Source organism: Trichococcus patagoniensis, from assembly GCF_003051085.1.
Classification (GTDB): domain Bacteria; phylum Bacillota; class Bacilli; order Lactobacillales; family Aerococcaceae; genus Trichococcus; species Trichococcus patagoniensis.
Map to the genome: position 1 here is coordinate 1 of NZ_QAOM01000009.1, position 115,343 is coordinate 115,343.

The following is a 115,343-nucleotide window of genomic DNA, read 5'->3' on the forward strand; positions in this document are numbered from 1 at the left end:
CCTCTATTTTACCATTGTGGAACCAAAACAAAAACTGTGAAACATGCGCCAGCACAACATTCCACAGCCGAAAAATTATATACTTTCCTATAATACGAAAAATGAGCTCGCTGACAAGCTCCCCATCGTTCCCATCTACTATGAGAGCGGACTTCACGGCAACCCGAATGAGGGGTTTGTTGGCGATGTGACCGGGTCGGACTACGGTTTTTGCGTCTACCATGGCCCGATAGCGGCATTGGCAGCCGAATACATCCCATCCGATCGCGTGGAGGATATCAGCGGACAGGACTTCACTTCTGTCCTTTCTGCCCTTGACCGAGGCTTCCCTGTTTGGGTCGTCACTACGACAACTTTCCTGCCCGATGATGCGTTGGAAGTGTGGCAAACGCCGACAGGCCCGGTCAACATCAGCTACATCATGCACAGCGTTGTGGTTGTCGGGTACGATGCCGATAGTCTTTACATAAACAATCCCTACGGCCAAAAGGACCAGAAAGTCGACAGGCAGAAATTTATCCTGGCTTGGGAACAAATGGGCAAACAAGCCATCTACATCAGAGCTGGGACGCCCGGTCAGGCGGAAATGCAGACAAAAGAATAGGATTCCGGTTTTATCCGGAACCCTATTCTTTTGTTTGTTTCAACACTAGCGGAATTTATTTCTTTTCGTCCTCATGCATTTTGCGGATCAATTCATCGATCTTGCTGCCGTAAGCCACCGATTCATCACGTTTAAAGATCAATTCCGGTGTCTTGTAAAGTGTCAAACGCGTTCCAAGTTCCTTGCGGACAAGGCCAGTAGCCTTATCCAATCCCAGTTGCGTTTTTTCACGATCGCTGGCAAGTTCCGACAATGTGCTGTAATAGATGGTTGCTTGCTGCAAGTCACCGGTGATTTCCACATCAGTGATGTTTACATTCGCAACACGCGGATCTTTTACACGCTTAGCCAAGATATCATTCACTTCGCGTTGTATTTCTTGTTTGATTCTTCCTGCTCTGAAATTAGCCATTTCGGTTCACCTCTCACTAGTTCGATTGCTGTGGCGCTTTATTTCTTGATTTCAACCATATGATACGCTTCGATGACATCATCGATGCGGATATCGTTGTAATCTTCGATCATCACACCACATTCGAAGCCTTTTTTAACTTCTTTGGCATCATCCTTGAATCGTTTCAAGCTGGCAAGTTTGCCGTCGAAAATGACGATGTTGTCGCGGATGATACGGATACTGCTGCTTCTTCCGATGTAGCCATCGGTTACGAAAGCTCCACCGATTGTGCCGACTTTAGAAACTTTATAGGTCTCACGGATAAGCGCTTGACCGGTTACTTGCTCTTCGAATTCAGGATCCAGCATCCCATTCATCGCTGTTTCGATTTCATCGATGGCATTGTAGATGATGCGGTGCAGACGGATGTCCACATTTTCGTTATCCGCTTGGATCTTCGCTTGAGGAGTCGGACGGACGTTGAATCCGATCATGATCGCGTTGCTGGCTGCCGCCAAGGTAACGTCACTCTCGTTGATTGCGCCTGCTGCCGAGTGAACGATCTTGACGCGGACACCTTCGACCTCGATCTTTTGTAAGCTCGCAGCCAAGGCTTCAACTGAACCTTGCACGTCAGCCTTGATGATGACATTGACATCTTTAAGTTCTCCGTCTTTCAAGCTGGAGAACAAGTTGTCCAAAGTCACGCGATTCTGCGTTGAACGTTGCTCCATAAGGGCACGTTTCGCACGTTCTTCACCGGCTTGACGCGCTGTCTTCTCATCTTCAAAGACAACAAAGTGATCCCCGGCTTGCGGTGCTGCATTCAAACCTGTGATTTCGACTGGCATTGCAGGTCCAGCCGTTTTCACGCGTCTGCCTTGATCGTTGGTCATTACGCGGACACGGCCATGCGTGTTACCTACTACGATCGGATCGCCGATTTTCAAAGTACCTGACTGCACCAAGACGGTAGCGATCGGTCCTTTTGATTTATCCAAACGGGCTTCGATTACGGAACCGATCGCTAAACGATTCGGATTAGCTTTCAATTCCTGAACCTCAGCAACCAACAAGATCATTTCCAACAATTCATCGATCCCTTGACCGAATTTAGCTGAGATGTTGACGAAAATCGTTTCGCCGCCCCAAGCTTCCGGAACCAAACCTTGATCGGATAGTTCCTGCATGACGCGATCTGGATTTGCTGTCGGTTTGTCGATTTTGTTTACGGCAACGATGATGGGAACATCAGCCGCTTTTGCGTGGCTGATGGCTTCGATTGTCTGTGGCATCACACCGTCGTCAGCTGCGACAACGATGATTGTGATATCTGTGACATCCGCTCCGCGGGCACGCATCGTCGTAAAGGCAGCATGTCCTGGTGTATCCAAAAACGTGATCGGCTTGCCATCGATTTTGACCTGATAAGCGCCGATATGCTGCGTGATTCCGCCTGCTTCGGTTTGGATTACGTTCGTGTTGCGCAGTGAATCCAAAAGCGTCGTTTTACCATGATCGACGTGACCCATGATAGTGACAACTGGAGGTCTTGCAACTAATTCTTCCGGATTTTCTTCCATTTCGAAATAGCTGTCCAAATCGGAAATATCCTGAACAATTTTTTCTTCGGCTTCGATGCCATAATCAGTAGCCAACAATTCCAAAGCATCTTTTCCCAATGCTTGGTTTTGAGTGACCATGATGCCCATCAGGAATAACTTTTTGATGATTTCAGCTGGCTCACGGTGAAGCTTTTTGGCAACTTCCATTACATTCATGCCGTCTGTATAGACGAATGTTTCCGGTAACTCACGGAATTTGCGTGGAGGAACTGCCGGTCCTTGCTTGGTCGTGCCTTTTTTGAACTTCGAGCGTTTGTTTTTGTTGTAGGGATTGTTGCCTCTCCCTTGATTTCCTTGGCTGCGCGGATTGGATCCGCCTGAATTTTGACCGTATGATGGACGGTTTGATTTGGCTGGCGCATTGGTAGTAGTATTCGTGTTTGCAGTTTTCTGCACTGGTTTGTCATTTGATTTGTTTGGCGAAACAGAGTCAACTCGATTCATTTTAGTATTTGGACGGTTTTGTCCAGCTTGGCTTGTGGCTTGCGCCGGCCGATTTGTATTCTTTTCTGCTGTAGTTCTTGTTTGTCCTTTATTTTCGGAACCGTTTTTTGGATTCGGAGAAGGATTCGATGGTTTATTTTTCATGTCTGTGTTTTTCCTCAGTTCACTCTTATCAGTAGGTTTATGTATTCCGGTTGCAGGCGCCTTTTTGCTGTCTGCTGGTTGCTTCTTCTGTGTCGCATTGGATTGCGGTGCACTTGGCTTGGCAACCTGATTCCCAGCAGTGGAAGAGATGGATTGGTTCAACTTTTTGATGTCTCCGTCTTCCATGGTTGACATATGGCTATGATAATCGATCCCCAATTGTTTTGCTTTATCCAACACCGTTTTGCTGGATATCTTGTGTTCGTTTGCATACTCGTAGACACGTTTTTTTTCCATGTCATCACCTTCCCTTATCTCATTACTTTGTTCCTTTCAGCCGCATGAAACTTTTAGCGAATCCTCTATCTGTCAAGGCGCAAATGGAACGGGACTTGCCTATTGCTTGACTGATTTGTTCCGAAGTGAAATGCACCAGGAACGGGACTTCATAATAGCGGCATTTGTTTTCTAATTTTTCTTTGGTGTTATCGCTGCAGTCCGTCGCACAGAGGACGAAGACTGCTTCATTTTTTTGGATGGACTTGATGGTCATTTCTTCACCTGTGATCAGTTTGCCGGCACGCAATGCCAATCCGAGCAAATTCAACATCTTATCTTCAGGTGTCATAATAAGCTCCTTGCTTTTTGGTGTTCGACATAATCGAACAACTCCTGATAGAACGCATCACTGATCGCGATCTCGAGGTGTTTGTCCAAAATGTGTTGCTTCCAAGCCTTCTGCACCAATGCAGGTTCCAGAGAGACATAGGCTCCACGGCCATTCATGCGGCCGGTAGGGTCAATGGCGATTTCACCTGCTTGATTTTTTACGATTCGGACCAATTCTTTTTTTGGTTTCATCTCATTGGAGACGACACATTTCCTCATCGGAACTTTTCTTGTCTTCATAAACCTTCACCTCACTGATTAGTCTTGATAGTCCTCTGCTAATTCATCATAGCTTTGTTCCGGATCTGTCTCGACTTCCGAGATCAGCTGCTCTACATCTTCAGGATCAAGGATTTTTTCATCGTTTTCGTATTCTTCCGTATAATCCGTTTCGTCCGCTGGAACAGCGATATCTTCAGCGACTTCCTCAGCCGTAAATATCTTATCCAAGCCAGCGAAGGAATTGATTGCATCAGCATCTTCTTCATCTGCTGCAACTTTTTGAGCACCGGATTCCATCAATAACTTATTATACTCCGTTTCGGACTTGATATCGATTTTATAGCCTGTCAATTTGGCCGCTAAGCGCGCATTTTGACCTTTTTTACCGATTGCCAAGGATAGCTGATAATCAGGAACGATGACTGTGCAACTGCCGTCTGCTTGATGGAAATCCACATTCACGACTTGTGCCGGATTCAATGCATTTCCGATGTAGATCGACGGATCTTCGTTCCATTCAACGATATCCATATTTTCTCCGCGCAATTCATTTACGATCGCTTGGACACGCTGACCTCGTGGTCCCACACAGGTGCCGACAGGGTCGACGTTCTTATCGCGGGAGCGCACGGCTACTTTTGAACGGTCTCCGGCTTCACGTGCGATCGAAACGATTTCGACTACGCCATCGAAGATTTCAGGAACCTCTTGCTCAAACAAGCGCTTCAGCAAGTCGGGATGACTGCGGCTGACAAATACCTGCGGCCCTTTTGAAGTGTTTTCGACTTTTGTGATGTACACTTTGATGCGGTCGTGCGGCTGGAACGTTTCATTCGGAATCTGCTCTTGCTTAGACAATACCGCTTCAATTTTCCCGAGGCTCACATAGATATAACGGCTGTCCATTCTTTCGACGACACCTGTCAAAATGTCATTCTCATAGGCGATGAATTGATTGTATACGATGCTGCGTTCCGCTTCACGGATACGTTGCATGATGACTTGCTTGGCTGTCTGAGCGGCAATCCGTCCAAAATCTTTGGGAGTGACCTCAAAACGGATTTTGTCGCCTAATTCGTATGCTTTGTTGATCTGCAGAGCATCCTCCAGGCTTACTTCCAAAGTCGAATCAAACACCATATCCACTACTTCTTTAACAGCGTAGACATGAATATCTCCCTTTTTCATATCGAATTCCACTTCAACGTTTTGGGCCTGACCATAATTACGTTTGTATGCGGACACAAGCGCAGCTTCCAACGCACTGATGACAATCTCTTTTGAAATACCTTTGTCTTTTTCCAACACTTCAAGAGCACTTAACATTTCTTTGCTCATATTACTTCTTCACTCCTACTCTCAAAAAATGATTAAAATTGGATAGCCAATCTTGCGTTTGCAATCTGTTTTCTTTCGATTTCGATATCTTTTGTTCTGGTTTTGATTCTGATCGTCAATACGACGGACTCGTCATTTAACTCCTTCAACGTTCCTTCGTAGAACTTCTCACCATCAATCGCCTGATAGAAGGACAGATGCACGTATTTACCGATGGCATTCTGCATATCTGCTTCAGTCTTTAATGGACGCTCTGCTCCTGGTGAGGACACCTCCAGGAAATACGCTTGCGGGATCGGATCCGGGTCGATGGCATCCAAAGCTTCACTGACTTTTTCGCTGATCAATGCACACTCTTCGATATCGATGCCGCCTGGTTTATCTATATAGATTCTGAGAAACCAGTTTTTCCCTTCCTTCAAAAACTCCATATCCACTAATTCTAAATTCTGTTCATCAACTATTGGTTGAACCACTTCTCGAACTTCATCTACTACACGACTCACAGAAATCCTCCTTTATCAATCCTACACCACTGTCATACATTGGCTGACTGCGTAAAAAGAGTGAGCGTTTCCGCTCACTCCATCCGACGACTTATTCTCATATAATCATACACCATTGTGTCAGTAAATGCAAGGACTTACCAATCTAATGGCTTTGGAATAGCCTTCCCCTAAAAATCAAATAAAGAAAGTTGATTTTCGTCAGGTAAGTTTTTCAACACGCCATTTTCATTCATATAGTCGATGATCGTCTTCGAAACCTTCCCTCTTGTCGCCAGATCCTCTTTTGACAGGAATGGTTGGTTTTCCCTCGCTTGAACGATTTGGTTCGCCACGTTTTCTCCCAGCCCTTGAATGGCACGGAATGGCGCAATCAGCGTATCCCCTTCAATCACAAAGTTCTTCGCATGCGATTTGTCCAAGTCTACCATTTTGAAGGTGAAGCCGCGCTCGACCATTTCGTTCGCCAATTCCATTACGGTCAGCAAACTTTTTTCCTTGACCGAAGCTTCCAAACCCTTATCCATGATTTCTTTCATGCGGGTCTTGATCATTTCTTTCCCTTGCGTCATCGCGACCAAATCGAAATCCTGCGCGCGCACGGAGAAGAAGGCACAGTAATAACGGATCGGTTGGTGCACTTTGAAATAAGCGACGCGCAAAGCCATCAGTACGTAAGCGGCAGCATGGGCTTTCGGGAACATATATTTGATCTTGAGGCACGATTGGATATACCATTCAGGTATTTCCTTCGCCCTCATCTCTGCCTGCCAATCATCAGGGATCCCTTTCCCTTTACGGACACTCTCCATGATTTTGAAGGCCAGACCGTCATCCATACCGTGATGGATCAGATAGACCATGATGTCATCACGACAGCCGATAACGTCCGCCAACGGGATGTTGTTCTCGCGGATAAGCGTTTCGGCATTGCCCAGATAGACATCGGTCCCATGGGAAAGGCCGGAAATCTGCAGCAACTCCGCAAAGGTGTTCGGACTCGTCTGCTCAAGCATGCCCCGGACAAAGCGCGTTCCAAATTCAGGTATTCCGAGTGTGCCGGTTTTACTGAATATCTGATCCGGCGTGATACCCAACACTTCGGTGCCACTGAATATTTTCATGACATCCGGATCATTGGGCGGGATTGTCTGCGGATCGATTCCGGACAGATCCTGCAGCATCCGGATAACGGTCGGATCATCGTGTCCAAGTATGTCCAATTTCAGCACGTTATCATGGATGGAGTGGAAGTCGAAATGAGTTGTTTTCCACTCAGAATCCTGGGCATCGGCCGGAAACTGGATCGGCGTAAAATCGTAGACATCCATATAGTCCGGAATGACGATGATGCCACCGGGATGCTGTCCTGTCGTCCGCTTAACGCCTGTGCAGCCTTTTGCCAAGCGATCAATTTCCGCTGATGAGAATCTGAAGTTGTGATCCCGCTCATAGGCTTTGACATATCCAAAGGCCGTCTTGTCCGCTACCGTACCGATCGTTCCGGCACGGTACACATACTCCTCCCCGAAGAGCTCCTTCGTGTAGGCATGGGCATGTGCTTGATATTCCCCTGAGAAGTTCAAGTCGATATCGGGTACTTTGTCTCCGTAAAAACCAAGGAAGGTTTCGAATGGGATATCGTGCCCATCGCGATCCATGTTCGCCCCGCATTTCGGGCAGTCCTTCTTTTCCAAATCGTAACCGGAACCGACCGAACCGTCTTCATAGAAGTAGGAATATTTGCATTCAGGACAGCGGTAATGCGGCGGCAAAGGGTTGACTTCCGTTATCCCGGTCATCGTGGCTACAAAACTTGAGCCGACCGAGCCCCGGGACCCTACCAGGTAACCGTCCTGGTTGCTCTTCAGCACCAATTTTTGGGAAATCAGATAGATGACCGAGAAGCCGTTGCCGATGATCGAATTAAGCTCTTTCTCCAGTCTTTTTTCGACCAGCTCAGGGAGTTCTTCGCCATAAAGACGCTTAGCCTCATCGTAGGAAAGTCGCGTGACTTCCTCATTCGCACCTTCCATGTTGGGTGTATACAATTGATCTTTGATCGGCACGATCACTTCAGTGCTGTCAGCAATTTTCTGGGTATTGTACACGACGATTTCCTTGGCTTTTTCTTTCCCCAGGAAGGAGAAGCAGTCCAACATCTCATCTGTCGTCCGGAAATGGGCTTCCGGCATATGCAGAACTTTCCCTTGGTTCACTTTCAAGGACCCGATCAATATTTCCCGGTAGATGGCGTCCTCCTTGTTCAGATAATGGACATTCCCGGTTGCGACGACCGTTTTGCCCAGTTCATCCCCGATGGCAACGATTTGGGTGATGATTTCCTCCAGATCGCTTTCATTCTTGACTAATTCCTTCGTGATGAGCGGGGCATAAACCTCTTTCGGCATGACTTCGATGTAATCGTAGAACTTGGCTTTCTCCTTTGCTACCTCTGCCCCTTTTTGCATCATCGCCTCAAATATCTCGCCTTCGCTGCAGGCAGAACCGATCAACAGGTTTCCCCGGATTGCTTGCAGAACGCTGCGCGGAAGGCGCGGTGTCCGGTAATAATACTCGATATTCGAAGCAGATATGATTTTGAACAGGTCCTTCAGTCCATCTTGATTTTTTGCCAAAATCGTTGCGTGGAACGGCCGTGCCCGTTTGTACGAATCGCCGCCGCCAATGTATTTGTTGAGTTCATCATGAAACAGGATATTATGATCTTCGCGTGCTTCTTTCAGGAATATCCAGCAGAGTGCCCCCGTTGTTTCGGAATCATAAACTGCTCGGTGATGCTGTTCCAAGCCGACACCATAGCGTTTCGCTAATGTATTCAAACGATGGGATTTCAAGTTTGGGTGCAAGAAACGGGACATCTCCAAGGTGTCGATCACCGGATGCGGCGCCTCTGGCATGCCATGGCGTTCATAACTGTTGTTCAGGAAGCCCATGTCAAAACTGGCATTGTGGGCTACGAGAATGGAACCTTCAGAGAATGCCGCGAACTCCTCCAACACCGTTTTTTCCGGTTTGGAGTCACGCACCATGTCATCGGTTATGCCGGTCAATTGGATGGTCGTCTGCGATAAAGGATGACCCGGATTGATGAACTCTTCGAATGTCTCAATGACATTTCCTTTGTACATTTTTACGGCAGCCAGCTCAATGATCTTGTCGTACACTGCCGACAAGCCCGTCGTTTCCACGTCGAATACGACATAGATCGCTTCGCTAAGATCCTCATGGACCGGATTATAGGCAATCGGAACACCGTCATCGACGACGTACGCTTCAATCCCGTACAATATTTTCACATTATTCGCTTTTCCGGCTGCATGGGCGTCGGGATAGCCTTGCGCGGCGGCATGGTCAGTCAGCGCAATGGCTTTGTGTCCCCATTTGGCTGCTTGTTTGACAAAATCACCGATGCCATTGGTGGCATCCATCTGACTCATATTTGAGTGCAGATGCAATTCGACTCTTTTTTCATCTTCGGGCGCACGATCTTTCCGTTCCGCATGCGCCACCTCATTGACGTCACGGCCATTCACAACCAAGTCACGCATGAACGTGTCTTCCTGGACACTCCCGCGAACGCGCACCCAGATGCCTTTTTTGACCAGCTCGAAGTTTTGTTCATCTGTTTCATTTGACGAGAACAGCTTCACCGAAAACGAGGAAGTGTAATCCGTCATTTTGAATACGAGCAATTTACGGCCGGAGCGCAGTTCCCGGATTTCGCTGTCAAAAATGTAGCCTTCGATGACCACGGAACGCTCTTCTTCAGTGATCGACGCCATCTGCTTGATTTCTTCCTTGCCGGAGATTTGTCTGCCGATCAGCAAGGGGCCATTGTTGCCTGCTTTCGATTGCGAGCCGTCACTGCGTTGTCTGTCCTGTTGGTTTTGTTTGATGGCTTCTTCTGCTTGTTTGACCAACATTTCATCCTGCTCTTGTTTCCTTGCCAGATATTGCGCCATTCTGGCTTCGGATGCTTCCTCGTCCACTTCGATCGTGATTTGGAAACTAGGGAACCCCAAGACCAGATAATTCTGTTGGATCACCGATAAGTAGTTATCCGCTAAATGATTTTTGGTGATCTCATTTTCAACATTGATCACGACTTTGTTGTTCAAGACGACTGGCGTATGTTTAGCAAAAAGCGTCTGGACCAGCGGCGAGGATATGTTGCTGCGCTGGACGATCGTTTCCCAATAATCCAGGATGCTTTCGTTGGTCAGGATCGGTTTCCTTGTTTTGATCTGAAAATCGATCGTGGCGATGGATTGAAATTTTATTTTCATGTGGTTCATCAAAGCATTGAACACTTCGAAAGGCAGGACGTTATCAAAAACGAACTGGAATGACCATAATTTGGATTTTTTATGCACGATGACCTGTTCGATTTCCCCGTTTTCAAAATACGGCAGGTACTCCGGCTTGTGATGCAGATTTATCTGTTCCAGCATCTGCTGGAACAATTCATGTTTCGATAATGCCATTTGATCGCTCCTTCTCAACTAACAAACAAAAAGATCCAAAGAATGAGCTTTCCTTTCTTTGAATCTTTCTATTTTCTTCCTAAATCATTGGCCAAAGAAAAATCTTTGGATATCGTTCCAAGTGACGATGACCATCAGCAGGAGCAACAGCCCCATTCCGATAGCTGTGATGATGCCTTCCTTCTCTGGATCCAGCGGCTTGCCTCTGATTCCTTCCACTACGTTCAGCAGCAGTTTCCCGCCATCCAATGCCGGAATCGGCAAAAGATTCACGACACCAAGGTTGATGCTCAAGTAGGCCAAGAAACTGAGCACGCTCAGAAAGCCATAATCAACAACTTGTTCCGTTGCCGCATAGATGGCGACAGGCCCCCCGAATGAATCGGCTTGGAAGCCGGTCCTGAACATGGAGAAGACCAATCCGAAGATCGAAGTGGCTATCAACCAAAATTCTTCGAACCCGTAACTGATTTTAGCCATCAAGGTGCGATCCATCGGGGGAGCGACACCAATCAGCCCATAGTCATTGCCTTGTTCATCGGTTTTCGTGTCGGGCGTGACGAGGACATCACGCGCTTCCTGTCCGTCAGTCACGACAGAGAGTGTGATTTCGTTGCCCGGATTGGCTTGAATGGACGCAACCAGTTCCGTCCATTCAGCGATTTCTTCGCCGTTCACAGCCAGGACTTCATCATCCGCCCGTAATCCGGCTGCTTCAGCAGGGCTGTCAGGTTGGATTTCACCTAGGCGATTATCGTTGACCGTAACGCCGCCTTGCACGAACGCAATCGCGATGAACACCGCAATACCCAAAATGAAATTATTCATCGGTCCGGCAAAGTTTGTCATCATCCGTTTCAGCAAGGGTGCTGATTGGTATTGCACATCGATGGGAGCGATCTGAACCTCTGTTCCGTCCGCTTCGATGATTGTCGCATCGCGTTTGACTTCATAGGTAATAGGTTCCGAGCTTCCCGGAATGATGCCCTTTATGAAGAGCGCCTGTTCCAGATCAGCTTCCAGTAATTCTATCGGAACAGCATGCAGATGCTGTTTATTGCTTAAATCTATTTGAGTGACCTGTTGTGCCTCATCCAGGGATATGTTAAGCGGCATACCGGGTTTCAACTCGGTATCCTCATCCCCGATGCCGGCCATCCTCACATAGCCGCCGATAGGCAGCATCCGGATCGTATAGGTCGTTCCGTTTTTGCGGTGAGAGAAAATTTTCGGTCCCATTCCGATTGCGAATTCACGAACCAAAATGCCAGCTTTTTTTGCAAAATAGAAATGGCCGAATTCATGGATGATCACTAATATGCTGAACACGATGATGAACGTTATGATTGTCTGAAACATGTAATCCCTCCCTTTCTGTATCTTGCCTTGCTGTTCTTAAAATATGAAATTCAGAAAAATATGGAACACAGGCATCACAAAAAGCGTACTGTCGAAACGATCGAGCATGCCGCCATGTCCGGGCAATATCTTCCCGGCATCCTTCACGCCAAAATAACGTTTGAATGCCGATTCGACCAAATCACCCATCTGCCCACAGACCGAAAGCAGGGCTGCCAGCATAATCTGGAGGCCCATCGATAACCCCAACGGATTGTAGTAATGGAAAAACACGATAGCGATCAGCACCGCAGCGATCGATCCGCCGACGGAGCCTTCGATTGTTTTGTTGGGGCTGATTGCCGGTGCCAATTTGTTCTTGCCTATTTTTCTGCCTATCATGTAAGCGCCGATATCCGTCCCCCAGATGATGAACAGCACTAAAAGCACCATCCAAAATCCGATATCCCTTGTCTGCATGAAGTAATAGAATCCTCTCCCGACATAAAGGGATGTCAGCACGGAAGCGGCCGCATCGTCAAAGGTGAAATCATTTCTTGAGAATACTGTGAATACGAACAGTATCAATGCTTCCAAATAAATCAAAAGCATCGCATCGATGCCGTCAGGGATGAAATGCAGATAGGATTCCGGCAACATCAATAGGACGGTCGCCAAAGCGGTGATGATACCCTCCACACTGAAGATGGTCAGCTTTTTCATCTTCAGTAATTCTTGGACAGCGATCAAACCGATTGCTGTCATGAGCAGTTGCAGCGCCAGTCCCCCAAGCCATAAGAATGGGATAAACACGGCGGCAGCCACTATGCCTGTGATTACTCTAGTTTTCATAAGATCCTCCTATATGCCGCCGAAACGACGATTGCGATGCTGATATTCAGCTAACGCAGCCCGCAAGCTGGTCGTTGAAAAATCAGGCCAAAATTCTTCCGTAAAGTACATTTCACTGTAAGCAGCCTGCCAAAGCAAGAAGTTGCTCAAACGGATTTCCCCGCTGGTGCGGATCAGCAAGTCGGGATCCTGCCATTCACCAAGCACACTTGTGAATAGGTATCCGGAGAATACTTCATCGGTGATTTCGTCTTCCGAGAGTTTTCCCGTTGCGACATCGCGCGCAATCATTTTTGTCGCTTGAAGGATTTCAGCCCTGGAACCGTAATTCAGAGCGAAATTCAGAATCAAGCCGGTATTGTCTTTCGTTTTTTCGATCGCATTTTGCACTACCTTCAGCGTCTTTTCGGGTAATTGATCAATCCAGCCGATGGTTGTCACTTTGATGTTGTTCTGCATCAATTCCGGCATGAACACATCAAAAAAATCGATGGGCAAACCCATCAAAAAATTGACTTCGTCAGTCGGACGTTTCCAGTTTTCTGTTGAAAAGGCATATAGCGTCAATACCTTTACATCAAGGCCGCTTGCTTCTATGGCTATCCTTTTCACGGTATTCATGCCCTCTTTGTGTCCGTAGACCCGCGGCATCAATTTTTTCTTTGCCCAACGGCCATTTCCGTCCATGATGATGGCGACATGGGCTGGAACGATGCCGTTTTCATCGAACGGCATTTCTGTTTTTGGATTCTCACTCTTGAATAGAGCCATGCTTTATCCCTCACTTTTTCATAACTCTCTATATTTTAACAAAAACCCGCTTGAATTCCTATGATTAACAGGAATTTATAAAATATTTAAGTGTGGCCACTATTTTAAAAAGAGCCAGGGCACAAATCATTCGAAATGATTTGTGCCCTGGCTCCTTTTCAACGGATGAAATTTTAAACGTCCAAAATTTCTTTTTCTTTGTCAGCTGTTATTTTGTCGATTTCTTTGGAAGATTTGTCGGTGAACTCTTGCACTTTCTTTTCATAAGTGCGCAACTCATCTTCTGTGATTTCTTTGTTCTTTTCTGCTTTTTTCAATGCTTCAATGGCATCGCGGCGAATATTACGGATAGAGACCTTAGCCGCTTCGTTTTCTTTGCCGACAGTTTTTGCCAACTCTTTGCGTCGCTCTGAAGTCAGTGCCGGGATCACCAAACGGATGACACTCCCGTCATTGGCTGGGTTGATGCCCAAGTCGCTTTGGTAAATCGCACGTTCGATATCACCGATACTGGATTTATCGTATGGTGTTACCAACAACATGCGTCCTTCAGGAATCGTGATGGAAGCCAATTGATTCACTGGCGTGTTCGTTCCGTAGTATTCCACTTCGATGCGATCCAATAAACTCGCATTCGCGCGGCCTGCACGAATCGAGCCAAGCTCGCGGATCAATGCAGCTTCCGTTTTTTTCATTCTGTCGATCGCATTATCAAGGATTGCTTTAACCATGATTATTTCCCCCTAACAGTCGTTCCGATATCTTCTCCCAGTATAACACGGCGAATATTCCCTTGTCTGTTTAAGTTAAATACAACCAGCGGGATGTCGTTATCCATGCTTAATGAGCTTGCTGTAGTATCCATTACTTGCAGTCCTTTGGAAATAACATCCAAATGAGTCAATTCAGAGAATTTTGTTGCGTTCAAGTCCTTCATCGGATCGGATGAATAGACCCCATCAACATTGTTCTTAGCCATCAAAATAACGTCAGCATTTATTTCAGCGGCACGAAGGGCTGCTGTCGTATCAGTAGAGAAGTAAGGATTGCCGGTACCGGCAGCAAAGATCACAACGCGTCCTTTTTCAAGATGACGGACAGCACGTCTGCGGATGTACGGTTCGGCAATCTGTCTCATTTCGATGGAAGTCTGAACACGGGTCGGAACGCCTGCATTCTCCAGTGCATCCTGCAGAGCCAAAGAATTCATGACAGTCGCCAGCATCCCCATGTAGTCGGCTTGCGCTCTCTCCATGCCCATTTCAGCGCCTGTCGTGCCGCGCCAAATATTGCCGCCGCCCACAACGATAGCTATTTCTACGCCTAAGTCATGTACTTCTTTGATTTCTTTAACGATTTCTTCGATCGTCGGCGGATTGATTCCGAAACCAGTGTTGCCCGCTAAAGCTTCACCGCTTAGTTTTAAAACAACGCGTTTGTATTTTGGTTCACTCATTCTATATTTCCCTCCGTAATTGGCTGACCCCTGATCAATCAGGCTTATGACTATGATAAAAAAGCCCCAATTAAGGGGCAATTTACATTATTTTTTAACTTGGCTCATAACTTCTTCTGCAAAGTCCACAGAGCGTTTTTCGATACCTTCGCCTACAGAGTAGCGAACGAATGATGTAACAGCGCCGCCTTTAGAACCAGCATATTGTGAAACTGTTTGATCTGGATCTTTAACAAAAGGTTGATCGTTCAATGAAATTTCGCTCAAGAATTTGTTCAAACGGCCTACGATCATTTTTTCTACGATGTTGGCTGGTTTGCCTTCGTTCAATGCTTGTTCAGTCAGAACTTTCTTTTCATGTTCAAGTTCTTCAGCAGAAACTTCGTCGCGTGAAACATATTTAGGATTGATGGCAGCGATGTGCATAGAGATGTCTTTAGCAGCATCCGCATCAGTAGTTCCTTCCAATACTGTCAACACAGCGATACGTCCGCCTTGGTGCAGGTAAGCACCAAAAGCATCTGCATCCGTTTTTTCAACGATAGTAAAGCGACGCAAAGTAATTTTTTCGCCGATTACTGTAGTAGCGCTCAAGATAACATCGTTTAATGTACCGTCAGCAGTTTCGATTGCTAAAGCAGCTTCCACAGTTTCTGGTTTGTTTTTAGCGATGATTGCTGTGATATCAGCTACTAAGTTTTGGAATTTGTCGTTTTTCGCAACAAAGTCAGTTTCTGCATTGATTTCAGCGATTACGGCTGTATTTCCGTCAACATATACGTTTGCAAGTCCTTCAGCAGCGATACGGTCAGCTTTTTTAGCTGCTTTAGCCATACCATTTTCTCTTAGGTAGTCAACCGCTTTTTCCATGTCGCCATCGACTTCTACTAGAGCTCTTTTAGCATCCATCATGCCTACGCCTGTCATGTCGCGTAATTCTTTAACCATTTTTGCTGTTACTTGTGCCATTCTATGATTCCTCCTGAATATTCTTTTTCATAAAAAAAGCTGTCCCAAAGAGAATAGAAAAGATGTCTGCTACCAAATTGGCTATATCTTTCTTCTTTTCTGAGACAGCTCGTTGCTTCAAACTAAATAGGAAATATTATTCGTTGTTGCCTTCTACGACTTCAACGATTTCTTCTAATGAAGTTGCTTCGTCAGCTTCAGCTGCAAAAGTTTCTTCAACAGAAATTTCAACTTGATCTTTCCCTTGGTTTCCTTCGATGAAAGCATCAGCCATTTTAGCAGTGATCAATTTAACTGCGCGGATAGCATCGTCATTTGAAGGGATTACTACGTCGATTTCATCTGGATCACAGTTAGTGTCAACCATAGCGACGATAGGAATGTTCAATTTGTGAGCTTCTTGAACAGCGATTCTTTCTTTTCTTGGGTCAACGATGAACATTACATCCGGGATTCTAGGCATATCTTTGATACCGCCCAAGAATTTTTCCAAACGTTCTTGTTCTTTTTTCAAGATAGAAACTTCTTTTTTAGGAAGTAGTTCGAAAGTGCCGTCTTCAGACATAGCTTCGATTGATTTCAAACGTTTGATACGTTTTTGGATAGTATCCCAGTTAGTCAAAGTACCACCTAACCAACGGTGATTTACGAAGAACTGACCTGAACGGATAGCTTCGTCTTTGATTGAATCTTGCGCTTGTTTTTTAGTACCTACGAATAAAGCTACGCCGCCTTCTTCAGCAACGTTAAGCATATATTTGTATGCTTCGTCAACTAATTTCACCGTTTTTTGCAAGTCGATGATGTAGATACCGTTTCTTTCTGTAAAGATGTATCTCTTCATTTTTGGGTTCCAACGACGAGTCTGGTGACCGAAGTGTACGCCTGCTTCCAATAATTGTTTCATTGAAATTACTGCCATGTTTGTTTCCTCCAAGTTTGTTTTTTATTTTCCTCCCCCGATTTCTTCTACAGCAGAAACTCATCTTACGATAAGCAACGTCCGCCGTATCGATCAAGGTGTGAAATGTGGTTTTGAACCGTTGATAATTATATCGAATTATACTGAAAGAAGCAAGTTTTTTTTCTGGAAATGGATATCAGGCGACCTCATCACCGGATATTTCAGGCTTGAATCCCCAAAATCTGCTTGATGTCATCGTTCGTCAACCGTTGGCGGCTGAGCGCCTCTTCCCCTTCGGATACGATCAACTGATCAAAGAGCATCTTTTTGTCCTGCTGCAGCTGATTGATTTTCTCTTCGATGGTTCCCTCAGCGATGAAACGGTACACCTGCACGTTTTTCTTTTGGCCGATGCGGTGTGCTCGCCCTGCGGCTTGCTCTTCTACTGCCGGGTTCCACCACAGATCGAAAAGGATGACCGTATCTGCACCGGTCAGATTCAACCCGGTGCCGCCCGCTTTCAGGGAAATCAAAAAGACATCCGTCTGCCCTTCATTGAACTGATTGACCAGCGTAAGCCTTTCGGCGGGAGGGGTTTTTCCGCTGAGATACAGATGACTTAGATTTTCCTTGACCAACTCCGCTTCGATCAACTTCAGCATGGACGTGAACTGTGAAAACACCAAAACATGCTGGTTGTTCTCTTGGGCATTTTTCAATATTTCGACCAGTTGCTCCAACTTCCCCGAACCGCCTTCGTAGGCCGCATCCACCAAACGAGGATCGCAGCAGATTTGACGCAGACGGGTCAGTCCGGCCAATATTTCCATCCGGTTCCGTTGGAAATCTTCACTGTCATAATCAGATACCTTTTCCTGCAGTTGCTGCAGATAAGCCAAATACATGATTTTCTGATCGCGGTTGAGGCTGCTGTAGATATCGGCTTCGGATTTTTCCGGAAGATCGCCCAGAACATCCGCCTTCAGCCTGCGCAACATGAAGGGTTTGGCTGTTTTCGAAATGTCCTCGAGTGACATTTTTTTAAATTCCTGCAGTTTCGGGAACAATCCCGGCAAAATCAATTGGAAGATTGCCCAGAATTCCGTCACGCTGTTCTCGATCGGCGTGCCGCTCAACGCGATATTTACCCGGGCATTCATCTTCGCTATGGCACGGAACGTCTTCGTATTGTAGTTGTTGACGTATTGGGACTCGTCCAGAATCATCGCGTAGAAGTCGCATTTTTGGTAGGACTCGATATCCTGCCGGAAACTTTGGTAAGAGGTTATCGCAATGCCGTTCTCAGGCAACTGGGACAACTGCTCATCCCGTTCCTTTTTCACGCCGCTGATGACGCTTATCTTAAGCAACGGCGCAAATTTTTGAAATTCGTACTTCCAGTTGTAGATCAGTGAAGCCGGTGCGATGACCAAAGCGGGTTTGGCATCATTTTTGCCTTCCTCAACTTCGCTGAGCAGAAAGGTAATCAGCTGGAGTGTTTTGCCGAGTCCCATTTCATCAGCCAAAATACCGCCTAAGCCGTAGTTAGCGAGAAACTTCAGCCATTTGAAGCCGGTCACTTGATACGGACGCAAATCCGCTTGCAATGTTTTCGGCAGTTCAGCCGGAAACTCGTTCGGGTGCTTGATGAAATGATACAGTTCGTTTAGGAAATCTTGGCTGCCGACCTCAGGGTTCAGGTCATTGATTTCTTTTTCGAGCGTCATGCTCTTGATCATCGGCATGGAGAGTGTCCCATCATGAAGCTGGGACTCATCTTTGATCAATGAAAGGAAACGATTCATCTCTTTCATTGTTTCCGTCTCCAAAGATAAGATGCGACCGTCTTCCGTCTTATAATAGGCATCATTTTTTTTGAGGCTGTTCAACAATCTGTCTATTTCATTTTCTGAAATGCCACCAACATCAAAACGGATATCCAAAAAAGAATCCCTCGTCCTGCGTTGGACCGAAGTTGACACCTCTGTATTTTCCACTATCAGATTCTGCAGATCCGGACTTAATTCGACCTCAGCATAACGGCGCAAAACAGGTATTTTCCTGTAAAGAAAGCTGAATAGGTCAACATCCTTCGAAGCCAGGAAGGATACTTGGTTTTCGATTATGTTGAATTCCAGATTTTCCAACACCTGCAGGATCCGTTCTTCGCCTATTGTGTCCCTGATCAGGAATTGGGACTCTGCTTTCGAGGCGCGGTTCTGTCGGAAGACCGTTTCGCCATATTTGAAGAAAATTTCACCCTTTATGCGCTTGGCCGGACCACGGAAATGAATGGAAACAGTCAGCGGCTCATCGATGATGTTGCGCTCCAATTCTTCGCTGAAGTGCACCGTTCCGATCTGTTTCAGCAACGGAATGACATAGGTCAGCAAATCCGATACATCAGGCTCTTCGATTCCGATCACATTTGAGTCGTCAAAACGTTTTTCAAAGAACGAGAGGTACCCCAACAGTTTATGTTGCTGCACACTGAGTGGGTGAACTTTATTCCCCTCGATCAACCAGTCGTAATCCAACAGATGGATGATATTGTCACACTGGATGCGAAGTTCTATTCCCTTGCCTTTCTTTCCCAAAAGGAATTGATAGCCCGGTTTTTCGGGACTGATCTGCACATCCGGATACGTTTGCTCGCCGGCGATCCATTCGACGCGGCCGGTTTGGATCAAATCTTCCAAAATGGAGTGCGCTGAACTCGCCGGAAGGATCAGATAGGAATCCAATTTTCTGGCCGTGACGTTCAGCAATTGCTTATTCAACGCAGCGGGTTGCTCTTCAAGCAATTTATGCAACCGGTAGATGATGGGCTGGTCCATTTCCTGTATCTTCACTGTCCGGAAATCGATCCCATCGCCGAGACGATATTCCCATTTTTCTTGTTTGATGAATTGTTCCGTAAATTGTTCGATATTGGTGACCATGTAGGGTTTGTCGACCCCTGCACGCAAGGATAGAGCCAATACATGCTCACCTGTGTTTTGCATCAGATTGTTTGGTTTCATGCGCAGAACCTGCAGCGTATACTGCACTAAAAAATCTGCTTGGGTGTTCAGGCTCTGGGCGCCTTTGTTTTCTTGGAAGAAAATCTGCGTCAAGTCGTTCACAAATTCTTGACCGGCAGTTTCCGCGTCGACCTGAAACTGTTCCGCGCTGCTTTCCGTCAGAATACGGGTGCCGCATTTCTCCTTCAGATACAATTCAACAGCGATCGTATGCTTGCAATACTGATGATTTTTCCAGTACTTGCACTGACATACATCCTGTTCCTTGGCTGTCCCGTCTAAGGTGACATGATACATTTTACTGCCGAGCACCTCACAATGCCAAACCTGGCTGTGGAAATCCGGTTGCACGGATAGCACGCGATCCTCATTCACATATTCGCGTCCCTCTTGTATCAACTTGTCCGGCATACTCCATTTCACGCTATCACTTCCTCTGCTTCTTGCTGTCCATCCTTTATTGTACTGCAATTTCGTCGAAAAATATACCTTCTTCCCCTTTGATGGAGGCCAGAAGGGAATATTTAACTTGAAATATTCAACAAACTATCTCATACTGATTAGCATAATACCAAAGCAAAAGGAGCCCTGTCATGTTTTTTAAAACAGTCGTCATCATAGTCAGATTTCTGGTCCGAATCCTGAACGGCAAGACCGAAATCCAAAACAAAGAGTACATTCCGAAAGACACAGTCTATATCATTGCAGCACCGCACAGAAGTCTGCTGGATCCCGTTTTCATTTCGTTTGGCGTGTATCCGCACGAATTTTCATCAATGGCGAAGCAGGAACTCTTCAAGGGGAAATTCATGAACTGGCTGCTCACGCACATGAACGCTTTCCCTGTCAATCGCGAAAACCCTGGTCCGAGCGCCCTAAAGCAACCTGTTTCGATACTGAAGGAAGGCAAAACCAATCTGCTGATTTTCCCGACCGGATCAAGGCATTCCGCAGAAATCAAAGGCGGCACTTCATCCATCGCCAAGCTGGCCAACGTTCCGATCCTTCCGGTCGTCTATCAAGGTCCGCTCACACTCAAGGACCTCTTGAAGCGCAAAAAGGCGACTGTCCGCTTCGGCAAGCCCATCTACCTCCCAAATGAAAAGCGGATTTCCAGAGATGAACTAGCTGCCTATGACGAACTGATCGGAACAACCTTCCGCCAATTGGATCAGGAAATCGATCCGAATTTCGTCTACATAGCAAAGTGATGCCCCGGTGTTGTCCGGACTCACCACTTGCCCATTTAATAAAATTCAAAAAACAGCACCGGAATTTTTTCCGGCGCTGTTTTTTGGCATTGCTGCCGTATCAATTAAGCACGCAATCAATCGTTCATCGACTGGAGCATGTACATATCATAATAGGTTCCCCGTTTGGCAATCAGTTCTTCGTGTGTGCCTCTTTCGATGACGCGTCCTTTGTCCAACACCAGGATCAGATGGGCATCGCGAATAGTGGACAGACGGTGCGCGATTGCAATCGTCGTTCGGCCTTCCCGCATTTTCCGCATGCTTTCTTGGATCAGGAGTTCCGTTTCGGTGTCGATATTGGCCGTCGCCTCGTCAAGGATGAGCACTTTCGGATCCCGCAAAATGGTTCGGGCAAACGAAATCAATTGTCTCTCACCGCTTGAATAACTGGCTCCGCGTTCGATCACTTTTGCATGATAACCTCCCGGCAGCGACTCGATGAATGAATCGGCATGCACAAAGGCAGCCGCGCCTTCAATATCGCGGTCGGTATAATCCTTGTTCATCAAACGGATATTATGCGAGATGTCGCCGTAGAAAAGGAAGGAGTCCTGCAGGACCAAGCCTATTCTTGAGCGGATCTCATCGATCGGATACGTCTTGATTGATTTCCCATCAATCAGGATATCGCCTTTCTCGAAATCGTAAAAACGCAGCAAAACATTGATGATGGAACTTTTGCCGCTGCCTGTGTGGCCTACCAACGCGACGGTCTCACCCGGATTCGCTGTGAAGCTGATGTCCTTCAGCACATCCTGCTTGCCGTCATAAGAGAAGGATACGTTTTTGAATTCGATCCTGCCTTGGATGATCTCCAATTCCGAATCTTTGGGTTGGCTTGGTGCCAATTCGGCATTATCCAATACGCTCAGGACCCGTGAACTGGAGACGATGCCATCCTGCAGGGCGCTGAGGTTATCCATCATCATCCCCATCGGACGGAAGAAATTTTGGATGTAGGTAGTGAACGCATAGATGACCCCCAGCTCCACGACACCATTCAACGTCTGGTAGCCAAATAACCAAAGGACGATCGCCAACGCAATTGCCTGCAACAGATTGACGACTGGCATCAACATCAAAGCGTTCATCTGAACCATCGCTACGCGCCCTTTGCTGTAATCGTCATTGATCGCATCAAATTCTGCGCGCAGACGTTTTTCTTGGCGGAACTGCTGGATGATTGCCATGCCGGAAATCGATTCATTCAATTTCGTGTTCAGTTGGCTCAGCCTTTCGCGCATCGTGCGGTAAACGCGCGTGCTGTACTTTTGGTAATACCAAATCAGGCCGGCCATGATTGGGACAAATACGATGAAAAGAAGGGAAATCTGCTTATCCAATGTCCACATAGCGATGAACACTGTGATGATACTGAAAATTCCTTCTGCCAAGGCCAAAAAAACATTCCAGAATTCCTTGATGGTTTCTGTATCATTCGTGACGCGCGAAACGATCGACCCGGCCGGCGTCGTGTCATAGTAGCGCATCCCCAATTGATTGATCTTACGGAAAACCGCATTGCGGATATTCTCAACGGTTTGTTCCGACGCCATGCTGAATATATAACGCTGCAGATACGTGACCAACATCTTCAGCAGGACGGACCCCACATAAGCAAGCGCAAAAAGCATACTGATGTTGGTCGTGACATTGCCAACAGCCAGATAATCATCCATATAAATTTGGATGATGCGCGGTGCAACCACATTGACCAACGACAACGCGATACTGAAAAGTAAAGCAATCAAAAATTGATAGCGGAAAGGATGGGCAAATCGGAAGATTCGTTTGACTATCCGGAGTTGTTCCTTCAATGGGATTGTTTTTGACCATACTGATCCACTCATGCTTCATCCGCCCCTTCCAATTTGGTTTCGAGTTGTTGTTTTTCGTACATCCTGCGGTACCATCCGTCCTGTTCCATCAACTCATAATGAGTCCCGCGTTCGACGATGCGCCCTTCATCAAGGACGATGATCTCATTTGCATGCATTACGCTGCTGATTCGATGGGCCGCAATGATCGTTGTCTGATCGGCTCTCTTTTCCTTAAGACCCGTCAGGATCGCTTCCTCCGTCTTCGCGTCCACCGCGGATAAGGAATCATCCAGGATGAGTAGCTCAGGTTCAGTCACCAAAGCCCGCGCAATCGCTATCCGCTGTTTTTGTCCACCGGATAAGGAAACGCCTCTTTCACCGACCAAGGTATCGTAGCCATCCGGAAAACCGAGGATATCCTGATGGATGGCAGTCAAGCGCGCTGCCTCTTCAACCTGTTGCTGGCTGAGGGAGGGATCAGCGAAACGGATGTTTTCCCTGACATCTGAAGAGAACAGGAAGTTGTCTTGGGGAACGTAACCGATTCCGCTCAGCAATGCATCCAATGAATAATCACGGATATCGATCCCGTTGTAGTTGATGCTGCCGGCATATTGGTCATACTCACGCAACAGCAGACGGAAAATCGTACTTTTGCCCGATCCGGTTCTGCCGACAATCCCTAACGTTTGTCCCCGCTCCAAATGGAAACCGACGTCCCGGAGGCTGATTTCTGCGCTGTTCGGATAGCCGAAAGAGGATACCTGAAAATCCAAATCGCCTGTAACCGGAGTCCGGATAGCATCCTTCTGCTCCTGAATCGTTGATTTTTCCTTCAGGAGCTCATCGATCCTGCTGTAACTGGCACTGCCTCGTTCCAGTACATTGAACAATCTGCCCACTGCCAACATCGGCCATGCCATCATTCCGATATAACTGAAGAACGAAACCAGCTGACCGATACTGATGCTGCCCTCCACGACAAAACGGCCACCAAAGATGATTGTCAATGCAAAAGAAAGCCCCAAAATAAGTTGGATCGCCGGATCAAACAAAGCATCGACCAAATAGACAGCTTTATTTTTCACGACGACATCCTTCGTCATCGCTTCAAAATCATGTATATCCTCTTCTTCTTCGCCAAACGTCTTGATGACCTTCACGCCGGATACACTCTCCTGCGTTTTATCATTCAGATTAGAGAAAGCAGCTTGTGCCTTGCGGAAACGCTTGTGCATCTTCTGTCCGAGGATCCTCGACACCAGCGTCAAAGCTGGCAACGGAATCATGGCGATGAGCGTCAAGCGCCAATCGATCAAGAAGAACATTGTGAAAAGCGTGATCCCGCCTGAAGAAATCGAATCCGCCAATGTCAGGATGCCTGCTCCCGCGACCATCCTGATCGCATTTAAGTCATTCGTCGCATGCGCCATCAGATCGCCAGTTCTGTATTTCTGGAAAAAGATAGCGTCCATTTCGGTGAAATGTTTGAACAATCGTGAACGCAGTATCTTTTCCAGTTCTGCTGAAGTGCCCCAAATCTTCATCCGCCAAATATAACGGAAAAGGTACTGCAGGATGCCCGCAATCAATATGATCGCTGACCACTTCCACAAAGAAGCCATCGTTAGGGTCCCTAAGGCAATTTCATCGATGATGATTCCGACAACGCGCGGCGAAACAACCTGAAGTATAGCCACAATGATCAGGAAAAAGACGCCCACAAAATACGATTTCCATTCTTGACGGAAAAACCAACTCAATTTTTTGAAAATACTCACGTATATTACTCCCTTCTTACCTGTATTCAGACAAAATAAAAATGTGGAACCGGAGAGATCCACATTTTGTATATTATTTCATTAGTCTATTTCTTTTTCTTTGTTGATTGTGCTTTCATAGAAGCCAAAATCTGTTTTACTTTTCTTTCGGATGGTTTTTGACCCATCTGCATCATCATAGAACGCAACATTTCTTCATTGATCGGTGGATTTTCTTCAAAATATTTTACCATATAACGTCTTGCAAGGAAAAATCCGCCAACCGCGCCTATTACTATTCCCAAAATGACCATCATTACCCATGCTGTTGTTGACACGTATTCATCCCCCTTTCCAAAGCATTCATTCATTAATTGTACTAAAGATTATGAGAAAAAGAAATAGCAATCACGGATAAATTTAGCGATTTTTCGAAAACGCTTCGGCTGTTGCCGGTTCCGGGACAATTTTGAACCTATTCTTGCGTCATCCCCAAGATTATGCGAACATCTGTTTGATTTTTTGGATGATTAATGGTATCCTAAACTTATAAATATAGGATTACGGAGATGATGATCTCATGGTTAAAAATAAAGATTCACGCCAAGTTGAAGTACTTCAATACATTTATGAAGAAGTCCAAGAAAAAGGCTATCCGCCAACCGTTAGGGAAATCGGGAATGCAGTCAAACTTTCCTCAACATCTACAGTGCACGGCCATCTGTCGCGGCTTGAAAAAAATGGCTTCATCCAACGCGACCCGACAAAACCCCGCGCGATCGAACTGACTCAAGCGGGTCTGGACAAACTCGGGATCATGTCGGATAAAATGCCGTTATTGGGTACCGTCACAGCCGGAGCTCCCATCCTGGCTATCGAAGAAGCAACAGATTATTTCCCGGTTCCGCCGGATCTGAAATCCGCTTCCGGAAGCTTGTTTATGCTGAAAATCCGCGGAGAAAGCATGATCGACGCCGGCATCTTCGATGGCGACTCAGTCATCATCAGAAAACAAGCCACTGCTGAAAACGGCGATATCGTCATAGCCATGACGGATGATGATGAAGCGACCTGCAAACGATTCTATAAAGAAAACAACTACTATCGCCTGCAACCGGAAAATGCGAGCATGGATCCGATCATCCTCGATTCTGTCATCATTCTGGGGAAAGTAGTCGGTCTGTACCGGAACCACATCATATGACGGATATTCACCCGTCTGCCGCAAAAAGGCTGCCAACTACTGGCAGCCTTTTTGCATGTGTATCCATATTTGGATTGTTTATTAAGCTTAGTATTCCATCAGTGTGAAGATGTCATACCCTTGAACTAAGTCACGGCCTTTTAAATCCAGCAACTCGATCAGGAATGCCAACCCGACGACTTCTCCGCCTAATTTTTCCACCAATTCGATGGTTGCGGCTGTAGTGCCACCAGTGGCCAACAAATCATCGCATACCAATACTTTGTCACCAGGCAAGATGGCATCTTTATGCAATTGCAGCGTTGCTTTTCCGTATTCCAGTCCGTAGGATACTTCCACTGTTTCACGCGGCAATTTGCCTTTTTTGCGGGCCATTGCGAATCCGCAGCCTAATTCAACAGCGACCGGACAGCCGACCATAAACCCACGCGCTTCGGGTCCGACTACTTTATCGACATTCAAGTCCTGGGCATATTTCACAATCTCTTTGATCGAATAGCGGTAAGCCTCTCCATTCGCCATCAGGGGTGAAATATCTCGGAAAACGATGCCTTGCTCCGGGAAATCTTTGACATCATCAATATATTGTTTCAAATCCATTTTGTGTTCCTCCTAATTATTGTGCCATCATCTGTTCATTCAACCATTTCGTCAACTGCGAAAACGGGCTGTAGATGAATACCTTCTCAGCTTCCATTTTCTGCAGGCGATCTTTGTATACCTGGGTGTCGTCCAAAGCCCTTTTGACAGGGTTTTTGACCTCATTGATGAAACCATTGTCTATTGTAACAAATCCCGCCTCCAAAAACACTTGAATCATAAAAATGGCAAGATTTTTTTTGATTTTTAAGTATTTTGCTAAGGCATCTAACCGATTTCTCACATCGATATCCTTATGGGAACGGATATATTGGTAGAACTTTGCAAACTGGTCTTTAGGAGGGATTCCGTCTGCGTAAACGCTATTTGATTCATGAGATACGACATACACATTTTCGAACTGATTGCTCTTCAAAAGATCAGCCAACAAGCCCATCTTCAAAGGACATTCGAAAAGCACCAGGTTGCTGGCGCTGACATCCTGCAACGCGTCCGCTGTATTGTCAGTGAGCAACGCGGCGTTCGAACTGTTCGGGATGCGCTCATAAAATTGTTTCATGATGCCGGAAGTCGAAAACAGATACAAGGCATCTTCCACAGCCAATACCGATTCTTGGATGACCGAACTCCTTTTGTCGAAAAACTGGACATGTTTGTTTTTGATGTCCTTCAGCTGCAGTTGCGGTTTCGCGCTGTCCCGCCAAACGTTAATTGAAAGCTCCCCGATGAGGGAAACGACATCCGCCTCGTTCAAGTGGTTGCTGATGCTCCCCTTGTTGAAGCCGATCACGTCCAGAAAGAGGTTTTTGTCCTTGAGTTTGAACTTCAGATGCTTGTTGTCGGCACCGATCTGTCTGATGTCTGTCAAAGGCACATTTTGGAAGCCGAATATCGGCTTTGTATTATCGGTTCCATAAGGTTTAAGCAATTCCAATTCCTTCAAAAACGGAAGCGTGACATCGGCAAGCGGCAGCATGGCGTCGATGTAAATGGATTCGCCCGACACGATGGCATCGTGATAAAGAGCCGCATAGCTGTTGATCTTTTCAGTGAAGGCTGACAAATCTGCAGCGGGAAGGCTCATGCCTGCTGCCATTTTGTGCCCTCCGAACTTGGTGAGAAGGTCTTTTGAATCGGTCAACGCAGTATACATATCCAACGCTTCCGTGCTGCGGGCCGATCCTTTCGCGATGCCGGTTTTTTCGTCGATGCGGAACAAGATTGTCGGGCGCCCGAATTCCTCGACCAGTTTGCTGGCCACGATACCGAGAACACCCTCATGCCAATTCTTGCCGGCCAGCACGACAACATCCGGCATGCTGTCGTTCTTCGCCAGTTCGGCACTGGCTTCTTCATGGATGGATTGGACAATACCCTGTCTCTCAACGTTCTTCTCCTGTATGTACGCAACCAGTTCAGCTATTTTTTCTTCGTCGAATGACAGCATCAGTTCAGCTCCCGGACCCGCATCCTCCAACCGACCGACAGCATTCAAACGCGGACCGATGATGAAACCGATGCTTTCCTCGTCCAAATTGGCCACATCTATTCCCGCGGCTTCCATCAACGCAGCCAAACCGAGTCGATGCGTTTGTTTCATGACTTGCAGTCCCTGCTTCACGATCCAGCGATTCTCGCCTGTCAAACTGACCAGGTCCGCAACCGTACCGATAGCGGCCAGATCAAGCGATTCGTATGGCATTTCACCCAGCAGGGCCGCCGCAATTTTCAAGGCGACGCCAGCTCCGGAAAGATCCGGGAAAGGATAGGATCCTGCCGGATGTTTCGGGTGGATGATGGCATATGCATCCGGTAAGGCGTCTGGCAATTCGTGATGGTCGGAAACAATGACATCCACCCCCATTTTTTTCGCCATCGCTATCGGCTCATGGCCGGAAACCCCGTTATCGCATGTCAGGATCAGTTGCGCCCCGTTTTCGATCAATTTCTTGAACGCAGCCGCATTCGGACCATAACCGTCAGTGAAGCGGTTCGGCAAATAATAGCCGACATTGCCGCCCAATACTTCGATCGTTTCCACAAGAATGCTTGTGCTTGTGATGCCATCCGCGTCATAGTCTCCATATACAACGATTTCTTCTCCCGCTTCAATGGCTTCAGTCAAACGATGAATCGCTTTATCCATATCGTGCAGCAGATACGGATCATGGAATTCCATTTCGGCGCCATCAATGAAAGCTTTGATCTGTTCTTTTGTTTCCAATCCTCGCTGCATGCAAAGCGCGACGAATTTTTCTGATAAACCTGCAGCCTGACTGATTTCCTTGCATACAGAATCATCAATTTCTGATTTGCGTATTTTCCAATTCATCTTTGACGATAACAATTTACCGACTCCTAACTATTTAAACTGTACAGGCGCACAGAGGCTCCCACTAATCCAAAAAAGACTAGAAGCAGAACTCGTTCTAGTCTTTTCTTTGCAACTGAAAGTGACAGATCAGGTAGATCTGCCCCTCTATTTTCAACATATAGGAATTTATAAAATTTTCCAGAGTGAAAAGTGCATCACCATAGGTGTTTCACAATTTTGCAAAATGTTTCATGCACCTAAAAAGATGTCCAGCTTCACGGGTTAGCCCTTCGGAAATTAGATAAATCTGTCCTATTGCGCTCTTCGATGCTCAGTCGGACAGATTTCCTAAATTTCTTTCAGGGCTGAACGAACCCGTTCAGCATTTCTTATCAAACACCGCTTGGCTGATTCGGGCTTCCCCCAGTAAACTTCTTGATCAATTCTTCTTCAAGCGAATTGATTTTGTTGTCTTTCTGAATCAATTCCGTCCGCAGATCGGCGATTTGCTGTTCATAAGCGACTTTTGCTGCATCGACTGCTTTTTGGATTTCTTTCCCTTTTGTATCGATTTCAGCGCGCATCTGTTTGAATTCCTTGTTCTTCTTCGTTGCACTGCCTGTCGCAACCAACAAGGTGATGAGCGAGCCCATCAGGAGAGAAACCAGGATGACGATGATAAGGGGTCCATCCACAACAGCGAAACCAAAATTGACCGGCACAGAATCGACATTGAAAACGGCAAACAACACAATGATGATGATCAAAATAATGCCCGCTACTAATCTCCATTGATTTTTCATTACAATCGCCCCACTCATTTTGATATTTCTCACCCTTATTATCATCTTTTTGCCGATGCATAGTCAACTTGCAACACTTATCAACGAAATGATTCTCAGGTGAGCAAGCTTCCTGCGATCATTTCGTCAGCGCTATTTCGAATTCATCATAATCGTTGACGAGTTTCGTGCTGGGAAAGACTTTGCGGGCATCCCGCTGCAACTGATGCGCATTGCCGTTGAGGTAACGCGCACTGATATGAGTCAAATAAAGTTGGTTGACGTTTGCTTCTTTGGCCACATTGGCTGCATCGATACAGGTGGAATGGAAATAATCCGACGCAATTGCTTGGTCTTCCTTACCGAAGGTGCTCTCATGAACCAAGACATCGGCATTTTTTGCCAAAACGACCGTATTTTTCGTTCTTCTTGTGTCGCCCAGAATGGTTACGACGCGTCCTTTAGTCGTTTTCCCGATAAAATCCAGCCCATTGATGGTTCTCCCGTCAGACAAAACAACGGTCTCCCCATTTTTCAGCTTTCCGTAGAGTGGTCCCGCGGGAACATCCATCTCTTTCAGCTTATCGGCCTGCAATTCGCCCGGATAGTCGGCCTCTTCGACACGGTACCCGTAAGAAACGATGCCGTGATTCAGTTTTGCGCAACTCACACGGAATTGTTCGTCTTCAAACACTACGCCATCTTCGGTTATTTCATGAAAGAAAATCGGATAGCGCAGGTGGGACTGGGATATGCGCAGACTGGTCAGCACAAATTCCTTGATTCCCACAGGGCCATAGATGTTCAAAGGCGTATTTCCGCCTTGGAAAGCCCTGCTGCTCAAGAACCCGGGCAAGCCGAATATATGATCTCCATGCAGATGGGTGATGAAGATCTTTTCGACTTTCCTGGGCCGGATCGTTGTTTTGAGCACACGTTGCTGTGTCCCCTCTCCGCAGTCAAAAAGCCAGATGGCATTGCGTTCATCCAACAATTTCAATGCTATGCTGGAAAGATTTCTGCTGGTGGAAGGAACACCCGCTCCGGTGCCTAAAAATTGAATTTTCATAATCAGTTGCTCCCATTTTCATCATTTAATTCTTGATAGATTTCCTCTGCCACAAAAAGGGCTAATTGTTGCGCACCCATCGGATTCGGATGGACCTGATCCTCCAGAAGCCACTCGTCGTGTCCGCTGCTGAAGGCATTCCAATCCAAAATATGGACATTGGAATGGTTGCTTTCGGCAAGCGCCAACTGCTCGTTCACGCTGTCCTTCCAGATTCGCGGTACATTCGTCGTGAGGAAAAACAGATTCCGGGATATCCCGATTTCCTTTATGAAAGTTTCCATTTGCATCTGAGTGAAAGTCCCGTTGGAACCCAGAAAGACCACGACTGTATCATGCAATTGTTCCCTTTTTTCCAAGTCAGCAATCACCTCAGTGGTTTGGTAAAGCTGTCTGCTGACTGCACCTTCGACAACTGCCCGACCGAAAATCGTAACCAGCTGATCCGCGACGGAGAGCAATACGGAATCGCCTATGAAGGTAATATCCGCGCCGTGGGCAAACAAAACGGTCTCCCGTTCGAGCCCTTCGATATTGTTGATGGCCCTGCTGCGGGTGGAATCGTCGCGATTGATTTCTTCCATTTTGCTTTGGCTGGCAGCGATCTGCTCACGCAGTTCCTGCACAGCGGCATTCTCGCCGGATCGTGCTTGGATAAATCCCGTCAGAGCAGTCAGCAACAGGCTGAAACTGACGAATGCCGCAAGTTTTTCCGAAAAATGCCTGGTTGAACCTTCGGATCCTGACGCCTTCATTCGGGCAGTCGTATCGGCAGGCCGCCAAGACTGCATAGACGTCATCTTCCAACGCTTTTTTTCGAATAGTTGATAGCCTATTTCGGAAAGGCTGAGCATGACTGCCAGTTGGATCAAGATATGGCGACCGGGATCAACGCTCGTATCAACTACTTTCGCTTGATAAAGGGAAATGACAGGATAGTACCAGAGATAAAGCTGGAAACTCCGTCTGCCGAGCCACTGTATCGGCTTGAACCGCATGATTCTTGAAAGGCTCGTTGCCGTGTGCGCTGTCAAGACTACCGCAACGCCGATAATGATGCTGTTAAGGTACATTCCGCCTCTGTAGGTGAATGACTGGCTATCCAACATCCTGCTCAACATCAAACCGAGAACGGCATAGCTGAAAAAGCCTGCAAGCGTCAGTCTTCGCTTCGTTCGTTTCGACACCGGCTCGTTCAATTTCGCTAACGGCCAAACAACCGACAGCGCACTTCCGATCATAAATGAAAAATAGCGCGTATCCGTCCCATAATAGACGCGTGAAGCGTCCTCTCCCGGCATATACAGCATGGCCATCAAAAGGGCTGAAAACAAAGAAAGCCCGACCGCTGCGCAGAAGATGATTCGTTTATCCTTGAAAAGGGCCAACAGCAACAGCACAACCAAAGGCCAGATGACATAGAATTGGCTCATGACCGAAAGGAACCAGAGATGGAGGAAAGGCGATTGCACATAGAATTGTTCAAAATACGAACCGCCAGCAGAAATTTGCCACCAGTTGTTGACCATCCCCAATGACGAAAGGAGCCAAGGCCGCAAATTAAGCAATAAGTCCCTTTGGAACAAAGTGATATAGGCAGTCACCGATACCAGCATCCCCAATAACGGAAGGAACAATCTGTTGAACCTTCTGGCCAAATAGCGCTTGTAAGCCAATTTTTCCTTTTGACCGTATTCTTCGATCACAGACGCTGTGATGAAAAAACCAGTCAGGACGAAAAAAATGTTTACGGCCAAGTAACCGCCCGGCAAAACATGAGGCATCAAATGATAGAAAATGATGGCAAGAATCGCAAGCGCCCGCATCCCATCCAATGGAACGGAGCGTGTTTGTAATGTCACGATAATTATCCCCCATTTAATGATACTGGTGTTGCTTTTTAATCGACGAACTCAAAATGGTAGGTCATGATGCGGACCATGTCGCCATCTTTCGCTCCCTTAGCCCTCAGTTTTTCATCCACGCCCATGGAACGCAATTGACGCGCGAAACGCATGATGCTTTCGTCATGAGCAAAATTGGTCATGTTGAATAGTTTTTCTAGTCTTTCGCCGCCCAATACCCATGTGGAATCTGGATCGCGTCCGATAGTGAACTGTTCTTGATTTTCTTCGAATTTGTAAAGGACGGATGATTCGACTTCTTCTTCATCGAATAATGGGAACTCAGGCGTATCCTTCAGAACTTCAGCAGTGTAATCCAACAATTCGGCAACGCCGGTAGTCGACCAGGCTGAAATCGGGAAAATTCTTGGTGCTTCGTCATCACCGAATTTTTCGGCGATTTGCTGTTTGAAGATTTCAAGATTATCTTCCGCTTCCGCCACATCCATTTTATTGGCTACAATGACGGTCGGTCTTTCAAGCAAACGCAATTGGTAACTTTCCAATTCCTTGTTGATTTTTTCATAGTCATCGAAAGGATCTCTGCCTTCTGTGCCGCCCATATCGATGACATGCAGAATGACTCTTGTGCGCTCGATGTGGCGCAAAAATTGGATTCCCAGACCGACGCCTTGGGACGCGCCTTCGATTAATCCCGGTAAATCGGCCATGACAAACTCTTCTCCGCTGCGTGTTTGTACCATACCTAAGTTAGGCACAAGCGTAGTGAAGTGATAAGCTGCGATTTTTGGTTTCGCTTTTGACACGATCGAGAGCAATGTCGATTTACCTACTGATGGGAATCCAACCAAACCGACGTCCGCGATGACTTTCAACTCAAGCTCCAACTCAAGCTCTTTCCCGGGTTCACCGTTTTCGGCGATTTCGGGTGCAGGGTTTCTCGCAGTGGCAAAACGGTTATTCCCGCGTCCGCCACGTCCGCCTTTTGCAACCACAGCCTGTTGTCCAGGTTCCGTCAAATCAGCGATGAGTTCTTTTGTTTCCGCATTGCGTACAATCGTACCAGGCGGAACTCTGACGATTGTATCTTTTGCACCGCGGCCGAACATGCTTTTGCTCATGCCGTTTTCGCCGGGCTTACCTCTGAAATTCCGGTTGTAACGGAAATCCAATAACGTACGCAGACCTGGATCCACTTCAAATATGATGCTTCCCCCACGGCCGCCATCGCCACCTGCAGGACCCCCATCGGGAACATACTTTTCGCGACGGAACGCTACCATTCCATCGCCGCCTTTACCGGCTTTTACATGCACTTTTGCATGATCCAAAAACATTGACATCTTTTTTCCCCCTTGGAAAACTGTTCGGCACTCTTTGTGCCGAACAAAATGATTCGATTGGTCCAACTTTTTCAAATGCGCTTCCGCAGTCAAAAATTCGGACAAGTATCCTTAACAAATAATTTGCGTTTCGTTCTTCTGAACCGCTCATTCTTCCCTCTTAATTTACCATATTAACCAAAAAACGAAAAGAAAATACAGTATTGAAGGTTTTGATCCAGCCCACACCCGGCGGAAGACAAAATGATGGAGCCGGGAGTAAACAATGTTAGCCCCGCCTCCATCACTTCACTATTTAAGGATCAATTTTCTGACATCAGCAAACTGCAGAATGCTCAAGGTCAGGTTTCCGAGCGTGTTCAAGCGGTTGCTGCGGATAGCAATATCCTCAACCATGACCATATTTTCATCAAAATACGCTTCAATGTATGGCACGATCGCAGCCAAGGCGGCGTAATCCGCTTCAGGATCGCCGTGGGACAGAGCCAAATCGAGATGGTTGATCTGCACATACAGATTCTTCTCGCTGGCTGTTTCCAGCAAATCTTTCTGAACGGGAATCGATTCATCAGGATTTCCGGAAATGTTTACGACGCGCGCAAGAGCTTCCATGATCGCTTTGAATGATTCCTCTTCACTGTGCGCCTGCAATACTTTGGCGTTAGTGAAGAGGGTGTTGACATCTTTTTCGCCGGATTGCAGCACAGCTTCCACTATATCATAACGGATGCCATAGGTTTGAAGTTTCTGTTGGATACGGGCATTTGCGAAAACGGCAAGTTCATTCATTGTCTTATCGAACGCTTCTGCATCTTCAACCGCATAAACCTCGGTCAACAAGGCAGACAACAATTCTTCCAACGAAAATGCCCATTGGTATTTCTCGATGATCTGAATGACCCCGATCATTTGACGGCGCAATGCATACGGGTCGTTCGATCCTGTCGGAACCATACCCTGCAGGAAGAAACTGATGATGCTGTCCAATTTATCCGCCATCGCTAAAACGGCTCCGATTTGGGTTTCCGGCAATTCGCCTTCACTGGATACCGGCAGGTAGTGTTCGCGGATCGCGGTTGCTACAGCAGCGGTTTCGCCTTGTTGCAACGCATAGACCTCACCCATGATGCCTTGCAGTTCCGTAAACTCGGAAACCATGTTGGTCACCAAGTCAAATTTGTAGACGGCAGCCGCACGCAACAATTGCGTTTTGTCGTCCTCTTCCAGATCAAGCACATCAGAAAGATGGGCAGCGATTTTCGCTGTGTTGTCCATCTTATCATGAATGGAGCCTATTTTCGAATGGAATGTGACTTTCTTCAGTTTTTCGACCGACTGCGCAATGGTGATGCGTTGGTCTTCATTGAAGAAGAACAGGCCATCCTCAAGCCTTGCTGTCAGGACTTTCTCGTTCCCTTTTTTCACGTTATCGATGAATAGGCCATTCCCATTGCGTACGGATATGAAGTACGGCAATAGTTTACCGGTTTTGTCCTTCACTTCGAAATAGCGTTGGTGGTCTTTCATCGATGTGATCAAAACATCAGCCGGCAACGTCAAATATTTGCTGTCGTATTCACCGAAGAATGCTGTCGGATATTCGACCAGTGAAGTGACTTCTTCCAATAAGGTTTCATCATTGGGTATGATCCAGCCATTTTCTGCTTCAATCTGTTGGAATTGGGCCCGGATCATGTTTTTCCGTTTGTCCTGATCGGCGATGACATGTTGTCCAGCCAATTTATCCACATAGTCGCTCGCATGCGCCAGCGTCACTTCTTCGCCCAAGAAACGGTGTCCGCGGGTGGTCCGGCCTGAAACGACATCCAAGACCTGGAATGGGATGATTTCATCATCGGCCAATGCCGCAATCCAATGGATCGGACGGATGTACTTGAAGTGATGGTTGCCCCAATGCATCGAAACAGGGAAAGTCAATGACTCAACGACTGTATTCAATTCCTTCAGCACTTCGGACGAAGCTTTTCCGCTGGTTTCCTTCTTGACGAAAACATACTCTACACCCTTCAGTTCATCAAAGTAGATGTCTTCAGGAGTCAATCCTTGTCCGCGCACAAAACCCAGTGCAGCTTTTGACCAAGTGCCGTCCGCCTGCAAAGCGATTTTTTTTGCGGGCCCTTTGACGACTTCAGCCAAATCAGCCTGTTTATCACTGACTCCGCTTGCGATGACCGCCAAACGTCTCGGCGTCGCATACATTTCGATTGCATCAAAGCTGACGCGGTTTTCTTCCAAAAAAGCGGCCATTTTTTCTTTCAGTTGGATACTGCTGCTGCGCACATATTTCGCAGGCATTTCTTCAAGTCCGATTTCTAATAATACAGTTTGACTCATCACATTAGTCCTCCTTCAGGGCAAGTTCTTTTTGATCATCCGAAAGCAGTGGGAAACCCAGTTCTTTTCGCTTTTGGACAAAAGCTTTCGCCAACTGGCGCGCCATATTGCGGATCCGTGCGAGATAACCCGCGCGGTCAGTCGCAGAAACGACACCTCTTGCATCCAACAGGTTGAAGGCATGCGAGCTCTTCAGGACATAGTCATAAGCCGGATGCACGAGACCATTCTCAATCTGTTTCGTCGCTTCTGCTTCAAATGAATCAAACAGTTGGAACAACAAATCGACGTTGCTTTCCTCAAACGAATATTTGGAATGTTCGTATTCCGGTTGGCCGAAGATTTCGCCGTATTTTACGCCCTCTGTCCACTCAAGATCGTAAACACTGTTCACATCCTGGATATAAGAAGCCAAGCGCTCCAAACCATAGGTGATTTCGCTTGTGACAGGACTGCATTCCAAGCCGCCCACTTGCTGGAAATAAGTGAACTGGGTGACTTCCATGCCGTCCAACCAGACTTCCCAGCCCAAGCCTGCGCAACCCAATGAAGGGTTTTCCCAGTTGTCTTCGACAAAGCGGATGTCATGTTCGATCGGATCGATGCCCAATACTTTCAAGCTTTCCAGATAAAGCTCCTGGATATTATCCGGTGATGGCTTCATGACCACCTGAAATTGGTGATGTTGGTACAGGCGGTTTGGATTTTCACCGTAACGGCCGTCAGCTGGACGACGCGAAGGCTCCACGTATGCAGCGTTCCAAGGTTCTGGGCCGATTGCGCGCAAGAAAGTGTACGGGCTCATTGTTCCGGCACCTTTTTCAGTGTCATAGGATTGCATCAAGAGGCAGCCTTGATCTGCCCAAAAATTTTGTAGCGCTTGAATCATTTTTTGCACAGTTAATTTGTTTTCCATCATAAATCTCCTCCACTTGAAATAATACATAAAAAAAAGTCCCTATGCATCAAGTCTCCTTGAAACATAGGGACGAATATTTTCGCGGTTCCACCCTAATTCCGGCAATTGCCGGCACTTCGTTACAGGACTCGGATACGCCTTTCCGCAATAGTCTCCCGCTTTGGCTCACACTATCCCAAATTCGCTTTTCGGTACTGACCAGAGGTACTTTTATCTTCAACGTCCAGTATTTAGTTCTTCTCAATAGTAGCCTTGTTCCCGCAGAATGTCAAGAACTACTTGGATCGGACTGTCCGCTTTCGCTCGGCTTGTTTGGCTCCGGTTCGGAAGCGGAACGGAATGGAATCTCAACCTTTGTCTCCCAAGCGTACATCTGATCGATGAAGCTCTTGCTTTTCAGGCGGATCCCGACATATTCTTCATATAATTCGTCGATGAAGGCTCTGAGCGCCTGTTTCGTCTCGGCTTTGATTTGGATATTCCCGACTTGCCTCGGCGTGACCAATTGGAAAATCCGGGCAAAATGGACAGCTGCAGGGCTTGCGTGCGATCTTCTGGGGTCTTCCCCAAAATGCTTCTGGCACAGGGCCCCGGAATATTTGACCGAAAAATCAAAAGGTTCCTGCTTGCTGTGACAGATGACACATTCCTGCAATTGCGGCGCTGCACCAAAAAATTTCAGCACCCGCATTTCGAAAATGTTCACTACGATTTCCGCATCCATTCCGTTCTGCATGGCGACCAAGGATTCCTCCAACAGATCGTAGAGGTCGGCGGCCTTGATGGCATCGTTGATGGCCGCATCAGCTAGGTTGTTCAAATAAGTCGCGTAGGCGTTCAGATGGATGTCCGTCTGCATTTTGGAAAAGTGCATGATTTCGCGGCTGTCCTGCAGGAAGCTGAGGCCGTCATCCTTGATTCGGCCCAGATAAGTCGCTTTCGTGAATGGCAGGAGCGCAGCTTTCAAGGAATGGTTCGGATTTTTGATGTTCTTCACAAAAAACATCCGTTTTCCATGATCACGCGTAAATATTTTTACCAAAGCATCCTTTTCCCTATGTTTTCGGATCGATAAGACGATGCCATCAAATTCCTGATATGTCTCCATGTCGCACCCTTTCGAAAAGAGAAGAGTCCGGAAGGCAGCCTCCCAAACTCTTACTGATTGCTATTCATGTATCAATTGAGCATTAGCTGATCAATCGTAATCTTTTTGGCGATACCCGTAGTCCTGCAGATAACTCTGCTTGTCGCGCCAATCTTTTTGGACCTTCACCCAAAGCTCGAGATAAATTTTATCACCAAGCATCGCTTCGATATCCCGACGTGCCCGGACACCGATTTCTTTCAGCATTTTCCCGCCCTTGCCGATGATGATGCCTTTTTGACTGACTCTGTCGACGATGATGGTTGCATGGACATGGACTTTATCGTCCTCGTTGCGCTTCATCGATTCCACGACGACGGCCACGGAATGCGGCACTTCCTCTTTGGTCAACTGAAGGATCTTTTCGCGGATAAACTCGGACACGACGAAGTATTCCGGGTGATCCGTCACTTGATCGTCCGGATAGAATTGTGGTCCTTCCGGCATGTATTTTTTGATGGTGATCATCATTTCATCCACATTGTTCCCTTGTATGGCGGAAATCGGGACCACTTCATTGAATTCATTGTCTGAAGTATAGTCCATTATGATTTTCAGTAATTCTTCCGGCTTGACCTGATCGATTTTGTTGATGATCAAAAATTTCGGAGTGCGCAAGTTCTTGAGTTTCTCAAGAATGAAATTGTCGCCCGCTCCTCTTTTTTCTGCCGCATTCACCATGAACAAAACCAAATCCACTTCATTGAACGTGCTGTATGCGCTCTTCAGCATAAAATCGTTCAAGCGCGTCTGCGGTTTGTGGATTCCGGGCGTATCGATGAAGACGATCTGGGAATCATCCGAAGTGACTACGCCTTGGATCTTGTTCCGGGTAGTTTGGGGGACATCACTCATGATGGCGACCTTTTGACCGACGATGCGGTTCAAAAGTGTTGATTTCCCTACGTTAGGCCTCCCGATGATGGAGACGAATCCTGATTTGAAACCTTCTTTTTTATTCATACAAAACTCCTCAAATTAACTTATAATATAATTCTAAAAACTTGGGCAAAAAAATGATGGCCGCGATCAGGATGGCAAAGAATGCCGTAACCAAGACTGCTCCGGCAGCGATGTCTTTTGCTTTCTTTGCCAGAGGATGATACTCGTAATCGGTCACCAGATCGACCACATTTTCGAATATCGTATTCAAAAACTCCATGATGATCACTAAAAAAATGCAGAAGATGATCACGATCCACTCCATTGGGCTGGATCCGAAAAACCAAGCCAACAAGAGCGGTATCAAGCCAAACAAAGCATGACTGCGCATGTTTTTTTCTTCTTTGAGGATAATGCCGATGCCGTCCAAAGCGTGCTTCACTGAAGCAAAAAAGCTTGGATTCTTTCCGATTTTCCCCAACTTTTCCCTACTAGTCTCTTTTAAGTCCATAAGCATCCAGTATCTCTTTCTGAAGACCGAACATTTCCTTTTCGTCTTCTTCCGTCATGTGATCATAACCATTCAAATGCAGGAAACCATGCAACGCAAGGAAGCCTAATTCTCTCTCGAAACTGTGGCCATAGGACTCCGCTTGTTCAGCGGTTTTGTTTGTCGAGATGATGATATCACCGATATTCGTAGGAAAGGCGCCGGTTATGCTTTCCATATTGATCGGGAAGTCGTCATCCATGTCATCGTTCAGCGCAAAGCTGATGACGTCCGTGGCCTGATCTTTGTTGCGGTATTCACGGTTGATCTCCCGGATGCGCTCATTGTCCACAAAAGTGATCGACAATTCGGTATCGGGCGCCAACTTCAAATACTCCCCCGCAAAGGAAATCAAGGAATGGACCAATTCGGTGTGGTCTTTCTGTACAGATTCGGTTTCATCAAAAATATCTATTTCCATATAATCGCTCACTTTTCTATGTTGTTTTTTGTTTCCGCTTTGACATCGTAGGCTTTGATGATGCTTGCAACAACCGGATGGCGCACGACATCATAAGTATCAAAGGTGACAAAAGTGATGTCCGGGATACCCTGAAGTTTCTTCTCGGCATCGATCAATCCTGAAAGGGCGCCTTTCGGCAAATCGATCTGGGTCTTGTCGCCGTTGATGATCATTTTTGATCCGAACCCGAGCCGCGTCAGGAACATCTTCATCTGTGCGACAGTCGTGTTCTGAGCCTCATCAAGGATGATGAAGGCATCTTCAAGCGTCCGTCCGCGCATGTAGGCGAGCGGCGCAATTTCGATGACTCCCCTATCCATCAAGCGGGTTGTGTGTTCGACGCCATAGATCGCATAAAGCGCGTCATAAACCGGGCGCAGATACGGGTCAACTTTTTCCTTCAGATCTCCGGGCAGGAAGCCTAGGTTTTCTCCAGCTTCAACAGCCGGACGGGTCAGGATGATCTTTTTTACCTTACCGTTCTTCAGCGCCTCGACAGCCATCACTACGGCCAAGAAGGTTTTTCCGGTTCCGGCGGGGCCTATTCCGAATACGACGTCTTTTTTCTTGACGGCCTGCACATATTGTCTTTGGCCGAAATTTTTCGCCCGGATAGGCTTGCCTGCATACGATCTGCCGATTTCCTCTTCGTAAAGGTTGATGAAGAAGTCTAGGCTACCGCGTTCCGACATTTTTATAGCTGTGACGATATCTGTTTGTGAAATAGGGATGCCGCGCGCTAACAATTCCAATAGTTGCTTCAACAGGGAGCGGGCCTTGTCGACAGCCGACTCTTCACCACTGATTTCGATTTTCATGCCGCGGCTTGTAATGGTCACATGCAAAGCATCTTCCAGCATCTTCAGATGCTTGTCCTGTGATCCAAATAATTGAGGCAAAACGGATGCGTCCATCACTTCAATTTTCTCTGTTTTATTCACTTTATCGGTCAAACAAGCTACACTCCTCTTTTTTTGGGGATTTTTTTCACTGCTCATTGCTAACAGTATAACATAAAGCGGGATGGCTTATGAAAATATTTATCCCTCTGGTATTCGGGATAATTTTTCTGGACGACAAAAAAATGGAATGATACGGATATCATCCCATTTTTTATTGGTCAGTCTCTAAGAATTTCAGAAAGTGAGCATCCGGCTGTTAGAATTTACGTTTTCTGGCAGCTTCAGATTTTTTCTTGCGTCTCACACTTGGCTTTTCATAAAATTCATGTTTACGTGCGTCTTGCATAGTTCCAGTTTTTGAAACAGTACGTTTAAAGCGACGAAGAGCATCATCAAGAGATTCGTTTTTACGAACAACTGTTTTTGACATTAAATATTCCCTCCCTCCGAGCATTAAAAGTAACGTTTCCTTTTGAATGTAAGCAATCAAAATGAAATTGTTCTTTGGATATTATATCATAGGTGGAAGCAATTGCAACGTTTTATTGCAAAACAAAAAAGTGGATGATCCGACTGGACGAAACCTTCAGCCTATTGATCAGAGGGAAAACCTATGCAAGAGCCAAACAATTTTTGCAAACACCAAAGATTTCGAAGCGATGGGACGAAATTTGGCATCCCTCCAACTGTTGCTCAAAGAAATCCATCGGACACATCTGCAAAGCAATCGTCATCCCGCATTGTTGACAAATGAAGTGATGATGATGGTGCCCTTCATGCAAACAAGTGATCCGGAACAGTTTTTCATTGTTCAATTCTGTTTCTTCCAAGATCCCAACTTCCACAAAAGTATACAGGTTGCGGTATATCGTATCATAGCTGAGTGTCGGATATTCATCCTCCAAGGCATGAAGCACAGATTTTGCAGACAGATAGCGGTTAGCTTCCACAAAAACCGTAATGATATCTTCTCTTTTTTGGGTATATTTATAACCTTGTTTCTTTAACTTCTGCAGTGCCATGGTAACGGTATCTACCGGCATCATTTTCCCTCCCGACTCTATCAATTTCAAATTGACTATAGTATATTATTAGTGAGATTGCAATCATTAAGATTCAGGAAGGACGAGATTATATGGAACAACCAGAGCAACATGACCTGCATTTTGTCATCATATCCGATTCGGTAGGAGACACCGCCAGAAAAGTCCTCCAGGCCGTCTTGGCACAATTCCCATCGATAACTGTTCATATGTATCATTATCCGTTCATCAGAAAAATGAAAGACTTGGAGCCTGTATTGGTAGAGGCCAAAGAACTGAAAGCATTTGTTATCCATACTTTGGTCGTCGAAGATTTGAGTGAATACACTGACAGTTTCTGCGCTGCAGAGGACTTGCCTTGCTATAATATATTGAAAGCACTGGTCAGGGATATTACCGAAACAACCGGACAGCAGCCTATCCGGAGAGCAGGCGCCCTGCATCGTTTGGATGATGAATACTTCAACCGGATCAGCGCCATCGAGTTCGCAGTCAAGTACGATGACGGCAAAGATCCGAAGGGTTTCTTGGATGCCGATTTGGTCCTGCTGGGCGTTTCCCGCACTTCAAAGACGCCGCTATCCATGTTTTTGGCGAACAAGACCATCAAAGTGGCGAACTTGCCGATTATGCCGGAAGCCTCAGTGCCTGACGAAATTTGGCAAGTGGATCCGAAAAAAATCGTCGGATTGACCAATGATGCTGAGGTATTGAATAGTTTCCGCAAAGAGCGGATGATTGCCTACGGATTATCGCCTGAAACCATTTATTCGGACATGGACCGCATCCGGGCCGAGCTGGAATACGCCTATGAATTGTACAACAAATTGGGTTGCATCGTCATCAATGTATCCAAACGTTCTATAGAAGAAACAGCCGCCATCATCATGAGCAGCATCGAAATCTCAGACACAACCATCATTCCATGATATCGAAAGAAGAGGCTGTCATTGTGACAGCCCCTTCTTTTTCTTCTATTCCGATTCCGAAACTGATTTGCTAGAACCCTCTGCTGGATCCGCCGCCTCCGGAAGAACCTCCGCCTCCAAAGCCGCCGCCTCCGCCAAAACCACCACCACCGAAGCCGCCGCCGCCATACCCGCCACGATGATTGTTGCCTCGGTAACCGCCACCTCCACCGCTAAGAAGCAACCACCACAACGGATTCATTCCGCCGCCCCGTCCACCGCGTCCGCCTCTGCCTCTGCCGCCAAAAAAGAAGGACAACACTAAAAGGATGAACAGGAATTGGACGATTGACGCGAAGAATGATGAATCGCCTTCCGCGTATTGCGTTGTATCGACAGGATAGCCGGAGAAAATCACGTCGTCATCATATTGGTATTCCTCATTGACGACGACCGCCGCCTCAGTAAAGATTTCTTTCAGACCGCCATCGAAGTCATTGGCCGAAAGATAATCCAGATGATTGTCCAGAATTCTGCCGGTCCTGCTGTCCGTTAAGGCACCTTCCAGACCGTATCCGATTTCGAAGCGGATTTCCCTTTCTTCCAGAGCCAACAAAATCAGCACACCGTTATCGGCATCCGCCTGCCCAATTTTCCACTTTTCGAACAGATCGACAGAATATTCCTCGATTGTCTCACCCTGCAGCGAATCGACCACTGCCACGACAACTTGGGGTTTTTCCTCCGTCAATTCGTATTGCTCATTCACGCTCAGGATGAATGCTTTCGTTTCTTCGGAGAGCGTGCCGCTTGGATCATAGACATAAAACTCAGTTGTCGGATCAGGCAAGGCTTGCGCATGTTTGGAAGGCGCGAACGCCATCGAAAAGAAGAATACCCCCAAAACCGCAAGCAATTGCCATCGCGCCTTTTTCCTCATTTGAAACAAAACATCATCAGCCCCTCAATTATTCATCGTCTGTATTCAGGTCTACACTAGGTGCGGTTTCAGCGCCGCTGACCGCCTCAAAATAAGATTTTTCATTAAATCCGAAAAGCCCTGCCATGAGCGATCCCGGGAACCGTTTGACTTTGTTGTTGTATTGTTGCACAGCTTCGTTGTAACGATCCCTTTCGACTGAAATCCTGTTTTCGGTACCTGCCAATTCATCCATAAGAGCCGTCACTTGTTCGTTTGATTTCAGTTCCGGATAGTTCTCGACAATTACCAATAGGCGTGAAAGTGCGGATTCCATTTCGTTGCTGGCCGTAACCTGTTCTTCGGTCGTTTGGGCACTGCCGATTCTGGCACGGGCATCAGCGATTGCACCGAATACTTCCTGTTCCTGTTCCATGGCGCCTTTTACCGATTCCACCAAGTTGGGGATCAGATCATAACGTCTTTGCAGTTTGGTTTCCACATTCGCCCATTGCACATCGACATTGCTCTCCTCCGTCACCAAACCATTATAGGAGCTGATCAACGGTACTCCCAATAGCAACACCGCAATAAAAACTCCGATTAAGCCTTTCAACCAACCTTTCATCATTCCATCTCCTTTAATCTTTCATTTTGTGCTTGTATACAATTATCCCTGAACTTCGGTAAAACCGCATCCATCCAAAGATGTATTTCTTACTGATTCAGTATATCTTCCAATAAACGCGGATTGAATGTCTGCGACTTCAGCATGTCCAATTCGAATCTGTAAGGCGCCTTCTTGTTCTTTTTGTCCTCGCCGACGAACGGCGTCTCCAAAATTTTCGGCAGATCCTGCAGTTGCGGATGGTGAACAATTTTGTTCAAGGTTTCGAAACCGATGGTGCCAAAACCGATATTCGCATGTCTGTCTTTGTGGGCCCCTCGCTCGTTTTTCGAGTCGTTGACATGGATCATTTTCAAACGTTCCAGGCCGATGATGCGGTCGAATTCTTCCAACACGCCATCGAAGTCCTCTTTGACGTTATAGCCCGCATCGTTCGTATGGCACGTATCCAACGTCACCGAAAGTTTGTCGTTATGGACTACGCCATCCATGATGGCAGCCAACTCTTCAAAAGTCCGCCCGATCTCGGTGCCTTTTCCGGCCATCGTTTCCAACGCGATCTGTGCAGTCTGGCTAGGCTCCAGAACCTCGTTCAAGCCCTTGATGATCTGTTTGATGCCTATTTCAGAACCGGCGCCGACATGCGAACCCGGATGCAGCGTAATCTGTTTTGCGCCCAGCGCTTGCGCCCGCACGATTTCATCGCGCAAAAACCCGATCGCAAATTCAAAATGATCCGGTTTTGTGGTATTGGCCAAGTTGATGATGTAGGGCGCATGAACGACCAGCTCAACGATGCCGTGCTTGGCCATATAGTCCATGCCTTCCGGAATATTCATCTCATCGACATTTTTTCTCCGGGTATTCTGCGGAGCGCCAGTGTAGATCATAAATACCGAAGAACCGTACGCTGCTGCTTCCTCTGCTGAGCCCAACAGCATTTTTTTACCGCCCATAGAAACATGTGATCCTATCTTTAACATATCTTCACCCTTTTGTTGTGTATTATCCTAATAGGCAATTACGCCTTCCTTTAATGAAAAGAGACGAAAAAGCCAGCCTTATGATACGATTATTGTATCATAAGGCTGGTTTTCCTTACCATCAGATGCTCTTTTTTGCTCGAGTGTTAGTCTAATGAAGCGATTTTCAGGCTCAATTCTTTCAACTGAGCTGCGCTTACTTCGCTTGGGGCGTTCGTCATCGGGTCGAAAGCTTTCCCGTTTTTAGGGAACGCGATCACTTCGCGGATATTCGATTCGCCAGCCAACAACATGACCAGACGATCCAATCCTAAAGCGATGCCGCCGTGCGGTGGGAAACCGTAATCGAATGCATCCAACAAGAAGCCGAACTCCTCTTCGGCATCTTCTTTGCTGAAGCCAAGTGCCGCAAACATCTGCTCCTGTACTTCCCTTGTGTAGATGCGCAGAGATCCGCCGCCGATTTCATAGCCGTTCAGGACGATATCGTAGGCTTGTGCATAGACTTCTTCCGGATGATCGGCTAATTTGGCAAGATCTTCATCGTTTGGACGAGTGAACGGATGGTGCATGGCAGTGTAGCGTTTTGCGTCCGCATCGTACTCAAGCAATGGCCAATCCACAACCCAAACGAAAGCAAATTGGGATTTGTCGATCAGATCAAGATCGCGGCCGAACTTCAGACGCAGCTCTCCCAAAGCTTGATAAACGATTTCTTTTTTGTCAGCAACGAACACCAGCAAGTCGCCAGGTTCCGCACCCATCAGTCTGATCAGTTCTTCGCTGTCTTCGGTGAAGAATTTCGCCACGGCACCTTTCAGTCCGTCCTCCTCAACCTTCATCCAAGCCATGCCTTTCGCGCCGTATTGTTTGGCGTATTCGATCAGGTTATCCATGTCTTTGCGCGAATAGGCGTCGGCTTTGCCTTTGACGTTCAATCCGCGGACTTGGCCGCCGTTTTCGCTGGTCGCTTTGAATACATTGAATGAAGATGTTTTCGCAAATTCATTCATGTCGATCAGTTCCAAAGCGAAACGGGTATCCGGCTTATCGCTACCGAAACGGTTCATTGCTTCGTCGTAGGAGATACGGGGGAATGGAGCCGGGATTTCTTTGCCCAACACGTCCTTCATGACTTTCTGAAGCATAGTTTCGGTGATTTCCTGGATCTCATCAGCTGACAGGAAACTGGTTTCGATATCGATTTGGGTGAATTCCGGTTGTCTGTCACCGCGCAGATCTTCATCGCGGAAGCAGCGCACGATTTGGTAATAGCGGTCAAAGCCTGCGCCCATCAGCATCTGTTTGAACAGTTGCGGCGACTGCGGCAGTGCATAAAATTCGCCTTGGTGGACACGGGATGGAACGATATAGTCACGCGCACCTTCCGGAGTCGATTTCGTCAAATAAGGTGTTTCGATATCCATGAAATGCAAGTCATCCAAATAATTGCGGACTGTACGCGTCGTTTGGTGGCGAATTTTCATGTTGTTCATCATTTTGTCTCTTCTTAAGTCGATGTAACGGTATTTCATGCGCAATTCATCCGATACGTTCAGATCGCCTTCGATATAGAATGGCGGTGTTTTCGCTTTCGCCAAAATCTCCACGGATTCCGCTTCGATTTCGATCGTGCCTGTGCCGATGTTCGGATTGATCTGATTTGCTTCACGAAGGACTACTTTACCTTTGACTTGCAGGACATATTCCCCACGGATTGTTTCTGCGATGCGGAACGCTTCTTCGTTGAACTCTGTATTGAAAACGACTTGGACGATGCCTTCGCGATCACGCAAATGGATGAAGATCAATCCGCCTAAGTCTCTTCTTTTGTTTACCCAACCATTGGCGACGACAGTCTGCCCAACGGATGCTTCCGTCAATAATCCGCAATACTCTGTTCTTCTATCCATTTTCACTACCCTTTTCTGTATGTTCTAGTCTTCTTTTCCGAAAAATTCATTAAAAGCCGTCATGTCGGCTGTCTGTATTTTGTACACTTTATCAAAATCCGCGTAAATCTCAGTCAACGCCACTTTCTGCTCTTTGCCGGTCGACATTACTTTGAATTGCGCTTGTTTGTTGTTCAACTCGTCTTCGCCTATGGTCAGCACTACTTTGGCCCCATTCTTCGTGGCGGTTTTGAATTGCGCTTTGGCTTTGCGGTCATGGAAGTCCCGGTCCGCCGAATACCCTGCTTGGCGCGCGTTTTGGACCAATTTCAAGGTTTCGATGTTCGTAGCCTCCCCCAAACCGACCACATAGACATCCAACTCGGATAGTTTCGGTACATCGACTTGTTGATCCTTCATCAAAAGGATCAGTCTTTCCAAGCCCATCCCGAAGCCAAAACCAGGCACTTCCGGCCCGCCGATTTCCTGGACCAAACCGTCATAGCGACCACCGCCGCAGATGGTCGTTTCCGCTCCGAAGACTGCGGATGAGGTCATGATTTCAAAGATGGTATCCTGGTAATAATCGAGTCCGCGGACCATATTGCTGTTGATCGTGAAAGGGATTTTCAATGCCTGAAGCATTTCCTGAACTGTTTCAAAATGTTTCCTTGAATCATCGGACAGGAACTCCAAGATGCTTGGTGCCTGGGCAACGATTTCCTTGTCGCGCTTGTCTTTGCTGTCCAACACGCGCAACGGATTCTTATGGAGACGGGTCTGGGAATCTTTGCTCAATTCATCATGGAAAGGCTCCAAGTAGGCGATCAGCGCTTCGCGGTATCTGATCCGATCTTCGGTCTTGCCCAACGAATTGATGACCAATTTCAGATCGCTTAATTCCAATTCTTTCAGTATATCCCATGCCAACGCCATGGTTTCGACATCGGTCGCCGGATTTACGCTTCCAAAAACTTCGACACCCAATTGGTGGAATTGACGCATCCGTCCGCCCTGTGGTCTTTCGTAGCGGAACATTGGGCTGATGTAATAGACTTTCAGCGGTTTCGGATGTTCAGGACCGAACAGTTTGTTTTCGACGTAAGCCCGGACTACTGGAGCCGTTCCTTCAGGCTTCAATGCGATGTGTCGTTCGCCCTTGTCGTAGAAGTCGTACATTTCCTTCGATACGATGTCACTCGTATCGCCGACCCCTCTGGAGAACAGTTCATAACTTTCGAACATCGGGGTGCGGATTTCTGAAAATTGATAGTCATGCAGTAAGATCCGGGATGTTTCTTCCACGTATTGCCAAATTTCTGCTTCCTGCAAAAATATGTCGGCAGTCCCTTTTGGTTTTTGTATCATTTTTTATAACCATTCCTTTCGCTTCATACTGTTTTCTGTCTGAAAAAAAGCAAAAAAATAGCCCTCTTTCCATCATGGAAAAGGACGATTAGTCAGACGTGGTGCCACCTTTATTCGAAAGCATAGCTTTCCTTTAACGAGTAACGTTCGTGGCGTAATAGCTTTTCACTATTAATCCTCCAACCTGTCTTTCAAATAAACGTTTGGGAGTGCTCTCAGCCGCGGCAATCCTCTCTGAATCAAACCAATCTATTCTACTTCGATCTTCACTGGACATTTATAATTTCCTTAACGATACAAGATACGCACCGAATTGTCAATACTGTTTTCATCATATTTTCACTTTCCGGGTCAGCACAGTCAATCGCATATTCTGTGTCGGCTGGTTGCCTCGCGGTTCCTCTTTGTCCGTATAGGGAACAGATCCATAATTTCTGAAAAGGCTTTGCATTGGATGCCGTATCTTTGCTATAATGATAGAAGAATTGAACAATTTTTGTAAATTTTATGCATTCCAAACCAGAAAGGAGACAATCAGTGAAGACTATCGCAAAAAATAGACATCTTTTCTTCTTGGCGCTTGTTCTGCTATTTGTCGGATTGGGCTCCTTCGGTACGGTAGCATTAGCCAACTATACTACGGTCAGCATCTCCGCCAGCATCGTAAATGTCCGGTCCGGTCCAGGCTTATCCTACGACATTATGACGCAAATACAAGGCGGTTCCTCAGTCAATGTTTTGGCTGACAAGAATGAATGGTACAAAGTCCGGCTTTCGGACGGAAGAATCGGTTGGGTTGCCAGCTGGCTGATCAACAACACCGAAATCGCAGCAACATCCGAATTATTGGCAACGGTCCTTGTCCCCTCCGCCAACGTTCGGAAAGAGAACAATGAAACATCCGAAGTTGTCGGAACGGCCAGTGAAGGCGAAAAATTCGCTCTGTTGTATGAAGAGAACGGCTGGAGCCAAATCCAATACAACAATAAAGTCGCTTGGATTCTGTCGGAACTGATCGAAATTTCACCAGGCAGCATCCAATTGGCGCCGGAAACAGTCGACACCACCACGGTTGTTGCAGACGACGCCAATCCGAAAGTCATCATCACGATGGATGGCGTAAATGTCCGCAGTGGGCCAACTACCGGCAGCGCTATCCTGTTCATTGCCGAAAAAGACGAAGAGTACGAACTGATCAGTGAATCCGGTGATTTCTATAAGATCCTTTATGAGGGCAATAAGGAAGGCTACGTCGCCTCCTGGTTGGTGGAAACATCCAAGTCGCTCAATACTCCCGTCACTGCGTCATCCACCACCACGCTAGCCGAAGCGACCATCGTAATCGATCCGGGCCATGGAGGAGAAGACCCAGGTGCGGAAGGGACTTATATTTACGAGAAGGAAGTAACACTCAAAACCGCTGAAGCGGTGGCTGACAAATTACGCAGTGCCGGAGCCAACGTCATATTGACGCGCACCTCTGATGTCTACGTCACCTTGGAAGATCGGGCAGAAATGAGTAATGTCAACAACGCCGATCTGTTCATCAGCCTGCATTATGATTCCACCGCAAGCGGTACTTCCGCGACGGGTTTCACGACGTATTATTATGCTGATGCGGATATTCCGTTGGCAAATCTGGTCGATGATCACCTGGCCGACGCTTTGCCGTTGCAGGACAATGGTTCCAAATTCGGCGATTTCTTAGTCACACGCGAAAATGAGCAACCCTCCTTGTTGTTGGAGCTCGGCTATATGAACAATGACTCCGACGTCAAGACCTTCAATTCCGATTATTATCGCTCGTTGGTGGCAGAAAGCATCTACCAAGCATTGACCGAATATTTCCAATAAACAAGAAAAGCTGAATAAGAAAACAGAGTCAGCAGCTTGAACCATTCGAGGTTCAAGCTGCCGGCTCTGTTATTTGTTTTTGGAATCGATGAGGATGGTTACGGGTCCATCGTTGTTCAAACGGACAGACATGTGCGCACCGAACTTACCCGATGCCACAGGAAAACCTTCCGCTCTTAACAGCTCGTTGAACGCTTGGTAAAGGGCCTCCCCGGTTTCCGGAGGGGCCGCATTGGTGAAGCTTGGGCGATTCCCTTTTTTGGTATCAGCGAACAAAGTGAATTGGGATATTGAAAGGATGGCTCCATCCACATCCTTCAAGGAGCGGTTCATTTTGCCCTCTTCATCTTCGAAAACCCGGAGATTCGAAACTTTACGGACGAGGTAGTGCACATCGTCTTGTGTGTCTTCCTTGCCGATGCCGACCAAAAGCATAAAGCCCTCACCTATTTCCCCGATGATTTCATCATCAACCGAGACGGATGCTTCCGTCACTTTCTGTACAACAACACGCATAGCTGCCCTCGATTCATTTTGATTAGGATGTGACCCTTCTGACAGTGTAGACGTCCGGGATATTTTTGATTTTATCGACGATTTTGTCCAGTTGGCTCAAGTTTTGTATTCCTATTTTCAACGTAATGACCGCAATTTTATTGCTGTCGACTTTCCCGTTTACGCTGCTGAGATTCTTGGTCATCGTATTGACCACATGCAAAATTTCGTTCAACAGACCGGAGCGATTGTAGCCCTCGACCGTCAATTCGGTTTCGTAATCGATATTGGATGTGCCGGTATCTTCCCATTCGACATCGATCAACCGGTCGCCGTGCTCTCCAGATACCTGAACATTCGGGCAATCTTTCCGGTGGACCGATATGCCGCGCCCTTTCGTGATATAGCCGACAATTTCATCCCCCGGGACCGGATTGCAGCAATGGCTGATGCGTATCAGCAGATTGTCCACTCCTTGTATGACTACGCCGCCTTCATGACGGATTTTCATTTTAGGATTATCTTTTTTCGTTTTTTGCTCAATCGTGTCCAGCTGTTGTTCCGCTTTATGCTTGTCCCGCTCACGGCGGGCTTTTTCGGTCAAACGGTTCGATACGATGAATGCAGACAATTCGCCGAAGCCGATGGCGGCATAGAGGTCATCTTCCGAATTCACATTGAAGCGATTCAACAAATCTTTGATCGCCAGTTTCGTCAGGAATTCCTTCGGCGAAAACTCCATTTCCACCAATTGTTTTTCCAGCATATCCCGGCCTTTGATCACATGTCCATCGCGGTCCTGCAGCTTGAAGTAGCGTTTGATTTTATTTTTTGCCTTGCTGGTGGAAACCAAGTTGACCCAGTCCCTGCTTGGACCGAATGAGTTCGGGGATGTCATCACTTCGATGATATCGCCATTCTGCAGCTTGTAATTCAAAGGGACGATCTTTCCGTTGACTTTTGCCCCGATGGTTTTATGTCCGATTTCGGTATGGATGTTATAGGCGAAATCCAACGGACCGGCACCCGATGGCAATTCAACGACATCGCCTTTCGGAGTGAAGACATACACCTTATCCTTGAAGATATCCTCCTTGACGCTTTCGACGAACTCGCTGGCGTTTTTGGAATCATCCTGCAAGTCGATCAGATCGCGGAACCAATCGATCTGATGGGGCATTTTATCCGGATCGATTTTTTTGGTGATGCCCTCTTTGTATGCCCAGTGAGCCGCAACCCCATATTCCGCGACTTGGTGCATTTCGATTGTCCGGATCTGGATTTCGACAGGCGTGCCTTGCGTCCCGATGACGGTCGTGTGCAGCGACTGATACATATTCGCTTTGGGCATGGCGATATAGTCTTTGAATCGGCCCGGCATTGGTTTCCATTTTGTGTGGATGGCCCCCAAAACGGCATAACAGTCTTTGATGGAATGGACGATGACACGGATAGCCAACAGATCATAGATTTCCGTGAACTGTTTCTTATGGTCCTTCATTTTTCGGTAGATGGAGTTGATGTGCTTCGGTCTTCCGTAGATGTCGGCTTCAATTTCCAATTCATCGATTGAATCTTTGATTTTGTTGATCGTATCCTTGATGTACAGTTCCCGTTCATCTCGTTTGCTGTTCATCAGATGCACGATCCGGTAATATTGCTGTGGATTCAGATATCTGAGCGAAGTATCCTCCAATTCCCATTTGATCCGGTTCATACCTAAACGGTGGGCTAAGGGCGCATAAATTTCCAGTGTCTCATTGGAAATGGTCCGTTGTTTTTCCGGCTTGTGGTATTTCAGCGTGCGCATGTTGTGTAATCTATCCGCGAGCTTCACCATGATGATCCGCAGATCCTTCGCCATGGCCATCAACATTTTACGGTGATTTTCGGCCTGTTGCTCTTCATGCGACTTGTATTCGATCTTCCCCAACTTCGTGACGCCATCCACCAAGATGGCTACGGTTTTGGAAAATTCGCGTTCAATATCCTCTAAGGTATATTCTGTATCTTCCACAACATCATGCAAAAATCCTGTTGCAATCGTTTCTGGATCTAATTTCAAATCTGCCAATATCGCTGCGACTTGGGTCGGATGAACGAAGTACTCCTCGCCGGACTTCCGCATCTGTCCGCTATGAGCTTCCCTGGCAAAATCACACGCTTTTTGGACAAATGCCACATGGGTTTCATTCATATATTCCGCGCATAGCTGCACAACCTCTTCAGGTGAATAGGTTTTGATTTTCGGCATGTTGTCACTCCTGACTCTTAGGATTATGTATTTACTTACTGCGATTCCGCACGCAAACGGAAAAGCTGCTGAATATATCATATTTTGCAAACGAAAAAGTGAATATATTTCCCTTTATTATACTGTAAATCGGAACGATGCGCCATCAACAAATATCTTCTATTTACAAGCACCAAGCATCATAAAAACCTTGAAGGACAGCTTCATAAAAAAGAAGTCCTTCAAGGTTTCCTTGATCATTCGATTATTCGGATGCAAATCGAGTATCCGTTACATTTATTTTGCCGCAAGCCAACCATCGACGATTTTTTTGCCGCTGGAAGTGCCCAAGCGCGTTGCTCCGGCTGCGATGAAAGCCAATGCATCTTCATACGTGCGCACTCCGCCGCTTGCTTTGACGTCCATCACAGGACCGACTGTCTTGCGCATCAGTGCGATATCCTCCAATGTTGCGCCACCTGTTGAAAAACCGGTGGATGTCTTGACAAAGTCGGCGCCTGCCTTTTGAGCCAACTGGCAAGCGATGACTTTTTCATCATCAGTCAACAGGCACGTCTCGATGATGACCTTCAGGATTGCCTTGCCTTTGACGGCTTCGACCAAAGCTGCGATTTCATGTTCAACTGTTTGGTAATTGCCATCCTTCAAAGCTCCGATATTGATGACCATATCGACTTCATCGGCACCGTTCTGTACCGCCTGTTTCGCTTCAAATGTCTTCACTTCTGCCGTATTGGCGCCATGCGGAAAACCGACGACGGTACAGACAAGCACATCCGAACCGGTCAGGAAGGCTTCAACCTTTTTGACCCAGAAGGGTTGTACACAAACGGATTTGAAGTCGTATTCCTTCGCTTCTTCGCAAAGGGCTTTGATTTCCTCCTCTGTCGCATCTTGTCTTAATAACGTGTGATCGATGTATTTGTTTAATTTTTCAACCATGTTTATCTGCTCCTTTTCTTAATTCCATTTCATAGGATACTGCTGACAATGCATACAAGGGTGCTGTCTCAGCCCGTAAAATCCTCGGTCCCAACGCACAGCTTTTATGGCCGGCTTGTCTGAAAGCCGCCAGCTCTTCCGGCGCCAATCCGCCTTCAGGGCCGAACACAAACAATAACGAATCGCCCGGTTCAAGTTTTTCCAATATGTCCACCAAGATGCTGCCTTCGCCGGCCTTTGCATCCTCTTCATAGGCAACCAACACTTTGCTGTATTTTGCCGCTTCCGCCAGCAACTCTTTGAGGTTGTGGACAGGATGCACAAACGGCTCTTTTTGACGGTGCGATTGCTCCGCTGCCTCTTTCGCAATTTTCTGCAGGCGCTGCTGTTTTTTTGCGCTTTTGTCCGCTGTCCACTTCACAACCGCATTTTTTGCTGCGAAAGGGATGAAGGCTGCCGCACCCAACTCTGTGCCCTTCTGGACGATGTATTCCAGCTTGTCGCCCTTCGGCAATCCGCAGGCAATCGTAATCTCGACCGGAAGTTCCGTGGAGCGGTCTTCATCGGCCACCCACTTCAAACCGACCGTATTTGCGGATATATCGGTGATTTCCGCAACGAACGAAATCCCGGAGTTGTCGGCCAAATATACCTGCTCCCCCGGTTTCATGCGCATCACATGCACCATATGGTGATGGAAATCATCCGACAAAATGATCGGCTGCGTTTGATAATCTTTTGTTAGAGGCGGAATGATGTATCGTTGCATGCCTCAAGCCTCCACATTTTTTGTGCAGATCAGGCAAACCCAATCTTTCATTTGCTTTTCTTGCTCGATTTCAAAGCCATTGCTGATCAAGGCTTCGATCAGTTCCTCTTTCTTCGAATCGATGATGCCCGAAAGGATGAAATAGCCATCATCCTTGAGGTTCTTGTAGGCATCGGGAAGCAATAGCAGAAGGATTTCCGCCAGGATATTCGCAACAATGATGTCCGCTTGCTGATCGGCAATCCCTACCAAAAGGTTGTTCTCTTTCACGATGACGTCCGAAGCATAGGCATTATAAGCGATGTTCTCTTTGGAAACACGTGTGGCGATTTCATCGATATCGTAGGCATAGACAGTGTCTGCGCCCATTGCCTTAGCTGCGATGCTCAAAACGCCCGACCCGGTTCCGACATCGATCACTTTTTCGCCCCCACGCATCACTGCTTCAAGCGCTTCGATCGACAGACGCGTCGTAGGATGCGTTCCGGTTCCGAAGGCCATCCCCGGATCCAATTGAATCAGCATTTCTTTTTCATCTTCAGGCGTGTATTCTTCCCAATAAGGTACAATCGTCAAAAAGCGCGTCAGTCGGATCGGATGGAAATATTCTTTCCAGGAATTTTCCCAATCCTCTTCCTTCACTTGGTTGATCTGCAGCTCATTCTTCCCGATTTTCAGATCAATTTTCTCCAGTTCCGCCAACTGTTCTTTGATGAACAACACAGTGTCCTGGAAACCCGCGTTGTTCGGATAATAAGCCATGATGTAGACTGCATGCCCTTCCTCAGGCAACGCACGTTCCTCTTTTATCTGGCCGAAACCATCATCCTGCAGATTGACGAAGTCCAATTCGTCATCTATCGCGACGCCTTTCGCACCGGCTTCCATCAATATATTTGATACAGCCTCAACCGCTTCTGTAGCAGTCACAACCTTCACTTCATTCCATTCCATTTGCAATCACCTTTCCTATCATTAAGGGTAACGATAATACGTTTCATCATATCTACCTATTTCCTTCAGTGTTTCGATTGTCTGCATAAAATTCAGCTCATTCCAATGCAATTCGAAGCTGGAGTCGCCTTCGTTATTAAGAAAATCCCTGAGTTTGCTGTTAGCTTCGCCAACCGTCAGGCGTATGTTCTTGACCACTGCTTCAGCCAATCCGCCTTGGATCCCTTTTTTCCGATCGAAGGGAATGCCGGCCAAATACTCCTCTGTTTTGATTTTTGAGGATGCACGATCATAGAACAAAACGGAATCTTCAAAAACGAACCGATCTTCATGATTCGAATGGCCAAATATATCAGAAATACTGTTGTCTGGAGGATAACTGACTTCTAATAATAACACAATTTCGACTGTATGGAAGGGTTTATGCCACTCCAATCGCCATTCGCAAGGCAAGTGCTGCTCTTCCAATTCATCGTGGATCTTGTCGATCATACTTTTATCCATTTTCTTCCACCTCTTTTTCGTTTCGGCATTGCTTTAATGGCTGTGTACCGCCTCGGAATGAAGCTCTCAATCCATTGTAGCAAAAAACCGGAAAAAGATATATTCCGGGCTATGCATCAGCTGAGCATTTAACGAAAAACGGCACGCGAAGTGCAGGGAACGATTTATTAAAGGGTCGGTTTGTGATATATTTAGGTCAGGAAAAAAGTTGGAGGGATATTTCATGACAGAACAATCAGAGATCAGACAATCCATCGATTACTTAGTGACGCGCATCGCCCGTGATTACCAGAAAGCAGAATACAAAGAAAGCTTGAAAGTCCAGATTCCATTCGGTCGAAGGGCTGAAATAGCGTTGGAAGATGATTACCTTACAGCGGATGAAAAAATCATTTTCGAAGATGGCATCGATCCGGCCACAAAAAGCGAATTCTTCAAAGAGGTCCTGCAATCCAAAACGGATAAAGTCTTCAAGAGTTTTCTGTTGGAGATTTTCGGCAAGCAACCTGTTCTTAATGAAAATTTATCCATCACGACAACCAACTCCGGAAACAAGCACTACATCATCATCAATTTCCAAGGAGCTATGCCCTATTAGGCTTTCCAATCACTTAGGTCTTTCCTGAACAGCGACGGGGACAATAAAAAAATAGGTTGAGTTTATGCGAAAAGCCTGATATGATGTTGATTAGAATATTTGCTTATTAATATTACGATTTTATGCTATACTGTTTAGGTAACAAGGACAACTAACGAGGTGTGCAAATATGGCAGATAAAAATCTAACAACTAAAGATATTCTGCAAAAAGAATTCAAAAGCGCTATGAGAGGCTATAATGTTGCAGAAGTCGATGAATATCTGGATATGATCATAAGAGATTATGAATCTTATCAAAAAGATCTTTCTTATCTTCAAAGCGAGAATGAACGTTTGATGAGCCGTGTGGATGAGTTGACGAAGCAAGCAGTTTTAGCTAAGCCGACCCAATCGAATGTATCATCAGTCGGCAGCGGTGTAACGAATTTTGATATTCTGAAACGTCTTTCCAATTTGGAGAAACATGTATTCGGTTCAAAACTGGATGAAACCAACGAAGAAGCAAACTAGCATCAAAAAACATTTGTAAATTTCGGGTAATTGCGGTCTCCTTCATGGAGGCTGAGGAAAGTCCATGCTCGCACAAGCTGAGATGCTTGTAGTGTTCGTGCTTAGCGAAACAATAAGCTAAGGCAATCGATAGATTGACGGCAGAAAAAAAGGCTAAGGGCTCTGCCTATGCCTGAGTATTCTTGAAAGTGCCACAGTGACGAAGCAGACGGGGAAACCTTTCTGGTGGAACGCGGTAAACCCCTCGAGCGAGCAACCCAAACTTTGGTAGGGGCACTCTTTCCAAGGAAATGAACGAGGGAAAGAGGCAGAAATGCAGATAGATAATTACCTCCGCCATCAGAGGCCTGGCTCCGATGGCGCGACAGAACATGGCTTACAGAAATTTACAAATCAGGCTTTTTTTCTTCAAAAAGAATACGATCGAGGATGGGACAAGCTAATTTTTGTCCCATTTTTCGTGCATTATCCGGCAATTTCTAAGGCAAAACAATAAGGAGCAACAAATGAAAACATATCAATTAATGGCTACGGCCGCAAGTGGCATCGAAGCCATCACCGGCAATGAGCTGAAAAAAATGGGCTACAACGTCCAGGTCGAGAACGGCAAAGCCTACTTCTCCGGTACGGAAGCGGACATCATCACCACCAATCTGTGGCTGCGCACCGCTGACCGCATCAAAATTGTATTCGGCAAATTCGAAGCAAAAACTTTTGATGATCTTTTCGAGCAAACGAAAGCTTTGCCGTGGGAACAAATCCTACCGATGGATGCGGAATTCCCTGTTTCCGGCAAATCGCAAAAGTCGACCTTGTACAGTGTGCCCGATTGCCAAGCGATCGTCAAAAAGGCCATAGTCAACCGCCTGAGTGAATACTATCACCGTCGTACCCGTTTGCCTGAATCCGGCGCACTCTATCCGATCGAAGTGGCCATCAATAAGGATGAAGTGATCCTGACGATCGACACGAGCGGTTCCAGCCTTTTCAAACGCGGTTATCGTTCCGAAAAAGGTGGCGCACCCTTGAAGGAAAATATGGCAGCCGCTTTGGTGATGTTGACCAATTGGTTCCCTGACCGTCCCTTCTACGACCCAACTTGCGGTTCCGGCACGATTCCAATCGAAGCGGCCTTGATCGGCCTGAACATCGCTCCAGGATTGAAGCGCTCATTCCCTTCCGAAGAATGGAACATTTTCGAAGAAGGTTTATGGGATCGCATCCGCAATGAAGCAAAAGCTGCGGCGAACTTCGATGTGAAGTTGGATATCGGCGGTTCGGACATCGATCCGCATGTCATCGCCATCGCGAAGAGCAATGCCGAAAAAGCAGGCGTTGCGGATTATGTCACTTTCAAACAGTTGGCTTTGGCCGACTTCACAACAACCAAGGAATACGGCACGATCGTCTGCAACCCGCCCTACGGTGAGCGTCTTTCCGATCAGGAAGAGATCGAGATACTCTACAAAGAGATGGGCCAAGTTTTCCGTCCGATGAAGACATGGAGCAAATACATCCTGACAAGCGAATTGCTTTTCGAAGAATTCTACGGCGAAAGAGCCACGAAAAAACGCAAACTCTACAACGGCAGATTGCGTACCGATTTCTTCCAATATTGGGGAACGCGCCCGCCAAGAATCAAAAAAGAGCTTGACGTCAGCGAAACCAAAGAAAAATAATTTTTTCAAATAAATAAAAGCAGTCTGAAGGCCCCGCATCAGCGAGGGTGTTCAGACTGCTTTTTTGGGGATAGTAAACTTTTTTCTGAACGCCCTGTTACCCGTTCCGGGGTAAAGGAAATCAAACCGATTTCTGCGCGTAATTCAGGCGTCATCTCAAAATTGTCTACAGCTACGGTTGCTGAAATGGCTCCCATTCTTTTGGCGAAGACGGCAAAGCGATTGTCAAGTTCCAGATCATTTTGATCACGCAAACGATTCGGTCCGCTATCGACGAGACGGCCGCAACACGCTTGTTTAGCTGATTCACTTTTCCCTGTCAGCACCAATGCAATGTTTTGTTCAATCGCTTTGTTCAATCCAATTTACAACTTATGTTATTCTATTCCGATAGCTGCAACATTACTTCAATATTTCCATTTCCCAGAGCATTTCTTAGTCTGTTTGGATCATCAAATGAACCGATTGGGGTATATGAATAGGAGGTAGCAAAATCTTCATAAAATAAAACAAGAGTATTTAATCCATAAAGCATTAAATCGCCAGTATTTATTGTATCAACGTTTTCACTACTCTTAGATAAATTCTCTGGAAGGTTATAATACTTTTCATTTCCGTTCAATTCAGTCATTGTCATTGTTAAAGGTAACAGATTCTTAAACTCTTGTGCTGAAAGGTTGTCATTCAATATTCCTTCAAAAATCTCATTACCGATAGTAATAGTTATTGCATTTGTATCCTGAATTCCATTTTCAATTGAGAAATCAGAACTTTGAACGCTCTCATCAATATCACTATCTGAAAAAGAAGATTTTTCTGTTTCCAAAGAACTAAAATCAGAATTTAACTCAATAGAATTGGAGGAATAAATTGAAGACCGAACCGTTTCATTGCCTCCAATTGAACAGCCTGTTAATAAACAAGAGAATATTGCAACACCAAATAAGCATTTTTTCAATACATTTCATCCTCTCAAAGTAACTTTTCATGTGCTGTTTCAATTAGAACCTTAATATTACTTCCAAAATCACTTGTGTTGCTTAAACTTTTAAAATGTTTTCCATAAATTACTTTCGGAAAAAATGAATCAATATTATTTATATCAAATTCACTTTATTACTTTATACCTCAACCAAACAGTACTATCTTTTAAAGGACGGACATCTATTAACGAAAATGAAGTAGGATCAATACTTGATAATGGTTCCTTAGCCATAAACAATGTTTGTGTGTTAGGATCACCATCAGCAATCGGAGCCATCACAATGCTTACTTCGTCTACAAGCCCATTTTGAAGGAACGCCCAATTTAGTGTACCTCCGCCACCAATCATTATCTTTTGCATATTAAAATCCGTTGCTAATTTATGAAGGGCAAGTTCTTTATCTAACATGTCTTTACCAGCAATAATATAAGAGATGTTTAACCGTCTCAAAAAATCTTTATAGGCATTGCTGGCTTTTTCTGTAAGCACTTCAATTACATGAGATTTTCTGTTGCCATAATCAACATAATTTTGTTGCCAGCCTAATTTTCCTGAAGGGTCAATCGAAACGTAGTACATTGAGGAGGTAGGTTTCGCAATGAAATCTCCTGGCGGAACAGGTTGCGCATGTTCATTCAGTTCGGGTTCACGATAATGTGTGGTATTATCATCCGTTGTAATTCGTCCATTCAAGTATCCTTGAATATTGAAAACTTGCTTCTCAGGATCTAACGCTAGTTCTTGATACTGTTGACTGGCAGATTGAAATTCTGGTAATTTCATACTGTTTATTTTTCCATCTAAAGAGGTATGTGTGTGAATTATAACATAAGGTCTTTTCAACATAATTATTTCCTTTCATCACCACAAAGCAAGTGATTGTTTTTTATTTGGTTTATTAAAAAATTGATTGATTTGTGATAATTCCGTATCCTGCAACTGAATTTCAGCAGCATGAATATTATCCATCATGTGTGCATGATTACTTGATTTAGGAATAGCAATTGTCTGCCTGTCGCGAATGCTCCAAGACAACAAAATTTGAGGGATGGTGGCTTGATGATTATTTGCAATCGTTTGTAGCAATTGCTTTTGTGATGGCAGCAATCCTTTTAAATTGCCTTTCGCAATTGGAGAATAGGCAATTAACGGCATCTTATTTCGTTGCATGTAAGGAATCAAGTCATACTCAATTCCCCGATCTATTAAATTATATTTCACTTGATTTGCCATGCAATGGTTTCCACTTGCTAAATTAGCCATTTTCTTTAAATCATGGGTATCAAAATTAGATACTCCCCATGCACGAATTTTTCCATCAGCCTTCGCTTGTTCCATTGCGTCAATTGTTTCCTCAATCGAAACAGAACTTTTCCAATGAAGCAAATACATATCTAAAAATGGTACATCCAATCGCTCTAACGATTGCTCTAAACTTTGAGCCAAGTGCTTTTTAGAAGCATTTTCGGGCAATACTTTTGAGATTAAATAAACCGATGTTCTATCGACTTGTTGCAAGGCTTTGCCTACCAATCTTTCTGAAAGCCCCTTGCCATACATTTCTGCCGTATCAATCACTTGGGCACCTGAAGCAATACCAGCGGTTATTACCTCAATTTCCCGGGCTTCGTCTACTCGATGATTGCCAATATTATATGTACCAATACCTATAGGAAAAACGTCAGTACTATTTATTTTTACTGGCTGAATCATTGTCTTTCCTCCTAAATCTATTTTTAGTGCTTACTCCTGTTCAATTTTCACAGAGACATCTTTTCTGCCTAATACTTTCGCTAAATTACTCAGATTATCTAATGCGCCCAATCGTGTGTAAGTATAAGCAGTCGAGAAATTTTTATAGAAAAGAACGAGCGTGTTTGAGCCAAACAGCATCAGTTCACCTGACTTCACCCTATCGACCCGTTCACTCTCAGTAGGAAAACCTTCAGAAAAATCATAGTACTTTTCATTCCCATTCATCTCATTCATTTTGATTACAATGGGTAATCGGTTCAGAAAAGCTTCCACGGCATGATTACTTTCTAATGTTGCCCGAAACGTCTCCCCATTGACAGTCAATAGAATTTTACTCATCTTAATCTCTCCTCGCATTTATTTAAGTTAATGAACAGTATTCCTGAAATAATCTTCCTATAATATGATATCCATATTATAGGAAGATTATTCATGTTACGGTACAGATCTGTTTATTTGGAAGTTACGCTATTTCCGTTTGAAGCAATGACCTTTTTATACCATTCGAAAGATTTCTTTTTCTTACGATCTAATGTGCCATTCCCCTCATCATTCAAATCAACATAAATAAAACCATATCTTTTGCTCATTTCAGCGGTGGATGCAGCAACTAAATCAATACATCCCCAAGGTGTGTAACCCATTAAATCCACGCCATCATCTACAGCGTCGGCCATTGCTTGGATATGTTTCGCTAAATAATCGATGCGATAATCATCATTAATTTGGCCATTTTCATCGATTGTATCTTTAGCACCTAACCCATTTTCCACAATGAACAATGGCACTTGATAGCGATCCCATAGCTCATTTAATGAAATTCTTAACCCAAGCGGATCAATTTGCCATCCCCATTCACTAGCTTCTAAAAAAGGATTGCGTACTCCCTCCATCAAGTTGCCCGCTGCCGGATCTGTCTCCTCAGAACTTGTCTCATTGATTGCCATGCTCATATAATAGCTAAATCCAATATAATCTACTACGTTCTCTTTTAGTAATGCCTTATCACCTTTTTCCATAATTGGCATATCTGCATCGTATTGTTTTAATAACTGGTTGATGTAAGTTGGATAATATCCCCTTACTTGTACATCACTAGTAAAATAGTCAAATGCTCGTTGCTTGAATTGAGAAGCAAATTGATTCTCTGGATTACAGTCAAAAGCATATAGTGGTGCATAGATTTGCATGCAACCAATTTGAATATCTTTTCGCAAGCTTTTTCCGATCTTTACTGCTAATGCGCTGGCCACAAATTGGTGATGCCATGCTTGAAAGCGATTTGTGTAATCATTTGCTCCAGTTGCTGGAATCAACCCTTGAGATAAGGCGGGGAATTCCATTGCAGAGTTGATTTCATTAAATGTCATCCAATATTTTTCCTTTAGGTGCAAAGCGTTCGAACAATACTTTGGCATAGCGTTCAAAGAACGTAACCAAATCTCTATTTTTCCAACCACCGTACGCCTTTGCTAAATGCAATGGCATTTCATAATGTGATATAGTTACCACGGGTTCAATATTATATCTCAAACACTCATCAATTAAGGCGTCATAGAATATCAAACCTTGTTCATTCGGCTCTGACTCGTCCCCTTTTGGAAAAATCCGACTCCAAGCAATTGAAAAACGATAAGATTTGAACCCCATTTCTGCAAATAGCGCAATATCTTCTTTAAAGCGGCGATAATGATCAATTCCTAGATGATTTGGATAACGGTATCTAACTGTATCAAGCTCCCAATTAAATTCGGGAGCTGAGATGATGGAAAATCGTTCCTTTCCACCAGGCATTGCATCTGCGACAGATAAACCTTTTCCATCGACATCATAGGCTCCTTCGCATTGGTTTGCAGCGGTAGCGCCACCTCATAAAAATCCTTCTTTAAAAGCCATCTTTGTTCCTCCTAATAAGAACTAATTTATTTTCATCTTATCACTTAATGTCCACATTAAGTCAATTGCTATCTTATTAGTTATTTTGTTGAATGGTGCTTTATTTGGTTTTTACAGCTACTTGTCCGATTTTTTGGAAAACATTACTCTTTTGTCAACACCTAGGATTAGTCTTGTTCTATCAATCTATGGCTTAACAAATATTGTAAGAAATATCATTGCTGGTAGAATTCTTATAACGAACGTAAATGAAACAATATTTACTATTCAATTTGCATTGATTACTATATATATTCTAATGTTTTTTGCAGACAGTATTTATGTAACAACGATTGTACTCGTTACTATTTTAGGTGTGGTTGCTGGGATTACTGCCAACATCAACCAATTAATTATTTACAAAGCTGGACCGAAAGCACCAGATCTCTCAAATGGTCTATTCAAATAAACAAACATGTTGATCAAACAACTTTCGTGGTTTTTTGTTACTTGATATGGTTACAGATTCAGTTTGACAGAATGTTCTTTCCCGCAACTTTCTAACCATAATCTTATTCATATTCTGTTATTTATTGCAGGAAGGGATAGTCTACATACCCTTCCGCCCCACCGCCATAAATAGTGTCTTTGTTTATTTCATTAAGCTTTATTTTTTCTTTTTTTAATCTCACAACAAGATCTGGATTAGCGATTGCCCAAGATCCTACAGGTATAACATCAGCCAGGTTTTGATATAAATCTATACTAATATCTTCCAATGCACGACCAGCTCTATTCACAAGTAAGATTCCGGACCATTTTTCTCTAACCGATTTTAATAATTGTTCGTTTCCTAAATGCATCACATGGAGATAGGCTAATTCTAACTTGTTCAGTTCTGCAACAAGATATTCATACAAACGATTACCAGGTTCCCCTTCTCTTACTCCACCTAAAGGAGCCCCAGGAGAAATTCTAAATCCAACTTTATCAGCACCAATTTCATCTACAACAGCTTTTGTCACTTCAATAGCAAAACGAGCTTTGTTTTCAATCGAACCACCATAAGCATCTGTTCTTTGGTTTGTATTTTCCCCAAAAAATTGATGCAACAAATACCCATTTGCTCCATGAATCTCTACACCGTCAGCACCTGCTTGGATCGCAGAAGCTGCTGCATGACGAAACTCTTCGATCAACCGAGCAATTTCATCTGTTTGAATCTCCCTTGGCGCCGGAATATCCAATAACCCCTTTGATGTAAATATTTTTTCTTCTGCAGCAATTGGAGACGGAGCTAGCGCTTTTCGGTGATGAGGTGTGTTGTCTGGATGAGACATTCTGCCAACGTGCATCAATTGAATAAATAGATAGCCGCCGTTTTCATGCACTTTGTCGCTAACTTTTTCCCAGCCCTTGATATGATTTTCGTTATAAATTCCAGGCGTATTTAAGTATCCCTGTCCATCTTCTGAAGGTTGAGTTCCTTCACTTATCAATAATCCTAAAGAAGCTCTTTGACTGTAATATTCCACAGCTAAGTCTGATGGTGTGCCATCTGTATGGGCCCTGCTTCTCGTCATAGGTGCCAAAGCCAAGCGATGAGGCAATTCCATATTCCCAACTTTAATTTTTCCCCATAAATTTCCCATAATAATATCCTACTTTCCAATTCATTTCTTGTCGAACTACAACAGTGATTGATTATTCAACACTTGTCTACTATTATAAAAGGAGTCAGCAAATAGACAATGGTTAAAAATATTGAATCTGTTGAATAATAAACAAACCTATCTTTTTTGTTGAAAATAAGCATAAGCCAGGTGGACTTCATGAAAAAAACCGATCGTAGGGTAGCAAAGAGTCAAACAGCAATTAAAACAGCATTGATAGAATTGATGTCTGAAAAAGACTTTGATTCGATTACAATACAGGATATCGCTGATCAAGCTGATGTGAATCGCGGAACAATCTATCATCATTATTTAGATAAATTTGATCTTCTGGATAAAATTATGGAAGAACATATGAATACGATCAGCTCATTTTGCGATGGCGTTACAATAGATTATAAGAAATTTATTCTGCACAGTCTTATGTACTTCCAAGAAAATCATTTATTTTTCTCTACAATGCTAGCAAGTGAAGGTGCGAGGTACTTTCGCTGTAGATTTCTGGCCTTCAATATCAAAGAATTTGAGAAAAGTATGGATCCTTCAATAAATTCCCCGGACAAAGAAATTCAAGTACACTTTATCGCAAATGCTTATGTTGGAATTGTAGAATGGTGGGTAACCAATGAAATGCCATTGACCGCAAATCAAGTGTCCGCTAAAGTTGGAAAACTTTTGGATAACATAGTCAATAAATCTTTAGAATGAGCATATATCGGGCGATACTTAAAACCTCCCCTAAAAATTACTTAGTTCTTTACATCAATAAATTCATTTGACTTCAAGTCAAGGTTAAGAGTTATGATAATGATGCATTCAAATGTGGATGCATCACTATCATGATTAAAGGAGAGGAAATAGATTATGACAGAAGAATTAACAATCACACAGGAATGGGACAAAGTTTTTCCACAAAGTGAAACAGTGAATCATCGTAAAGTAACTTTCCATAGTCGCTATGGAATCACCTTGGTCGCTGATCTTTATGAACCTAAAAATGCTGAAGGAAAACTTCCAGCAATTGCTGTTAGCGGCCCATTTGGTGCCGTTAAAGAGCAGTCCTCTGGCTTATATGCCCAACTGATGGCTGAAAGAGGATTTTTGACTATTGCTTTTGATCCGTCATTCACTGGAGAAAGTGGTGGAACACCGCGTTATGTGGCATCGCCCGATATTAATACAGAGGACTTTCAAGCCGCAATAGATTTCTTGTCTGTCCAAGAAAATATTGATCCTGAAAAAATTGGAATCATAGGTATATGTGGTTGGGGAGGAATGGCACTAAATGCAGCCGCGATTGACACAAGAATAAAAGCCACTGTAACTTCTACGATGTACGATATGTCGCGTGTAAATGCCCAAGGATATTTTGATGCTATGGGAGAAGAAGAACGCTACGAAACCAGAGTAAATTTAAACGCGCAAAGAATTGCAGACTATAAAAATGGAGAGTATGAGCGTGCCGGTGGGGTGGTAGATCCTCTTCCGGAAGATGCACCTGTTTTCGTAAAAGATTACTATGATTACTATAAAACAGATCGTGGTTACCATAAACGTTCACTAAATTCTAATGATGGATGGAATATTACTTCTTCTCTATCATTTATGAATATGCCACTTTCACAATATAGTAATGAAATTCGTACCGCAGTTTTCATGATTCATGGAGAAAAAGCGCATTCGCTTTACTTTAGTCAAGACGCATTTAAAAACCTAGAGGGTAATAACAAAACAATCAAGATCATTCCAAGCGCTTCTCACACTGATTTATACGACCAGATGGATATTATTCCATTTGATGAGATAACAGAGTTTTTCCAAAAATATTTGGATTAATTCATCTAGGGAATTAATTACCATCACAGAAACTTTACGCATTTAATTTGTTCCAGAACACAAAAAAGTAGAACCTCTCAATAATGAATAGTTGGGAGGTTCTACTTTTTTGAGCATTATTAAATTGTTTGGGTATCAATCACGAAACGATATCTTACATCTGAATGAAGCACGCGTTCGTAGGCTTCATCAATTTTATCCGCAGATGTCAATTCGATTTCTGGAGTAATATTATGTTTGCCACAGAAATCAAGCATCTCTTGTGTCTCTTTAATTCCGCCAATTGCCGAACCCACGAATGACTTGCGAGCACCGAGCAATCTGTTAATATGCAAATGAGCCGCTTCTGAAGGGGCGCCTACGTTGACCATAGTTCCATCCAATCTTAACAAACTTAGATAAAACATGGATGATTACAGGTGTGAGTAGTGGTTTTGGCTACGAACTGACCAAACCGTTGTTGGATAAAGTCGATACGGTGCTCGGAACGGTGCACAATAAAGCCAAAATTTCTGATTTGATTACGGAGTACCCGACGCTGTTCGATTGCCAGATCCTTGATGTGACCGATACGCCCACGGTACATCAAGTTGTGAAGGAATCTTTTGTAAAACACGGAGAAATCGATGTCATCATCAATAACGCTGGCTATGGCGGACAAGTCGCTTTCCCGGGAAACTCCATGTACCATGCCACAAAATTCGGGATCGAAGGCTTCTGCGAATCCGTCGCCCAGGAAGTTGAATCTTTCAACATCGGTGTGACCCTTGTAGAGCCAGGCGGCGCACGGACTGAATTCCGCTACGGTAGCGCACAAGTCGCTGACCTGATGCCTGAGTAAGACGGCAACCCGGCGCACAGCTTTCTTGCGATGCTTGATTCAACCAAGGTATTGGCACCCGGAAATCCTGCCGAGATGGCAATACGGATCATTGAAAGCGTCGACATCACACCCGCCCCGCTGCGCATGGTCCTCGGTTCACAAGCGTTGGCAAGCACAATCTCTACGCTTGAGAACCGCTTAGCCGATTTCAGGACGCAAACAGAACTTGCAGCCTCAACGGACTACAAGAAATAATCCCTGCCGCCTGAACAAAGGCGACACTGATCCGCACACTCATCAGGATAAGAAAAGAAAGCCCGAATGGGTCTCCTGGAAACAGGAATCCATTCGGGCTTATTTGTTGTTTGATGATTTATGCACACGAGCTTTTTAGTTGTGCCCCATTATGTGATGAGGGATGTATGGTTCTTCCAGAGAAAGGATGTCCTCCGCAGAAAGCTTGAAGTCAAGAGCCGAAATGGCGCTGGTCAGATGGCTTTCCTTTGTTGCCCCGATGATCGGCGCAACGACTTGATCCTTCTGCAGCAGCCAAGCCAAAGCAACCTGAACTCTCTCGACGCCATATTTTTCGGCAATCGCTGCAACCCGTTCCACGATGACGCGGTCCTGCGCTTCGGTTGTATCGTATTTGTATTTCGCCATTTGATCCGTTTCAAAGCGTTTCGTAGTGGCCGACCAATCACGGGTGAGCCTCCCTGAAGCCAGCGGGCTGTATGGCGTCACAGCAATCTTCTGATCGGCGCACAACGGCAACATCTCCCGTTCTTCCTCCCGGTACAACAGATTCAGGTGATTCTGCATCGAAACAAACTTTGTCAGGCCGTTTTTTTCGGCAACAGATTGCGCTTTGGCAAATTGCCACCCGAACATGGCGGATGCGCCGATATAGCGGGCTTTGCCGGATTTCACGACATCATGCAAAGCTTCCATCGTTTCCTCGATCGGTGTGTTGTAGTCCCACCGGTGGATGATGTAAAGGTCCACATAGTCCATGCCCAACCTTTCCAGACTGTGATCGATTTCAGTCAGGATCGCTTTGCGGGAAAGGCCCCCTCCGTTCGGTGCCTGGCGCATCTTCTGATGTACTTTTGTCGCCACCACGATCTCATCTCGGTTGGCGTAATCGTTCAAGGCTTTCCCGAGTATGCTTTCACTGGCTCCGTATGAGTAGATGTTTGCCGTATCGAAGAAATTGATCCCCAAATCCAACGCACTTTTGATGACGTTTCTGCTCTCTGCTTCTTCCAGTACCCAATTATGAAAGCCGCTGTTCGGATCGCCGAATCCCATGGCTCCCAAACAAATCCTTGAAACATCCATCCCTGTATTGCCGAATTTCACATAATCCATTAGCATACCCCTCCAACTTCAATTTGATGACATAGAAGTTTCCTATGTTGCTGACAGTATACTCCTTGAAGTGGACTCAAAGTCAAGGATAATCAACAACTTGATTGCACGAAGCAGCGAATAGAGGCAAGCAAAAAGGCCATCCCCTCTTCATTACAAAAGGAGATGGCTTTTTTGAGTTATGGAATATTTACTTCGTATTTACCCAGATAGTAATCCGGACTCATTTTTTCTTTTTGGTGAGCTGATAGAGCGCTTTTTTCGCGAGATTATCGGCCCCTTTGTTTTCCTTTTCCGGAATCCATTCCAGATAAAAGTTGGTGAACGCAGCCAATTGCTGCAAAGTCTCTTCCAGCAAAAGTTTATGTTCCGCTTTTTTGGTATACTTTTTCCTGATCGACTCGGCAACGAGTTTACTGTCGGTGTAACAAAAGACGAGCTGATCCTGTTTGCTGTGTTTTTTCAGATGACGCAATCCATACAGGAGCGCTTCGAATTCGGCCCGATGATTATCCATTCTGTCCTCTAAAGGTAGGCCTATCTGCTCTTGTACGCCGTCCTCAACGATCAAAATCCCGATGGCAGCATACCCTTCTTTTCCGGTGGCCGCCCCATCGACAAATAATTTTATCAAATGTTCCACATCCTAAAAAACAAAGGTGAAAGAAAATCCTGAATGGATTCCCCTCACCTTTGCGGTTTACTGTACTTTTTTTATGATCCTGCCAAGACGATCACATTAGTGGCCTGTGGTCCTCTGACGCCTTCAGCGATATCGAACTGAACGCGTTGCCCTTCTTCAAGTCTTTTGAAGCCTTCTCCAGCTATACCGGTAAAATGTACGAAAATGTCGTCATCCTGTTGATCGAGTTCAATAAAACCATACCCTTTATCATTATTGAACCACTTTACTTTGCCAAATTCCATTGTACATCCTCCTTCAACACTCATTTCTTTGGAACTGCTTTCACAAAGACGGGTTACCCTCATTATAGAGAGGAATCCCTTTAGAGTCAATTATTCTGATAGCTTCATTTGCACTTATTCAAAAAAACCAAAAAATTCGGCCAGCTTATTTTCCAATCGTTCAATTTCATCACGGATGCTCTTTTCGCTTGGCTCGCCCGTCGATCCGGTCCCGTTGTAAATGCGGTAGAGCACCTCCAGCCATTCCGTCACGGATAGGATCGTCCTGTCTTCGAACGGATAAAGGAGGGATAATTGCATGAAGAAGGCATTCTCCATAGCATCCGCCATAGTCGGGTTTTTATTGGCGATTTCTTCCCGGATGTACGCCATGCCTTCTTTGTATGTTTTCGAGTCGATCAACGGGACAACTCCAGCCAGATCCAATTTTTCTTCGGTCCCGTCCAATCTGACAGTTAGCGTTGGATGGAGCCCGCGCGCCAGAAATTGATGGATGATCTCTGTCTTGAGCATCCGGTGGAGATTGTTGTTCATGAGCAGGCGTTGCGCTATTTTGCCGAATTGGTCATCCTCCAATTCCTTCAATTGTTGCGCATAGGCTTGTTGCTTGTGGAACGGTTGCGTATCGATGCTTTTTTCTGCCTTGAGTATTTCTGAACTTTTTTTCAGCTTCTTCTCCAAATTCTTAAGCTCAACTTTTTCGACTTCAGCCTCCAATTGCTCCAAAGCGAATTGATGTTCCATCGACAGACCGAAAGTATTTTTGCGTGCTTCGATTTGCTCGCGGGCCATGTCGAATGATCCGGAATGCGACAAGCCTTTCAAGTAAAGGAAATCGATGTCGTCCACCGAAATGGAGGAAGCAATATCCGGACGCATTTCGGTTATCATTTCCACACTCTTCTCTGCTTGATCGGTCTCCTGCAGCAACATAAGATACAGCGGGAGGATATCGTCCGCTTTTTTGATGGCAACAGCCTTGCCGATCCATTCTTCCGCAAGCTGCAGATTCCCCTCTTCAAATGCCAACAATCCCTTTTTCAAGTATCCCTCGTAATTTAGTGGAAAAACAATTCTTTCTCCCATTTCCATCACCCCAATCTAAGTTTAAGCTGATTTTCCTGTTAGGTCATTATAACACAAAAGCGAACGCGAAAAAAACCGCCCACACAGCTGATGCTGTGCGGACGGTCCGTAGCTGTTCTTGATTTTGAATCAATAGTTCCGGAATCGTTTTTGTCTTTGCTCGACCAATTCAGCTGGAGTCAGTTGCTTCAGCTCTTTCAGCTTGGCACTCAATTCCCGCTTCAGTTCCAACATGACATCATCCGATTTACGGGCCACTTTCCTACGGGTTTCCATAATGATTTTGTCGATGACGTCCAATGAAAAAAGATCATCAGGCGTCAACTTCATTACTTTGGCTGCTTCATCGGATCGTGAGGAATCCTTCCATAAAATGGAGGCAAAGCCTTCCGGAGACAGGACAGAATACATGGTATTCTCCAACATCCAAACCTCGTTGCCCATCGCCAGCGCCAATGCACCGCCGCTGCCTCCCTCGCCGATGAAGATAGCGATGAAAGGAACCGTCAGTTGACTCATCACCAAAAGCGATTCAGCGATTGCTTCACCTATGCCTCGGTCCTCAGAATCGACGTCGCAAAAAGCACCTGAGGTATTGATGAAAGTTACGATCGGACGATTGAATTTCTCCGCCTGCTTCATCAAACGGATCGCTTTACGATAGCCTTCCGGATGCGGTGACCCGAAATTCCGATAGACATTTTCAGTCACATCATGGCCTTTTTGCGTTCCGATGACGGTTACCGGCATGTCATCCAGCAATGCGATTCCTCCGACGATAGCAGGGTCGTCACCGAATTTTCTGTCGCCGTGGAATTCAACAAAACCTTCACAGATGGCATGGATCATTTCTGTCGCCGTCAGACGGGAGATGCTTCTTGCAGATGTGATAATTTCTTTGACATCCTTCACTGCACTTCACCCGCCTTTTCTGCAGGAGCATGCAACAGCAAAAGATGCTGCAATGCTCTCTTTAAATCTTTTCTGGCTACAATTTTGTCGATAAAGCCATTTTCCAGCACTTTTTCAGCCGTCTGGAAGCCTTCAGGCAATTTCGCTTTGATTGTCTGTTCGATGACGCGTTTGCCGGCGAAACCGACAGTCGCCCCTGTTTCAGCCAGGATGATATCCCCTTGCATCGCAAAGCTGGCCGTTACGCCCCCAGTCGTCGGGTCGGTCAGGACTGTGATGTACAACAGTCCTGCTTTACTGTGATTGGAGACTGCAACGCTGACTTTCGCCATCTGCATCAAGGACATGATGCCCTCTTGCATTCTGGCGCCGCCCGAAGCCGTGAAGACGATGATCGGGAGTTTTTCTGACGTTGCGCGTTCAAACGCGAGCGTCAGCTTCTCGCCGACAACTTTCCCCATGCTTGCCATGATAAAGTTCGAATCCATCACACACAAAGCAACTTTATGCTTATTGATGAATGCCGCGCCGGTTACAACCGCCTCGTCAAGTCCCGTTTTTTCTTTGGCAATCTTCAGTTTGTTCTCATACCCCGGAAAAGCCAATGGATTTTCTTCGGGCATGAGCGCGTTCCATTCATCAAAAGAACCTTCATCAACGATATTGGAAATGCGTTCATATGCCGAAATCCTGAAATTATAGGCACAATGCGGGCATACTTTATCTTTCCCCAAATCCTTGCTGTAGATCGTCTTTTGACAATTCGGGCATTTTTCCCATAAGCCTTCAGGAACGATCGGTTTCTGATCGTCTGCTTTTGAAGCGGGAACTTGAGCTATCTGAATGTAAGGACGCTTACGAAATAATTTCATTTCCTCACCTCTAGTGTGACTTCTTGACTAATTGATTTATACACTTTCCTCTTCTTCAGGTGCCCACGTTTTCAGGAACACATTCTGAAGATATTCCGTATCGTAATCTCCGGAAATGAAATTAGGATCCTGCAGAATATCTTCCTGGAAGAATTGGTTCGTGTCGACTCCTTCGATGACCAGCTCCTGAAGCGCACGCCTCATTTTGGCGATTGCTTCACTTCTGTTGTCGCCTTTTGTGATGATTTTGGCGATCATCGAGTCATAGAATGGCGGAATCACATATCCGCCATACATGGCGCTTTCGACACGCAGTCCATTCCCGCCGCTAGGCAAGAACAGGTAGTCGATTTTCCCGGATGAAGGGCGGAAGCCCAAAGCCGGATTTTCAGCGTTGATACGGCACTCGATTGTGTGACCGGTGATGGCTACCTCATCTTGCGTAAAGGACAAAGGCTCACCGCTTGCGATGCGCAATTGTTCCTTGACGATATCGATGCCAGTCGCCATTTCGGTTACCGGATGCTCCACTTGGATACGCGTGTTCATTTCCATGAAATAGAAACGTTGTTCGGCATCGACGAGGAACTCGATCGTACCTGCATTCGTATAGCCGACATGTTTGGCCGCTCGGATGGCGACGTCTCCCATGGCTTTGCGCGTAGCTTCAGTGATGAACGTGGACGGGCTCTCTTCCAGCACTTTCTGATGATTACGCTGAAGTGAGCAATCGCGTTCGCCCAGATGGACAACATTGCCGAATGAATCCCCTAAAATCTGCACTTCGATGTGACGAGCCGGTGTGATGATCTTTTCAAGATACATGCGGTCATCTCCGAAGGCTGCCTTGGCTTCCGCTTTCGCTTGACTGAAGGCTGCCTCCAAACCGTTTTCTTGGTAGACTTTCCGCATCCCTTTACCGCCGCCGCCAGCAGCAGCTTTCAGGATGACCGGATAACCGATTTTCTCTGCTTGCAGCACTGCCTCTTCGTATGAAGAGATGTAGCCTTCGCTTCCCGGGGTCACAGGCACGCCTGCTGCAATCATCGTTTTGCGGGCGTTTGCTTTGTTGCCCATCAGGTCGATGATGGTGGAAGAAGGTCCGATGAATCGGATATTCATTTCTTCGCACATTGTGGCGAATGCGCTGTTTTCCGAGAGGAAACCGAAGCCTGGATGGATGGCTTGGGCTCCCGTAACGACTGCCGCACTCAAAATGCTTGTCATATTCAAATAGGAATCGCTCGCTTTTGCAGGACCGATACAGATAGCCTGAGTGGCCAGTTGTGTATGCAACGCTTCGCGGTCAGCTTCAGAATAGACCGCTACCGTCTGGATTCCTAATTCATGACAAGCCCGAATGATCCTGACAGCAATTTCTCCTCTATTTGCGATCAATACCTTCGTAAACATATTATCTACCAATGATGAATGTCATTTCAACTTCACAAACTTTTTTGTCTCCGACAAAAGCTTGTCCATAACCGATACCTGCAAATTTTTTCAATTTGATGATATCCACTTGAAGGCGCAAAACGTCGCCAGGAACAACTTTTTGACGGAATTTGACTTTATTCAATCCGCCTAAGTAAGCTGTTTGTCCTTCGAAATCCGGTAATGTCAACAACGGGATAGATCCTGCTTGAGCCAATGCTTCAACGATCAATACACCCGGCATTACTGGTTCGCCAGGGAAATGTCCTTGGAAGAACGGTTCATTGATGGTTACGTTTTTGTAGCAGACGATGTGTTCGCCTGGTGTCAACTCTTCAACTTTGTCGATGAAGAAAATTGGGTAACGGTTCGGGATGATAGCCATAACTTCTTGTGCGCTTAATAAACTCATTTTAATAATCTCCTTTTTTTAGACGATGCGGAACAACGGTTGGTTGTATTCAACAATTTGTTCATTTTCAACCAACACTTCAACGATTTCCCCATCGAATTCGCTTTTGATTTCATTCATAAGTTTCATTGCTTCCACCAAGCAGACTACATCGCCTTTAGCGATGGTTTGGCCTTTAGTGGCATACGGTTTCGCATCCGGAGTCGGTGAAAGGTAAACAACGCCGACAATCGGAGAAGTAATGATCTGTCCTTCTTTTTTCGCAGTCGCTTCAGAAACGGCTTCTTTGATGTTTTGGACCGGAGCAGTCACTGCTGGAGTTGGAGCTGCAGCCGGAACGCTGTCGCTTGACTGTTGGTTCGATTGGACCAACTTGTTCTTGGACAACAAAAGTTGAAAGTCGCCAGTCTGATAATGCAACTCAGTCAAGGTCGATTCATCGATCAAGGAAATGAGGCTTTTTACATCTTCAATATTCACGTATTAAGCCTCCCATTTTTTGAAACATAGTACGGCATTGTGGCCGCCGAAGCCCAAAGAGTTGCTCAATGTGTAAGTGACTTCTTTTTCACGTCCAACGTTCGGGATGTAGTCCAGATCGCAGCCTTCATCAGCCACTTGGAACCCGATTGTAGGCGGCAGGAAGTCGTCTTGAATGGCTTTAACGCAGGCAACAGCTTCGATACCGCCGGCAGCGCCCAATAGATGACCAGTCATGCTCTTTGTGCTTGAAATAGCGACGTTGTAGGCTTCTTCGCCGAAAGCGTATTTGATGGCAGCCGTTTCGCCGGAGTCGTTTGCTGCCGTGCTTGTTCCGTGAGCATTGATGTAATCAACTTGCGCCGGAGTGATGCCCGCTTCTTTCATGGCTAGGAGCATCGCTTTGCCAGCTCCGCTTCCATCAGCTGATGGAGCCGTCATATGGTAAGCATCACAAGTGACGCCGTATCCGACAACTTCAGCCAAGATGTTTGCGCCGCGTTCCAATGCGTGATCAAGATTTTCAAGCATCAAGATGCCCGCTCCTTCACCCATTACAAAACCATTTCTCTCTTTGTCGAAAGGAATGGAAGCGCGATCCGGATCAGTGCTTGTGGACAAAGCAGTCAGTGCCGCAAAACCAGCGATGCCGATTTCGCAGACCGTTGCTTCAGCACCACCTGCAAGCATCAGGTCTGCATAACCATGTTTGATGCTGCGGAACGCTTCTCCGATTGAGTTTGTCGCGGAAGCACAAGCAGTAACGATGTCCATGCTTGGTCCTTTGGCGCCGAATTTGATGGCAGTATTTCCTGCTGCCATGTTTCCGATCGCCATTGGTACGAACATAGGCGGAACGCGTTTCGGTCCTTTTTCATGCATTTTGATGATGCCGGATTCCATAGTCATGAAGCCGCCGACACCAGACCCGATGGTAACGCCAAAGCGATCCGCATCGATTTTCTCCATGTCGATGCCGCTTTCTTCCACGGCTTGAGCTGAGGCTGCTACCGCATATTGCGAAAACAGATCCATACGCTTGTGTTCTTTACGGTCCATATACAGAGTCGCATCGAAGTCTTTCACTTCACCTGCGACAGAAATGCCCGTTTCGCTTGCGTCAAAATTGGTGATGGCAGCAATACCGTTTTTACCGTTTTTGATGCCGTCCCAATATTCAGTGACTGTATTTCCTAAAGGTGTGATAGCACCCATACCTGTAATTACAACGCGATTCATATTTATCCTCCTGACTTACATGTACATGCCGCCATTGACACTGATGGTCTGGCCGGTGATGTAAGAATTCTCACTTAAGAAGACAGCAGTGTTTGCCACTTCTTCGGCTTTTCCAAATCGTTTCAATGGGATTTGCGTCAACATTTGTTCCTGAATCTTTTCTGAAAGAACATCCGTCATTTCCGTTTCGATGAATCCTGGAGCAATGGCATTACAAGTAATGCCTCTTGTTGCAGCTTCACGGGCGACAGATTTCGTCAATCCGATGATTCCGGCTTTGCTGGCAGCATAGTTGGCCTGCCCTGTATTTCCGGTTTCACCGACGACGCTTGAGATATTGATGATGCTGCCGGCTCTTTGCTTCAGCATCAGCGGCAAAGCGTGGCGGATCATATTGAAGGTACCCTTCAGATTCACTTGATAAGTGGCATCGAAATCCTCTTCATCCATGCGCATGATCAATTTGTCGCGGGTGATCCCTGCATTGTTAACCAAAACATCAACGGAACCGAAAAGTTCTTTGGCTTGGCTGACGATTTCTTTGGCGGTCTGAAAATCGCTGACATCGCCTAAGAGTGTTTTGACAGTGACGCCGTAGGATTCCAGATGCGCAACTTTTTCTTCAGCAATCGGTTTGCGTGCGTTCAGAACGATATTGGCTCCACGTTTCGCATACGCTTCAGCGATGGCTTCCCCGATTCCTCTTGAACTACCAGTGACGATGACCGTCTTTCCTTTTAAATCCAAGACTATCCCTCATTTCTTGTCAGATCTCTTTATTTTTGTAACGCTTCAAGGGTCTTGTTGAAGGATTTTAGATCCTCCACATTGTATACAGTGACCTCTTTATTGATTTTTTTGATGAATTTGCTTAAAGTCGTGCCAGGGCCGACTTCTACGAAGGTGTCCACACCCAGTTCAACCAGCTTGCGGACGCTGTCTTCCCATAAAACCGGCGATTCGATCTGACGCACCAACAGACCCTTGATGGCGTCCCTTGTTACGATGGTCGCTTCGGTATTGCCTACAACCGGTATCTTCGGCTCATCGACAGTCACTTCAGCCAAAGCCACTTCCAACTTTTCCGCTGCAGGATGCAACAGAGCTGTATGAAAAGGACCACTGACATTCAACGGGATGATGCGCTTCACGCCTTTGGACTCAAGGATTTCGATGGCTTTATTGACGCCTTCGATTTCCCCGCCGATGACGATCTGCGTCGGCATATTGTAGTTGGCAGGCGCTACATAAGCTGTTTCGCTTGCTTCCCTGCAAGATTCTTCGATGACAGCGCGTTCCGCATTCATGACGGCGGCCATTTTGCCGCGTCCTGCAGGCACTGCCTCGCTCATGTATTTGCCGCGTTTTGCTACGAGCGAAATAGCCTCATTAAAAGAAAAAGCATTGGCTTTCACCAGTGCTGTATATTCTCCGAGGCTCAATCCTGCAACAAAATCTGGCTGAATTCCCTTTTCAGCTAGTAATTGATCAAGGGCGTAGCTAACCGTTAAGATTGCTGGTTGTGTATATTCAGTTAAATGAAGCTTGTCGTTCTCTTGGAAACATAATTCTGCAACATCGTAACCAAGCGTTGCTGAAGCTTCATCAAAAACAGTGCGCACAACGGCATACTCGTTATAAAGTTCTTGACCCATTCCGAAATATTGCGCACCTTGACCACTATAGACAAAAGCTGTTGCCATTATTTCACCTCTATAAATTTGTTACTCAGCCCACAATTTTGCTTGGGCCAAGATAACTTCTTTGCATTCCGTCATATACTCTTGTATGATATCGTGACACGTCTGTTCCTTCGAAATCAAACCGGCAATCTGTCCGGCCATCATCGAACCGTAGTCTTTATCACCATCGACAGTCGCTCTTCTCAGAGCGCCTTTGCCCATTTCTTCAAGTTTTGCGAAGTCCGGATTTTCCTTGCTCGTCTCTTCTTTCTCGACTTGCAGATATTCTCTGGTCAACTTGTTGCGCAACACACGAACAGGATGCCCGGTAATCTGACCGGTAATGACTGTGTCGATGTCTTTCGCTTTAAGGATGGCATTCTTGAAATTTTGATGGGCATTGGATTCTTTGGCAACTACAAAACGGGTCCCGACTTGAACAGCAGATGCGCCCAACATAAAAGCAGCCGCCATCCCGCGTCCGTCACCAATACCGCCGGCAGCGATGACAGGAATGGAAACGGCATCGACAACCTGAGGAACCAGGGCAATTGTCGTTGTTCTTCCGATGTGTCCACCGGATTCCATGCCTTCGACAACGACAGCGTGTGCGCCGTCTTTCTCCATTCTTCTCGCTAAAGCTACGGAAGCCACAACCGGAATGACTGTGATGCCTGCTTCTTTGAATTGGTTCATATAGCGGGCTGGACTTCCCGCGCCGGTTGTGACAACCTTAACGCCAGAAGCGATCACTGCTTCAACAATAGCATCAACATGCGGATTCAAAAGCATGATGTTTACGCCAAAAGGCTTATTCGTCAATGCTTTCATTTTCGAAATTTTTTCATTCGCTACATCCACACTATCATGTCCAGTCCCTATAAGACCAAGCCCACCAGCATTGGAAACGGCACTTGCCAAATCAGCATCCGCTACCCACGCCATTGCTCCTTGAATGATTGGATATTGGATGCCTAATAATTCACATAATTCTGACTTCATACAAGGCCTACTTTCCTTTTACTGCTTATTCTGCTAATTGAGCTTCAACGTATTTAACTAAATCTTCAACAGTGTTGATGCCTTCGTCTGATTCGATTTTGATGTCAAATTCGTCTTCGATGTCATTGATGATTTGGAATAAGTCCAGGCTGTCAGCATCCAAGTCTTCTCTGAAGTTAGTTGCTAATTGTACTTCTTCTACTTCTTTGTCCAATTGTTCCACGATAATAGCTTGAATTTTTTCGAATGTCATAATAAATTCCTCCATATATGTTTTTTTAGTTTAATGATACTACGATGGCTCCCCAAGTGAGGCCGCCACCAAATCCTGTCATCAGCACCTTATCTTTAGTGCCGAGTTGAATTTCCTTAGTTTGAACAAGCTGATCCAATAGTATCGGAATGCTTGCTGCTGAGGTGTTGCCTGTTTCCGCAATGTTTGTGGCAAACAATGAAAATGGCAGTTTCACTTTTTTGCTGATTGCCTCCAATAAGCGTACATTCGCTTGATGAGCCAAAATCTTCTTCAGATCGCCGTCGGAAAGATTTCCTTTCTCCATCACTTCGCGGATGATGCTTGGCACACTGCGGATTGCAAAATCGAAGATGGCTCTGCCATCCATCGTAAGGAAAGCTTGGTCCTCCTGGGAGGAGTCTCCGTACGGGTTTTCGACTTTCATAGTGTTCGCCACTAATGCCATATGGCGTCCACCATCAGAATGGAGCGCTTCTGCAACGAAGCAATCGTCTTCCGTTCGTTCCAACAACACGCCGCCAGCGCCATCCCCAAACAGGACAGCCGTGGAACGGTCTTCCCAGTTGACGACTTTTGACATTGTCTCAGCACCGATGATCATGCCATATTGATAGAGACCGCTCTGCATCATATGGAGCCCGGTAGACAATGCGTAGACAAAGCCGGTACAAGCTGCATTGATATCGAAACAGAAAGCATTTACTGCACCTATCTTTTCTTGCACTAAGCAAGCAGTCGATGGGCTGAGCGCATCCGGAGTCATTGTTGCTACAATGATGAAGTCCAGTTGGCCTGCAGTGATGTTGCCGTTTTGCAAAATTCTGAGGGCCGCTTTGCTTGACAGATCGGAAGTATTCTCATCCTTCGAAATGTGTCGGCTGCGGATGCCTGTCCTTTTGCTGATCCACTCATCACTTGTGTCCATGATTTTAGACAGATCATCGTTTGTGATGATCTGTTCAGGAAGATAGTGACCTGTTGCGCTAATTTTTGAACCCAATTCCATCAACCCTGTTCCTTGATATTTTGAACTAACCCAAATAAGAAACCGTGAAGATTGTTTAGGCCTTTCAGCAAAACTTTCACTTCCTGATCTTCCATATCGCGAATGGTATTCTTTACCATCTCTCTATGGAACTTATCATGAAGACGATACAGTAAGCGTCCTTTTTTGGTTAATCCTAGTTTTACGACTCTGCGGTCTTTCTCCATCCGAATGCGTTCGACATACCCCTTTTTTACCAGAGCGTTTATGGCCACCGTTAAAGTTCCCGCAGTTATGTTCAATTTTTTTGCTACTTCAGAAGTTGTATGGGTTTGATACATGCCGATTGCCTCGACTGTATGCATCTCCTTGATGGATAAATCAGAAAATGTACTGACACGCAATGCACGCTCTTCGATATCCAACACTTCATTGAAGACAGCTACGAGATATGAGTTAATTTTATCTATGGAATGATCCAAAGATATCTCTCCTCCTTTCGATGCCCACTCAAACCACAATTCGTTTGAAGGTCAAAATAGTTTGATGTTCAAACCTTTCGACTTTCAAACTATATAAAATTTTATACAACCTGTCAAGCATTTCGATAATAATTTTTCTGTTATATCTTTCGCTGCTGCAAGATTCATGGATTCCCCACTGTAATTAAAACGGTTACGTTACACTGCAGGATAAACCGCCCGCTTGATACGGCCCGCCGCAACAAAAAGAAGCGACGATGAGCGCCGCTTCTTTCCATATATGTATTAGTCAACTTTAACAAACTCTTCAATGTCTTTGAAATTCACAATCGTTTTATCCTCGCAGATATCCTTCATCGTGCCTGAGGATAAATCCCAATAAATTTCTACGACGGCGCTATTTGTCAATAATTTTCGGATTACCCCTACCATTTCCTGCTTGCGGAAGGTAAATTTTATTTCATCACCGATTTCAGGACGTATAGATTCCTTGATGGCTTCAACGACCTCCAAAGCCTGCTCATACGACACGCCAAGCAGATTCGCAATACGTGAGTTGCTCGTACCTTTACGTAATTCGCTCTCAATCATGGTTTTCGTTTCGTTAGTAATATTTCGTACCATTTCCATTATCGCCTCACTTTTAAGAACCAGGAACTGCAACAGACTTACAAGTAGTAGTATACCACACTTTTCATAATTTAGCCTATATTTCCAATTATTGACTTTAACATCGAAATATAACTTTCAAATTATTGAATCGGGTCCGCAATTTCATTTTAAAAATGTATTAATTATCTGCTTGCTATGATGTATAATGAGGATGTGAAGAGTTTAACATTCTGCTTAGGAGGGATTTATGATGTTGAATGACCTTATTACGATACTGAAATATGAATACACGGTTCATCCAGGTGAATATTTCAATGTGGATACTTACTGGGTGAAGAGCATGGCTGAAGTGAAGACTGTCATCATCGACCAAGATCATGTATTCACGAAAATGGTAAGTTTCTATCCGAAAAATTTCGTCATTTATTTGGAGCAGTTCCCTGATCAGAGTATCTACCGCACCAATTTCCCATTAAAGAAAATCGACAACAGCGACTCGCATGAAGTTGTTTTCGACGAAGCTGCAAAAAATGTCTTTGAATACCTGGATTGATTTCTCAAAACCTGAAAATCAGTCACACAAAAAAAGCCCGCCGCAAGGATCTGATCCTTGCGGCGGGCTTTTTTCTGTGTTAAATACGTCTCAAGAGAGATTCGAACTCCCGACCGTTCGCTTAGAAGGCGAATGCTCTATCCTGCTGAGCTATTGAGACAAAATTAATATTCGGCAAAATAATGTTGGATCCGTTCCAAACCGGTGTCACAAGAAATGATTATACAGCAAACCGTTTAAATTGTCACCATGATTTAGACTTTTTCTCGAAAAATGTTTCACCATCGCAATAAACGGACAATCTTGCCGCCTTTTCCATCTATCAACCGGTCCATTTAGGCTGTCATGAGAAAAAAAACGTCGCATCCGCTTCTTTACGGATGCAACCGATTCTTTGTCATGGACTTATGATCCTGAAAACAGATAGGACGTCTCAAGAGAGATTCGAACTCCCGACCGTTCGCTTAGAAGGCGAATGCTCTATCCGGCTGAGCTATTGAGACAAAAATTTGAGCCGTCTGAATGACTCACAACATTTAATAGTATAGACGGAAACCAGCTTAAAGTCAACACTTTTTCGCGGGAAGGTTTTGAGGTTTTACATGATTGGGAGTTCTTTATTTCCAAAAGTGTGATTTTCAGGCTGAATGTGCGTGCTATTCAGCCCGGAATCACAAATTATTCTGCGAAGAACGTATCCTTCACTGCTGCTGTTACTGCCAATTTGACGTGTTCGTAGGTCAGACCGCCTTGCACGTACAACAGATAAGGCGGTCGAATCGGGCCATCTGCCGTCAATTCCAAGCTTGCGCCCTGAATGAAGGTTCCGGCAGCCATGATGACATCATCCTCGTAACCGGGCATATAGGCCGGAATCGGTTTGACCGCTGCGTTCACGGGGGAATATTTCTGGATCGTCTGAGCAAAAGCAATCATAGCTTCCTTGCTCGGCAGTGCGACCATTTGGATCAGATCCGTGCGCGGGCTGTCCCAAGCAGGGGTGGAAGATACGCCGCATTCTTCCAAAAGTCCAGCAGTATAGACCGCCCCCTTGACCGCCTCACCGACAACATGGGGCGCCAAAAACAAACCTTGGTACATCTCCAAAAGACTGTATAAGGAGGCTCCAGCTTCGCGGCCGATCCCCGGAGTTGTCAGTCGATAGGCGCAACGTTCGATCAGGTCTTCCCTGCCAGCGAGATAACCGCCCATCTTCACGATGCCACCGCCGGGATTTTTGATGAGGGAGCCGGCAATCAAGTCGGCTCCGACTTCGATCGGTTCCAGCGTTTCGACAAATTCCCCGTAGCAATTGTCGACAAAAAAGACGGCTTCTGCTCCCACATGCGGCCGGATCGCTGCAATCATCTCTTTTATTTCATTGATCGTAAAGGAAGGCCTGGATGCATAGCCGCGGGAGCGTTGAATCGCGATCATTTTTGTTTTGGGGCTGACTTTCTCCAGAACCGTCGGAATATCCACTTTGCCGTCTGCACACAGATCGATATGCTGATACGCGATATTGTATTCCTTTAAAGAGCCGATTCCGTTCCCGGTCAGACCGACAATATCCAAAAGGGTATCGTATGGCGTTCCGGTCACATACATCAATTCATCCCCGGGCCGCAGCACTCCGAAGAGCGCAGTTGAGATAGCGTGTGTTCCGGAAATGATTTGCGGCCTGACCAAAGCAGCTTCAGCCTGAAAAACCTCTGCGTAGACTTTTTCCAGTGTATCGCGGCCATCGTCATCATAGCCATAGCCTGTGCTCGGGTTAAAGTGGTAATCGCTGACGCGGTGCTTCCGGAAAGCCTCCAGCACCTTGCCTTGATTAAATAAAGCCTTTTCCTGTATCCCTTTAAAAACGGGCTGTATTTTGTTGTCGACTTTTTCGACTAAGCCGGCCAGCCTTGCTTCTTTATTCGTCACTTGCATCCGTTGCCTTGTCCCCTAACCATTTTGAATTGCTTTTAGCGTACCCTCTTAAGCGGTAGGCGTTTGTTTCTTCTATATATTCGATGGATTCCACAAAGGTTTCTTGCTGCATTTTATTCATCGTGCGGGCTTCAGGGCCACTGGCATCAAGGTCTTTTGTATAAGGAACCAACATTTTGGCGATTTCATCCCAGATGAAGTCCTTCAAACGGTTGATGTCGTCATCATCAAGTGCTGAAATAACGATATTCGGAAAGAGGCGCGGCTGGAAATCCGGACCTGCAAGATCGCGTTTGTTGTAGATCGTCAACATAGGTGTCTTATCCATATCCAAATCCTTCAATAGATCCAATACGGTTTTTTCATGTTCATCGATGAAGGAAGTCGAAGCATCGACCACGTGCAAGAATACATCCATATTGCGGCTCTCTTCCAATGTCGAATGGAAAGCATGGATCAGCTGTGTCGGAAGATCCTGGATGAAACCTACAGTATCGGTTATCGTAGCCTGAAATTGATTCGGCAACGTCAGCTTTCTTGTCAAAGGATCCAGAGTCGCGAACAACTTATCTTCTTCCAAGGTTGCTGCATCGGTCAAACGATTGATGACCGTAGATTTCCCTGCATTCGTGTAACCGATCAAACCAATCTGGAAGACTTCGCTGGCATGGCGTTTTTCTCGTGCCCTTTGGCGGTGCAACTCTGTTTCTTCCAATGTCTTCTTGATTTCCTGCATTTGACTGTGAATGTGTCTGCGATCGGTCTCGAGTTTAGTCTCACCTGGCCCTCTTGTTCCGATTCCCCCACCCAGACGGGATAAATTGACACCTTGGCCCATCAAACGCGGTAACAGATAACTCAATTGCGCTAAGGCTACCTGAAGTTTACCTTCTTTACTGCGGGCGCGCATCGCAAAGATGTCCAGTATGAGTTGAACGCGATCGATGACTTTACAATCGACACTCTCTTGGATGTTGCGTACATGCTTAGAAGAGAGTTCTTGTTGAAAAATGACGGTATCCGCCTCCAGCTCTGCACACAAATTCACCAGCTCTTCCACTTTGCCTTTGCCGATGACCGTCCGGGAATCTTTGCGGTCCCTCTTTTGGGTCAATATGCCGACAACTTCCCCTAACGCGGTTTCGGTCAGTTCCGCCAGTTCTCTCAGTTGATATTCAAAGGCTTCATCTGTTTGATTCGTCTGAACGTTAACCAGAATAACTTTTTCTTTCGTATTTTCCATAAAATTTCCAACTTTCTTTTTTCGTTCTTTCTCATCCATCAGGCTAAGAACGACTCGACTAAATCTTCGATTTTCCGCATCTCTTGATTGGCCTGTACCAGGTCAATCCAATGGATGCCGCTCATTCTGTTCCGGAACCAGGTCAACTGCCTTTTGGCATAGCGCCTTGAATTTTGCTTCAATAGTTCTTTGGCTTCCTCAAGTGTGACCTCCCCATTGAAATAGGCGAACCATTCTTTGTATCCGATACCTCTGGTCGCTTGCGTCTTGGCAGGGAGCTGTTTGTCAAAAAGAGCTTTTGCTTCTTCTACCAGGCCACCCGCCACCATCAGTTCTACACGCCGGTTGATGCGATCGTAAAGAATGCTCCGCTCGGTGTCAAGCCCGATCAGCAGTGCGTCATAATGAGGAGCTGCTTCCCGATCGGTCTGATCCGAGAAGCGTTTCCCGCTGAAGTGGATCACTTCCAAAGCGCGGATGACCCTTCTGCTGTTGTTCGGGTGGATTTGTTCAGCCGCTTTGGGATCCTGCTCCTGCAATTGGTTCCATATATGCATGGCATCGGTCCGTTCCAATTCAGCTTCCAGCTGTTTCCGGTAGTGAGGATCTTCGGCAGCCACCCCGCCGAACTGCATATCAAACAAAAGTCCTTCTATATAAAGGCCCGAACCCCCGACCACAATCGGAAGCTTTCCTTTTGCCAGAATCGACTCGATGGCCAGTCTAGCGTCCCTTTTGAAGTCGGACGCAGTGTAATCCTGCTCAATCGGAACGATATCCAACAGATGATGCGGGATGCCTTCCGCTTCTTCCTCGGTCACCTTCGCAGTCCCGATGTCCAAGCCTTTGTATACTTGCATTGAATCCCCATTGATGATTTCGCCGTTATATTTTTTTGCCAGTCGGATGCTCAGTGCGGTTTTTCCGACTGCTGTCGGACCGACAATGATCATGATTTTAGCTAATTTTTCCTTTGTTGTTTCAGACACCCTGAATCACCTTTCTCATTTGCAGTGCGCGTTCCGGATAATCCGTGATCATCGAATCGATATTTTTGCGCAGACAGACTTGCATTTCGACCTTTCGATTCACCGTCCAAACGCGAAGCGGGATGTTGGATTGTTCGAAAGGGGGCAGACTGCGCAGAATTGAGAATTTCGGATGCCAACCCTCTACAGGGATGCCTGCACCCAGCTCCATTTGTTGCTTCCCTTTCTTACTGAAAAGCAGGGCAATTTTTGAGTCCTCGCGCAAAGCCTTGATTTTTTTCAAGGTTTCATAATGAAAGCTTGAATAGATGACCGAAAAACGGTCAAGATAAGGCTCTGCCAAAGCAAGCACCTTTTCTTCGATTGCGGGGTATTGGAACACATCCGTCTTCAATTCAACATTAAGAACGCCTGTAAAATGATTCTCCGCCAAAAGGGTCAACACCTCTTGGAGTGTCGGGATGCGGGCGTTGCTGTATTTCGGATCGAACCAGCTGCCGGCATCCAATTTTTTCAATTGTTCCAGGGTCATCTCTTTGACATAGCCTTTTCCGGATGTCGTGCGGTCCACTGTCTCGTCATGGATGACCACGACCTCACCATCTTTAGTCAGATGGACGTCCAATTCTATACCGTCGCTTGCAACTTTCAGCGCTTCCTGAAAAGCCACCAGCGTATTTTCCGGTCGGGTCCCGCGACTGCCCCTGTGCGCAATGATTTTAGTGTATGCCAATCTCCCCAACCCTTCCGGTCTGCTCATCTGCGCAGTTTTTCATTCATGCTTTGTTTTTTTCGGTATCGGCCAACTCCAGCAATTCTTTTGCGTGGGCCAGTGAAAGTTCCGTTATGTCGGTTCCCGCCAACATGCGTGCGACTTCGTTGATGCGATCAGGCCCGAACAGCGGTTTGACATGTGTCTTTGTCCGCTCGGCGATGATTTCTTTTTCTATATAGAGATGCTGATCCGCCATCGCTGCCACTTGCGGAAGATGCGTGATGCAGAGCACCTGCGAGTAACTGGCCACCAAGTGGATCTTATTGGCTATCGCTTGCGCTACCCTGCCTGAAACACCTGTATCAACCTCGTCAAAGATGATGCTTGTGATGCCTTGCGTTTTGGTGAAAATGGCTTTCATGGCCAACATCATCCGTGAGAGTTCGCCGCCGCTGGCCACCTTAGCCAATGCTTTCAGGGGTTCGCCGACGTTCGTCGCGATATAGAATTCCACGTGATCCAACCCGTTATCCGTAATCGCAATCTTCCCTGGTTGTACATGGAAAACAGTCTTGAAAAGGACCTTTTCCATGTACAGTTCCTTTAACTGCAGTTGGATCTGTTCTTCCAGAACGACTGCAGCTTTTCCGCGGATGGCGGTCAGTTGTTTGCCGATGGCCAGAATCTCTTCTTTTGCCTTGTTGTAGTCCACGTTGAGTTTCTCAAGGTAGCTTTCACGATTTTCGATCAGATCCAACTCGCGGGCAATTTTTTCGTAATGCCCCAGCACCTCACTGATTGTGTTTCCGTATTTCCGCTTCAACTGGCGGATCAATTCCAATCGGTTCTCGATTTCGTTCAAGCGCCCTTCATCGTAGGACAATTGCTCGATCTCCGACAGTATGTCACCGGCGCATTCCTGCAATTGGTAATACGCTGCCGAGACGGAGGATGCGATTGCCTGGTAGACCGGATTGATATCCTGCACTTTTTCCAGCGCCGCCATGCCGAGACCGATTTTGTCGATGCCGTTCTCTTCACTGTTCTGCATTGAATCGTACGCGCTCGTCAAAGCTTGCATGACTTTTTGATAATTGACGAGCAGGTTCCGTTCTTCCTCCAGTTTTTCATCCTCTGCAGGATCCTTCAACTGAGCTTGCTCGATTTCCTGGATTTGGAAAGTCAACAAGTCGATTCTTTGGACTGTTTCTTTCTCGTCTGTCTTCAATTGGATCAATTGCTTACGTGTATCCACATATTTGGCATAAGTATCGAGATATGTCATTTTGACTTCTCTCAGTTCATTCCCGGCGAACTGATCCAGCAAGTCGATATGTTTTTGCGGATCCATCAATTCTTGATGCTCGTTCTGCCCATGGATATCGATCAGCGTTTCGCCGACCTCACGCAGAGTCGCAACCGTTACGATTGTGCCGTTGACCCGGGAAATGTTTTTGCCGTTCCGGGAAAGTTCCCGCTGCAGCAGCACTTGGTTCCCGTCCGCTTCGATTCCATACGATTCCAGCACGGCCACTGTCTTGGCGTTTTCGGGAATACTGAAAAGCCCTTGGATGACCGTCTTGTTTTCGCCGTATCGGATCAAATCGTTGGATCCTCTCCCGCCTGCCAACAGACCGACGGCATCGATGATGATGGATTTCCCTGCTCCGGTTTCCCCAGTCAGCACGGTCATCCCCTCGTCGAAACTTACTTGAAGATTTTCAATTATTGCAAAATTTTTAATGGACAACTCCTGTAACATTCCGCATTCCCCTTCGCAACGGTTCCTTAAATCACCTATTTATCGGAAATTGAGATTGATTTGCTTTTCAGCTGCAGATAAGCCTCTTTGACAATCTGCGGGCTGTCGATTTCTGGAGAGACGATACCCGGTGCATGGGCATTGGCCTGTAAATGGACCAAAAATTCGATATTTCCGGTCCCTCCAGTGATAGGCGAAAAGCTCAGATTTTTCACATCGAATCCGGTCAGGGAAGCAAAATCCAGGATATCCCGCAACACTTCATTATGGACTGCCGGATCACTGACAATGCCTTTTTTGCCGATTTTCCCTCTTCCGGCTTCGAACTGCGGTTTGATCAGCGCAACGACGTCTCCGCCGACTGCGATGATTTCCTTAAGAACCGGCAAAATCAGCTTCAGCGAAATGAAGGACACATCAATGGAAGCCATCTCCGGCTGTCCTTTTTCAAAGTCCTCCAGTTTGCTGTAACGGAAATTCACCCGTTCCATCACCTCGACCCGTTCATCCTGGCGCAACTTCCAATCCAATTGATTGTAGCCGACATCCAGCGCGTAGCATAGCTTTGCCCCGTTTTGGAGCGCGACATCCGTAAAGCCGCCTGTTGAACTGCCGATATCCAAAAAGATTTTGTCCTTGGGGTCCACTCGGAATAAAGCGATTGCTTTTTCAAGCTTCAATCCGCCACGGCTCACGTATTTCAGTGTTTCTCCTTTTATATGGAGGGTTTTCTCGACGGAAATCTTTTCGCCCGGTTTATCGTAACGCTGGTTGTTTTCGTCATAAATTTGCCCGGCCATAATCAATCTTTTGGCTTTTTCACGGGATTCAGTCAAGCCCTGTTGTACTACAAGTAAATCCAATCTTTCTTTTTCCATGGTAATCTCCCGTTATATTCTGACGTAATCCAACAATTGGCGGAATACTTCTATTTTATCCTCTGCATCGTCATAGGACAGTGCCACTCGGTCCAGGCAGCCTTCCGCTTGGCGGATGACGCCGTTCAGTTCCTGGATGGCTCCAGTGACACCCAATATGGATGGGTATGTATTTTTGTTCAATGCGGCATCGTGATGGATGGTTTTGCCCGTCTCGGTCTCATCCAACACGACATCCTTCAGATCGTTGTGGATCTGGTAAGCCAAACCCAAGTGTCTGGAGAATCCTTCCATCTCGGTTGTGAATGCTTCATCCGCTTCCGCGATGAGGCATCCCGCTGTGACAGCGTACCTTATCAATGCTCCAGTCTTATTATCGTGCACTTGCTTCAACTCTTCTATTGTCAGCGTCTTCTGCTCGCCCTCAACATCATCCATCTGGCCGGCGATCATTCCGTCCGGACCCGAGGCTTTAGCCAACAAGCCGATCAGTTTGACTTTTTTGTCTGCCGAAATGGTGGCAGATTCCGCAAGGATCTCGAAGGCAGCCGTCAACAACGCGTCACCCGCAAGGATCGCGGTGGATTCTCCAAATACCTTATGGGAAGTCAGGCGTCCCCGTCTGTAATCATCATCATCCATAGCCGGCAGATCATCATGGATCAAGGAATACGTATGGATATATTCCAAAGCGGCTGCGGCTGCAAAGCCATCCGAAATCTCCACACTTGCCAACGAAAGGGTCGCCAACACTAAAAGAGGGCGAATTCTTTTTCCGCCCCCCATTAAAGAATACGTCATCGCTTTGTGCAGATTTTCTTGCGAAGGCACACGTGCATCCAATTCCGAGTAGAGGAAAGCATCGAATCGAGGCATCCATTCCGATTGAAATTCGCTAAGATTCATGCTTGTCATTCTCCTTCGGTTTGGGCAGCCGGCTCTTCAAAATTCGTTTCCGATCCATCCGGGTTGACGATTTTCGTCAACGTCTTTTCAGCATTGTTCAAAGTGTCTTGGCAATACTTGCTGAGATCCATCCCGACCTTGAATTGCTCCAATGCCGCTTCCAATGGGACATCCCCTGCTTCCAGTCTTGTTACAATAGCTTCTAATTGGTTCATCGCTTCTTCAAAACTTACTTTCTTGTCCGCCTTCATCATTTTTCCTCCACCACATGTTTTACTTCTGCTTCGGCATAACCGTCCGAAAAATTTACTTTCAATTTATCGCCGCTGCGCAACTCTTTTACTGATGCGACTACTTCCCCGTCCCTTGTCGTATAGGTGTAGCCGCGCGACATGATCTTCAATGGACTCAACAAGTCCAACGATTGCATAGCCGATGTCATGCGCAGTTCCTTTTGTTTCAAGTAGCGATCCATGGCCCTTTTCAGTTCATCGGTGACCTGTTGTCTGCGATTGCCGGCCAGCTGCACGTCCCTTGCAGGATTGCGGTTTTCAAGGCGCAATTGCAGCCGTTGCAGCTCATTGGAGCGCAATTGGATCTGCTGCTGCATTTGATTGGCCAGGCGTTGTTGCACCTGATCCGCTTTGATGGCATAACCTTCATACATCCTCTCCGGTTGTCTGAAGATATAGGATTGCATGGCGCGATTCAATCGCTGTTGTTGCATCGTATGCAGATGCCGCATCTTTTGATAGAGCCTGTTGTCGATCTGATGGATATAACGGATGACATCGCTCAACACCGGCACAGACAATTCCGCCGCTGCTGTTGGAGTAGCGGCACGGACATCCGCAACAAAGTCGGCCAACGTCGTATCCGTTTCATGCCCTACGGAAGAGATGACCGGGGCACTCATGGCCGCTATTTGGCGGACGACTGTTTCCTCGTTGAAGGACCAAAGATCCTCTATGGAGCCGCCACCCCTTGCGACGATGACCACATCAAAATCACCTTTTTGTTCAATTGCTTGAAGATTCTTGATGATGTTGGCAGCGGAATCCTTTCCTTGCACAATGGTCGGATAGAGCACGAGCTGGACGATCGGATATCTTCTTTTCACAGTCGTCATGATGTCCCGGATGACCGCACCACTTGGGCTGGTGACTATGGCGATGCGTTTTGGAAATACCGGAAGCTTTTTCTTAGGCAGGGAAAACAACCCTTCGCGCGTTAATTTTTCCTTCAGTTCCGAGAACGCTTGGTACAAAGCACCGACCCCATCCGGTTCCATATGCTCGACCATGATATTGTAGGTTCCGCCCGATTCGTAGACATTCACCCGTCCGATGAGCATGACCTTCATCCCTTCCTTGGGCTTGAAGGCCAACTTGTCGAATCTGCCTTTATACATCACTGCTGAGATGACAGCATTGTCATCCTTCAGGCTGAAGTATTGATGGCCCGGACGCGGACGATAATTGGATATTTCACCAGTAAGGTAAACACGCTCGAGATAAGGATCGGCATCAAATTTTCTTTTGATGTATTTGGTTAAAGCGGTGACGCTGAGATAGACAGGTTCCAACTTTGTGCCTCCTTGATTATTTTGCTTTATCGATTGTTTGTTGCAACAGCATCGTGATGGTCATCGGACCGACACCGCCAGGAACTGGTGTGATATGGCTTGCGATGCCCATTGCACCGGCTGTGTCCACATCGCCGATCAATTTGCCTTCTGCACTGCGGTTCATCCCGACATCGATGACGACTGCGCCCTCTTTGATGAAATCGGCAGTGACGAAATGGCCTCTGCCGATCGCTGCAACCAGGATATCGGCTTCTTTAGCCAATTCTTTCAGGTTTTTAGTGCGGGAGTGGGCGATCGTGACTGTCGCGTTTTCGTTCATAAGCATGATGGACATCGGTTTGCCGACGATATTGCTGCGGCCGATCACTAATGCTTTTTTGCCTTCAAGTTCGATGTTGTATTCTTCCAAAATCTTCATGATGCCGTACGGTGTGCAAGGCAGAGCAGATTCATTGCCGAGGAAGAAGTTCCCGACGTTCATCGGATGGAAACCATCCACATCCTTCTCATATCGGATGGCGCGCAACACTTTTTGTTCATCTATGTGTTTCGGCAAGGGGAGCTGTACCAAAATGCCGTGCATGCTGTCATCTTGGTTCTGCTTTTCAACTTCTGCCAGGAGATCTGTTTCGGAAATGTCTGCCGCAAGACGAACGACACGCGAATTCATACCCATTGCTTCGGATTGCTTCTCTTTATTGCGGACATAGACTTGGCTTGCTTTATCCTCGCCGACCAAAATGACGCAAAGACCCGGGGTTTTCCCTTCTGCTGTCAATGCCGCTACCTGTTCTTTCATCTGATCCTGCATTTTTTTTGCTAAGCCTTTTCCATCCATGATAATCGTTTCCATTAATCAATCTCCTTTTCCTTGGTGTTACCGTTTATTTTAACATATTATCTTGGATTACGGTTAGAAAAGCGGGCTTGGCATGCCCGAATTCATCGACAAAAAAAGAAAAACCCTTATGCCGAAGCATTAAGGATTTTCCGTTTTAGGAATGAGGTTGGACAATACGCCATTGATGAATTTGCTCGACTGTTCATCGCAATAAAGTTTTGAAATTTCGATTGCTTCATTCAACGCTACCCTTTGAGGTACCTGTTCCGTATCTCCCAACAGCATTTCATAAGCAGCAATCTGCATAATCAAAGCATCTGCTTTGGCCAATCTGTCCACAGTCCAGTTCTTCAGGTAAGGTTGAATCGCTTCATCGATCGCCGCTTGATTATCCAAAACGCCATGCACTAATGTGACCAAATAAGGATAATCCTGAATTTCGACATCCTCTTCGCTGTTCCATTCCTCTGAATCGCTCAAAACCGCTTGCTTGATGGCTTCTTCAGGGGTCAATTCTTCGTTCGTTTTCAATTGGAAAAGGGCTTGGAGCGCCTTTTCCCTGATTTCTCTTCTGGTTAAACGGGAAGTGCTCACGCATTCTCCCCCAATTCTGCATCCAAATCAAGATAGGCATTGTCTTCGGACTTCGGTGCGACAAGACCAACCACATGGACGTTCACTTGCGACACTTCGAGATTGCTCATGTAAAGGACTTGTTCCTTCACTTTTTCTTGCATATCCAAAGCGACTTTCGGTACGGAAGTCCCGTACTTAATGTAACAGTACACATCAACCGCCAAACCATTTTCATCGACTGTCAAGTGTACACCTTTGTTATGGGCAGTGCGTCCCAACAACTCATTGACGCCGGTCTTGAAAGACCCTTGCATCGCATAAACACCTTCTACTTCATTCGCTGCAATACCCGCGATCACTTCAATCACTTCAGGAGCAATTTCAATCTCTCCCAGTGGAGCCGGACCGTTTGCTAAAGGAATGTTTGTTTCTTCCATCATCTGTCATTCTCCTTTCTTGGGAAACATTATGCGCGGGATACGTAAGAACCGTCCGTTGTGTTGACGATAAGCATATCATCAGCATTCACGAAGAATGGTACGTTGACCATCAATCCTGTCTCCATTTTAGCCGGTTTTGAACCGCCTGAAGCTGTATCGCCCTTGATGCCTGGTTCAGTTTCTTCCACTCGCAGGATTACTGTATTCGGAAGATCGACACCGATTGTTTCTGTTTCGTACATCAGGATGTTGACTTCCATGTTTTCTTTCAGATAGTTCAATTCATATTCGATTTGGCCTGCATTCAATTCGATCTGTTCATAGTTTTCAGTGTCCATGAAGACATAAGCACCGGCACTCTCGTACAGAAATTGCATTTTGCGGTTCGCGATATGCGCTTTTCCGACTTTTTCACCCGCACGGAAAGTTTTTTCCTGTACAGCTCCTGTGCGAAGATTCTTCAATTTTGAACGGACGAAAGCCGCACCTTTACCTGGCTTTACGTGTTGGAAATCAACAACTTTCCATAATCCTCCATCAATTTCGATCGTCAGGCCTGTCTTAAAATCATTTACTGAAATCATTAATAATTCCTCCTGTGGCAACTCATTTGAAATAAGTTTACCATTAATTTAGTTCGGATTCTATTTTTTTATAAAATAATCAATTCTTTTGGAGAATGCGTCAAAATCTCGTTGCCATTATCCCTGATCACAAGATCATCTTCAATCCGGACGCCCCCAAGACCAGCGAGATAGATGCCCGGTTCATTTGTGATGACATTTCCTGGAACAAGCACTTTTCCGGATTTTTGCGATGTATTCGGTCCCTCATGTATCTCCAAACCGATTCCATGGCCATTGGAGTGGCCGAACGCATCTCCGTACCCTTGTTCCGTAATGTAATCGCGTGCCACACTGTCGACTTCGATACCGGTCATGCCAGCTTTTGCCGTTGCATTCACACGCAATTGGGCAGCCAGCACTATCTCGTAAATCTTCTTCAATTCTGCATGCGGTTGCCCCACTGAAACTGTGCGGGTCATATCCGAAACATAGCCATTGTAATAACAACCGAAATCCAGCGTCACGAAGTCGCCTTTTTCGATCAACTTCGGACTGGCCACACCATGCGGCATAGCAGAACGGATGCCGCTGGCGACAATCGTTTCAAACGAAACGCCGCTCGCTCCCAATTCGCGCATGTGGAAATCCAAACGGTTAGCAATCTCTATTTCCGAAACCCCTGGACGGATATGATCAAGGATGAACCTGAAGCCGGCATCCGCAATTTCACAAGCCCGTCTGATAGTCTGGATTTCTGCTTCGTCTTTGACTTCACGCACTTCTTCGATGATGCCTGAAGCAGGAAGCAGATCGCACATCACCAGGTCCTCCAAATCCTCGACACTGCGGAAAGACAGGAGGGCGTCTTCGAAGCCTAGAGACGAAAGGCCCTTCTCCTCCACAATCTTTCTCACTTCATCGAATATCGGCCCTTTATTCTGAATAATCTGAAACCCCTGCGCCTGTGAAGCAGCTTGCTGGGTATAACGGAAGTCGGTCACAAAAAAAGCTTCCTTTTGAGTGATGACCGCCAAACCGGTCGTACCCGTAAAATTGGAAACATAACGTAAGTTATATTGACTTGTCACCAGCATTGCATCCATCTTCTTCGCTTTGATGGCAGCCTGCAATTTTGAGACTCTACTCATTTCACATACTTCCTTCCAAAAAAATAGCCTGTTTGTTTACAAACATACCTACCCAGTATATCAAAAAAGAGCCCGCATAGATAGAGGGAATATCAGCCTCGCGGACTACAACATGCATCCACAGCACTTTCAAAAGCAGCGAGCAAGCGAAAAATGCACAAACAAACCCGCAAATTGTCGGCTTGTTTGTGCGTCTCGCTATATTACAGGACTCCTGCGTCGCTTAAAGGCACGTCATTTCCTGTTTGTCACTCCGGAAACATTATTTCCAATACCAGCGTTTCGCTGTAGGCATTTTGCAAGATCACGGTCGCAGTTACTTTCCCGGTAGCATCCGCCACACAGTGCACGATTCCTTCTTCGAAAGACAGGACAGCTGGCACAATCCGATTTTCCGGAGTCGATGCTTTGTTATGATCCTTCAGCCAATAGTCGGTGTAGGCCAGCAAAGTTTGCGCTTTATAGTGGTTTTCCGTCAATCTGTACAGATAGAGCTGATTCTCATATATCCGGATGAGTCCGAAAAGCATCATTTGCGAAAGGAACAGGTAGAAAATGGCGATCGGCAAAATGGAGCCGCTCTTCCTCCGAAATTGATGATTATTAAATGGGGGCTTTCGGCAAGATGAGATGCGCTCTGCGCGTTTGGTTGTCAGAAAGCGTAGCCTGGATAGAAATCCCTTCATTGGTCACCTCATATTTCAACGTTTTGACGTGCAGCAACATCGGATGATAGCCGGCCCCGTTTTTGTACCGGAGGACTTTATTGATCCGGAACTCATAGGTGTAGGCAGCCGTGTCGGCCGGATTTAGCGATTTGGTGCGGATGGTCGTGCTCGTCTTCTGCACCAACAACTCGTCCTCCCACTCATGCTCGAGCTGAATCAGGAAGAGATGCCATTCCGCATCCTGCGTCTGCTCCATCTGGCTATTCGCCGTGCGGATCACCTCCATACCTCCCATCAGCAACAGGAGCACCAGCGTATTGACTGTCAACGCAAAAGCCGCCTCCAACAAGGTGAAGCCGGCTTGCGATTGTTTAGGGACTTTCCGCTTGGATTTCGTCGGCATGCACCGTCACCCTTTCTGTCCCATCACCACCGCTCACTTCCAGCAGTGCGGTTTCCGGGTCCCAAGTAGTGGTGAATAGTATCCCTCCGGAAGCCTGACTTCCAATTGGGCTGCCACCCTTGGCGATGACCTGCATCTGATCCTGCGCGACCCGCCAGTAGGCAACTTCCGCCCCCGCCGCTTTTAAGGTCGTGAAAAATTGAATGGAATGCGGAAGCAGCACATAGAGCGAGAGGCTGACCATGGCCAAAGCGATCAGACTTTCGAAAAGCATATAACCGCTGCTATCGTTTAGCTTTGTTGACTTCATAACGACCGCTCCCCAATTGGATTGTGATTGTATAACGATACCGGGCCGTTTCCATGATGATGGTGTTCGGCTGCAGATAACCGCTGCCCCCTTTGATGAATCCGGTGTAGCCTTGAATCACCTTAGCCCCTTCAGGCAACAGCAGCTTGCGGTTAATGTAGCGGTCCGAACCGGCACCATCTTTGAAAACAGCGTAATGTGTTGCCCCGATCGGCCGCACGACATCCATGTTGACGCCGTTCCCGGTGATGACCGCATAACTCTGCGCCGTGTGCAGTTCCGTCAGGAAATCGTCCAAAAACAGATTGAACGCGAATTCATCCGCCGCGGTATCCAGTTGCGGGGCCAACAGCAAAATCATGGATGCAATCATCAGGACCAACAGGCTCTCCAATAAAGTAAATCCGCTTTTATACATTATTCATTCCTTCATTACTTTTATTCGATTTTGGACACATTACCGTCTGATATTGTCAGTTTGGCAGTCGCTTCGGTCGCTTGTTTTGCGCTAAGGTAGCCTTCCGTGTTCAAAACAGTGAAGCTTGCCGCTTCCGTGCCCGTATCGAGTTCGTACATGTCTGCCTGGGTCTGCACGACGACCGCCAATGCATCCGTCCCTTTGGTCTCCACGCTTTTCTTCGTATTCGCCACATTCGGGATGATCATCAGCATCAGTACGGATATGATGAACAGAACAAGCACCATTTCCATCAAAGTGAAACCATTTTTATTTTTAAGTGTTTTTTTGATCGTTTTCATTAATACATTCCTCCTAATGAACTAAGCATCGGCATCAACAATATAAGGTAGATCGCCATAACGATGACAGCGACCATGAGAAACAAGATAGGCTGCAGCCAGCCAATTTTCTGTTCGATGTCCGCAATCAGCATCCGGAAACATTCTTCGCTGTACATACTCAACTTGATAGGCAATTGGCTGGTGAGCTCGCCGTGATAGATGATCCAGCCCATCTCCTCTTTGAAGATGGGATAACGTTTGATGATCGTCGTCAGGCTGTCGCCCTGCATCAGCCCTTCCTCCACCAATCCGGATATTTCCTTCATCCAGGCAGTCCCTTCATCGCCGCGCATGAGCGAAACGATTTGGTTCAACTGCATGCCGTTTCGGAAGAAATAGGCGTATTCCCGGCAGAAAAAAAAGGAATAGTAGAGTTGGACCCATTTACTGAAGAGAGGAATCCGGCAAAACAACAACGATTTTTGGAAAGCTGATTTCTTTTTCAAATAACTTTTTGCCAACAGGAACAAACCGGCACCTAAGGCTAAACTTCCCAAGATGATGAGCGGCAGGTTCTCCAGATATAGCAGGATGATGCGGACCATCACGCCGGAACCTTCTTCCGAGGGCACCAGCATCGTTTCCAAACTAGGCAGCAGGACCTGCCTGATCGCAATCAGCATCACATTTGCGAACACCAGCAAAAACAACGGGTAGATCAAGACTTTTCTGAGCTTATGCAGCTGTTTGTCCTTTTCCGTCAGGAAGTCTGAACAAAAGAGCAAAGTTTCCGTCAATTTCCCGTGAAGGAAGGAAAGCCTCAGCTGCGATACGACTTGCTCCGAGAAGCCGCATCCAGCCAAGGCATCAGCAAGATTGATGCCTGTTTCCAGTTTGCTCAGCATGCGCTGGATATCGACCAAGCGCTTCGGCTGCATCATCTTCAGAAAGGCGAGCCCTTCGGACAACGAAAAACCTTCCTTAAGCAATTCACCCAAGCGCCTCAGAAAATATGCCTGCTCTTTTGCCTGCCAACGTTTTTCAGACGAGATTCTCCAGGTAATTTTTTTCCGTAATGTATCCACATGCATAGGCTTTGCGCAATTTATCATTCAGAGTGACAAACCGCTTTCTGTCCTCCTTGTTCTGCAGATGATCCTGCAGTTCCTTGCCTGCCAATATTTCGTAGATGGCAGCCGACTTTTCGTTTACCTGATAGTGGGAACAGTGAATCGTGCATTTACCGGAGCACAGCGGACAATATTTTGCGATCAGACGTTGGGAGACGACAGCCAGCAGCGTCTGCTTCATTTGTTCGGAAGAAATAGCCAGTTCCCGCAGCCTTTCCAATACCCCGAACGACTCTTTGGCATGGATTGTTGCGATCACCAAGTGTCCGGTCAATGCGCTTCTCACTACCATTTTGGCCGTTTCCTCATCCCGGATTTCGCCGATGACGAGGATGTCCGGATGATGGCGCAAGCACTGACGGATGAGCAGATCGTACGTGATGCCCGCAGCTTCGTTCACTTCGGCCTGCAGAAACAGCGGCTCCTCAATTTCGACTGGGTCCTCCATCGTAATGATCTGCAGCGGTTCATCGGCGTATTTTCTGCGCAGCAAATGATAGATGGTGGTTGTTTTCCCGGAACCGGTAGGTCCAGAAAACAGCACCAGCCCGCTCTTATGGTCCAACAGTTCGAGCAACTCCGCCTCCTGGGCCGGGAAAAATGCGTGCAAACCCGGATCAGAACCCGGATTTACGTACAGCATGCGGATGACAAGCGACTCTTGGTAGCGGAAATTTGCGATGGTGGACAGCCTCAGTTCTATTTTTTTGCCGTTCAGCCGGTACCTGACAGCACCGGATTGGGGTTTCCGCCTTTCGCCCACATTCATGTTCGAAAGGAATTTAAAATAAGAAATCAGTCGTTCACCCTTTTCGATTGTATACACCGATACTTTCGACAAGCCGGTACTCACGCGGAAAAAGAGTTCGTAGTGGTCTTCATAAGGGAGCAGATGGATGTCGGAAACACCCAACCGCATCGCATCGGCCAATAGGCTCTCTGCTTTTTCTTCCATATCATCACCTCATTTCTATTTTGCCGTCACTTATAGCTTCTGCAAAATCCTCGCATCCGCTCTTTCTCCGACGAGAAACTTAGTTAAAAATATGTTATATTGGCATAAATAGCGGTCCCAAATGCGAAAAACAAGCGGGATCACTCAATATAGGGGAGGTGAACTTTTTTGAAAAAGAACGTTGTTGGTTCGATTCTTCTGATTGCAATCGGAACATTCCTGTTCGCGGTAGGCATCAATATGTTTTCCGTTGCGAACCATCTTGGTGAAGGCGGCGTCACCGGCATTAGTTTGTTGGCCTTCTATACCATGGATGTTCCGGTAGCCATAACGAGTTTCGTCTTGAACGCCATCATTCTGGTTATCGGGTTCCGTTTTTTGGAAAAATCGACCATGAGACTGACGCTTTTGGCCACGCTGTTGATGTCGGTGTTTCTTTATCTGACGGCAGCTTGGCGCTATCCGATGGAAACAATCATCCTAGCGCCGCTTTGCTCCGGATTTTTGGTCGGCACAGGCTTGGGCCTCGTGATGCAGGCAGGCGGTTCCACGGCCGGTACTGATATCATCGCCTTGATTATTAATAAATATCTCGGCTGGAGCACCAGTGTAGCACTGGTCGTATTGGACCTATTCGTCGTTGGACCTTCCATCTTCGTAATCGGGCTGGAGAATGTCGTTTTGACTGTCGTGCATCTCTATGTGCAAACGAAAGTGCTGGATTTCATCCTGGAAGGGTTCAATCCGAAAAAACAAGTTCTGATCATCTCGGAGCGGTATCAGGAAATCGCTGAGGCAATCGATAAGAAAATCGGTCGCGGAATGACCTTTTTGGAAGGCGAAGGCTATTACTCCAAAAGCCAAAAGAAGGTGATTTTGATTGTCGTCAACAGACAGCAATTGATGCCGCTCAACCGGATTGTGACAGCCATCGATCCGAAGGCTTTCTTCACAATCAGCGAAGCCCAAAGCGTCATCGGCGAGGGGTTCTCTTATTTGATTTCGGATGAGCAATACCAACAAAAAATCAACGACTTCATCGACGAACAGTCGGAATGATCGCTAAACAACTCCATAACCAAAAAAGAACGGCAAGGACATTTTAAATAGTCCTTGCCGTTCTTTTTTGGTTATGGATGCTTCTTTATCTTACTGTTTTCACCCTGTCAGGAAAGCAGGAAAACGACTGTTTTCATGATGTCCATTTTCTCCACTGCGGCGTTGTATTTCAATCTGGCAATCTTCAGGTTCTGTTCCTCCTCGCGCATAATGGTGAGGTTCTCTTCCGAATTGTCTTTGATCCATTCGCCTTTCACATTTGCAAAGGTGATTTCCTGCAGTTCGACTGCTTTCTTCGCTTCCAGCAGCTCGAACTTCAGCAATCCGTACTTCCTTTCCAGATCCTGCATTTTGATGGGATCCTGTTCCTTCAACGAATCGATTCTGGCTTTCAGCTCTTCCATATTCCTTGCCGCCTCCAATTCCTCACCAACAGCCTTGTTTCCTCTTTAACCAGCCAAAAACTTGCAGATTTCCAACCCAAACTGTTTTGCTTGATCCGGACCGCTAGCAGTGATGAGATTGCCATCCACTGTCACATCGGACTCAGAATAAACTGCTCCTTTGGCTTCGATAGCTGCAATCTCAGATTCGAAAACAGTCGCATTTTTCCTCTTAAGTAAACCCGCGTTCGCTAAGATGACCGGTGCGATGCAGATTGCAGCAACCATTTTGCCTTGCCCATTCATTGCCTGAGCCAACATCCACGCATGCGGATCGTTGAAGAAAACGCGGCTTCCCGTCCCTCCAACAAACACCACTCCATCAAAAATGGTCGTATCGACATCCTCAACCAAGAGATCCGATTGCGCGATTCCACCATGCACACCCATGCAGGTCCCGGTCTTGTGGCTGGCGATCCACATTTCATGTCCGCATTTTGCAATTTCTTCCTGGGTCATGAATAATTCTTCGTCGCGGAAATCTTCAGGTGCAATAACAAATATTACTTTTGCCATACCGCTGTTCCCCCATTCGTTGTTTATCCCGATCGGATAATGATAGCTTCTCTTTAAGAGCCTTGTTCGAAAAGTCCATGGAAAATCCGACTTTGGCTAACTAAATTATACTACAAGCTAAAGAAGAAAGCGATTTCAGATACAAGGTTGTCTATTAGGAGCAAAGCCAAATCCGAAAAAAACCCGGTTGCCTTCCACTGTCTGCTGACAAGTAGGCAACCGGGTTTGATTCTCTGTAAAATGTTATTCTTCGTCATCCAAATCAGCGTTGTGGAATACTTCGGAGACGTCATCATCGTCTTCCAGTTTTTCCAGCATCGTTCTGAATTGCGTTTCTTTGTCCGCTGCGATAGCTGACAAAGTTTGCGGAACCATCGTGACTTCCGCTTCGGCCAACACGTAGCCTTCTGCCTTCAATGCTTCACAAACCGCATCAAAATCGGTAGGATCTGTGTAGATTTCGAATACTTCATCGCTTGTCTGCAACTCTTCCCCACCGGCTTCCAACACGCTCATCAACATCGCGTCTTCATCCACTTCCAAGTCTTCGCGCTCGATTGCGAGATAACCTTTGCGGTCGAACATGTAGCTCACTGAACCGGATTCTCCCAAAGATCCTCCGTTTTTGTTGAAAGCGACTCTGATGTTTGTAGCGGTACGGTTGCGGTTGTCGGTCAAAGCATGGACCAAAACAGCGACACCGTTCGGGCCGTAGCCTTCATAAGTGATTTCTTCATAGTTTTCGCCTTCTCCAGCAGATGTTGCTTTTTTGATGGCGCGTGTGATGTTGTCGTTCGGCATGTTCGCCGCTTTCGCTTTATCGATGATCATGCGCAGGCTCGGGTTAGATGAGGGATCCGGACCGCTGTTTTTTGCAGCCATATAAATTTCTTTTGATAATCTCTGGAAAATTTTACCTCGTTTTTGATCTGCAGCGCCTTTTGCGCCTTTGATTTTACTCCATTTTGAATGTCCTGACATTCAGATCCCTCTTCTCATCTATTAATTTACTCAATCATTTTATCAAAAGTAACCGCTTATGGCAATTCACTTTCTGCCTTTTCTGGCTATCAGAAAAAACCAACCGGCGATTATCGTCAAAATTGCCCCTATGCCAGCCAAAATCACGTCTTCCTTCATCGCAAATGCCGGAGACACAAACGACTGGTGAAATTCATCCGCAGCAGCGTAACTCACGGAAAGCAGCAGCGCCACTACTATAGGCGTAAATGCCTCCCGCATCTTCCCGGAAAGTCCGCCATACCAAAGGTAAGCCAGTATGGAGTAGGAAAGGAATAACCAGATTTTGCTGCCGAAGAATCCCAAAAAACCGAAATAGCCCAATGCCTCCATGCTGATCACCTGCTCCCCATATCGGAAGGTGAAGGTTGCGAATAACCCGGATAGCGGTTGTGCCTGCAGTAGGTTCGCGATGATGTTCGGCAAAGCATAAAAATCTTGTTGGAAAGTGGCGCGGTAATAAAGGTACCCCATGATCAGAACTGCTCCCACTATGTATGAATTGCTCTTTTGTTCTCTTTGCATGCAGCTTTTTTCCTTTCTTGATGTGAATTCTTTTTTATATTTTGTTGGGAATTGTTATAATGAAATTATGGCATTACGTTAGTCAATTCAGCCTGAGAGGATGAAAAACATGAAATATAGCCTTACCTGGGATTTAGACTCATTTTTTGAAGGAGGAAGTTCTTCGCCCGCCCTACAAGAAAAAATACAGTCGATCCAAGATGGATTGAAGGATTTTGAATCCGCAGCAAACACTTGGGACCCCGATCAAGACAAACCGGAATATCCTGATTTTCAGGATTTGCTTCATTACGAGGAATTGTACGCAAAAGCCTTGATGCAATGCAACAGTTTCATAACGGGTGTTCAATCAGCCGATGTCGCGGATTTGGATGCAAGCGCACTCCATGCGCGAATAATTCAATTGTACAGCAAATTAACAATTATTCAAACGACTCTGAAGAAAAAAGTAACCGCAGTCAAAGCAAGCGATTGGGAACTGTTGGTGGAAAAGCCCGCCTTTTCCCAGCTTGCATTCGCCCTGTCGGAATGGCGCCAACAAGGCAGCCGCCTCCTGTCCGACAAGGAAGAAGCCTTATTGGCGACATTGCGTGTCGATGGTTTCAACGGTTGGAGCGCACACTATGACACGCTCGTATCCTTCATCAAGATTCCTTTTGAAGAAGCTGATGGAACTTTGAACGAACTATCCGCCGGCCAAGCGATGAATCGGATGTATGCCGATCCCGATCCGAGCGTGCGCAAAAAAATATTCGTCGAATGGGAAAAAGCTTGGGGATCCCTTGCTCCAGCATTCGCCGATACACTGAATCACCTGCAAGGTTTCCGTTTGGCAGATTTCGAGGCGCACCAGGATGAGGATTTCTTGGCGGAGCCTTTGCGCTACAACCGCATCAAACGTGAGACCTTGGATGCGATGTGGCAGGCCATCAGTGCGAACAAACGGCCTTTCCTTTCGTTTTTGGACCGCAAAGCCGCTCTGATGGGCAAAGATCAGTTGGCTTGGTATGATGTCGATGCCCCTGTTTCGCTCGGCAGTTTCCGATCAAAAACCTTCAGCTTCGACGAAGCAGTCGATTACATCATCGAGCACTTTGCCTCCTTCGGTCCGAAACTGGCAGACTTTTCCTTGGATGCAGTCAAGAACCGCTGGGTCGAAGCCGAAAACCGATCCGGGAAGAGACCTGGCGGCTATTGCGAAGATTATCCGGAATCGAAAGAATCACGGATTTTCATGACATTTACGGGTTCGGCAAGCGACATGAGCACACTTGCCCATGAACTTGGCCATGCCTTCCATTCCCACGTGATGCGCGACCTTCCGGATCTGAACACGCGCTACGCCATGAACGTCGCCGAAACGGCATCGACTTTTGCGGAAACCATCATCAGCGCTGCTACTGTCAGAGAAGCAAACAGCGATGAAGAAAAAATTTCCTTGCTCAATACGAAGCTCGAAAATGCGACGGCCATGTTCCTGAATATCCATGCTCGTTATCTTTTCGAAAAGTCATTCTACACCGAAAGGATGAACGGTTTTGTCACGGCAGAACGTTTGTCCGGTCTGATGGAGGCTGCCCAGAAAGAGGCTTACCAAGAGACTTTGAGTGACTATCACCCTCTATTCTGGGCAAGCAAACTGCACTTCTTCATCGATGATGTGCCATTCTACAACTTCCCTTACACGTTTGGCTTCCTGTTCAGTCTGGGGATTTACGCACAATCGATGAAGCAGACCGGAAATTTTGAAGAAACCTATATTTCGCTGCTGCGGGATACCGGATCGATGACGACGGAAGACCTCGTGATGAAGCATCTTGGTGCCGATATCACGCAACCGGATTTCTGGAACCAAGGCTTGGAGATCATGGCGGGAGACGTGGAAGAATTTCTGCGTTTGACCGAAAAATATATCTAGAGACAAAACGGACACCCACGGCTTCAGCAGCCGTGGGTGTCCGTTTTTAATCATGTCTGTGCCGGCCCGTAAACTTTGATGAAGGAAGCCAACACTTCGATTTCCAGCGGGAATGCCGGCCCTTCGTCTCCGTCGACATTAGTGAGCAAACTATCGCCATCTTCAAGAGCAATAGTGGCCCGTTTGAAGGATTTGTAGATGACCGTATCCGAATGTTTGATTTCGCCCCTGATGAGTTGCGGCAAAAGTTTCAGCGAATCCAACAGATTGAACTCCTTGAAGATGACCATCCGCATCTTGCCGTCGTCGACTTTTGCTTCGGGCATGAAACTTTCGAAGCTGGCGATCGAATTCGTCAGCGCAATCAGAATGAGCGGGGATTCCTGTGTAAAAGTCTCTCCATCCACTGTAATGCGGAAGCGATGCATGGTCTGTTTCGCTAGTGCTTTTCCTCCTTCGATGAAATAAGCCAGCGGACCATATTTAGTTTTTTGCTCGACACTGACCTCTTCAACAGCTTCGGGGATCGCACCGGCGGCTACATTCGACACAAAATAGCGATCATTGACCTTGCCGATGTCCAGATCGACCAAGGTTGCCTTGTCCAACATTGCGATGGCCTGTTCCGGTTCCAAAGGGATGCCGATCGCTCTTGCAAGGTCATTGACGGTGCCCAATGGAACAAACCCGAAGGATACGGTTTTCCCGGCAGCCGCCAACCCGTTGATGGTTTCATTGACTGTTCCATCGCCGCCCATGCAGAAGACGGCGTCATGGCCGTGGTTTGCCGCTTCATGCGCAAACAGTTCGGCATCCCCCTGTTTCTCGGTGTCTTTTACGGCGACCTCTTCAAACCTTTCGCTCAATTGCGTCCGCATCAAGTCCAAATAGCCAGTAGCTTTTTCGCCCCCTGACGACGGATTGACGATCAATGTACAAATGCCCATCTTATTCCCCCGCTTTCTTTTTGTGTTCAATGCAAGTTTAGCACGCAGCCTCCTCCCATATAAAGCGTGACGCCTTTTTTTCGTCGTTGAGCATATTCTTGGCTTTTCGCTTACAAAATGTGTATAATTTCATAACGTTCGAAGTAAAACAGATTGAATTAGGGGGAGCAGTATGACAAAAGAATATCGTGTCCTACTCTATTATAAATATACACCGATAGAGGATGCAGAAACATTCGCGCAAGAACATCTAGGATTCTGCAAAGAAATCGGCTTAAAAGGAAGAATTTTGGTTGCACCGGAAGGCATCAACGGAACGGTTTCCGGGACCGTCGGACAAACGCAAGCGTACATTGAGCATATGAACGCAGATCCGCGCTTCAACGACATCACATACAAAATCGATGAAACGGACGGCCATGCTTTCAAAAAAATGTTTGTCCGTCCTCGTCAGGAAATCGTATCGTTGCACCTAGGAGGAGACGACCTTGATCCAAATGAAATGACTGGCGCATACTTGTCCCCGGAAGCGTTCCGCGAAGCCATCCTTGACGAAAACACAGTCGTCATCGATGCCCGCAACGACTACGAGTTCGACCTCGGCCACTTCCGCGGCGCTGTTCGTCCGGATATCGCAAACTTCCGCGAATTGCCGCAATGGATCCGTGAAAATAAAGAACAATTTATGGAAAAACGCGTCGTGACCTATTGCACCGGTGGCATCCGCTGCGAAAAATTCTCGGGTTGGCTCGTCAAGGAAGGTTTTAAGGATGTCGGTCAGCTGCATGGCGGGATCGCAACCTACGGTAAAGACGAAACGATCAAAGGCGACCTATGGGATGGGAAAATGTATGTATTCGATGAACGTATCGGTGTCGACATCAATCGTATCGAACATGTCGTAGTCGGAAAAGACTGGTTCGACGGTACGCCATGCGAACGCTATGCGAATTGCGCCAATCCGAGCTGCAACCGCAGAATGCTTTGTTCCGAAGAGAATGAACACAAGTACATGCGCAGCTGCTCGCATGAATGCCGCGTCCACCAGCCGAATTATTATGTGCAGCGCAATCAATTGACGTTGTCTGAGGTAGCGGAGCGTTTGGCCGCCATCGGAGAGACCATGGAAAACTCTGCCGCAACAACTGCATAACAACAACGAGGTCAGCAAGGATAACAGTCCCTGCTGATTTTTTTTGGTTGGTTTTTTGGTTTCTCCGACTTAGTGATTGTTCGTGCTATGTAATAGTCATGGCAAAGCTTTTTTGTTATACTGATAAGTGACCACCTGAAAAGGAAAGAGGGAATATATGAACAATCCAGATGGAAATAAAGCGGGAAAATGGCTGAAAAAGACCGGCGAATTTTTTAAGCGTCTTGGGCAATCGATAAATGGCAGCCTCCAGCGGATTTTCACGAAAGAAAATGCTGCAAGAACAAAGAAAAAAGCTTTGCTTTGGGAACAAAACACCTACAAGCGTATGGATAAAGTCAAAGTGACTTTGCGAAGAATGAAACGGAAGCTGGATACGGAAACAAACATGAAGCCTCTTCTTTCAAAAGGAGCTTTCGGTTTCAATGTTTTTTTTGGTGTCATCCGAAATATTTTTACCGGAATCATACTTTTGCTGCTCCTGTTGGGTATCTTTGGCGGTGGAGCAGGATTGGGCTACTTTGCTAATTTGATTTCAAAAGAGACTGCTCCTACATACGAAAGCATGGCTGAGGACATCGGCAATGTCGAACTCGTCTCCACTATGTACTACGCAAATACCGAAGCCATATCGGAAATCCGCACCGACTTGGTCAGGACTACCGTCGGGTCGGAAAACATCTCTCCGACTATCAAAGAGGCGCTCATCGCAACGGAAGACGAAAACTTTTATGAGCATGATGGGATCGTACCGAAAGCCATTCTGAGGGCGTTGGTGACTGAACTGACTGGTTTCGGCAGCCAATCCGGCGGTTCCACCTTGACGCAACAGCTCGTCAAACAACAAATATTGACGAATGAAGTGACTTTTTCCCGCAAAGCCAATGAAATTTTATTAGCGCTGCGGCTTGAAAATTTCTTTACAAAAGATGAAATACTGACAGCCTACCTGAACGTCTCTCCCTTCGGACGAAACAGCAGCGGTTCCAACATCGCAGGCATAGAGGAAGCGGCGAACGGTATTTTTGGCGTACACGCAACCGATGTGTCGTTGGCCCAAGCGGCATTTCTTGTAGGCATCCCACAGAATCCTTACACCTATACCCCTTTCACGCAATACGGAGAAAGGAAGGAAGATTTGACTGCGGCCCTTAACAGAAAAAATACCGTGCTTTTCCGTATGCTCAGCGAAGGATACATCACTAAGGAAGAGTATGATGTTGCAATCGCATACGACATCACCCAGGATTTCGTCGCCGCCCACGCCACACAAGAGGACAGGAACAGTTACCTTTATCAAGCCGTCGAACGTGAGGCGATCCTCGTGCTGATGGAACAGGCTGCTGCAGCTAACGACCTCACCTTGGAGGATCTGGAAGCGGACACCGAATTGTACAACGAATATTACGCGAATGCGGACAACACTTTGCGCCTATCCGGCTACAACGTATACAGTACGATCGACAAAGACATCTATAACGGCATGCAGGAAGTCGCATCAGAATATGGGCAAACTTTGGGAGAAACATTCGTGGATACCTATGTTGATGCAGATGGGGTCACGCAGGAAGTGACGGAGCTTGCCCAAACAGGTAGTGTATTGATCGAGAACCAAACCGGGAAAATCATCGGATTCATCGGGGGCCGCGATTTCTCGGTCAATCAAGTGGACCACGTTTTCAGCACCAACCGCTCACCTGGCTCAACGATCAAACCGTTGCTGGTCTATGCGCCAGCGATCGAACAGAACCTGATTTACCCTGCTTCCATGGTGCCTGATACGAAAATAAGCATCAAACAGCCAGATGGCACATTATGGGAGCCTACAAACTTCGGCGACACCATTTCCAATACTTACATGACTGCTCGCCAAGCGCTCTACCAATCAAAAAACAACCCTACGATCAAGCTCTATGTCGCCATGAACGACGAAGGCATGAATCCGGGGCAATACCTTGAAAAAATGGGCATCACCTCGATCGACGAATCGGAATATGGCAATCCATCCTTGGCGATCGGAGCAACGAATGACGGCCCTACCGTTTTGGAACAGACTAGTGCCTTCACGACTTTCGCGACCGGAGGCAATCACGTTTCGCCCTATCTGATCGAAACAATCACGGACAAGCACGGGGACGTCGTTTATCAGCACGAATCCGAAACGACTGAAGTATTCTCGCAAGACACCGCTTATCTGACTTTGGACATTCTGCGCGACGTCATCACCGATGGCACAGGCAGATCGATCAACAATTATCTGAATTTCAGCGCCGATTGGGCCGGAAAGACAGGGACATCGGAAGCCAACCGGGATATCTGGTTCATCGCCAGCACCCCTACCGTCACGCTCAGCTCTTGGATGGGTTATGATAATTACAAGGGAGAGCATGTCTTCTATGACCCTAACAACCAAGGTCTTCCGACCGGACGAAATCTGAATTACTGGTCCCAGATCGCCAACAAGATCTACAGCATCAATCCGGACATCCTTGGCACCGACCAGACGCACCAACAACCGGAAGGGATTGTCGAAAAATCGGTGTTGGCCGAAACCGGAACTTTAGCCGGAACCGTGTCCTTCGCGAATGGATTGTCCGTCACCCTTAACGGTGCCACAAGGAGCGACCTGTTCAAAGCTGATGATTTACCGAAAGAAATCTCCTATGCATTCTCACCAGGTGCTACCGATAAGGATCTGGAAGACTATTGGGACCGCTACCTGGCTGAAGCAACAGCGAGACGCAATGCTGCCGCCGCAGCGGCAAACCGAAACAACGTTGCAGACGATGCTGCTGACGCAGAGGACGAACCGGCAGCAGAAGATGAAGCAGCACCCAATGACGCGGAAGCAGAAGAGGAAACTCCACCTGCTGACGAAGCTCCAACAACTGAAGAATAAGCGAACGGGGAGGCCGTCTCATGATCAAATGAGGCGACCTCTTTGTGGTTTAGTGGCATAGAGATTTGATCCTGAGTTCGAGTTCACGGCGAAATTCAATTATCCTTTTATTTGTCGTCAGCTGTTTGCCGCCGAATCAGAAAAGCAAGATGCCCGGTTCTTGTTCTGGACAGAAAAAAGCCCTGCATCTGTTTCGGATGCAGGGCTTTTTGGGCTTGCGTGTCTTTCGGAGGGACCGATTACTTTTTAGGTGATGTTGTTCCTCTGTTGACGATTTTGTAAGGAAGGATGATAGATTTTTCATCAATCTCTTCTTTGTTCATGATTTTAGTCAATAAACGCATCGCAACAGCGCCGATATCATACAGAGGCAACATGATGGACGTCAATTTTGGACGCGCCATTTCTGTTATGCGGGAATTGTTGCTGGCAGTGACTTCAAATGCCTCAGGAACGCTGACATCTGCATTGATGATACCATTCAGCAGGCCGATGGCAAGCTCATCACCAGCTACGTATGCTGCATCAACTCCGGCTTCAAGTAATTGTTCAGCCAATAGTTCACCATTTTGAAGAGTCGGCTCGCATTCGAAGACAAGAGCCTCATTAAATGCAATGTTTGCATTGACCAAAGCGTTCTTGTAGCCCTTCAGACGATGCTGTCCATTGATCGGATTGGAAAGAGATGCTGATACGAAAGCAATATTCTTCTTGCCGTTCGCGATCATGTTCGCTACTACTTCTTCGGTTGCGCCGATGTAATCGATATTGACGCTTCCAACTTGTTGCTCAGGATCGATTGTTCCCGCCAGTACGACCGGCGTTTTGGAACGGGAAAATTCTGCGCGCAACTCATCTGTGATCTTATTGCCCATGTAGATGATGCCATCCACTTGTTTAGCAAGTAGGGTGTTCAATACTTGGATTTCTTTCTGGTCATTCTGATCGGAATTCGCTAAAATGATATTATATTTGTACATTGTAGCGATATCATCGATTCCGCGTGCCAAAGATGCGAAGAACAAGTTAGTGACATCAGGTACAATAACCCCTACAGTCGTTGTTTTCTTGCTTGCCAAACCACGGGCGACCGCGTTCGGTCTGTAATCCAAACGTTCAATGACTTCCAATACCTTTTTCCTTGTGGATGGTTTTACGTTGGGATTACCGTTCACTACGCGGGAAACAGTTGCCATGGAGACGTTTGCTTCGCGAGCGACATCGTAAATTGTAATCGTTTGTTTTTCCATTTATGTTGCTCCTTATCTCAATTGTTTTCAATTTTTTATTTTCCATTACTCAACATAATGTTGTAAATAGTGATTGTTTTACAAGCTTATAAAGAATTTACCATTGTTTCACGAGATATGCAAGCGTTTTATAAAAGTTTTCATGAAAATTTCACATTGCATTATTCAGAAATCGAACCCTCATTATATGCTATAATACTAAAGAAAGGAAGGTGTCACATTAAAAATGCCTTTAAACTCAATTATCAATTTGATGAAAAAACAAGATATCGACATCGTATTTCTCAATGACCCTAAAAATGTCTTTTACGTCTCCTCATACAGGAGCGATCCGCATGAAAGGATTTTGGCTGCTGTTCTTTTCAAGGATGCCCCACCCCTGCTGTTCGTCCCTGCGCTGGAAGAAAATGATGCGCGGAATGCCGCTGCGGAATTTGATGTGGTCAGCTACATGGATACCCAAGATCCTTGGAAAATGTTGGCAACCAGCATAAAAGAGCGTGATTCTGGCCTGTCGGACTGGTCCATCGAAAAAGATTTCTTGACTGTCGAACGCATGGAAGCGTTACGGACTCATTTCCCGACGGCAACTTTCGGGCATAACATCAGCGAAACGCTTCAGAAAATGCGCCTGATCAAGAATGAACAAGAACTGGCCTTCATGAAGGAAGCAGGCCATTGGGCGGACGAAGCTCTCAAAATAGGCGCCAAAACCCTGCGAGAGGGCATCACCGAGTTGGAAGTCGTTGCAGAAATTGAATACCAACTGAAAAAACGAGGTGTAGCCGAAATGAGCTTCACCACCATGGTGCTGTTCGGCGAAAATGCAGCCAGTCCCCATGGCGTCCCTGGCGACACCAAACTCAAGCAAAACCAATTTGTGCTGTTCGATTTGGGAACCATGCACGAAGGCTATGCCAGTGATGTGACCCGCACCCTTTTCTTTGGCGACGCGCCCTCTGCGCACCAACAAAAAATCTACGATTTGGTGTTGGCAGCCCATGATGAAGCGATGGCTGCGGTTCGCCCCGGCATCACAGCCGGCGAATTGGATGCCGCAGCGCGGACGATCATTGCGGATGCAGGCTTCGGCCGCTACTTCAACCATCGTCTGGGCCATGGCTTGGGTCAAGGTGTGCATGAATTCCCATCCATCATGGAAGGCAATGAACTGGTCCTTACTGAAGGCATGTGTTTTTCCATCGAGCCTGGCATCTACATTGAAGGGGATATCGGGATCAGGGTCGAGGATTGCGGGTTTGTGACCGCTGACGGCTTTGAATCCTTCACGCATACCCCTACCGGCATACACAGCTATTCAAAATTGATCGATTAGTCGGTTTTGTTTGTGTAACAAGCTAGCCTATACTAAATACAAAGCGCAACAAAAAAACAGGCAGATTGCCTGTTTTTTTGTTGCGTTTAGATGTTTTCCACGCTGTCTTTGATTTCTTCGACTTTTTCTTCCACTGCAGCTTTTTTCTCTTCCGTTACGGCTGCAGCTTCTTCTTTGCCTTCCTCAGCGATGACGGAAGCAAATTCTTTCACATCAGTGGCTTTCTCTTTGATGTCTTCCTTAGCTTTCTTCAAGTCGTCACCGACATGTTTGGTCGTTTCATTGAATTGCGTTTTGATCGATGAAGTCGTGTCCTTCAAGTTGATTTTGATGTCTTCTGTAGTTTCTTTGGCGACATCCATGAACTCATTGCCCTTCTCTACGGCGATGTCTGCGTAATCGCGTGCTGTATCGAGCAGATTATTAACTTCCTCCGTGATGTCATCGCGCAAGTCTTTACCAGGTTTTGGCGCAAACAATAAAGCTGTTATAGCTGCAGCTGCCCCACCGATGATTGCCCCTAATACAAATCCGCCTTTATTTTTTGTCATAATCTTCAATCTCCTTTTCGTTTATGATTTGGTTGATGCTTCAGTAAGTTTTGAACTTTGTGTCCTTCGTCTCTTTCTTTGCTTGCCGTTGCCGTGCAATTGCCATTGCCGTCCGTCCAAGCTTTCCGACAGTGGAGGAACCGGATGCGCTTTTGACGCCTTTTCCTCCGCCTTTAAGTGATACTGCCAAATTTCTGGTTGATTGGTTCACATCTGAGACGGTCACACCCAAATCACCGATTGCGGTGAATAAAGGATCTGTCTTGCTGATTTTTCCGTTCAAGTCGTCCACCAACGTGTTGGCTTTGTTCAGTAAGCCTTCGACTTCAATCGACAAGTGATCGACATCTTTCGTGATGACGGCCAGGCTTTTATTCGCTTCCTGGGTCACTTTTTCAACTTCGCCTAAGATGTCTGTGACTTTCCTTAATGCCAAGATGATGAAAACCACCAATACCGCAAAAGCTAGCGCAGCAATCAAAGCTGCAATTTCACCATACCCCATTATTTGTACTCACTCCTTCTTGATTCATACCTGCCTCTGTCAAAGCATTGTATGAATTTTTATAAGATTTATATCATTTATAATAAAATGATACCATAGACATTTCCGATATGCTATTGAAACCCCTTTAGATAATGCCAAATCGCCTGAGAATGGATGGTCCCCCTTCGGACATGCTTTCTTCAATAAAACGTAACCCTATCTTCATTTTCATAAGCCAGCTTATTTGATACAATGGTAACAGTTGTTTTAGAAATGAGGGGTTTTAATGAATAATGCAAGTACACAAGACAGCGCTCTTGCGCAAGATTTGATAGGGGAAGTAGTTGCGAATCCAAACATTTTCGTCAAATGGTGGAACAGCATCGCTTGGGAAGATATTGTGGGCTTGTTTATTTCAAAAGGTATAACCTTGCTTTTTTTGCTTCTCATCTTTTTTGCTTTAAAACGATTATCCAATTACGTGTTGCACCGGACTTTCGAAAAGCAGATATTGACCAAACACATTACACAGAACCGCGCTACCACCATCTATAAAATTGCCGAAAATGGTTTGCGCTATCTTTTGTTTTTCTTTTTGGCCTACGGAGTCCTCTCGATTATGGGTGTCCCGATCGCTACATTGATTGCCGGTGCAGGTCTTGCAGGTCTGGCGATCGGTCTTGGTGCGCAGCAATTCATCAATGATATCGTCAATGGTTTCTTCATTATCCTGGAATCCCAGTTTGATGTCGGCGATCACGTCATCATTGGCGGCATCAATGGTACTGTCGTGAACGTAGGCCTGCGGACGACCCAGATCAAGAGTTTTGATGGAACGTTGCATTTCTTGCCGAACCATACCATCACGACCATCAGCAACCTGTCCCGAAATGATAT

General features: G+C 46.2%; 116 protein-coding genes, 2 tRNA genes, 1 other RNA gene and 1 pseudogene (1 of these 120 running past the window's edge). 20 read left to right on the forward strand and 100 right to left on the reverse strand.

Translation table 11 applies throughout. The features are described 5' to 3' along the window. Positions 1–43: 43 nt before the first annotated feature. Entirely contained in the window at positions 44–604 is a 561-nt protein-coding gene (locus C8U37_RS07215; protein ID WP_108032595.1) for a C39 family peptidase, read from the forward strand. Between the two features lie 55 nt (positions 605–659). On the opposite strand, the gene rbfA is transcribed toward C8U37_RS07215, so the two are convergent. The 15 genes from rbfA to C8U37_RS07290 form a co-directional block, all read right to left on the reverse strand. Further along, the gene (gene rbfA / locus C8U37_RS07220) at positions 660–1,016 is read right to left on the reverse strand and encodes a 30S ribosome-binding factor RbfA (RefSeq protein WP_086627880.1); all 357 of its coding nucleotides are present in this window, start codon (positions 1,014–1,016) and stop codon (positions 660–662) included. A 38-nt stretch (positions 1,017–1,054) separates the two neighbouring features. Next, the gene (gene infB / locus C8U37_RS07225; protein ID WP_108032596.1) at positions 1,055–3,508 is read right to left on the reverse strand and encodes a translation initiation factor IF-2; all 2,454 of its coding nucleotides are present in this window, start codon (positions 3,506–3,508) and stop codon (positions 1,055–1,057) included. 22 nt (positions 3,509–3,530) lie between these two features. Beyond that, positions 3,531–3,839 carry a L7Ae/L30e/S12e/Gadd45 family ribosomal protein gene (locus C8U37_RS07230; RefSeq protein WP_086627878.1) on the reverse strand — a complete coding sequence of 103 codons (309 nt, stop codon included), beginning with the start codon at positions 3,837–3,839 and terminating at the stop codon, positions 3,531–3,533. Then, positions 3,836–4,120 (reverse strand): RNase P modulator RnpM, encoded by a 285-nt coding sequence (rnpM, locus tag C8U37_RS07235; protein ID WP_108032597.1) that lies wholly within the window; start codon positions 4,118–4,120, stop codon positions 3,836–3,838. The genes C8U37_RS07230 and rnpM overlap by 4 nt, the downstream gene beginning before the upstream one ends. An 18-nt stretch (positions 4,121–4,138) precedes the next feature. Next, on the reverse strand, positions 4,139–5,440 hold the full coding sequence (gene nusA, locus C8U37_RS07240) for a transcription termination factor NusA (protein ID WP_108032598.1): 1,302 nt from the start codon (positions 5,438–5,440) through the stop codon (positions 4,139–4,141). A 32-nt stretch (positions 5,441–5,472) separates the two neighbouring features. Beyond that, the gene (gene rimP / locus C8U37_RS07245) at positions 5,473–5,946 is read right to left on the reverse strand and encodes a ribosome maturation factor RimP (protein ID WP_108032599.1); all 474 of its coding nucleotides are present in this window, start codon (positions 5,944–5,946) and stop codon (positions 5,473–5,475) included. Between the two features lie 170 nt (positions 5,947–6,116). Continuing rightward, complete coding sequence (locus C8U37_RS07250) at positions 6,117–10,454, reverse strand: PolC-type DNA polymerase III (protein WP_108032600.1); 4,338 nt, start codon at positions 10,452–10,454, stop codon at positions 6,117–6,119. Between the two features lie 84 nt (positions 10,455–10,538). Beyond that, on the reverse strand, positions 10,539–11,813 hold the full coding sequence (rseP, locus tag C8U37_RS07255) for an RIP metalloprotease RseP (protein WP_108032601.1): 1,275 nt from the start codon (positions 11,811–11,813) through the stop codon (positions 10,539–10,541). 36 nt (positions 11,814–11,849) lie between these two features. Further along, positions 11,850–12,644, reverse strand: a complete 795-nt coding sequence (locus C8U37_RS07260) for a phosphatidate cytidylyltransferase (protein WP_108032602.1) — start codon at positions 12,642–12,644, stop codon at positions 11,850–11,852. Positions 12,645–12,653: 9 nt separating this feature from the next. Continuing rightward, positions 12,654–13,415 carry an undecaprenyl pyrophosphate synthase gene (locus C8U37_RS07265; RefSeq protein ID WP_108032603.1) on the reverse strand — a complete coding sequence of 254 codons (762 nt, stop codon included), beginning with the start codon at positions 13,413–13,415 and terminating at the stop codon, positions 12,654–12,656. Between the two features lie 173 nt (positions 13,416–13,588). Continuing rightward, entirely contained in the window at positions 13,589–14,146 is a 558-nt protein-coding gene (frr, locus tag C8U37_RS07270) for a ribosome recycling factor (RefSeq protein WP_108032604.1), read from the reverse strand. A 2-nt stretch (positions 14,147–14,148) separates the two neighbouring features. Further along, the gene (gene pyrH, locus C8U37_RS07275; protein ID WP_108032605.1) at positions 14,149–14,871 is read right to left on the reverse strand and encodes a UMP kinase; all 723 of its coding nucleotides are present in this window, start codon (positions 14,869–14,871) and stop codon (positions 14,149–14,151) included. An 87-nt stretch (positions 14,872–14,958) separates the two neighbouring features. Continuing rightward, positions 14,959–15,840: a translation elongation factor Ts gene (tsf, locus tag C8U37_RS07280; protein WP_108032606.1), complete on the reverse strand. Its 882-nt coding sequence runs from the start codon at positions 15,838–15,840 to the stop codon at positions 14,959–14,961. A gap of 136 nt (positions 15,841–15,976) precedes the next feature. Beyond that, positions 15,977–16,762 carry a 30S ribosomal protein S2 gene (rpsB, locus tag C8U37_RS07285; protein WP_086627867.1) on the reverse strand — a complete coding sequence of 262 codons (786 nt, stop codon included), beginning with the start codon at positions 16,760–16,762 and terminating at the stop codon, positions 15,977–15,979. A 203-nt stretch (positions 16,763–16,965) separates the two neighbouring features. Then, positions 16,966–20,190: a DEAD/DEAH box helicase gene (locus C8U37_RS07290; protein WP_108032607.1), complete on the reverse strand. Its 3,225-nt coding sequence runs from the start codon at positions 20,188–20,190 to the stop codon at positions 16,966–16,968. Between the two features lie 170 nt (positions 20,191–20,360). On the opposite strand from C8U37_RS07290, the gene C8U37_RS07295 reads away from it, so the two are divergent. Beyond that, positions 20,361–20,978, forward strand: coding sequence for a lysophospholipid acyltransferase family protein (locus tag C8U37_RS07295; RefSeq protein ID WP_108032608.1), 618 nt, complete (start codon positions 20,361–20,363; stop codon positions 20,976–20,978). A 116-nt stretch (positions 20,979–21,094) separates the two neighbouring features. Here the strand turns inward: C8U37_RS07295 and C8U37_RS07300 are convergent, their stop codons facing one another. From C8U37_RS07300 to C8U37_RS07310, 3 genes are all read right to left on the reverse strand, one after another. Further along, positions 21,095–22,870, reverse strand: a complete 1,776-nt coding sequence (locus tag C8U37_RS07300) for an ABC transporter ATP-binding protein (protein WP_108032609.1) — start codon at positions 22,868–22,870, stop codon at positions 21,095–21,097. After that, positions 22,867–24,621, reverse strand: coding sequence for an ABC transporter ATP-binding protein (locus C8U37_RS07305; RefSeq protein WP_108032610.1), 1,755 nt, complete (start codon positions 24,619–24,621; stop codon positions 22,867–22,869). Before C8U37_RS07305 ends, C8U37_RS07300 begins: the two co-directional genes overlap by 4 nt. 86 nt (positions 24,622–24,707) lie before the next feature. Next, complete coding sequence (locus C8U37_RS07310; RefSeq protein ID WP_170100217.1) at positions 24,708–24,938, reverse strand: YneF family protein; 231 nt, start codon at positions 24,936–24,938, stop codon at positions 24,708–24,710. A 242-nt stretch (positions 24,939–25,180) separates the two neighbouring features. On the opposite strand from C8U37_RS07310, the gene lexA reads away from it, so the two are divergent. Continuing rightward, positions 25,181–25,804, forward strand: coding sequence for a transcriptional repressor LexA (gene lexA, locus C8U37_RS07315; protein WP_108032611.1), 624 nt, complete (start codon positions 25,181–25,183; stop codon positions 25,802–25,804). A gap of 87 nt (positions 25,805–25,891) precedes the next feature. Here lexA and C8U37_RS07320 read toward each other — a convergent pair whose 3' ends face one another. The 15 genes from C8U37_RS07320 to C8U37_RS07390 all read right to left on the reverse strand — a co-directional run bounded on the left by C8U37_RS07320 (position 25,892) and on the right by C8U37_RS07390 (position 42,041). Beyond that, entirely contained in the window at positions 25,892–26,404 is a 513-nt protein-coding gene (locus tag C8U37_RS07320) for an adenine phosphoribosyltransferase (RefSeq protein ID WP_108032612.1), read from the reverse strand. A gap of 16 nt (positions 26,405–26,420) precedes the next feature. After that, complete coding sequence (gene recJ / locus C8U37_RS07325) at positions 26,421–28,751, reverse strand: single-stranded-DNA-specific exonuclease RecJ (protein ID WP_108032613.1); 2,331 nt, start codon at positions 28,749–28,751, stop codon at positions 26,421–26,423. 359 nt (positions 28,752–29,110) lie between these two features. Further along, positions 29,111–29,521 carry a lipopolysaccharide assembly protein LapA domain-containing protein gene (locus tag C8U37_RS07330; protein ID WP_108032614.1) on the reverse strand — a complete coding sequence of 137 codons (411 nt, stop codon included), beginning with the start codon at positions 29,519–29,521 and terminating at the stop codon, positions 29,111–29,113. A 118-nt stretch (positions 29,522–29,639) separates the two neighbouring features. Next, the gene (gene rnz, locus C8U37_RS07335) at positions 29,640–30,569 is read right to left on the reverse strand and encodes a ribonuclease Z (RefSeq protein ID WP_108032615.1); all 930 of its coding nucleotides are present in this window, start codon (positions 30,567–30,569) and stop codon (positions 29,640–29,642) included. A gap of 2 nt (positions 30,570–30,571) precedes the next feature. Then, positions 30,572–32,431: an acyltransferase family protein gene (locus C8U37_RS07340; protein ID WP_108032616.1), complete on the reverse strand. Its 1,860-nt coding sequence runs from the start codon at positions 32,429–32,431 to the stop codon at positions 30,572–30,574. 38 nt (positions 32,432–32,469) lie between these two features. Further along, the gene (gene obgE / locus C8U37_RS07345) at positions 32,470–33,777 is read right to left on the reverse strand and encodes a GTPase ObgE (protein ID WP_107995188.1); all 1,308 of its coding nucleotides are present in this window, start codon (positions 33,775–33,777) and stop codon (positions 32,470–32,472) included. Positions 33,778–34,068: 291 nt separating this feature from the next. After that, the gene (gene glyS / locus C8U37_RS07350; RefSeq protein WP_108032617.1) at positions 34,069–36,132 is read right to left on the reverse strand and encodes a glycine--tRNA ligase subunit beta; all 2,064 of its coding nucleotides are present in this window, start codon (positions 36,130–36,132) and stop codon (positions 34,069–34,071) included. A 4-nt stretch (positions 36,133–36,136) separates the two neighbouring features. After that, a complete protein-coding gene (glyQ, locus tag C8U37_RS07355) occupies positions 36,137–37,048 on the reverse strand; it encodes a glycine--tRNA ligase subunit alpha (RefSeq protein ID WP_108032715.1) in 912 nt (303 codons plus the stop codon). Between the two features lie 271 nt (positions 37,049–37,319). Then, positions 37,320–38,159 carry a DNA repair protein RecO gene (recO, locus tag C8U37_RS07360; RefSeq protein WP_108032618.1) on the reverse strand — a complete coding sequence of 280 codons (840 nt, stop codon included), beginning with the start codon at positions 38,157–38,159 and terminating at the stop codon, positions 37,320–37,322. A gap of 90 nt (positions 38,160–38,249) precedes the next feature. Then, complete coding sequence (gene era / locus C8U37_RS07365; protein ID WP_108032619.1) at positions 38,250–39,161, reverse strand: GTPase Era; 912 nt, start codon at positions 39,159–39,161, stop codon at positions 38,250–38,252. A 10-nt stretch (positions 39,162–39,171) separates the two neighbouring features. After that, the gene (locus C8U37_RS07370; RefSeq protein WP_108032620.1) at positions 39,172–39,597 is read right to left on the reverse strand and encodes a diacylglycerol kinase family protein; all 426 of its coding nucleotides are present in this window, start codon (positions 39,595–39,597) and stop codon (positions 39,172–39,174) included. After that, a complete protein-coding gene (gene ybeY, locus C8U37_RS07375; protein WP_108032621.1) occupies positions 39,572–40,051 on the reverse strand; it encodes an rRNA maturation RNase YbeY in 480 nt (159 codons plus the stop codon). The genes C8U37_RS07370 and ybeY overlap by 26 nt, the downstream gene beginning before the upstream one ends. Before the next feature lie 8 nt (positions 40,052–40,059). Further along, positions 40,060–41,007, reverse strand: coding sequence for a PhoH family protein (locus C8U37_RS07380; RefSeq protein WP_245879793.1), 948 nt, complete (start codon positions 41,005–41,007; stop codon positions 40,060–40,062). Positions 41,008–41,251: 244 nt separating this feature from the next. Next, positions 41,252–41,425 carry a 30S ribosomal protein S21 gene (rpsU, locus tag C8U37_RS07385; protein ID WP_108032623.1) on the reverse strand — a complete coding sequence of 58 codons (174 nt, stop codon included), beginning with the start codon at positions 41,423–41,425 and terminating at the stop codon, positions 41,252–41,254. Between the two features lie 181 nt (positions 41,426–41,606). Next, on the reverse strand, positions 41,607–42,041 hold the full coding sequence (locus tag C8U37_RS07390; RefSeq protein ID WP_281257496.1) for a Fur family transcriptional regulator: 435 nt from the start codon (positions 42,039–42,041) through the stop codon (positions 41,607–41,609). Between the two features lie 89 nt (positions 42,042–42,130). On the opposite strand from C8U37_RS07390, the gene C8U37_RS07395 reads away from it, so the two are divergent. After that, positions 42,131–42,967: a pyruvate, water dikinase regulatory protein gene (locus C8U37_RS07395; RefSeq protein WP_108032625.1), complete on the forward strand. Its 837-nt coding sequence runs from the start codon at positions 42,131–42,133 to the stop codon at positions 42,965–42,967. 70 nt (positions 42,968–43,037) lie between these two features. Here the strand turns inward: C8U37_RS07395 and C8U37_RS14750 are convergent, their stop codons facing one another. The 5 genes from C8U37_RS14750 to hisS all read right to left on the reverse strand — a co-directional run bounded on the left by C8U37_RS14750 (position 43,038) and on the right by hisS (position 48,736). Beyond that, the gene (locus C8U37_RS14750) at positions 43,038–43,886 is read right to left on the reverse strand and encodes a TPM domain-containing protein (RefSeq protein WP_108032716.1); all 849 of its coding nucleotides are present in this window, start codon (positions 43,884–43,886) and stop codon (positions 43,038–43,040) included. Positions 43,887–43,914: 28 nt separating this feature from the next. Then, a complete protein-coding gene (locus C8U37_RS07405) occupies positions 43,915–44,496 on the reverse strand; it encodes a LemA family protein (RefSeq protein ID WP_245879782.1) in 582 nt (193 codons plus the stop codon). Positions 44,497–44,582: 86 nt separating this feature from the next. Then, on the reverse strand, positions 44,583–45,476 hold the full coding sequence (locus C8U37_RS07410; RefSeq protein ID WP_108032627.1) for a deoxyribonuclease IV: 894 nt from the start codon (positions 45,474–45,476) through the stop codon (positions 44,583–44,585). Between the two features lie 146 nt (positions 45,477–45,622). Continuing rightward, on the reverse strand, positions 45,623–47,389 hold the full coding sequence (gene aspS / locus C8U37_RS07415; RefSeq protein ID WP_108032628.1) for an aspartate--tRNA ligase: 1,767 nt from the start codon (positions 47,387–47,389) through the stop codon (positions 45,623–45,625). Between the two features lie 24 nt (positions 47,390–47,413). Further along, on the reverse strand, positions 47,414–48,736 hold the full coding sequence (gene hisS / locus C8U37_RS07420) for a histidine--tRNA ligase (RefSeq protein ID WP_108032629.1): 1,323 nt from the start codon (positions 48,734–48,736) through the stop codon (positions 47,414–47,416). 537 nt (positions 48,737–49,273) lie between these two features. On the opposite strand from hisS, the gene C8U37_RS07425 reads away from it, so the two are divergent. Next, a complete protein-coding gene (locus C8U37_RS07425) occupies positions 49,274–50,590 on the forward strand; it encodes an N-acetylmuramoyl-L-alanine amidase family protein (RefSeq protein ID WP_245879783.1) in 1,317 nt (438 codons plus the stop codon). Between the two features lie 69 nt (positions 50,591–50,659). Here the strand turns inward: C8U37_RS07425 and dtd are convergent, their stop codons facing one another. The 6 genes from dtd to C8U37_RS07455 all read right to left on the reverse strand — a co-directional run bounded on the left by dtd (position 50,660) and on the right by C8U37_RS07455 (position 56,508). Next, a complete protein-coding gene (dtd, locus tag C8U37_RS07430) occupies positions 50,660–51,106 on the reverse strand; it encodes a D-aminoacyl-tRNA deacylase (RefSeq protein WP_108032631.1) in 447 nt (148 codons plus the stop codon). Positions 51,107–51,128: 22 nt separating this feature from the next. Next, positions 51,129–53,339 (reverse strand): RelA/SpoT family protein, encoded by a 2,211-nt coding sequence (locus tag C8U37_RS07435; protein ID WP_108032632.1) that lies wholly within the window; start codon positions 53,337–53,339, stop codon positions 51,129–51,131. Positions 53,340–53,615: 276 nt separating this feature from the next. Then, positions 53,616–54,281, reverse strand: coding sequence for a deoxyribose-phosphate aldolase (gene deoC / locus C8U37_RS07440; RefSeq protein ID WP_108032633.1), 666 nt, complete (start codon positions 54,279–54,281; stop codon positions 53,616–53,618). Then, positions 54,274–55,050 carry a 16S rRNA (uracil(1498)-N(3))-methyltransferase gene (locus C8U37_RS07445; RefSeq protein ID WP_108032634.1) on the reverse strand — a complete coding sequence of 259 codons (777 nt, stop codon included), beginning with the start codon at positions 55,048–55,050 and terminating at the stop codon, positions 54,274–54,276. Before C8U37_RS07445 ends, deoC begins: the two co-directional genes overlap by 8 nt. 3 nt (positions 55,051–55,053) lie before the next feature. Further along, positions 55,054–56,004, reverse strand: coding sequence for a 50S ribosomal protein L11 methyltransferase (prmA, locus tag C8U37_RS07450; RefSeq protein ID WP_108032635.1), 951 nt, complete (start codon positions 56,002–56,004; stop codon positions 55,054–55,056). 21 nt (positions 56,005–56,025) lie between these two features. Beyond that, positions 56,026–56,508, reverse strand: coding sequence for a DUF3013 family protein (locus tag C8U37_RS07455; RefSeq protein WP_108032636.1), 483 nt, complete (start codon positions 56,506–56,508; stop codon positions 56,026–56,028). Between the two features lie 223 nt (positions 56,509–56,731). Here C8U37_RS07455 and C8U37_RS07460 point away from each other — a divergent pair, with 223 nt between their 5' ends. From C8U37_RS07460 to C8U37_RS07475, 4 genes are all read left to right on the forward strand, one after another. Then, entirely contained in the window at positions 56,732–57,106 is a 375-nt protein-coding gene (locus tag C8U37_RS07460; RefSeq protein WP_108032637.1) for a hypothetical protein, read from the forward strand. Between the two features lie 169 nt (positions 57,107–57,275). Then, positions 57,276–57,617, forward strand: coding sequence for a cell division regulator GpsB (gene gpsB, locus C8U37_RS07465; RefSeq protein ID WP_068559682.1), 342 nt, complete (start codon positions 57,276–57,278; stop codon positions 57,615–57,617). An 18-nt stretch (positions 57,618–57,635) separates the two neighbouring features. Next, positions 57,636–58,001: RNase P RNA component class B (gene rnpB, locus C8U37_RS07470), an RNA gene on the forward strand. Between the two features lie 122 nt (positions 58,002–58,123). Further along, complete coding sequence (locus C8U37_RS07475; protein WP_108032638.1) at positions 58,124–59,296, forward strand: THUMP domain-containing class I SAM-dependent RNA methyltransferase; 1,173 nt, start codon at positions 58,124–58,126, stop codon at positions 59,294–59,296. A gap of 38 nt (positions 59,297–59,334) precedes the next feature. Here the strand turns inward: C8U37_RS07475 and C8U37_RS07480 are convergent, their stop codons facing one another. The 7 genes and pseudogenes from C8U37_RS07480 to C8U37_RS07515 all read right to left on the reverse strand — a co-directional run bounded on the left by C8U37_RS07480 (position 59,335) and on the right by C8U37_RS07515 (position 65,563). Next, positions 59,335–59,655, reverse strand: a complete 321-nt coding sequence (locus C8U37_RS07480) for a hypothetical protein (RefSeq protein WP_108032639.1) — start codon at positions 59,653–59,655, stop codon at positions 59,335–59,337. Between the two features lie 23 nt (positions 59,656–59,678). Continuing rightward, complete coding sequence (locus C8U37_RS07485; RefSeq protein WP_108032640.1) at positions 59,679–60,254, reverse strand: cyclophilin-like fold protein; 576 nt, start codon at positions 60,252–60,254, stop codon at positions 59,679–59,681. Positions 60,255–60,404: 150 nt separating this feature from the next. Continuing rightward, positions 60,405–61,127 (reverse strand): dihydrofolate reductase family protein, encoded by a 723-nt coding sequence (locus C8U37_RS07490; RefSeq protein WP_281257497.1) that lies wholly within the window; start codon positions 61,125–61,127, stop codon positions 60,405–60,407. A 15-nt stretch (positions 61,128–61,142) separates the two neighbouring features. Then, a complete protein-coding gene (locus C8U37_RS07495; RefSeq protein ID WP_108032641.1) occupies positions 61,143–61,994 on the reverse strand; it encodes an aldo/keto reductase in 852 nt (283 codons plus the stop codon). 30 nt (positions 61,995–62,024) lie between these two features. Next, positions 62,025–62,375 carry a cyclophilin-like fold protein gene (locus tag C8U37_RS07500; RefSeq protein ID WP_108032642.1) on the reverse strand — a complete coding sequence of 117 codons (351 nt, stop codon included), beginning with the start codon at positions 62,373–62,375 and terminating at the stop codon, positions 62,025–62,027. A gap of 113 nt (positions 62,376–62,488) precedes the next feature. Further along, positions 62,489–63,932, reverse strand: a pseudogene (locus tag C8U37_RS07505) (glycoside hydrolase family 1 protein). A 569-nt stretch (positions 63,933–64,501) separates the two neighbouring features. Beyond that, positions 64,502–65,563, reverse strand: coding sequence for an alkene reductase (locus tag C8U37_RS07515; RefSeq protein WP_108032644.1), 1,062 nt, complete (start codon positions 65,561–65,563; stop codon positions 64,502–64,504). A 180-nt stretch (positions 65,564–65,743) separates the two neighbouring features. Here C8U37_RS07515 and C8U37_RS07520 point away from each other — a divergent pair, with 180 nt between their 5' ends. Next, positions 65,744–66,292 carry a TetR/AcrR family transcriptional regulator gene (locus C8U37_RS07520; RefSeq protein ID WP_108032645.1) on the forward strand — a complete coding sequence of 183 codons (549 nt, stop codon included), beginning with the start codon at positions 65,744–65,746 and terminating at the stop codon, positions 66,290–66,292. A gap of 156 nt (positions 66,293–66,448) precedes the next feature. Then, on the forward strand, positions 66,449–67,420 hold the full coding sequence (locus C8U37_RS07525) for an alpha/beta hydrolase (RefSeq protein WP_108032646.1): 972 nt from the start codon (positions 66,449–66,451) through the stop codon (positions 67,418–67,420). Between the two features lie 119 nt (positions 67,421–67,539). On the opposite strand, the gene C8U37_RS07530 is transcribed toward C8U37_RS07525, so the two are convergent. Further along, entirely contained in the window at positions 67,540–67,791 is a 252-nt protein-coding gene (locus tag C8U37_RS07530) for an MDR/zinc-dependent alcohol dehydrogenase-like family protein (protein WP_245879785.1), read from the reverse strand. 38 nt (positions 67,792–67,829) lie between these two features. Here C8U37_RS07530 and C8U37_RS14650 point away from each other — a divergent pair, with 38 nt between their 5' ends. Both C8U37_RS14650 and C8U37_RS14655 read left to right on the forward strand, forming a co-directional pair. Next, on the forward strand, positions 67,830–68,261 hold the full coding sequence (locus tag C8U37_RS14650; protein WP_281257498.1) for an SDR family NAD(P)-dependent oxidoreductase: 432 nt from the start codon (positions 67,830–67,832) through the stop codon (positions 68,259–68,261). 75 nt (positions 68,262–68,336) lie between these two features. Continuing rightward, complete coding sequence (locus C8U37_RS14655; RefSeq protein ID WP_245879787.1) at positions 68,337–68,498, forward strand: hypothetical protein; 162 nt, start codon at positions 68,337–68,339, stop codon at positions 68,496–68,498. Between the two features lie 135 nt (positions 68,499–68,633). Here C8U37_RS14655 and C8U37_RS07540 read toward each other — a convergent pair whose 3' ends face one another. The 17 genes from C8U37_RS07540 to C8U37_RS07620 all read right to left on the reverse strand — a co-directional run bounded on the left by C8U37_RS07540 (position 68,634) and on the right by C8U37_RS07620 (position 82,007). Beyond that, a complete protein-coding gene (locus tag C8U37_RS07540) occupies positions 68,634–69,614 on the reverse strand; it encodes an aldo/keto reductase (protein WP_108032647.1) in 981 nt (326 codons plus the stop codon). 223 nt (positions 69,615–69,837) lie between these two features. Continuing rightward, positions 69,838–70,248: a ribonuclease HI family protein gene (locus C8U37_RS07545; protein WP_170100218.1), complete on the reverse strand. Its 411-nt coding sequence runs from the start codon at positions 70,246–70,248 to the stop codon at positions 69,838–69,840. An 80-nt stretch (positions 70,249–70,328) separates the two neighbouring features. After that, positions 70,329–70,541: a cold-shock protein gene (locus C8U37_RS07550; protein WP_108032649.1), complete on the reverse strand. Its 213-nt coding sequence runs from the start codon at positions 70,539–70,541 to the stop codon at positions 70,329–70,331. Between the two features lie 114 nt (positions 70,542–70,655). After that, positions 70,656–71,627: a tetratricopeptide repeat protein gene (locus C8U37_RS07555; protein WP_108032650.1), complete on the reverse strand. Its 972-nt coding sequence runs from the start codon at positions 71,625–71,627 to the stop codon at positions 70,656–70,658. Positions 71,628–71,756: 129 nt separating this feature from the next. Next, positions 71,757–72,539: an acetyl-CoA carboxylase carboxyl transferase subunit alpha gene (accA, locus tag C8U37_RS07560; protein ID WP_107995161.1), complete on the reverse strand. Its 783-nt coding sequence runs from the start codon at positions 72,537–72,539 to the stop codon at positions 71,757–71,759. Further along, positions 72,536–73,411 carry an acetyl-CoA carboxylase, carboxyltransferase subunit beta gene (gene accD / locus C8U37_RS07565; RefSeq protein ID WP_108032651.1) on the reverse strand — a complete coding sequence of 292 codons (876 nt, stop codon included), beginning with the start codon at positions 73,409–73,411 and terminating at the stop codon, positions 72,536–72,538. The genes accA and accD overlap by 4 nt, the downstream gene beginning before the upstream one ends. 36 nt (positions 73,412–73,447) lie before the next feature. Next, a complete protein-coding gene (locus C8U37_RS07570) occupies positions 73,448–74,824 on the reverse strand; it encodes an acetyl-CoA carboxylase biotin carboxylase subunit (RefSeq protein WP_108032652.1) in 1,377 nt (458 codons plus the stop codon). A gap of 1 nt (position 74,825) precedes the next feature. Next, positions 74,826–75,257 (reverse strand): 3-hydroxyacyl-ACP dehydratase FabZ, encoded by a 432-nt coding sequence (gene fabZ, locus C8U37_RS07575; RefSeq protein WP_086984727.1) that lies wholly within the window; start codon positions 75,255–75,257, stop codon positions 74,826–74,828. Between the two features lie 18 nt (positions 75,258–75,275). Next, positions 75,276–75,737: an acetyl-CoA carboxylase biotin carboxyl carrier protein gene (gene accB, locus C8U37_RS07580; RefSeq protein WP_108032653.1), complete on the reverse strand. Its 462-nt coding sequence runs from the start codon at positions 75,735–75,737 to the stop codon at positions 75,276–75,278. A 3-nt stretch (positions 75,738–75,740) separates the two neighbouring features. After that, entirely contained in the window at positions 75,741–76,976 is a 1,236-nt protein-coding gene (gene fabF / locus C8U37_RS07585) for a beta-ketoacyl-ACP synthase II (protein ID WP_108032654.1), read from the reverse strand. Between the two features lie 15 nt (positions 76,977–76,991). Further along, entirely contained in the window at positions 76,992–77,723 is a 732-nt protein-coding gene (gene fabG / locus C8U37_RS07590; protein ID WP_108032655.1) for a 3-oxoacyl-[acyl-carrier-protein] reductase, read from the reverse strand. 29 nt (positions 77,724–77,752) lie between these two features. After that, positions 77,753–78,679 carry an ACP S-malonyltransferase gene (gene fabD / locus C8U37_RS07595; protein ID WP_108032656.1) on the reverse strand — a complete coding sequence of 309 codons (927 nt, stop codon included), beginning with the start codon at positions 78,677–78,679 and terminating at the stop codon, positions 77,753–77,755. A 21-nt stretch (positions 78,680–78,700) separates the two neighbouring features. Then, positions 78,701–79,660 (reverse strand): enoyl-[acyl-carrier-protein] reductase FabK, encoded by a 960-nt coding sequence (gene fabK, locus C8U37_RS07600; RefSeq protein WP_108032657.1) that lies wholly within the window; start codon positions 79,658–79,660, stop codon positions 78,701–78,703. Between the two features lie 25 nt (positions 79,661–79,685). Next, the gene (locus C8U37_RS07605) at positions 79,686–79,913 is read right to left on the reverse strand and encodes an acyl carrier protein (protein ID WP_108032658.1); all 228 of its coding nucleotides are present in this window, start codon (positions 79,911–79,913) and stop codon (positions 79,686–79,688) included. A 25-nt stretch (positions 79,914–79,938) separates the two neighbouring features. Then, positions 79,939–80,922 (reverse strand): beta-ketoacyl-ACP synthase III, encoded by a 984-nt coding sequence (locus C8U37_RS07610; protein ID WP_108032659.1) that lies wholly within the window; start codon positions 80,920–80,922, stop codon positions 79,939–79,941. Further along, the gene (fabT, locus tag C8U37_RS07615) at positions 80,922–81,383 is read right to left on the reverse strand and encodes a fatty acid biosynthesis transcriptional regulator FabT (RefSeq protein ID WP_108032660.1); all 462 of its coding nucleotides are present in this window, start codon (positions 81,381–81,383) and stop codon (positions 80,922–80,924) included. The genes C8U37_RS07610 and fabT overlap by 1 nt, the downstream gene beginning before the upstream one ends. A 285-nt stretch (positions 81,384–81,668) precedes the next feature. Beyond that, positions 81,669–82,007 carry a DUF2187 domain-containing protein gene (locus tag C8U37_RS07620; protein ID WP_106449575.1) on the reverse strand — a complete coding sequence of 113 codons (339 nt, stop codon included), beginning with the start codon at positions 82,005–82,007 and terminating at the stop codon, positions 81,669–81,671. A gap of 235 nt (positions 82,008–82,242) precedes the next feature. Here C8U37_RS07620 and C8U37_RS07625 point away from each other — a divergent pair, with 235 nt between their 5' ends. Next, entirely contained in the window at positions 82,243–82,548 is a 306-nt protein-coding gene (locus tag C8U37_RS07625; RefSeq protein ID WP_170100219.1) for a hypothetical protein, read from the forward strand. 86 nt (positions 82,549–82,634) lie between these two features. Here the strand turns inward: C8U37_RS07625 and C8U37_RS07630 are convergent. The 23 genes from C8U37_RS07630 to comGA all read right to left on the reverse strand — a co-directional run bounded on the left by C8U37_RS07630 (position 82,635) and on the right by comGA (position 100,342). Continuing rightward, positions 82,635–82,708 (reverse strand) — tRNA-Arg (locus tag C8U37_RS07630). A gap of 269 nt (positions 82,709–82,977) precedes the next feature. Then, positions 82,978–83,051, reverse strand: a tRNA-Arg gene (locus C8U37_RS07635). A gap of 175 nt (positions 83,052–83,226) precedes the next feature. Beyond that, complete coding sequence (locus tag C8U37_RS07640) at positions 83,227–84,483, reverse strand: methionine gamma-lyase family protein (RefSeq protein ID WP_108032662.1); 1,257 nt, start codon at positions 84,481–84,483, stop codon at positions 83,227–83,229. Beyond that, entirely contained in the window at positions 84,467–85,726 is a 1,260-nt protein-coding gene (gene hflX, locus C8U37_RS07645) for a GTPase HflX (RefSeq protein WP_108032718.1), read from the reverse strand. Before hflX ends, C8U37_RS07640 begins: the two co-directional genes overlap by 17 nt. A 38-nt stretch (positions 85,727–85,764) precedes the next feature. After that, positions 85,765–86,679, reverse strand: a complete 915-nt coding sequence (gene miaA / locus C8U37_RS07650; protein ID WP_108032719.1) for a tRNA (adenosine(37)-N6)-dimethylallyltransferase MiaA — start codon at positions 86,677–86,679, stop codon at positions 85,765–85,767. 28 nt (positions 86,680–86,707) lie between these two features. After that, the gene (locus tag C8U37_RS07655; RefSeq protein WP_108032663.1) at positions 86,708–87,475 is read right to left on the reverse strand and encodes a glycerophosphodiester phosphodiesterase; all 768 of its coding nucleotides are present in this window, start codon (positions 87,473–87,475) and stop codon (positions 86,708–86,710) included. A gap of 16 nt (positions 87,476–87,491) precedes the next feature. Next, positions 87,492–89,192 (reverse strand): DNA repair protein RecN, encoded by a 1,701-nt coding sequence (gene recN, locus C8U37_RS07660; protein ID WP_108032664.1) that lies wholly within the window; start codon positions 89,190–89,192, stop codon positions 87,492–87,494. 35 nt (positions 89,193–89,227) lie between these two features. Next, positions 89,228–90,070 carry a TlyA family RNA methyltransferase gene (locus C8U37_RS07665; RefSeq protein ID WP_108032665.1) on the reverse strand — a complete coding sequence of 281 codons (843 nt, stop codon included), beginning with the start codon at positions 90,068–90,070 and terminating at the stop codon, positions 89,228–89,230. 12 nt (positions 90,071–90,082) lie between these two features. After that, a complete protein-coding gene (locus tag C8U37_RS07670; RefSeq protein ID WP_108032666.1) occupies positions 90,083–90,976 on the reverse strand; it encodes a polyprenyl synthetase family protein in 894 nt (297 codons plus the stop codon). Between the two features lie 5 nt (positions 90,977–90,981). Next, a complete protein-coding gene (locus C8U37_RS07675; RefSeq protein WP_425445659.1) occupies positions 90,982–91,230 on the reverse strand; it encodes an exodeoxyribonuclease VII small subunit in 249 nt (82 codons plus the stop codon). Beyond that, on the reverse strand, positions 91,227–92,561 hold the full coding sequence (gene xseA, locus C8U37_RS07680; RefSeq protein WP_108032668.1) for an exodeoxyribonuclease VII large subunit: 1,335 nt from the start codon (positions 92,559–92,561) through the stop codon (positions 91,227–91,229). Before xseA ends, C8U37_RS07675 begins: the two co-directional genes overlap by 4 nt. A 16-nt stretch (positions 92,562–92,577) precedes the next feature. Beyond that, positions 92,578–93,417 carry a bifunctional methylenetetrahydrofolate dehydrogenase/methenyltetrahydrofolate cyclohydrolase FolD gene (gene folD / locus C8U37_RS07685; protein ID WP_106449409.1) on the reverse strand — a complete coding sequence of 280 codons (840 nt, stop codon included), beginning with the start codon at positions 93,415–93,417 and terminating at the stop codon, positions 92,578–92,580. 126 nt (positions 93,418–93,543) lie between these two features. Then, positions 93,544–93,999 (reverse strand): transcription antitermination factor NusB, encoded by a 456-nt coding sequence (gene nusB / locus C8U37_RS07690; RefSeq protein WP_108032669.1) that lies wholly within the window; start codon positions 93,997–93,999, stop codon positions 93,544–93,546. Then, positions 93,996–94,421: an Asp23/Gls24 family envelope stress response protein gene (locus C8U37_RS07695; RefSeq protein WP_106449407.1), complete on the reverse strand. Its 426-nt coding sequence runs from the start codon at positions 94,419–94,421 to the stop codon at positions 93,996–93,998. Before C8U37_RS07695 ends, nusB begins: the two co-directional genes overlap by 4 nt. Positions 94,422–94,447: 26 nt before the next feature. Beyond that, a complete protein-coding gene (gene efp, locus C8U37_RS07700) occupies positions 94,448–95,005 on the reverse strand; it encodes an elongation factor P (RefSeq protein WP_086627787.1) in 558 nt (185 codons plus the stop codon). A 68-nt stretch (positions 95,006–95,073) separates the two neighbouring features. Beyond that, the gene (locus C8U37_RS07705; RefSeq protein ID WP_108032670.1) at positions 95,074–96,135 is read right to left on the reverse strand and encodes a M24 family metallopeptidase; all 1,062 of its coding nucleotides are present in this window, start codon (positions 96,133–96,135) and stop codon (positions 95,074–95,076) included. Between the two features lie 248 nt (positions 96,136–96,383). Further along, positions 96,384–96,704, reverse strand: a complete 321-nt coding sequence (locus C8U37_RS07710; protein ID WP_108032671.1) for a hypothetical protein — start codon at positions 96,702–96,704, stop codon at positions 96,384–96,386. A gap of 34 nt (positions 96,705–96,738) precedes the next feature. Continuing rightward, a complete protein-coding gene (gene comGF / locus C8U37_RS07715) occupies positions 96,739–97,206 on the reverse strand; it encodes a competence type IV pilus minor pilin ComGF (RefSeq protein WP_108032672.1) in 468 nt (155 codons plus the stop codon). Beyond that, entirely contained in the window at positions 97,175–97,516 is a 342-nt protein-coding gene (locus C8U37_RS07720) for a hypothetical protein (RefSeq protein ID WP_108032673.1), read from the reverse strand. Before C8U37_RS07720 ends, comGF begins: the two co-directional genes overlap by 32 nt. Next, on the reverse strand, positions 97,491–97,934 hold the full coding sequence (locus tag C8U37_RS07725) for a prepilin-type N-terminal cleavage/methylation domain-containing protein (RefSeq protein ID WP_108032674.1): 444 nt from the start codon (positions 97,932–97,934) through the stop codon (positions 97,491–97,493). The genes C8U37_RS07720 and C8U37_RS07725 overlap by 26 nt, the downstream gene beginning before the upstream one ends. Positions 97,935–97,954: 20 nt before the next feature. After that, positions 97,955–98,275, reverse strand: coding sequence for a competence type IV pilus major pilin ComGC (comGC, locus tag C8U37_RS07730; RefSeq protein WP_108032675.1), 321 nt, complete (start codon positions 98,273–98,275; stop codon positions 97,955–97,957). Continuing rightward, on the reverse strand, positions 98,275–99,369 hold the full coding sequence (gene comGB / locus C8U37_RS07735; protein ID WP_108032676.1) for a competence type IV pilus assembly protein ComGB: 1,095 nt from the start codon (positions 99,367–99,369) through the stop codon (positions 98,275–98,277). The genes comGC and comGB overlap by 1 nt, the downstream gene beginning before the upstream one ends. Continuing rightward, positions 99,299–100,342, reverse strand: coding sequence for a competence type IV pilus ATPase ComGA (gene comGA / locus C8U37_RS07740; protein WP_108032677.1), 1,044 nt, complete (start codon positions 100,340–100,342; stop codon positions 99,299–99,301). Before comGA ends, comGB begins: the two co-directional genes overlap by 71 nt. 168 nt (positions 100,343–100,510) lie before the next feature. Between comGA and C8U37_RS07745 the strand changes: the two genes are divergently transcribed. Further along, complete coding sequence (locus C8U37_RS07745) at positions 100,511–101,401, forward strand: YitT family protein (RefSeq protein WP_245879789.1); 891 nt, start codon at positions 100,511–100,513, stop codon at positions 101,399–101,401. A gap of 107 nt (positions 101,402–101,508) precedes the next feature. Here C8U37_RS07745 and C8U37_RS07750 read toward each other — a convergent pair whose 3' ends face one another. The 4 genes from C8U37_RS07750 to C8U37_RS07765 form a co-directional block, all read right to left on the reverse strand. Next, positions 101,509–101,805: a hypothetical protein gene (locus C8U37_RS07750; protein ID WP_108032678.1), complete on the reverse strand. Its 297-nt coding sequence runs from the start codon at positions 101,803–101,805 to the stop codon at positions 101,509–101,511. Between the two features lie 45 nt (positions 101,806–101,850). Continuing rightward, complete coding sequence (locus tag C8U37_RS07755) at positions 101,851–102,360, reverse strand: DJ-1/PfpI family protein (protein ID WP_108032679.1); 510 nt, start codon at positions 102,358–102,360, stop codon at positions 101,851–101,853. 243 nt (positions 102,361–102,603) lie between these two features. Further along, on the reverse strand, positions 102,604–103,341 hold the full coding sequence (locus C8U37_RS07760) for a YebC/PmpR family DNA-binding transcriptional regulator (protein ID WP_108032680.1): 738 nt from the start codon (positions 103,339–103,341) through the stop codon (positions 102,604–102,606). Positions 103,342–103,407: 66 nt separating this feature from the next. Further along, positions 103,408–103,905, reverse strand: a complete 498-nt coding sequence (locus tag C8U37_RS07765) for a VanZ family protein (RefSeq protein ID WP_108032681.1) — start codon at positions 103,903–103,905, stop codon at positions 103,408–103,410. Positions 103,906–104,014: 109 nt separating this feature from the next. On the opposite strand from C8U37_RS07765, the gene C8U37_RS07770 reads away from it, so the two are divergent. Beyond that, positions 104,015–105,823, forward strand: coding sequence for a M3 family oligoendopeptidase (locus C8U37_RS07770; RefSeq protein ID WP_108032682.1), 1,809 nt, complete (start codon positions 104,015–104,017; stop codon positions 105,821–105,823). Positions 105,824–105,873: 50 nt separating this feature from the next. Here C8U37_RS07770 and C8U37_RS07775 read toward each other — a convergent pair whose 3' ends face one another. After that, the gene (locus C8U37_RS07775; protein ID WP_108032683.1) at positions 105,874–106,770 is read right to left on the reverse strand and encodes a diacylglycerol/lipid kinase family protein; all 897 of its coding nucleotides are present in this window, start codon (positions 106,768–106,770) and stop codon (positions 105,874–105,876) included. 172 nt (positions 106,771–106,942) lie between these two features. Here C8U37_RS07775 and trhO point away from each other — a divergent pair, with 172 nt between their 5' ends. Together trhO and C8U37_RS07785 are read left to right on the forward strand one after the other, a co-directional pair. After that, positions 106,943–107,923: an oxygen-dependent tRNA uridine(34) hydroxylase TrhO gene (gene trhO, locus C8U37_RS07780; RefSeq protein WP_108032684.1), complete on the forward strand. Its 981-nt coding sequence runs from the start codon at positions 106,943–106,945 to the stop codon at positions 107,921–107,923. A gap of 157 nt (positions 107,924–108,080) precedes the next feature. Further along, complete coding sequence (locus C8U37_RS07785; protein ID WP_108032685.1) at positions 108,081–110,822, forward strand: transglycosylase domain-containing protein; 2,742 nt, start codon at positions 108,081–108,083, stop codon at positions 110,820–110,822. Between the two features lie 239 nt (positions 110,823–111,061). Here C8U37_RS07785 and ccpA read toward each other — a convergent pair whose 3' ends face one another. Continuing rightward, a complete protein-coding gene (ccpA, locus tag C8U37_RS07790; protein ID WP_108032686.1) occupies positions 111,062–112,072 on the reverse strand; it encodes a catabolite control protein A in 1,011 nt (336 codons plus the stop codon). 226 nt (positions 112,073–112,298) lie between these two features. On the opposite strand from ccpA, the gene C8U37_RS07795 reads away from it, so the two are divergent. Beyond that, positions 112,299–113,408: a M24 family metallopeptidase gene (locus tag C8U37_RS07795; RefSeq protein ID WP_108032687.1), complete on the forward strand. Its 1,110-nt coding sequence runs from the start codon at positions 112,299–112,301 to the stop codon at positions 113,406–113,408. A gap of 86 nt (positions 113,409–113,494) precedes the next feature. Here the strand turns inward: C8U37_RS07795 and C8U37_RS07800 are convergent, their stop codons facing one another. Continuing rightward, positions 113,495–113,959 (reverse strand): YtxH domain-containing protein, encoded by a 465-nt coding sequence (locus tag C8U37_RS07800; protein ID WP_108032688.1) that lies wholly within the window; start codon positions 113,957–113,959, stop codon positions 113,495–113,497. A 40-nt stretch (positions 113,960–113,999) separates the two neighbouring features. Further along, positions 114,000–114,464, reverse strand: a complete 465-nt coding sequence (locus C8U37_RS07805; RefSeq protein ID WP_108032689.1) for a DUF948 domain-containing protein — start codon at positions 114,462–114,464, stop codon at positions 114,000–114,002. 268 nt (positions 114,465–114,732) lie between these two features. On the opposite strand from C8U37_RS07805, the gene C8U37_RS07810 reads away from it, so the two are divergent. Further along, positions 114,733–115,343 carry the 5' portion of a mechanosensitive ion channel family protein gene (locus tag C8U37_RS07810; RefSeq protein WP_108032690.1) on the forward strand. Its footprint extends 295 nt past the window's final position, so 611 of the gene's 906 nt are visible here — the first part of the coding sequence; the start codon lies at positions 114,733–114,735; its stop codon lies beyond the right edge, outside the window.

Bases quoted from the DNA above. Each gene is read 5' to 3' on its own strand.
- C8U37_RS07215 (WP_108032595.1), top strand. From the start codon at position 44: ATGCGCCAGCACAACATTCCACAGCCGAAAAATTATATACTTTCCTAT.
- rbfA (WP_086627880.1), bottom strand. From the start codon at position 1,016: ATGGCTAATTTCAGAGCAGGAAGAATCAAACAAGAAATACAACGCGAA.
- infB (WP_108032596.1), bottom strand. From the start codon at position 3,508: ATGGAAAAAAAACGTGTCTACGAGTATGCAAACGAACACAAGATATCC.
- C8U37_RS07230 (WP_086627878.1), bottom strand. From the start codon at position 3,839: ATGACACCTGAAGATAAGATGTTGAATTTGCTCGGATTGGCATTGCGT.
- rnpM (WP_108032597.1), bottom strand. From the start codon at position 4,120: ATGAAGACAAGAAAAGTTCCGATGAGGAAATGTGTCGTCTCCAATGAG.
- nusA (WP_108032598.1), bottom strand. From the start codon at position 5,440: ATGAGCAAAGAAATGTTAAGTGCTCTTGAAGTGTTGGAAAAAGACAAA.
- C8U37_RS07250 (WP_108032600.1), bottom strand. From the start codon at position 10,454: ATGGCATTATCGAAACATGAATTGTTCCAGCAGATGCTGGAACAGATA.
- rseP (WP_108032601.1), bottom strand. From the start codon at position 11,813: ATGTTTCAGACAATCATAACGTTCATCATCGTGTTCAGCATATTAGTG.
- C8U37_RS07260 (WP_108032602.1), bottom strand. From the start codon at position 12,644: ATGAAAACTAGAGTAATCACAGGCATAGTGGCTGCCGCCGTGTTTATC.
- C8U37_RS07265 (WP_108032603.1), bottom strand. From the start codon at position 13,415: ATGGCTCTATTCAAGAGTGAGAATCCAAAAACAGAAATGCCGTTCGAT.
- frr (WP_108032604.1), bottom strand. From the start codon at position 14,146: ATGGTTAAAGCAATCCTTGATAATGCGATCGACAGAATGAAAAAAACG.
- pyrH (WP_108032605.1), bottom strand. From the start codon at position 14,871: ATGAGTGAACCAAAATACAAACGCGTTGTTTTAAAACTAAGCGGTGAA.
- tsf (WP_108032606.1), bottom strand. From the start codon at position 15,840: ATGGCACAAGTAACAGCAAAAATGGTTAAAGAATTACGCGACATGACA.
- rpsB (WP_086627867.1), bottom strand. From the start codon at position 16,762: ATGGCAGTAATTTCAATGAAACAATTATTGGAAGCAGGCGTACACTTC.
- C8U37_RS07295 (WP_108032608.1), top strand. From the start codon at position 20,361: ATGTTTTTTAAAACAGTCGTCATCATAGTCAGATTTCTGGTCCGAATC.
- C8U37_RS07300 (WP_108032609.1), bottom strand. From the start codon at position 22,870: ATGAGTGGATCAGTATGGTCAAAAACAATCCCATTGAAGGAACAACTC.
- lexA (WP_108032611.1), top strand. From the start codon at position 25,181: ATGGTTAAAAATAAAGATTCACGCCAAGTTGAAGTACTTCAATACATT.
- C8U37_RS07320 (WP_108032612.1), bottom strand. From the start codon at position 26,404: ATGGATTTGAAACAATATATTGATGATGTCAAAGATTTCCCGGAGCAA.
- C8U37_RS07330 (WP_108032614.1), bottom strand. From the start codon at position 29,521: ATGAAAAATCAATGGAGATTAGTAGCGGGCATTATTTTGATCATCATC.
- rnz (WP_108032615.1), bottom strand. From the start codon at position 30,569: ATGAAAATTCAATTTTTAGGCACCGGAGCGGGTGTTCCTTCCACCAGC.
- obgE (WP_107995188.1), bottom strand. From the start codon at position 33,777: ATGTCAATGTTTTTGGATCATGCAAAAGTGCATGTAAAAGCCGGTAAA.
- glyS (WP_108032617.1), bottom strand. From the start codon at position 36,132: ATGAGTCAAACTGTATTATTAGAAATCGGACTTGAAGAAATGCCTGCG.
- glyQ (WP_108032715.1), bottom strand. From the start codon at position 37,048: ATGGAAAACAAATTAACTGTGCAAAAAATGATTCAAGCGCTACAAAAT.
- recO (WP_108032618.1), bottom strand. From the start codon at position 38,159: ATGGAGACATATCAGGAATTTGATGGCATCGTCTTATCGATCCGAAAA.
- era (WP_108032619.1), bottom strand. From the start codon at position 39,161: ATGAATAAAAAAGAAGGTTTCAAATCAGGATTCGTCTCCATCATCGGG.
- C8U37_RS07370 (WP_108032620.1), bottom strand. From the start codon at position 39,597: ATGCTTATGGACTTAAAAGAGACTAGTAGGGAAAAGTTGGGGAAAATC.
- ybeY (WP_108032621.1), bottom strand. From the start codon at position 40,051: ATGGAAATAGATATTTTTGATGAAACCGAATCTGTACAGAAAGACCAC.
- C8U37_RS07380 (WP_245879793.1), bottom strand. From the start codon at position 41,007: ATGGACGCATCCGTTTTGCCTCAATTATTTGGATCACAGGACAAGCAT.
- rpsU (WP_108032623.1), bottom strand. From the start codon at position 41,425: ATGTCAAAAACAGTTGTTCGTAAAAACGAATCTCTTGATGATGCTCTT.
- C8U37_RS07390 (WP_281257496.1), bottom strand. From the start codon at position 42,041: ATGATGCCGGTAGATACCGTTACCATGGCACTGCAGAAGTTAAAGAAA.
- C8U37_RS07395 (WP_108032625.1), top strand. From the start codon at position 42,131: ATGGAACAACCAGAGCAACATGACCTGCATTTTGTCATCATATCCGAT.
- C8U37_RS14750 (WP_108032716.1), bottom strand. From the start codon at position 43,886: ATGAGGAAAAAGGCGCGATGGCAATTGCTTGCGGTTTTGGGGGTATTC.
- C8U37_RS07405 (WP_245879782.1), bottom strand. From the start codon at position 44,496: ATGATGAAAGGTTGGTTGAAAGGCTTAATCGGAGTTTTTATTGCGGTG.
- C8U37_RS07410 (WP_108032627.1), bottom strand. From the start codon at position 45,476: ATGTTAAAGATAGGATCACATGTTTCTATGGGCGGTAAAAAAATGCTG.
- aspS (WP_108032628.1), bottom strand. From the start codon at position 47,389: ATGGATAGAAGAACAGAGTATTGCGGATTATTGACGGAAGCATCCGTT.
- hisS (WP_108032629.1), bottom strand. From the start codon at position 48,736: ATGATACAAAAACCAAAAGGGACTGCCGACATATTTTTGCAGGAAGCA.
- dtd (WP_108032631.1), bottom strand. From the start codon at position 51,106: ATGCGTGTTGTTGTACAGAAAGTGACGGAAGCATCCGTCTCGGTTGAT.
- C8U37_RS07435 (WP_108032632.1), bottom strand. From the start codon at position 53,339: ATGCCGAAAATCAAAACCTATTCACCTGAAGAGGTTGTGCAGCTATGC.
- deoC (WP_108032633.1), bottom strand. From the start codon at position 54,281: ATGGTTGAAAAATTAAACAAATACATCGATCACACGTTATTAAGACAA.
- C8U37_RS07445 (WP_108032634.1), bottom strand. From the start codon at position 55,050: ATGCAACGATACATCATTCCGCCTCTAACAAAAGATTATCAAACGCAG.
- prmA (WP_108032635.1), bottom strand. From the start codon at position 56,004: ATGGAATGGAATGAAGTGAAGGTTGTGACTGCTACAGAAGCGGTTGAG.
- C8U37_RS07455 (WP_108032636.1), bottom strand. From the start codon at position 56,508: ATGGATAAAAGTATGATCGACAAGATCCACGATGAATTGGAAGAGCAG.
- C8U37_RS07460 (WP_108032637.1), top strand. From the start codon at position 56,732: ATGACAGAACAATCAGAGATCAGACAATCCATCGATTACTTAGTGACG.
- gpsB (WP_068559682.1), top strand. From the start codon at position 57,276: ATGGCAGATAAAAATCTAACAACTAAAGATATTCTGCAAAAAGAATTC.
- C8U37_RS07475 (WP_108032638.1), top strand. From the start codon at position 58,124: ATGAAAACATATCAATTAATGGCTACGGCCGCAAGTGGCATCGAAGCC.
- C8U37_RS07490 (WP_281257497.1), bottom strand. From the start codon at position 61,127: ATGTTGAAAAGACCTTATGTTATAATTCACACACATACCTCTTTAGAT.
- C8U37_RS07495 (WP_108032641.1), bottom strand. From the start codon at position 61,994: ATGATTCAGCCAGTAAAAATAAATAGTACTGACGTTTTTCCTATAGGT.
- C8U37_RS07500 (WP_108032642.1), bottom strand. From the start codon at position 62,375: ATGAGTAAAATTCTATTGACTGTCAATGGGGAGACGTTTCGGGCAACA.
- C8U37_RS07515 (WP_108032644.1), bottom strand. From the start codon at position 65,563: ATGGGAAATTTATGGGGAAAAATTAAAGTTGGGAATATGGAATTGCCT.
- C8U37_RS07520 (WP_108032645.1), top strand. From the start codon at position 65,744: ATGAAAAAAACCGATCGTAGGGTAGCAAAGAGTCAAACAGCAATTAAA.
- C8U37_RS07525 (WP_108032646.1), top strand. From the start codon at position 66,449: ATGACAGAAGAATTAACAATCACACAGGAATGGGACAAAGTTTTTCCA.
- C8U37_RS07530 (WP_245879785.1), bottom strand. From the start codon at position 67,791: ATGGTCAACGTAGGCGCCCCTTCAGAAGCGGCTCATTTGCATATTAAC.
- C8U37_RS14650 (WP_281257498.1), top strand. From the start codon at position 67,830: ATGATTACAGGTGTGAGTAGTGGTTTTGGCTACGAACTGACCAAACCG.
- C8U37_RS14655 (WP_245879787.1), top strand. From the start codon at position 68,337: ATGGCAATACGGATCATTGAAAGCGTCGACATCACACCCGCCCCGCTG.
- C8U37_RS07540 (WP_108032647.1), bottom strand. From the start codon at position 69,614: ATGGATTATGTGAAATTCGGCAATACAGGGATGGATGTTTCAAGGATT.
- C8U37_RS07550 (WP_108032649.1), bottom strand. From the start codon at position 70,541: ATGGAATTTGGCAAAGTAAAGTGGTTCAATAATGATAAAGGGTATGGT.
- C8U37_RS07555 (WP_108032650.1), bottom strand. From the start codon at position 71,627: ATGGGAGAAAGAATTGTTTTTCCACTAAATTACGAGGGATACTTGAAA.
- accD (WP_108032651.1), bottom strand. From the start codon at position 73,411: ATGAAATTATTTCGTAAGCGTCCTTACATTCAGATAGCTCAAGTTCCC.
- C8U37_RS07570 (WP_108032652.1), bottom strand. From the start codon at position 74,824: ATGTTTACGAAGGTATTGATCGCAAATAGAGGAGAAATTGCTGTCAGG.
- fabZ (WP_086984727.1), bottom strand. From the start codon at position 75,257: ATGAGTTTATTAAGCGCACAAGAAGTTATGGCTATCATCCCGAACCGT.
- fabF (WP_108032654.1), bottom strand. From the start codon at position 76,976: ATGAATCGCGTTGTAATTACAGGTATGGGTGCTATCACACCTTTAGGA.
- fabD (WP_108032656.1), bottom strand. From the start codon at position 78,679: ATGGCAACAGCTTTTGTCTATAGTGGTCAAGGTGCGCAATATTTCGGA.
- fabK (WP_108032657.1), bottom strand. From the start codon at position 79,660: ATGAAGTCAGAATTATGTGAATTATTAGGCATCCAATATCCAATCATT.
- C8U37_RS07605 (WP_108032658.1), bottom strand. From the start codon at position 79,913: ATGACATTCGAAAAAATTCAAGCTATTATCGTGGAACAATTGGACAAA.
- C8U37_RS07610 (WP_108032659.1), bottom strand. From the start codon at position 80,922: ATGGAATTGGGTTCAAAAATTAGCGCAACAGGTCACTATCTTCCTGAA.
- C8U37_RS07620 (WP_106449575.1), bottom strand. From the start codon at position 82,007: ATGGTACGAAATATTACTAACGAAACGAAAACCATGATTGAGAGCGAA.
- C8U37_RS07625 (WP_170100219.1), top strand. From the start codon at position 82,243: ATGATGTTGAATGACCTTATTACGATACTGAAATATGAATACACGGTT.
- C8U37_RS07640 (WP_108032662.1), bottom strand. From the start codon at position 84,483: ATGCAAGTGACGAATAAAGAAGCAAGGCTGGCCGGCTTAGTCGAAAAA.
- hflX (WP_108032718.1), bottom strand. From the start codon at position 85,726: ATGGAAAATACGAAAGAAAAAGTTATTCTGGTTAACGTTCAGACGAAT.
- miaA (WP_108032719.1), bottom strand. From the start codon at position 86,679: ATGATCATTGTCGGTCCGACAGCAGTCGGAAAAACCGCACTGAGCATC.
- C8U37_RS07655 (WP_108032663.1), bottom strand. From the start codon at position 87,475: ATGAGCAGACCGGAAGGGTTGGGGAGATTGGCATACACTAAAATCATT.
- recN (WP_108032664.1), bottom strand. From the start codon at position 89,192: ATGTTACAGGAGTTGTCCATTAAAAATTTTGCAATAATTGAAAATCTT.
- C8U37_RS07665 (WP_108032665.1), bottom strand. From the start codon at position 90,070: ATGGAAAAAGAAAGATTGGATTTACTTGTAGTACAACAGGGCTTGACT.
- C8U37_RS07670 (WP_108032666.1), bottom strand. From the start codon at position 90,976: ATGAATCTTAGCGAATTTCAATCGGAATGGATGCCTCGATTCGATGCT.
- C8U37_RS07675 (WP_425445659.1), bottom strand. From the start codon at position 91,230: ATGATGAAGGCGGACAAGAAAGTAAGTTTTGAAGAAGCGATGAACCAA.
- folD (WP_106449409.1), bottom strand. From the start codon at position 93,417: ATGGAAACGATTATCATGGATGGAAAAGGCTTAGCAAAAAAAATGCAG.
- C8U37_RS07695 (WP_106449407.1), bottom strand. From the start codon at position 94,421: ATGATGGAAGAAACAAACATTCCTTTAGCAAACGGTCCGGCTCCACTG.
- efp (WP_086627787.1), bottom strand. From the start codon at position 95,005: ATGATTTCAGTAAATGATTTTAAGACAGGCCTGACGATCGAAATTGAT.
- C8U37_RS07705 (WP_108032670.1), bottom strand. From the start codon at position 96,135: ATGAGTAGAGTCTCAAAATTGCAGGCTGCCATCAAAGCGAAGAAGATG.
- comGF (WP_108032672.1), bottom strand. From the start codon at position 97,206: ATGCCGACGAAATCCAAGCGGAAAGTCCCTAAACAATCGCAAGCCGGC.
- C8U37_RS07720 (WP_108032673.1), bottom strand. From the start codon at position 97,516: ATGAAGTCAACAAAGCTAAACGATAGCAGCGGTTATATGCTTTTCGAA.
- C8U37_RS07725 (WP_108032674.1), bottom strand. From the start codon at position 97,934: ATGTATAAAAGCGGATTTACTTTATTGGAGAGCCTGTTGGTCCTGATG.
- comGC (WP_108032675.1), bottom strand. From the start codon at position 98,275: ATGAAAACGATCAAAAAAACACTTAAAAATAAAAATGGTTTCACTTTG.
- comGB (WP_108032676.1), bottom strand. From the start codon at position 99,369: ATGATAAATTGCGCAAAGCCTATGCATGTGGATACATTACGGAAAAAA.
- comGA (WP_108032677.1), bottom strand. From the start codon at position 100,342: ATGGAAGAAAAAGCAGAGAGCCTATTGGCCGATGCGATGCGGTTGGGT.
- C8U37_RS07750 (WP_108032678.1), bottom strand. From the start codon at position 101,805: ATGGAAGAGCTGAAAGCCAGAATCGATTCGTTGAAGGAACAGGATCCC.
- C8U37_RS07755 (WP_108032679.1), bottom strand. From the start codon at position 102,360: ATGGCAAAAGTAATATTTGTTATTGCACCTGAAGATTTCCGCGACGAA.
- C8U37_RS07760 (WP_108032680.1), bottom strand. From the start codon at position 103,341: ATGTCAGGACATTCAAAATGGAGTAAAATCAAAGGCGCAAAAGGCGCT.
- C8U37_RS07765 (WP_108032681.1), bottom strand. From the start codon at position 103,905: ATGCAAAGAGAACAAAAGAGCAATTCATACATAGTGGGAGCAGTTCTG.
- C8U37_RS07770 (WP_108032682.1), top strand. From the start codon at position 104,015: ATGAAATATAGCCTTACCTGGGATTTAGACTCATTTTTTGAAGGAGGA.
- C8U37_RS07775 (WP_108032683.1), bottom strand. From the start codon at position 106,770: ATGGGCATTTGTACATTGATCGTCAATCCGTCGTCAGGGGGCGAAAAA.
- trhO (WP_108032684.1), top strand. From the start codon at position 106,943: ATGACAAAAGAATATCGTGTCCTACTCTATTATAAATATACACCGATA.
- C8U37_RS07785 (WP_108032685.1), top strand. From the start codon at position 108,081: ATGAACAATCCAGATGGAAATAAAGCGGGAAAATGGCTGAAAAAGACC.
- ccpA (WP_108032686.1), bottom strand. From the start codon at position 112,072: ATGGAAAAACAAACGATTACAATTTACGATGTCGCTCGCGAAGCAAAC.
- C8U37_RS07795 (WP_108032687.1), top strand. From the start codon at position 112,299: ATGCCTTTAAACTCAATTATCAATTTGATGAAAAAACAAGATATCGAC.
- C8U37_RS07800 (WP_108032688.1), bottom strand. From the start codon at position 113,959: ATGACAAAAAATAAAGGCGGATTTGTATTAGGGGCAATCATCGGTGGG.
- C8U37_RS07805 (WP_108032689.1), bottom strand. From the start codon at position 114,464: ATGGGGTATGGTGAAATTGCAGCTTTGATTGCTGCGCTAGCTTTTGCG.